The organism is Pseudomonas sp. LBUM1653 (assembly GCF_059716115.1).
Window position 1 is genome coordinate 1,776,222 of record NZ_CP166803.1, and the last position, 113,579, is coordinate 1,889,800.

At 59.7% G+C, this 113,579-nt stretch carries 113 protein-coding genes (1 of these 113 only partly in view); 88 read left to right on the plus strand and 25 right to left on the minus strand.

Translation table 11 applies throughout. The features are described 5' to 3' along the window. Positions 1–1,072: the 3' portion of a hypothetical protein gene (locus tag ACA054_RS08145; protein ID WP_497688938.1), read on the plus strand. Its footprint begins 242 nt before the window's first position; the window shows 1,072 of its 1,314 coding nt (coding positions 243–1,314); its start codon lies beyond the left edge, outside the window; its stop codon occupies positions 1,070–1,072. A gap of 79 nt (positions 1,073–1,151) precedes the next feature. Here the strand turns inward: ACA054_RS08145 and ACA054_RS08150 are convergent, their stop codons facing one another. The 6 genes from ACA054_RS08150 to phhA all read right to left on the minus strand — a co-directional run bounded on the left by ACA054_RS08150 (position 1,152) and on the right by phhA (position 5,540). Beyond that, entirely contained in the window at positions 1,152–2,333 is a 1,182-nt protein-coding gene (locus ACA054_RS08150; RefSeq protein WP_497688939.1) for an MFS transporter, read from the minus strand. A 105-nt stretch (positions 2,334–2,438) separates the two neighbouring features. After that, on the minus strand, positions 2,439–2,621 hold the full coding sequence (locus tag ACA054_RS08155; protein ID WP_020796929.1) for a hypothetical protein: 183 nt from the start codon (positions 2,619–2,621) through the stop codon (positions 2,439–2,441). Between the two features lie 73 nt (positions 2,622–2,694). Further along, the gene (locus tag ACA054_RS08160) at positions 2,695–2,826 is read right to left on the minus strand and encodes a hypothetical protein (protein ID WP_497688940.1); all 132 of its coding nucleotides are present in this window, start codon (positions 2,824–2,826) and stop codon (positions 2,695–2,697) included. Between the two features lie 268 nt (positions 2,827–3,094). Continuing rightward, on the minus strand, positions 3,095–4,288 hold the full coding sequence (locus ACA054_RS08165) for an amino acid aminotransferase (RefSeq protein ID WP_497688941.1): 1,194 nt from the start codon (positions 4,286–4,288) through the stop codon (positions 3,095–3,097). Beyond that, positions 4,288–4,644, minus strand: a complete 357-nt coding sequence (locus ACA054_RS08170) for a 4a-hydroxytetrahydrobiopterin dehydratase (RefSeq protein WP_497688942.1) — start codon at positions 4,642–4,644, stop codon at positions 4,288–4,290. The genes ACA054_RS08165 and ACA054_RS08170 overlap by 1 nt, the downstream gene beginning before the upstream one ends. Positions 4,645–4,748: 104 nt before the next feature. Then, on the minus strand, positions 4,749–5,540 hold the full coding sequence (gene phhA, locus ACA054_RS08175; RefSeq protein ID WP_497688943.1) for a phenylalanine 4-monooxygenase: 792 nt from the start codon (positions 5,538–5,540) through the stop codon (positions 4,749–4,751). Positions 5,541–5,817: 277 nt separating this feature from the next. On the opposite strand from phhA, the gene ACA054_RS08180 reads away from it, so the two are divergent. The 35 genes from ACA054_RS08180 (at position 5,818) to flhB (ending at position 41,973) form a co-directional block, all read left to right on the plus strand. Further along, positions 5,818–7,377, plus strand: coding sequence for a sigma-54-dependent transcriptional regulator (locus ACA054_RS08180; protein ID WP_497688944.1), 1,560 nt, complete (start codon positions 5,818–5,820; stop codon positions 7,375–7,377). A 309-nt stretch (positions 7,378–7,686) separates the two neighbouring features. Next, entirely contained in the window at positions 7,687–8,427 is a 741-nt protein-coding gene (locus ACA054_RS08185; protein ID WP_497688945.1) for a flagellar basal body rod protein FlgF, read from the plus strand. A 45-nt stretch (positions 8,428–8,472) separates the two neighbouring features. Beyond that, positions 8,473–9,258, plus strand: coding sequence for a flagellar basal-body rod protein FlgG (gene flgG, locus ACA054_RS08190; RefSeq protein WP_008055493.1), 786 nt, complete (start codon positions 8,473–8,475; stop codon positions 9,256–9,258). 52 nt (positions 9,259–9,310) lie between these two features. Next, a complete protein-coding gene (gene flgH / locus ACA054_RS08195) occupies positions 9,311–10,006 on the plus strand; it encodes a flagellar basal body L-ring protein FlgH (RefSeq protein ID WP_497688946.1) in 696 nt (231 codons plus the stop codon). 18 nt (positions 10,007–10,024) lie between these two features. Beyond that, complete coding sequence (locus ACA054_RS08200) at positions 10,025–11,134, plus strand: flagellar basal body P-ring protein FlgI (RefSeq protein WP_497690258.1); 1,110 nt, start codon at positions 10,025–10,027, stop codon at positions 11,132–11,134. A gap of 11 nt (positions 11,135–11,145) precedes the next feature. After that, complete coding sequence (gene flgJ / locus ACA054_RS08205; protein WP_497688947.1) at positions 11,146–12,429, plus strand: flagellar assembly peptidoglycan hydrolase FlgJ; 1,284 nt, start codon at positions 11,146–11,148, stop codon at positions 12,427–12,429. Between the two features lie 16 nt (positions 12,430–12,445). Beyond that, a complete protein-coding gene (gene flgK / locus ACA054_RS08210) occupies positions 12,446–14,455 on the plus strand; it encodes a flagellar hook-associated protein FlgK (protein ID WP_497688948.1) in 2,010 nt (669 codons plus the stop codon). A gap of 13 nt (positions 14,456–14,468) precedes the next feature. Beyond that, on the plus strand, positions 14,469–16,049 hold the full coding sequence (locus tag ACA054_RS08215; RefSeq protein WP_497688949.1) for a flagellar hook-associated protein 3: 1,581 nt from the start codon (positions 14,469–14,471) through the stop codon (positions 16,047–16,049). A 428-nt stretch (positions 16,050–16,477) separates the two neighbouring features. Then, positions 16,478–17,407 (plus strand): ketoacyl-ACP synthase III, encoded by a 930-nt coding sequence (locus tag ACA054_RS08220; protein ID WP_497688950.1) that lies wholly within the window; start codon positions 16,478–16,480, stop codon positions 17,405–17,407. A gap of 247 nt (positions 17,408–17,654) precedes the next feature. Further along, the gene (locus tag ACA054_RS08225) at positions 17,655–19,070 is read left to right on the plus strand and encodes a flagellin N-terminal helical domain-containing protein (RefSeq protein ID WP_497688951.1); all 1,416 of its coding nucleotides are present in this window, start codon (positions 17,655–17,657) and stop codon (positions 19,068–19,070) included. A gap of 74 nt (positions 19,071–19,144) precedes the next feature. Next, positions 19,145–19,492 carry a flagellar protein FlaG gene (locus tag ACA054_RS08230; protein ID WP_497688952.1) on the plus strand — a complete coding sequence of 116 codons (348 nt, stop codon included), beginning with the start codon at positions 19,145–19,147 and terminating at the stop codon, positions 19,490–19,492. A gap of 81 nt (positions 19,493–19,573) precedes the next feature. Next, on the plus strand, positions 19,574–20,962 hold the full coding sequence (gene fliD, locus ACA054_RS08235; RefSeq protein ID WP_497688953.1) for a flagellar filament capping protein FliD: 1,389 nt from the start codon (positions 19,574–19,576) through the stop codon (positions 20,960–20,962). 155 nt (positions 20,963–21,117) lie between these two features. Next, entirely contained in the window at positions 21,118–21,513 is a 396-nt protein-coding gene (gene fliS, locus ACA054_RS08240) for a flagellar export chaperone FliS (protein ID WP_497688954.1), read from the plus strand. 17 nt (positions 21,514–21,530) lie between these two features. Then, on the plus strand, positions 21,531–21,827 hold the full coding sequence (gene fliT, locus ACA054_RS08245) for a flagellar protein FliT (RefSeq protein ID WP_497688955.1): 297 nt from the start codon (positions 21,531–21,533) through the stop codon (positions 21,825–21,827). Positions 21,828–22,000: 173 nt separating this feature from the next. Next, positions 22,001–23,476 (plus strand): sigma-54 dependent transcriptional regulator, encoded by a 1,476-nt coding sequence (locus tag ACA054_RS08250; protein WP_110746134.1) that lies wholly within the window; start codon positions 22,001–22,003, stop codon positions 23,474–23,476. 130 nt (positions 23,477–23,606) lie between these two features. Further along, a complete protein-coding gene (locus ACA054_RS08255; protein WP_497690259.1) occupies positions 23,607–24,824 on the plus strand; it encodes a sensor histidine kinase in 1,218 nt (405 codons plus the stop codon). Positions 24,825–24,829: 5 nt separating this feature from the next. Further along, entirely contained in the window at positions 24,830–26,215 is a 1,386-nt protein-coding gene (locus ACA054_RS08260) for a sigma-54-dependent transcriptional regulator (RefSeq protein ID WP_497688956.1), read from the plus strand. A gap of 417 nt (positions 26,216–26,632) precedes the next feature. Beyond that, a complete protein-coding gene (fliE, locus tag ACA054_RS08265) occupies positions 26,633–26,962 on the plus strand; it encodes a flagellar hook-basal body complex protein FliE (protein WP_401309156.1) in 330 nt (109 codons plus the stop codon). Positions 26,963–26,977: 15 nt separating this feature from the next. Then, positions 26,978–28,765 (plus strand): flagellar basal-body MS-ring/collar protein FliF, encoded by a 1,788-nt coding sequence (gene fliF, locus ACA054_RS08270; protein WP_497688957.1) that lies wholly within the window; start codon positions 26,978–26,980, stop codon positions 28,763–28,765. Continuing rightward, positions 28,758–29,777 (plus strand): flagellar motor switch protein FliG, encoded by a 1,020-nt coding sequence (fliG, locus tag ACA054_RS08275; RefSeq protein WP_110746142.1) that lies wholly within the window; start codon positions 28,758–28,760, stop codon positions 29,775–29,777. Before fliF ends, fliG begins: the two co-directional genes overlap by 8 nt. Before the next feature lie 4 nt (positions 29,778–29,781). Next, positions 29,782–30,564, plus strand: a complete 783-nt coding sequence (fliH, locus tag ACA054_RS08280) for a flagellar assembly protein FliH (RefSeq protein ID WP_497688958.1) — start codon at positions 29,782–29,784, stop codon at positions 30,562–30,564. Beyond that, the gene (gene fliI, locus ACA054_RS08285) at positions 30,554–31,912 is read left to right on the plus strand and encodes a flagellar protein export ATPase FliI (RefSeq protein WP_046816899.1); all 1,359 of its coding nucleotides are present in this window, start codon (positions 30,554–30,556) and stop codon (positions 31,910–31,912) included. The genes fliH and fliI overlap by 11 nt, the downstream gene beginning before the upstream one ends. Positions 31,913–31,918: 6 nt before the next feature. After that, positions 31,919–32,368 (plus strand): flagellar export protein FliJ, encoded by a 450-nt coding sequence (fliJ, locus tag ACA054_RS08290; protein ID WP_497688959.1) that lies wholly within the window; start codon positions 31,919–31,921, stop codon positions 32,366–32,368. Positions 32,369–32,574: 206 nt separating this feature from the next. Then, complete coding sequence (locus tag ACA054_RS08295) at positions 32,575–32,874, plus strand: STAS domain-containing protein (protein WP_497688960.1); 300 nt, start codon at positions 32,575–32,577, stop codon at positions 32,872–32,874. Positions 32,875–32,879: 5 nt separating this feature from the next. Continuing rightward, positions 32,880–34,586: an ATP-binding SpoIIE family protein phosphatase gene (locus tag ACA054_RS08300; RefSeq protein WP_497688961.1), complete on the plus strand. Its 1,707-nt coding sequence runs from the start codon at positions 32,880–32,882 to the stop codon at positions 34,584–34,586. A 30-nt stretch (positions 34,587–34,616) separates the two neighbouring features. Beyond that, positions 34,617–34,967: an Hpt domain-containing protein gene (locus tag ACA054_RS08305; RefSeq protein ID WP_497688962.1), complete on the plus strand. Its 351-nt coding sequence runs from the start codon at positions 34,617–34,619 to the stop codon at positions 34,965–34,967. Positions 34,968–35,068: 101 nt separating this feature from the next. Continuing rightward, positions 35,069–36,358, plus strand: coding sequence for a flagellar hook-length control protein FliK (locus ACA054_RS08310; RefSeq protein ID WP_497688963.1), 1,290 nt, complete (start codon positions 35,069–35,071; stop codon positions 36,356–36,358). Between the two features lie 205 nt (positions 36,359–36,563). Continuing rightward, positions 36,564–37,064 carry a flagellar basal body-associated protein FliL gene (gene fliL, locus ACA054_RS08315; RefSeq protein ID WP_497688964.1) on the plus strand — a complete coding sequence of 167 codons (501 nt, stop codon included), beginning with the start codon at positions 36,564–36,566 and terminating at the stop codon, positions 37,062–37,064. A 9-nt stretch (positions 37,065–37,073) separates the two neighbouring features. Beyond that, entirely contained in the window at positions 37,074–38,042 is a 969-nt protein-coding gene (gene fliM, locus ACA054_RS08320) for a flagellar motor switch protein FliM (protein ID WP_272605157.1), read from the plus strand. 63 nt (positions 38,043–38,105) lie between these two features. After that, entirely contained in the window at positions 38,106–38,564 is a 459-nt protein-coding gene (gene fliN / locus ACA054_RS08325; protein ID WP_497688965.1) for a flagellar motor switch protein FliN, read from the plus strand. Next, a complete protein-coding gene (gene fliO / locus ACA054_RS08330; protein ID WP_497688966.1) occupies positions 38,565–39,017 on the plus strand; it encodes a flagellar biosynthetic protein FliO in 453 nt (150 codons plus the stop codon). Then, on the plus strand, positions 39,017–39,775 hold the full coding sequence (gene fliP / locus ACA054_RS08335) for a flagellar type III secretion system pore protein FliP (protein WP_497688967.1): 759 nt from the start codon (positions 39,017–39,019) through the stop codon (positions 39,773–39,775). The genes fliO and fliP overlap by 1 nt, the downstream gene beginning before the upstream one ends. Continuing rightward, the gene (gene fliQ, locus ACA054_RS08340) at positions 39,772–40,041 is read left to right on the plus strand and encodes a flagellar biosynthesis protein FliQ (protein ID WP_008058625.1); all 270 of its coding nucleotides are present in this window, start codon (positions 39,772–39,774) and stop codon (positions 40,039–40,041) included. The genes fliP and fliQ overlap by 4 nt, the downstream gene beginning before the upstream one ends. A gap of 3 nt (positions 40,042–40,044) precedes the next feature. Further along, entirely contained in the window at positions 40,045–40,830 is a 786-nt protein-coding gene (gene fliR, locus ACA054_RS08345; RefSeq protein WP_046816912.1) for a flagellar biosynthetic protein FliR, read from the plus strand. A gap of 3 nt (positions 40,831–40,833) precedes the next feature. Continuing rightward, a complete protein-coding gene (gene flhB / locus ACA054_RS08350) occupies positions 40,834–41,973 on the plus strand; it encodes a flagellar biosynthesis protein FlhB (protein ID WP_497688968.1) in 1,140 nt (379 codons plus the stop codon). 185 nt (positions 41,974–42,158) lie between these two features. Here flhB and ACA054_RS08355 read toward each other — a convergent pair whose 3' ends face one another. Beyond that, positions 42,159–43,100 carry an RHS repeat-associated core domain-containing protein gene (locus ACA054_RS08355; RefSeq protein ID WP_497688969.1) on the minus strand — a complete coding sequence of 314 codons (942 nt, stop codon included), beginning with the start codon at positions 43,098–43,100 and terminating at the stop codon, positions 42,159–42,161. Positions 43,101–43,325: 225 nt separating this feature from the next. On the opposite strand from ACA054_RS08355, the gene ACA054_RS08360 reads away from it, so the two are divergent. Next, positions 43,326–44,414, plus strand: a complete 1,089-nt coding sequence (locus ACA054_RS08360) for a phosphatidylinositol-specific phospholipase C (protein WP_497688970.1) — start codon at positions 43,326–43,328, stop codon at positions 44,412–44,414. Positions 44,415–44,498: 84 nt separating this feature from the next. Here the strand turns inward: ACA054_RS08360 and ACA054_RS08365 are convergent, their stop codons facing one another. Continuing rightward, positions 44,499–45,515, minus strand: coding sequence for an RHS repeat-associated core domain-containing protein (locus ACA054_RS08365; RefSeq protein WP_497688971.1), 1,017 nt, complete (start codon positions 45,513–45,515; stop codon positions 44,499–44,501). 390 nt (positions 45,516–45,905) lie between these two features. On the opposite strand from ACA054_RS08365, the gene flhA reads away from it, so the two are divergent. The 15 genes from flhA to ACA054_RS08440 all read left to right on the plus strand — a co-directional run bounded on the left by flhA (position 45,906) and on the right by ACA054_RS08440 (position 60,923). Next, positions 45,906–48,035 (plus strand): flagellar biosynthesis protein FlhA, encoded by a 2,130-nt coding sequence (flhA, locus tag ACA054_RS08370; RefSeq protein ID WP_497688972.1) that lies wholly within the window; start codon positions 45,906–45,908, stop codon positions 48,033–48,035. Positions 48,036–48,046: 11 nt separating this feature from the next. Continuing rightward, complete coding sequence (gene flhF, locus ACA054_RS08375) at positions 48,047–49,372, plus strand: flagellar biosynthesis GTPase FlhF (RefSeq protein ID WP_497688973.1); 1,326 nt, start codon at positions 48,047–48,049, stop codon at positions 49,370–49,372. 116 nt (positions 49,373–49,488) lie between these two features. Then, positions 49,489–50,319 carry a flagellar synthesis regulator FleN gene (gene fleN, locus ACA054_RS08380; protein WP_007975361.1) on the plus strand — a complete coding sequence of 277 codons (831 nt, stop codon included), beginning with the start codon at positions 49,489–49,491 and terminating at the stop codon, positions 50,317–50,319. Beyond that, positions 50,316–51,056: an RNA polymerase sigma factor FliA gene (gene fliA / locus ACA054_RS08385; RefSeq protein ID WP_008001745.1), complete on the plus strand. Its 741-nt coding sequence runs from the start codon at positions 50,316–50,318 to the stop codon at positions 51,054–51,056. Before fleN ends, fliA begins: the two co-directional genes overlap by 4 nt. Positions 51,057–51,222: 166 nt before the next feature. Then, the gene (locus ACA054_RS08390) at positions 51,223–51,594 is read left to right on the plus strand and encodes a chemotaxis response regulator CheY (RefSeq protein ID WP_003183998.1); all 372 of its coding nucleotides are present in this window, start codon (positions 51,223–51,225) and stop codon (positions 51,592–51,594) included. Between the two features lie 19 nt (positions 51,595–51,613). After that, positions 51,614–52,402: a protein phosphatase CheZ gene (locus ACA054_RS08395; RefSeq protein ID WP_497688974.1), complete on the plus strand. Its 789-nt coding sequence runs from the start codon at positions 51,614–51,616 to the stop codon at positions 52,400–52,402. Between the two features lie 55 nt (positions 52,403–52,457). Further along, the gene (locus ACA054_RS08400; protein WP_497688975.1) at positions 52,458–54,719 is read left to right on the plus strand and encodes a chemotaxis protein CheA; all 2,262 of its coding nucleotides are present in this window, start codon (positions 52,458–52,460) and stop codon (positions 54,717–54,719) included. 51 nt (positions 54,720–54,770) lie between these two features. Continuing rightward, on the plus strand, positions 54,771–55,901 hold the full coding sequence (locus tag ACA054_RS08405; RefSeq protein ID WP_497688976.1) for a protein-glutamate methylesterase/protein-glutamine glutaminase: 1,131 nt from the start codon (positions 54,771–54,773) through the stop codon (positions 55,899–55,901). Next, entirely contained in the window at positions 55,901–56,641 is a 741-nt protein-coding gene (locus ACA054_RS08410) for a flagellar motor protein (protein WP_497688977.1), read from the plus strand. The genes ACA054_RS08405 and ACA054_RS08410 overlap by 1 nt, the downstream gene beginning before the upstream one ends. Positions 56,642–56,656: 15 nt before the next feature. Beyond that, on the plus strand, positions 56,657–57,547 hold the full coding sequence (motD, locus tag ACA054_RS08415) for a flagellar motor protein MotD (RefSeq protein WP_497688978.1): 891 nt from the start codon (positions 56,657–56,659) through the stop codon (positions 57,545–57,547). A 37-nt stretch (positions 57,548–57,584) separates the two neighbouring features. Further along, complete coding sequence (locus tag ACA054_RS08420) at positions 57,585–58,373, plus strand: ParA family protein (RefSeq protein ID WP_497688979.1); 789 nt, start codon at positions 57,585–57,587, stop codon at positions 58,371–58,373. Positions 58,374–58,491: 118 nt separating this feature from the next. Then, positions 58,492–59,382, plus strand: a complete 891-nt coding sequence (locus ACA054_RS08425) for a CheW domain-containing protein (protein WP_497688980.1) — start codon at positions 58,492–58,494, stop codon at positions 59,380–59,382. 42 nt (positions 59,383–59,424) lie between these two features. Then, positions 59,425–59,910, plus strand: coding sequence for a chemotaxis protein CheW (locus tag ACA054_RS08430; protein WP_007946765.1), 486 nt, complete (start codon positions 59,425–59,427; stop codon positions 59,908–59,910). Continuing rightward, the gene (locus ACA054_RS08435) at positions 59,911–60,303 is read left to right on the plus strand and encodes a DUF2802 domain-containing protein (RefSeq protein WP_497688981.1); all 393 of its coding nucleotides are present in this window, start codon (positions 59,911–59,913) and stop codon (positions 60,301–60,303) included. A gap of 353 nt (positions 60,304–60,656) precedes the next feature. Further along, complete coding sequence (locus ACA054_RS08440; RefSeq protein WP_497688982.1) at positions 60,657–60,923, plus strand: hypothetical protein; 267 nt, start codon at positions 60,657–60,659, stop codon at positions 60,921–60,923. Between the two features lie 68 nt (positions 60,924–60,991). Here the strand turns inward: ACA054_RS08440 and ACA054_RS08445 are convergent, their stop codons facing one another. Then, complete coding sequence (locus tag ACA054_RS08445; protein WP_497688983.1) at positions 60,992–61,321, minus strand: EscU/YscU/HrcU family type III secretion system export apparatus switch protein; 330 nt, start codon at positions 61,319–61,321, stop codon at positions 60,992–60,994. Further along, on the minus strand, positions 61,318–62,886 hold the full coding sequence (gene fliK, locus ACA054_RS08450) for a flagellar hook-length control protein FliK (RefSeq protein WP_497688984.1): 1,569 nt from the start codon (positions 62,884–62,886) through the stop codon (positions 61,318–61,320). Before fliK ends, ACA054_RS08445 begins: the two co-directional genes overlap by 4 nt. A 197-nt stretch (positions 62,887–63,083) precedes the next feature. Here fliK and ccmA point away from each other — a divergent pair, with 197 nt between their 5' ends. The 14 genes from ccmA to ACA054_RS08520 all read left to right on the plus strand — a co-directional run bounded on the left by ccmA (position 63,084) and on the right by ACA054_RS08520 (position 72,157). Next, on the plus strand, positions 63,084–63,719 hold the full coding sequence (gene ccmA / locus ACA054_RS08455) for a cytochrome c biogenesis heme-transporting ATPase CcmA (protein ID WP_497688985.1): 636 nt from the start codon (positions 63,084–63,086) through the stop codon (positions 63,717–63,719). Next, entirely contained in the window at positions 63,716–64,384 is a 669-nt protein-coding gene (gene ccmB, locus ACA054_RS08460; RefSeq protein WP_007980754.1) for a heme exporter protein CcmB, read from the plus strand. The genes ccmA and ccmB overlap by 4 nt, the downstream gene beginning before the upstream one ends. Before the next feature lie 95 nt (positions 64,385–64,479). Beyond that, a complete protein-coding gene (locus ACA054_RS08465; RefSeq protein WP_497688986.1) occupies positions 64,480–65,235 on the plus strand; it encodes a heme ABC transporter permease in 756 nt (251 codons plus the stop codon). Beyond that, on the plus strand, positions 65,232–65,408 hold the full coding sequence (ccmD, locus tag ACA054_RS08470) for a heme exporter protein CcmD (RefSeq protein WP_008055370.1): 177 nt from the start codon (positions 65,232–65,234) through the stop codon (positions 65,406–65,408). Before ACA054_RS08465 ends, ccmD begins: the two co-directional genes overlap by 4 nt. Continuing rightward, the gene (gene ccmE / locus ACA054_RS08475; protein WP_497688987.1) at positions 65,405–65,860 is read left to right on the plus strand and encodes a cytochrome c maturation protein CcmE; all 456 of its coding nucleotides are present in this window, start codon (positions 65,405–65,407) and stop codon (positions 65,858–65,860) included. The genes ccmD and ccmE overlap by 4 nt, the downstream gene beginning before the upstream one ends. A gap of 3 nt (positions 65,861–65,863) precedes the next feature. Then, on the plus strand, positions 65,864–67,852 hold the full coding sequence (locus ACA054_RS08480) for a heme lyase CcmF/NrfE family subunit (protein WP_497688988.1): 1,989 nt from the start codon (positions 65,864–65,866) through the stop codon (positions 67,850–67,852). Next, positions 67,849–68,385: a DsbE family thiol:disulfide interchange protein gene (locus tag ACA054_RS08485; protein ID WP_497688989.1), complete on the plus strand. Its 537-nt coding sequence runs from the start codon at positions 67,849–67,851 to the stop codon at positions 68,383–68,385. The genes ACA054_RS08480 and ACA054_RS08485 overlap by 4 nt, the downstream gene beginning before the upstream one ends. Beyond that, positions 68,382–68,855: a cytochrome c-type biogenesis protein gene (locus tag ACA054_RS08490; protein WP_497688990.1), complete on the plus strand. Its 474-nt coding sequence runs from the start codon at positions 68,382–68,384 to the stop codon at positions 68,853–68,855. Before ACA054_RS08485 ends, ACA054_RS08490 begins: the two co-directional genes overlap by 4 nt. After that, positions 68,848–70,050 (plus strand): c-type cytochrome biogenesis protein CcmI, encoded by a 1,203-nt coding sequence (gene ccmI, locus ACA054_RS08495; protein WP_497688991.1) that lies wholly within the window; start codon positions 68,848–68,850, stop codon positions 70,048–70,050. Before ACA054_RS08490 ends, ccmI begins: the two co-directional genes overlap by 8 nt. Before the next feature lie 14 nt (positions 70,051–70,064). Beyond that, positions 70,065–70,472, plus strand: coding sequence for a hypothetical protein (locus ACA054_RS08500; protein WP_046819354.1), 408 nt, complete (start codon positions 70,065–70,067; stop codon positions 70,470–70,472). Between the two features lie 120 nt (positions 70,473–70,592). Continuing rightward, positions 70,593–70,823 (plus strand): hypothetical protein, encoded by a 231-nt coding sequence (locus ACA054_RS08505; RefSeq protein ID WP_497688992.1) that lies wholly within the window; start codon positions 70,593–70,595, stop codon positions 70,821–70,823. Next, positions 70,823–71,392, plus strand: a complete 570-nt coding sequence (phnN, locus tag ACA054_RS08510; RefSeq protein ID WP_497688993.1) for a phosphonate metabolism protein/1,5-bisphosphokinase (PRPP-forming) PhnN — start codon at positions 70,823–70,825, stop codon at positions 71,390–71,392. Before ACA054_RS08505 ends, phnN begins: the two co-directional genes overlap by 1 nt. A gap of 148 nt (positions 71,393–71,540) precedes the next feature. Further along, the gene (locus tag ACA054_RS08515; protein WP_095061651.1) at positions 71,541–71,753 is read left to right on the plus strand and encodes a type II toxin-antitoxin system HicA family toxin; all 213 of its coding nucleotides are present in this window, start codon (positions 71,541–71,543) and stop codon (positions 71,751–71,753) included. Next, positions 71,753–72,157, plus strand: coding sequence for a type II toxin-antitoxin system HicB family antitoxin (locus tag ACA054_RS08520; protein ID WP_497688994.1), 405 nt, complete (start codon positions 71,753–71,755; stop codon positions 72,155–72,157). The genes ACA054_RS08515 and ACA054_RS08520 overlap by 1 nt, the downstream gene beginning before the upstream one ends. A gap of 60 nt (positions 72,158–72,217) precedes the next feature. Here the strand turns inward: ACA054_RS08520 and ACA054_RS08525 are convergent, their stop codons facing one another. Next, positions 72,218–73,423, minus strand: coding sequence for an MFS transporter (locus ACA054_RS08525; RefSeq protein WP_497688995.1), 1,206 nt, complete (start codon positions 73,421–73,423; stop codon positions 72,218–72,220). 219 nt (positions 73,424–73,642) lie between these two features. Here ACA054_RS08525 and ACA054_RS08530 point away from each other — a divergent pair, with 219 nt between their 5' ends. After that, entirely contained in the window at positions 73,643–74,086 is a 444-nt protein-coding gene (locus ACA054_RS08530; RefSeq protein WP_497688996.1) for a hypothetical protein, read from the plus strand. Positions 74,087–74,226: 140 nt separating this feature from the next. Here ACA054_RS08530 and ACA054_RS08535 read toward each other — a convergent pair whose 3' ends face one another. The 8 genes from ACA054_RS08535 to gcl all read right to left on the minus strand — a co-directional run bounded on the left by ACA054_RS08535 (position 74,227) and on the right by gcl (position 83,875). Continuing rightward, complete coding sequence (locus tag ACA054_RS08535) at positions 74,227–75,222, minus strand: sulfate ABC transporter substrate-binding protein (RefSeq protein WP_497688997.1); 996 nt, start codon at positions 75,220–75,222, stop codon at positions 74,227–74,229. Positions 75,223–75,421: 199 nt separating this feature from the next. Further along, the gene (locus ACA054_RS08540; protein ID WP_497688998.1) at positions 75,422–76,246 is read right to left on the minus strand and encodes an ion transporter; all 825 of its coding nucleotides are present in this window, start codon (positions 76,244–76,246) and stop codon (positions 75,422–75,424) included. 21 nt (positions 76,247–76,267) lie between these two features. Then, positions 76,268–77,182: an urea transporter gene (locus ACA054_RS08545; protein WP_497688999.1), complete on the minus strand. Its 915-nt coding sequence runs from the start codon at positions 77,180–77,182 to the stop codon at positions 76,268–76,270. 137 nt (positions 77,183–77,319) lie between these two features. Next, entirely contained in the window at positions 77,320–78,735 is a 1,416-nt protein-coding gene (gene pyk, locus ACA054_RS08550) for a pyruvate kinase (protein ID WP_497689000.1), read from the minus strand. Beyond that, positions 78,725–80,005, minus strand: a complete 1,281-nt coding sequence (locus ACA054_RS08555) for a glycerate kinase type-2 family protein (RefSeq protein WP_497689001.1) — start codon at positions 80,003–80,005, stop codon at positions 78,725–78,727. Before ACA054_RS08555 ends, pyk begins: the two co-directional genes overlap by 11 nt. A 147-nt stretch (positions 80,006–80,152) precedes the next feature. Next, positions 80,153–81,046 carry a 2-hydroxy-3-oxopropionate reductase gene (locus tag ACA054_RS08560; RefSeq protein ID WP_497689002.1) on the minus strand — a complete coding sequence of 298 codons (894 nt, stop codon included), beginning with the start codon at positions 81,044–81,046 and terminating at the stop codon, positions 80,153–80,155. Between the two features lie 145 nt (positions 81,047–81,191). Beyond that, positions 81,192–81,974 (minus strand): hydroxypyruvate isomerase, encoded by a 783-nt coding sequence (gene hyi, locus ACA054_RS08565; RefSeq protein WP_497689003.1) that lies wholly within the window; start codon positions 81,972–81,974, stop codon positions 81,192–81,194. A 125-nt stretch (positions 81,975–82,099) separates the two neighbouring features. Beyond that, entirely contained in the window at positions 82,100–83,875 is a 1,776-nt protein-coding gene (gcl, locus tag ACA054_RS08570) for a glyoxylate carboligase (protein WP_497689004.1), read from the minus strand. A gap of 268 nt (positions 83,876–84,143) precedes the next feature. On the opposite strand from gcl, the gene ACA054_RS08575 reads away from it, so the two are divergent. Together ACA054_RS08575 and ACA054_RS08580 are read left to right on the plus strand one after the other, a co-directional pair. After that, complete coding sequence (locus tag ACA054_RS08575) at positions 84,144–84,584, plus strand: GlcG/HbpS family heme-binding protein (RefSeq protein WP_497689005.1); 441 nt, start codon at positions 84,144–84,146, stop codon at positions 84,582–84,584. Between the two features lie 215 nt (positions 84,585–84,799). Further along, positions 84,800–85,258 carry an REP-associated tyrosine transposase gene (locus ACA054_RS08580; protein ID WP_497689006.1) on the plus strand — a complete coding sequence of 153 codons (459 nt, stop codon included), beginning with the start codon at positions 84,800–84,802 and terminating at the stop codon, positions 85,256–85,258. Between the two features lie 107 nt (positions 85,259–85,365). On the opposite strand, the gene ACA054_RS08585 is transcribed toward ACA054_RS08580, so the two are convergent. Further along, a complete protein-coding gene (locus ACA054_RS08585; RefSeq protein WP_008061189.1) occupies positions 85,366–85,971 on the minus strand; it encodes a TetR/AcrR family transcriptional regulator in 606 nt (201 codons plus the stop codon). A gap of 134 nt (positions 85,972–86,105) precedes the next feature. On the opposite strand from ACA054_RS08585, the gene ACA054_RS08590 reads away from it, so the two are divergent. Beyond that, the gene (locus tag ACA054_RS08590; protein WP_497689007.1) at positions 86,106–87,020 is read left to right on the plus strand and encodes a DUF808 domain-containing protein; all 915 of its coding nucleotides are present in this window, start codon (positions 86,106–86,108) and stop codon (positions 87,018–87,020) included. 132 nt (positions 87,021–87,152) lie between these two features. Here ACA054_RS08590 and ACA054_RS08595 read toward each other — a convergent pair whose 3' ends face one another. Together ACA054_RS08595 and ACA054_RS08600 are read right to left on the minus strand one after the other, a co-directional pair. Further along, entirely contained in the window at positions 87,153–87,941 is a 789-nt protein-coding gene (locus ACA054_RS08595) for an MlaA family lipoprotein (protein WP_497689008.1), read from the minus strand. Further along, positions 87,934–89,232: an alpha/beta fold hydrolase gene (locus ACA054_RS08600; protein WP_497689009.1), complete on the minus strand. Its 1,299-nt coding sequence runs from the start codon at positions 89,230–89,232 to the stop codon at positions 87,934–87,936. Before ACA054_RS08600 ends, ACA054_RS08595 begins: the two co-directional genes overlap by 8 nt. 224 nt (positions 89,233–89,456) lie before the next feature. On the opposite strand from ACA054_RS08600, the gene ACA054_RS08605 reads away from it, so the two are divergent. Beyond that, a complete protein-coding gene (locus ACA054_RS08605; protein ID WP_497689010.1) occupies positions 89,457–89,825 on the plus strand; it encodes a hypothetical protein in 369 nt (122 codons plus the stop codon). A gap of 126 nt (positions 89,826–89,951) precedes the next feature. Here ACA054_RS08605 and ACA054_RS08610 read toward each other — a convergent pair whose 3' ends face one another. Then, positions 89,952–91,547, minus strand: a complete 1,596-nt coding sequence (locus tag ACA054_RS08610; protein ID WP_497689011.1) for a glycoside hydrolase family 17 protein — start codon at positions 91,545–91,547, stop codon at positions 89,952–89,954. 302 nt (positions 91,548–91,849) lie between these two features. Between ACA054_RS08610 and ACA054_RS08615 the strand changes: the two genes are divergently transcribed. The 3 genes from ACA054_RS08615 to ACA054_RS08625 all read left to right on the plus strand — a co-directional run bounded on the left by ACA054_RS08615 (position 91,850) and on the right by ACA054_RS08625 (position 94,911). Beyond that, entirely contained in the window at positions 91,850–92,701 is an 852-nt protein-coding gene (locus tag ACA054_RS08615) for a glycine betaine ABC transporter substrate-binding protein (protein WP_497689012.1), read from the plus strand. A gap of 243 nt (positions 92,702–92,944) precedes the next feature. Further along, the gene (locus tag ACA054_RS08620; RefSeq protein WP_008061165.1) at positions 92,945–93,256 is read left to right on the plus strand and encodes a DUF485 domain-containing protein; all 312 of its coding nucleotides are present in this window, start codon (positions 92,945–92,947) and stop codon (positions 93,254–93,256) included. Further along, on the plus strand, positions 93,253–94,911 hold the full coding sequence (locus tag ACA054_RS08625; RefSeq protein ID WP_497689013.1) for a cation acetate symporter: 1,659 nt from the start codon (positions 93,253–93,255) through the stop codon (positions 94,909–94,911). The genes ACA054_RS08620 and ACA054_RS08625 overlap by 4 nt, the downstream gene beginning before the upstream one ends. Positions 94,912–96,009: 1,098 nt before the next feature. On the opposite strand, the gene gltA is transcribed toward ACA054_RS08625, so the two are convergent. Beyond that, entirely contained in the window at positions 96,010–97,299 is a 1,290-nt protein-coding gene (gene gltA, locus ACA054_RS08630; protein ID WP_497689014.1) for a citrate synthase, read from the minus strand. Between the two features lie 363 nt (positions 97,300–97,662). Here gltA and sdhC point away from each other — a divergent pair, with 363 nt between their 5' ends. The 12 genes from sdhC to ACA054_RS08690 all read left to right on the plus strand — a co-directional run bounded on the left by sdhC (position 97,663) and on the right by ACA054_RS08690 (position 112,131). Continuing rightward, a complete protein-coding gene (sdhC, locus tag ACA054_RS08635) occupies positions 97,663–98,037 on the plus strand; it encodes a succinate dehydrogenase, cytochrome b556 subunit (RefSeq protein ID WP_497689015.1) in 375 nt (124 codons plus the stop codon). Continuing rightward, positions 98,031–98,399, plus strand: coding sequence for a succinate dehydrogenase, hydrophobic membrane anchor protein (sdhD, locus tag ACA054_RS08640; protein WP_150764456.1), 369 nt, complete (start codon positions 98,031–98,033; stop codon positions 98,397–98,399). The genes sdhC and sdhD overlap by 7 nt, the downstream gene beginning before the upstream one ends. A gap of 3 nt (positions 98,400–98,402) precedes the next feature. Next, a complete protein-coding gene (gene sdhA / locus ACA054_RS08645) occupies positions 98,403–100,175 on the plus strand; it encodes a succinate dehydrogenase flavoprotein subunit (RefSeq protein ID WP_497689016.1) in 1,773 nt (590 codons plus the stop codon). An 11-nt stretch (positions 100,176–100,186) separates the two neighbouring features. Further along, positions 100,187–100,891 carry a succinate dehydrogenase iron-sulfur subunit gene (locus ACA054_RS08650; RefSeq protein ID WP_008063297.1) on the plus strand — a complete coding sequence of 235 codons (705 nt, stop codon included), beginning with the start codon at positions 100,187–100,189 and terminating at the stop codon, positions 100,889–100,891. A gap of 253 nt (positions 100,892–101,144) precedes the next feature. After that, positions 101,145–103,976, plus strand: coding sequence for a 2-oxoglutarate dehydrogenase E1 component (locus tag ACA054_RS08655; RefSeq protein WP_497689017.1), 2,832 nt, complete (start codon positions 101,145–101,147; stop codon positions 103,974–103,976). A 42-nt stretch (positions 103,977–104,018) separates the two neighbouring features. Continuing rightward, positions 104,019–105,239, plus strand: coding sequence for a 2-oxoglutarate dehydrogenase complex dihydrolipoyllysine-residue succinyltransferase (odhB, locus tag ACA054_RS08660; protein WP_497689018.1), 1,221 nt, complete (start codon positions 104,019–104,021; stop codon positions 105,237–105,239). Between the two features lie 97 nt (positions 105,240–105,336). After that, a complete protein-coding gene (gene lpdA, locus ACA054_RS08665; RefSeq protein WP_497689019.1) occupies positions 105,337–106,773 on the plus strand; it encodes a dihydrolipoyl dehydrogenase in 1,437 nt (478 codons plus the stop codon). A 196-nt stretch (positions 106,774–106,969) separates the two neighbouring features. Next, a complete protein-coding gene (sucC, locus tag ACA054_RS08670) occupies positions 106,970–108,136 on the plus strand; it encodes an ADP-forming succinate--CoA ligase subunit beta (RefSeq protein ID WP_007919879.1) in 1,167 nt (388 codons plus the stop codon). Beyond that, positions 108,136–109,017 carry a succinate--CoA ligase subunit alpha gene (gene sucD / locus ACA054_RS08675; protein WP_095060813.1) on the plus strand — a complete coding sequence of 294 codons (882 nt, stop codon included), beginning with the start codon at positions 108,136–108,138 and terminating at the stop codon, positions 109,015–109,017. Before sucC ends, sucD begins: the two co-directional genes overlap by 1 nt. Before the next feature lie 401 nt (positions 109,018–109,418). Next, positions 109,419–110,732 carry a branched-chain amino acid transport system II carrier protein gene (gene brnQ / locus ACA054_RS08680; RefSeq protein ID WP_497689020.1) on the plus strand — a complete coding sequence of 438 codons (1,314 nt, stop codon included), beginning with the start codon at positions 109,419–109,421 and terminating at the stop codon, positions 110,730–110,732. A gap of 260 nt (positions 110,733–110,992) precedes the next feature. Next, positions 110,993–111,730 carry a DUF599 domain-containing protein gene (locus ACA054_RS08685; RefSeq protein ID WP_008063305.1) on the plus strand — a complete coding sequence of 246 codons (738 nt, stop codon included), beginning with the start codon at positions 110,993–110,995 and terminating at the stop codon, positions 111,728–111,730. Then, the gene (locus ACA054_RS08690; RefSeq protein WP_497689021.1) at positions 111,730–112,131 is read left to right on the plus strand and encodes an MAPEG family protein; all 402 of its coding nucleotides are present in this window, start codon (positions 111,730–111,732) and stop codon (positions 112,129–112,131) included. The genes ACA054_RS08685 and ACA054_RS08690 overlap by 1 nt, the downstream gene beginning before the upstream one ends. Before the next feature lie 66 nt (positions 112,132–112,197). Here ACA054_RS08690 and ACA054_RS08695 read toward each other — a convergent pair whose 3' ends face one another. Continuing rightward, positions 112,198–112,434, minus strand: a complete 237-nt coding sequence (locus tag ACA054_RS08695) for a hypothetical protein (protein ID WP_497689022.1) — start codon at positions 112,432–112,434, stop codon at positions 112,198–112,200. A gap of 159 nt (positions 112,435–112,593) precedes the next feature. Between ACA054_RS08695 and ACA054_RS08700 the strand changes: the two genes are divergently transcribed. After that, positions 112,594–113,070: a PaaI family thioesterase gene (locus tag ACA054_RS08700; protein WP_401317441.1), complete on the plus strand. Its 477-nt coding sequence runs from the start codon at positions 112,594–112,596 to the stop codon at positions 113,068–113,070. Next, on the plus strand, positions 113,067–113,519 hold the full coding sequence (locus ACA054_RS08705) for a PaaI family thioesterase (protein WP_497689023.1): 453 nt from the start codon (positions 113,067–113,069) through the stop codon (positions 113,517–113,519). Before ACA054_RS08700 ends, ACA054_RS08705 begins: the two co-directional genes overlap by 4 nt. The last annotated feature ends 60 nt before the right edge of the window (positions 113,520–113,579 follow it).

Sequence of the window (113,579 nt, forward strand, 5' to 3'; positions counted from 1 at the left end):
CTCTCGATTCAAGTTATCCGATTTTCTTCCTGGTGGGGCTTTAGCGCAACCGTATAGTTTGAAATTTGATACTGCTCTGCAGAAGTTTGTAGTGGGGTTCTATGTAAGCGAGCGGGGTTACAGTCGGAAAACCGGCCTCGCGAGATTTGACCTGAACGGAAGACTGGACCCAGCATTTGGTACGGGTGGGGTCATGATCTGGAGCGTAAATTCCGAGTTCGATATTCATGGAGGCCAAGCCTCTGACATTGAGGGAACGGCGCTTCTTTCCGCAAATTCTGACCATCATGGGGCAATGGAGCTGCTGGCCGATGGTGGTGTCATGATCCTGGCAACTCTTCGCTATGATGATCGTTTTGATGGTGCATTTTTGGTCAAGGTCACCAGTAATGGCACACTGGACGAGGCATTTGGTGACGGCGGTAATTCTTATATATCGCGTAATCAAAGGAACGTTCGAGCTGAAGACCTCGTACGCCAAGATGAGGGTTTTCTAATTGCAGGAACTAATAATGTTGCCGGAGAAGGCGGGTGGTTTGTTGCCAGGTTTGATGGGAGTGGACAGCTGGATTCTACCTTTGCAGAGGGTGGATATTATGATGGAACACCTGAAGTAAAAAGTGTTCTTTTGTACAGGGAGGACAAGTCCCAACTATATATAGTTGGTACATCGGCTAACGCAGCTTCCCAACATTTATTTCTCGCGCTTCAACGTCGTGGAGTGAACGGCGAGGAAGATCCGTACTTTGGTTCACAAGGTTGGTTTGGGGCACTAAGCAGTGATAATACGCTTAGGGAAACCATAGTGTGGAAATCCGCTCTCTTTAATTCTGGATCAACCGTAGTTGTGGCAGGACGTATTACTGGGCCTGGGAGTACAGTTCGGACGGTTGTTGCCAGTATTGAGCAGGATATGGGGTGGGATGGGAAATTTGGAGTCGAGGGCAGGGTTTCAATGGAGGGTGAAACAGTAGTGCATGATCTGGCAATTCAGGAAGATCGAAAAATTGTTTTTACTTCCAGCCTGAACGGATCGACCGATAGTTTTGCCATCGTTCGGCTACATGGTTAAGCAGCATTGAAACAAGGGTGGATGTTGATCGTTCAGTCTTTCCGTGCTGAACGATCAATACCGTCGCGTAGCTCTACTCTCAGCGATATTTCGGGGAGTGTCGATACAAGTAGATGCTTAAAAGCAAGCCGCTCAGGGCAGCGAGGGCGGCGAACAGGAAGATCGACGCAAATCCGAACCCTGCCGCTACCGCGCCGGCCAATGGCCCGGTAATCCCCAGCGACAGATCGATGAACAGCGAGTAGGCCCCGACCGCCGCACCACGACTGGAGGCCGGCACCAGATTGACCGCTTCGACACCCAGCGCCGGAAACACCAGAGAGAAACCGAAACCGCTCAGTGCCGCGCCCGCCAACGCCCAGTGCACGTCGGGTGCCAGCCACAGCAGCAACAGGCCCAAGGTTTCCACGGACAGGCAGGCAATCGCCACACGAAAACCGCCGAGACGATTGATCAGATTGCCAAACAACAGTCGCGCACCGATGAAGCTCGCACCGAACAGGCTCAGGCACAGCACGGCGTTGTCCCAGTGCTGGGTGGCGTAATACAGGGTGATGAAAGTGGCGATGGTGCCAAAGCCGATAGAGCCCAGGGCGAGGCCGCAACCGTGGGGCAAGACCCGACCGAGGACGTGCATGAACGGCAAGCGTTCACCGGCCACAATGGGCGCGGCGGTTTTCGGCCAGGCCAGCAGCAGGCCAAGCACCGCCAGCAGCACAATGCTCACGCCCATGCTCCACAAGCCCATCTGCCTGACCAGCAGCACGCCCAAGGGGGCACCCACGGCCAATGCGCCGTAACTGGCGATGCCGTTCCATGAGATGACCTTGGCGGTGTTCGCCGCGCCAACCCTGCCGATCCCCCAGCCAATCGAGCCGGAACCCACCAGGCTTTCGGCGCTGCCGAGCACCAGGCGGCCGATCAACAGGCTGATCAGGCTGAGCATCGGCAGGCTTTGGGTCCAGGCCGAGATCAGCATGAACACGCCGCTCAAGCCACAGCCGGCCAGGCCATACATGACCGCCAGTTTGCTGCCCTTGTTGTCGATGATTTTCCCGGCGTAGGGGCGGCTGAGCAGGGTGGCCAGGTATTGCACGCTGATCACCAGCCCGGCGATCACGGCGCCAAAGCCCAGGTCACTATGGACATAGCCCGGCAGTACCGCCAATGGAATGCCGATATTGAGGTAGCCGATGAAGGTGAACAGGACGATGGAAACGACTTGCAGCGTGACCGCCAGGGGGCGCTGGTTTTCAGACATGGGTAAAAGGTCCACGGGAAAGCAGGATAGATAGGCTGCTTATGATAGCGGCGGGAGCGGCTGTCGGTCGTGGAAAAAGTAAAACTATTTGCCGGGCGGGATCGATCAGGGCTTGGCAGGCGCTACCAGTTGCGTGGTGACCAGGGCGGCCAGGGCATTTTCTTCGCTGCCGAAGCGGGCGAGCAGAGCGGCTTGTTTTTCGGGAGAGAGACGGTTCCAGATCTCGATCATTTTCTCGGCGGTGCCGATCAGGACGCTGGCTTGGGCTTCAGAAAATTCGTCGGTCATGGCGAGGGCTCACAGTTCAGGCGGTGTGGAAAGCGCATGTTAGCGCTTTCCACACAGTCTGTACGGCGGTGTTTCAGTCTTCGCTGTCTGCCTGGCGGCGGTCAGTGGCTTCTTGCGGCTCGGGCTGTTGGGCGCCGGCTTGTTGCGTGGTCGTCTGCTCAGGTACGTGCAGGCTTGGGAAGGGGAGATTAGGAATCTCGTGCATGGTCGCGCTCCTCGCTAAGTCTGTTGATAGATCTGGTAGATCCGCGCTTTCAAAAAAGCCTGGGCAGGATACAGCACGAGAAATGACAAACAGACTTTTATATCTATTTGTTTCGACGAATGGGGTTGTCTAGACAGGTTTGTATGTGTGATACAAAAACAATGTGGGAGCGAGCCTGCTCGCGATGGTGTATCAGGCGAAATTGTTTCGACTGACACTCCATCGCGAGCAGGCTCGCTCCCACAAGGGGTCTACAGCGTGTTTGAGGTTACTTGCAGACCTTGGCAATCGCTTCGGCCAGCAAATCCAGGCGCGTCGCATCTATCCCGGCAACGTTGGCCCGGCCAGAGCTGACCATATACACGCTGTGGTTGTCCCGCAGATCTTTCACCTGCTCAGGCGACAACCCGGTATAGGAAAACATCCCGCGCTGCACGCCAATGTGCGCAAAGCGCTCATGCAAACCGTAAGTCTCCAGCGCTTCGAGCAAGCCGCTGCGCAGTTGCGCAATGCGCAAACGCATGGTTTCCACCTCGTCGGCCCAGAGGTTTTTCAGTTCCGGGTCGCCGAGGATGGTCGCCACCACGGCAGCGCCGTGATCCGGCGGCGTCGACCAAAGGTTGCGGGCGATGTTGGCCAGTTGGCTGCGGATGTCGGTCAGCTTGTTGGCGGATTTCGCGCAGACAATCAGCGCGCCGGTGCGGTCGCGGTACAGGCCGAAGTTCTTCGAACAGGAGCTGGTGATCAAGACTTCCGGCAACTCGGCGGCAAACAGTCGAGTCGACCAGGCGTCCTGTTCCAGACCATCGCCGAAACCCTGGTAGGCGAAATCGATAAGGGGCAGCAACTCGCGCCGACGTACCACATCCAGTACCCGGCGCCAGTCGTCGTGAGACAGATCGAAGCCGGTCGGGTTGTGGCAGCAGGCGTGCAGCAGCACCACGTCGCCCTTGGGGGCTTCATTGAGCACGGCGAGCATGGCATCGACGTCGAGCCGGTTGTCGCTGCCCACGTACGGGTAATGGCTGACCTTGACCTTGGCCGCGGCGAAAATGGTTTCGTGGATCGGCCAGGTCGGATTGCTCAGCCAGACGCCACGGCCGGGCAGGCACTGGGCGATGAAGTCCGCGCTCAAGCGCAACGCACCGGTGCCGCCCGGGGTCTGGGTGGCGCCGGCGCATTGTTCGGCGATCAGCTTCGAGTCGGCGCCGAGCACCAACTCTTTGATGACCTTGCCGAAGGCAGGGTCGCCATGCCCGCCGATGTAGGTCTTGGTGGTCTGACGATCCACCAGTCGCGCCTCGGCGAGTTTCACGGCCTGGGGAATCGAGGTCAGGCCTTGGGCGTCTTTATAGACACCCACGCCGAGGTCGAATTTGCGCGGGTTGGGGTCCTGCGCATAGGCCTCCATCAGGCCGAGGATCGGGTCGCCGGGCACCCGGCCGATGGCGTCGAAATGCATTATTTGCGGCCCTCGGCGTCCTTGGCCACAACGTCCGTGCGCGCGGCCATGATGAAGTCGTTGCGGTGCAAGCCCTTGATGGAGTGGCTCCACCAGGTCACGGTGACTTTGCCCCACTCGGTCAGCAGGCCTGGGTGATGGCCTTCGGCCTCGGAGATTTCACCCACGGCGTTGGTGAACGCCAGGGCGTGCTTGAAGTTCTTGAACAGGAAAACCTTTTCCAGCTGCATGATGCTGTCGCGCACTTCGATGTTCCAGTCCGGGATCTGCTTGATCAGTACCGGCAGTTCTTCGTCGCTGACTTGTGGGGCGCCGGCTTGGCAGGCTTCGCAGTGGGCTTGGGTTAATGCGGTCATGATGGGTTCCTGAAATCGTATTATTGGAATTCGGCCGTCAATGTCACCACGCTAAAGCAAAGCGTCGGTTCCTGACAGGCTCACTTGATTCTAAAAGCTGCGGATCACGCGGCCTTTGGTTTTGGCGGAAATTTCGGCGCGTGCAGACCCATCTGCATCGCTTGCTTGACCATGCCCATGATGTCTTCGTGGGCCAGGTCGAACAGGCGCTTGAGGTTCGGCAGAGCGAAATACAGCGGTTGCAGGATGTCGATGCGGTACGGCGTACGCATGCATTCCAGTGGGTTGAACGCCTGATGCTCAGGTTCGTCCGACAGGCAGTACACGGTTTCTTTCGGCGAAGAGAGGATGCCGCCACCGTAGATCCGCTGGCCTTGCGGAGTATCGAGCAGGCCGAACTCGATGGTCATCCAGTACAGGCGCGCCAGGTACACGCGTTCTTCCTTGGAAGCCTGTAGGCCAAGTTTGCCGTAGGTGTGGGTGAATTCAGCGAACCAGGGGTTGGTCAGCAATGGGCAGTGGCCGAAGATCTCGTGGAAAATGTCCGGCTCTTGCAGGTAATCCAGTTCTTCGCGGGTACGAATGAACGTAGCCACCGGAAACTGCTTGCTGGCGAGCAATTCAAAAAAGGTCTGGAAGGGGATCAGCGCCGGAACGCGGGCAACTTGCCAACCGGTGGTTTCACCGAGGACCTTGTTGATCTCGCCCAGTTGCGGAATGCGGTCGTGGGGCAGACCGAGTTTTTCGATACCGTCCAGATATTCCTGGCACGCACGCCCTTCGATCACTTTCAGTTGGCGAGTGATCAGCGTGTTCCACACCGCATGTTCTTCGGCGGTGTAGTCGATAAAACCTTGCGCATCGGGCTCGCGAGCCACGTATTGCGTCTGCTTCATGCTGCTCTCCTGCTAGGGGATTCGTTCTTGTTATGTACTGCTATGGACCTAGAAATACCCCATCAATTGCATCGTTGCAGCAGGCGGACCGTTTCCGGCGCGGGAAAAAACCTGCGTAAACGTAAAGTTTTCGTTACGTAATGGGCAACATCGCGCAGATGTTGAGATTGGCGGGTGGGAAAACCCCTTCGTCTGTCACATAATCTTGACGACTAACTGAGCGCTCCTGCAGAAAAAATCCTGCCAAGGGCCTCTTCATCATTGTTCAGGCCTCTATATGCGTATCAAAGTCCACTGCCAGAACCGCATCGGCATCCTGCGCGACATTCTCAACCTGTTGGTCGAGTACGGCATCAACGTCGCTCGAGGCGAGGTGGGTGGCGAGCATGGCAATGCCATTTACCTGCACTGCCCGAACCTGATCAACATTCAGTTCCAGGCCCTGCGTCCGAAATTCGAGGCGATTGCCGGGGTGTTCGGCGTCAAGCGCGTAGGGCTGATGCCCAGTGAGCGTCGGCACATGGAACTCAATGCGTTGCTCGGCGCACTGGAGTTTCCGGTGCTGTCGATCGACATGGGCGGCTCCATCGTCGCGGCCAATCGCGCGGCGGCGCAGTTGCTGGGCGTGCGGGTGGATGAAGTGCCGGGGATTCCCCTGTCGCGCTATGCCGAAGACTTCGATTTGCCGGAGCTGGTGCGCGCCAACAAATCGCGGATCAACGGGCTGCGGGTCAAGGTCAAGGGCGATGTGTTCCTGGCCGACATCGCGCCACTGCAATCGGAGCATGACGACAGTGAAGCCATGGCCGGGGCGGTGTTGACCCTGCATCGCGCCGACCGGGTGGGGGAGCGCATCTATAACGTACGCAAGCAAGAGTTGCGCGGCTTCGACAGCATCTTCCAAAGCTCGAAGGTGATGGCGGCGGTGGTCCGCGAAGCCCGGCGCATGGCCCCGCTCGACGCACCGCTATTGATAGAAGGCGAAACCGGTACCGGCAAAGAGTTGTTGGCGCGCGCCTGCCATTTGGCCAGCCCACGCGGGCAATCGCCGCTGATGGCGCTCAACTGCGCCGGTCTGCCGGAATCCATGGCCGAGACCGAGTTGTTCGGCTATGGCCCGGGTGCCTTCGAGGGGGCCCGGGCCGAGGGTAAGCTCGGGCTGTTGGAATTGACGGCGGGCGGTACGCTGTTTCTCGACGGTGTCGGGGAAATGAGCCCGCGCCTGCAGGTGAAACTGCTGCGCTTCCTGCAGGATGGCTGCTTCCGTCGCGTAGGCAGCGATGAGGAGGTTTACCTCGATGTGCGGGTGATCTGCGCGACCCAGGTCGACCTGTCCGAGCTCTGTGCCCGCGGGGAGTTTCGCCAGGACCTGTATCACCGTTTGAACGTGCTGTCGTTGCACATCCCGCCGCTGCGCGAATGCCTCGACGGCTTGACGCCGCTGGTGGAGCACTTTCTCGATCAGGCCAGTCGGCAGATCGGTTGCCCGTTGCCCAAACTCGCACCAGCGGCCATGGACCGGCTCAGTCATTACCATTGGCCGGGCAACGTACGGCAGCTGGAAAACGTGCTGTTCCAGGCGGTGTCCCTGTGCGACGGCGGCACGGTCAAGGCCGAGCATATTCGCCTGCCGGACTATGGCGTACGTCAGCCACTTGGCGATTTTTCGCTGGAGGGTGGGCTGGACGAGATTGTCGGGCGCTTTGAGAAAGCGGTGCTGGAGCGGTTGTATTCCGAGCATCCGAGCAGCCGGCAGTTGGGTAAGCGATTGGGGGTTTCGCATACCACCATTGCCAACAAGTTGCGGGACTATGAGGTGGGAAAAGAGCCCGGTTAATTGATCGTTCCCATGCGCAGCAAAGGAATGCCTCAACGGACGCTCTGCGTCCGCTCTTGGGACGCGGAGCGTGCCGGGCTGCATCCCCACGCAGAGCGTGGGAACGATCGACGGCAGCGACTGTTGCCGCGAAGCGGCATGACACCGCCGGTTTTTCGTCTCTGACGCAATCCCCCATTCCCCTGTAAATCCCTTCAAGTCCTTTATTTGCCGGGCCTTGTGCCGCCAAAAACAACTTGGTCTGCAAATTGCTTATGCCACGTCAGTACAGCATCGGGCGGCAAACGTCCGGCAGGCAGAGGAAAGCGTGTGGACAAGTACCTTTATGTGGCAATGACCGGCGCCAGCCAGAATGCACTGGCGCAAAAGGCGCATGCCAACAACCTGGCGAACATCTCTACCAACGGCTTCCAGAAAGACCTGGAGCAGGCCCGCTCGATGCCAGTGTTCGGCGACAGCTTTCCGGCGCGTGCGTTTGCCCTTTCCGAACGCCCGGCCACCGACTTTTCCCCAGGCTCGCTGGTACAGACCGGTCGCGATCTCGATGTCGCCGTGCAAGGCAACGGCTGGCTGGCGGTGCAGAACCCCGATGGCGGCGAAAGCTACGTGCGTACCGGCAGCCTGGTGGTGGACGCCCTGGGCGTGCTGCGGGCTGGCAACGGCATGCCGGTGATCGGCAATGGCGGTCCGATTGCCGTGCCGCCCGAGCAGCAGATTGAAGTGGGCGAGGACGGCACCATCAGCATTCGCGCGATGGGCGAAGGCCCGCGCGTCATGGCCGAAGTCGACCGCATCAAGCTGGTCAACCCGGACATCAAGAACATGACCAAGGGCCTGGACGGTTCGATCCACACCAAGGACGGGCAACCGGCGCAAGCCGATGCCAACGTCAAGCTGGTGTCCGGATTCCTCGAGTCGAGCAACGTCAATGCGGTGGACGAGATGACTCAGGTGCTGGCCCTGTCGAAGCAGTTCGAGCTGCACATCAAGATGATGAATACCGCCAAAGAAGACGACCAGGCCATGGCTCGGGTCTTGCAGATCAGCTAATTATCAGAACGTCGCGCCGTAAAACAGGCGCACGAGGAGAATCGAATGCTTCCGGCTCTATGGGTTGCCAAAACCGGTCTGTCCGCCCAGGACACCAACTTGACCACCATTTCCAACAACCTGGCCAACGTCTCGACCACGGGCTTCAAGCGTGACCGCGCCGAGTTCCAGGACTTGCTGTACCAGATCAAGCGTCAGCCAGGCGCCCAGTCGACCCAGGACAGCGAACTGCCGTCGGGCCTGCAACTGGGTACCGGTGTGCGCATTGTCGGCACCCAGAAAAACTTCAACGCCGGTAGCCTGCAAACCACCGAACAACCCCTGGACATGGCCATCGACGGTCGCGGCTTCTTCCAGATCCTGCAGCCGGACGGCACCACGTCCTACACCCGTGACGGTACCTTCCACCTCGACTCCAACGGCCAGATCGTCAACGCCAGTGGCTTTGCCCTGGAACCGGCGATCGTCATTCCGAACGACGCCCAGACCTTCACCGTGGGCAAGGACGGCACCGTGTCCATCACCGTCGCCGGCAACCCGGCTTCCCAGGTGATCGGCAACCTGCAGACCGCTGACTTCATCAACCCGGCTGGCTTGCAGGCAGTGGGCAACAACCTGTTCCTGGAAACCGCCGCCAGTGGCGCGCCGCAAGTCGGTACGCCGGGACTGGCCGGTTTCGGTACCACGCTGCAGAACACCCTGGAAACCTCCAACGTCAGCACCGTTGAAGAGATGGTCAACATGATCACCACTCAACGCGCCTACGAGATGAACTCCAAGGTGATCTCCACCGCCGACCAGATGCTCTCGTTCGTAACGCAGAATCTGTAATCAAGTCTATGAGGCGGCCATGCGGTCGCCTGCAACACCGTGAGGTAGGGTCATGAAACGCTTCGTCTCTGTTCTGGCATTGAGTGGGATTACCGCGCTTGCAGGCTGCGTGCCTGTGACGCCCAAGCCCAATGACCCTTACTACGCCCCGGTGTTGCCGCGCACGCCGTTGCCGGCTGCCGCCAACAACGGCTCGATCTACCAGGCCGGTTTCGAGCAGAACCTCTACAGCGACCGCAAGGCGTTCCGGGTCGGTGACATCATCACCATCACCCTGAACGAGAAGACCCAGGCCAGCAAGAACGCCAACTCGCAAATCGACAAGACCAGCAAGACCGGCATCGGCTTGAGCTCGCTGTTCGGTAGCAGCGCGACCACCAACAACCCCTTTGGCAGCAATGACCTGAGCCTGAGCGCCAGCTACGAAGGCGACCGCGCGACAAAAGGCGACAGTAAGGCCGGGCAGGGCAACAGCCTCACCGGCTCGATCACCGTGACAGTCGCCGATGTCCTGCCTAACGGCATCATCGCCGTGCGCGGCGAGAAGTGGCTGACCCTCAATACTGGCGACGAACTGGTGCGGATTGCCGGTATGGTCCGGGCTGACGATATCTCCACCGATAACACCGTGTCGTCGACCCGCGTCGCCGATGCGCGCATCACCTACTCGGGCACCGGTTCGTTTGCCGATGCGAGTCAGCCAGGCTGGTTCGACCGTTTCTTCCTCAGCCCGCTGTTCCCTTTCTAGGTGGCTTTCCAGTTGAGCATGTTGAATTACAAACACCTGATGGTGGCTGCGTTCCTGATGTCTGCAGCTTTCGGTGCTCAAGCCGAACGCCTGAAGGACATCGCCAGTATTTCCGGCGTGCGCTCCAACCAATTGATCGGTTACGGCCTGGTGGTCGGGCTTAACGGCACGGGCGACCAGACGACGCAAACCCCGTTCACCCTGCAGACCTTCAACAACATGCTCTCGCAGTTCGGCATCAAGGTGCCGCCGGGCTCGGGCAACGTCCAGTTGAAGAACGTCGCGGCGGTCTCGATCAGCGCTGACTTGCCGGCGTTCGCCAAGCCAGGGCAGCAGGTCGACATCACCGTTTCGTCCATCGGTAACTCCAAGAGCCTGCGCGGCGGCACCTTGCTGCTGACGCCACTCAAGGGTATCGACGGCAACGTCTATGCGGTGGCCCAGGGCAACCTGGTGGTCGGCGGTTTCGATGCCGAGGGTCGCGACGGCTCGAAGATCACGGTCAACGTGCCGTCGGCTGGGCGCATTCCGGGCGGTGCCTCGGTCGAGCGAGCAGTGCCGAGCGGTTTCAACCAGGGCAACAGCCTGACCCTGAACCTCAACCGTTCCGACTTCACCACGGCCAAGCGCGTCGTCGACAAGATCAACGACATGCTCGGTCCTGGCGTGGCCCAGGCCATCGACGGCGGATCGGTGCGCGTCACGGCGCCGCTGGATCCGAGCCAGCGTGTCGATTATCTGTCGATCCTGGAAAACCTCGAAATCGATCCGGGGCAGGCGGTGGCCAAAGTCATCATCAATTCCCGTACCGGCACCATCGTGATCGGCCAGAACGTCAAGGTTTCCCCAGCCGCCGTCACCCACGGCAGCCTGACCGTGACCATTACCGAAGACCCTATCGTCAGTCAGCCCGGGCCTCTGTCCAATGGCCAGACGGCGGTCGTGCCGCGCTCGCGGGTCAACGCCGAGCAGGAAGCCAAGCCGATGTTCAAGTTCGGCCCGGGTACCACCCTCGACGAAATCGTGCGTGCGGTGAACCAGGTCGGCGCGGCACCGGGCGACCTGATGGCCATCCTTGAAGCACTGAAACAGGCTGGCGCCTTGCAAGCCGACCTGATCGTGATCTGAGGACGGCGACCATGGACATGTACAAAAGCGGTCGGGTCAGCAGCAGCGATTCAGGTGCGTTTTCCGACCTGAACCGGCTGAACCAGCTCAAGGTCGGCGACAAGAACAGCGACGCCAACATGCGCAAGGTGGCGCAGGAATTCGAGTCGCTGTTCCTCGGCGAGATGCTCAAGTCGATGCGCTCGGCCACCGAGTCGCTGGGCAAGGACAATCCGATGAACACCGCGGAGGCCAAACAGTACCAAGAAATGTATGACCAGCAACTGGCGGTTTCCATGTCCCGCGAGGGCGGCGGTATCGGCCTGGCGGACGTGCTGATGCGGCAGATGTCGAAGAACAAGCCGCTGGCGCCGGGTGAAGCGGCAACGCTGTCGGCGGCCAGGCAGGAGGCGGCGAAAACGGCCGCGCAGACACCGCTGGCCGCTGGCACGGTGGCGATCAACGGGCCGCTGTCGCGAGTCAATGGCGAGCGTCCATTGTGGGCTTCGCGATCGGTCAGTGCACCGACAGGCGAGGGTGCGCATCGCAATGACATGGCACTGATCAATCAGCGGCGCCTGGCCTTGCCGCCAAAACTGGCCGACCGCTTGCTCGCGGGCCTGGTGCCTTCCACCACGCCGAGCAGCGCTGCCGCGGTCAACAGGACGGCATTGCCCGAGCGCGTCGCGAGCACCGGTTCCGGGCCCTTGTACAACGGCGACTGGCTGGCTAATACGCAAATGGCGTCGAACGGGTCCCTGCAGATTCACGGTCGCGCCATCGCGCAAATCCCCTTGGCACCGGCGAAAAAAGCCTTCAGCAGCGCCGACGAATTCGTCAATACCATGCTGCCGATGGCCAAGGAAGCCGCCGACCGCATTGGCGTCGATCCGCGTTACCTGGTGGCCCAGGCCGCCCTGGAAACCGGTTGGGGCAAGTCGGTCATGCGTGCCCAGGACGGCAGCAGCAGCCACAACCTGTTCGGCATCAAGGCCGGCAGCAGTTGGAAGGGTGATTCGGCGCGGGCGATCACCAGCGAATTCAGGAATGGCGAGATGGTCAAGGAGACGGCCGAGTTCCGTTCCTACGACTCCTACAAGGACAGCTTCCATGACCTTGTCACGCTGCTGCAAACCAATAATCGCTATCAAGATGTGGTGAAGTCGGCCGATAACCCGGAACAGTTTGTGCGCGAGCTACAAAAGGCCGGTTACGCAACCGACCCGGCTTACGCCAGCAAGATTTCGCAGATAGCCAGGCAGATGACGAGTTATCAGAACTACGCTGCGGCGGGCGTTTCAACCACGCCTTTATAGACTAAGGGTCTGAACCATGAGTTTGCTCAACATCGGAATGTCGGGTCTGTCCGCTAGCCATGCATCGTTGGTGACTACCGGTAACAACATTTCCAACGTCGATACCGTCGGGTACTCGCGCCAACAAACTGTGCAGGGCACCAAAAGCTCTATTCAGTACGGCAATGTGTTCATCGGCACCGGCACCACGCTGGCCGACGTGCGTCGGGTGTACAACAGCTACCTCGACGCGCAGTTGCAGACTTCGACCTCGCTCAACAGTGATGCGCAGGCCTACTTGGGACAGGCTACCCAGGTGGACAAGCTGCTGTCCGACAGCGGCACCGGTGTGACCAAGACCCTGCAGTCGTTCTTTTCGGCCATGCAGACCCTAGCCGGCAGTTCCAACGACAACGCCGCGCGCCAGGCCCTGCTGACCAACGCCCAGGGCCTGAGCAGCCGCTTCAATGCCATCTCCGGGCAATTGAAGCAGCAAGGTACCTACATCAACGATCAGCTGGGTTCGATGGCCGACCAGGTCAACAAGCTGGCGTCGACTGTTGCCGCGTACAACAAGAAAATCAGTGAAGTCAGTGGTTCGGGCGGCACGCCCAACGAGCTCCTGGACCAGCGTAACGAAACCATTCGCCAGCTCAATGAATTGGTGGGCACCCAGGTCACCGAGACCGAAGGGCGCATGGATATCTACCTGGGCAGCGGCCAGCCATTGGTGGTCGGCGACACCGTCAACAAACTGCGCGTGGCGTCCGACCCGGCCGACCCAACCCGTTCCTCGATCATCATGGATCGTAACGGTTCGTCGATCGACATCACCAACGTGATGAGCGGCGGCGAGATGGGCGGGCTGTTGCGTTATCGCAATGAGGTATTGACCCCGGCGGTCAATGGCCTGGGGCGTATCGCCATGGTCGTCGCCGATCAGGTCAACAAGCAGTTGGGGCAGGGGCTGGATCAGAGCGGCAACTTCGGCGCAGCGTTGTTCAATGACATCAACAGTGCCGCGGCCATCAGCCAGCGCAGCATTGCCAATGCCAACAACGACCCGGCGTCGGGCAACCTGAACGTCACCATCAAGGACACCAGCAAGCTCGCGGCCAGCGATTACCAGGTGACCTTCACCAGCGCCACCGGCTACAGCGTGCGGCGCTTGTCGGACAATACCGACATGGGCAGTTTCGACCTGGGCACGACACCGCCACCGGTCATCGATGGCTTCAGCCTGAGCCTCAACGCCGGTGCGGTAAACAGCGGCGACAGCTTCAAGATTACCCCGACCCGCAGTTCCGCCGCGGACATGGCCACCGTCATGACCGACGCCAAGCGCCTGGCCACGTCCGCACCGCTGACCTCGACCAAGGCCCAGGGCAACACGGGTACTGGGGATGCCAGCCAGCCGACCCTGAAGACCAGCCTGGACATCTACGATTCGGCCCAGCGCCTGGAAGTCCAGAACGCGGTCAAGGCCTCGATGCCGGTCCGGATGCTGATGACCAGCGCCAGTGCCTATGAAGTGTTCGATGCCAAAGGGGTCAGTATCGGTACCGGCAACATCGTGCCCGGCCAGAACAACGATCTGAGTATTTCGGTGCCGTACACCGACGCCAGCGGCGCTGCCAAGTCCTTCACTGTCGGCATGACCGTCAGCGGCAGTCCCAAGACGGGCGACAGCTTCAACATCTCGATGACCGCCGCTGACAGTACCGACAACCGCAACGCGCAGGCGTTGCTGGGGCTGCAAACCAAGGCCACGGTCGGTGCTACCGCGACCAGTCCCGGTGTGAGTTTTACCGAAGCCTATGGCGGCCTGGTATCGACTGTTGGCTCCTTGACCAAGCAGGGTCAACTCGATGCCACGGCGACCGACACCATCGTCACCGGGGCACGCAATGCGCGCGACTCGCTGTCGGGCGTCGACCTTGACGAAGAGGCCGGCAACCTGACCAAGTATCAGCAGTACTACACGGCCTCTTCGCAGATCATCAAGACTGCGCAGGAAATTTTCAGCACCCTGATCAATGCCCTTTAAGGAACCGTAGAACATGCGAATTTCCACTGCACAGTACTACGCGACCACCGCTGCCAACTATCAGCGCAACCTCAACAACGTGATGAAGACGGCCGAGCAGGCCAGCAGCGGCATCAAGCTCGAGACGGCGGCGGATGATCCGGTCGGCGCGGCCCGGTTGCTGCAGTTGGAGCAGCAAAAAGCCTTGCTGGGGCAGTACACCACCAACATCAACGCATTGAACACGGCCCAGGCGCAGGAAGAAAGCGTGCTGGACAGCATCAATACCGTGCTGCAAAAAGTCAGCGAGCTGACGGTGCGTGCCGGTGCCGCTTCCTTGAACGACGACGATCGCAAGTCTCTCGGCGCGGAAGTTGCCCAGTCCGAGCAAGAACTGCTGAGCTTGATGAACAGCAAGGATGCCAACGGCAAGTACATCTTTTCCGGGGCCAGCAACAACACCCCGCCTTTCGCCCGCAACAGCGATGGCACCTACAGCTATCAGGGCGACCAGACCCAGCTGGAGCTCAAGATCGGCGACTCGATGTCCCTGGGCTTGAACGATACCGGTTGGGAGGTATTCCAGCAGGCGATCAACGCTGCGCGCAGTACCACCACTATGACTGCGCCGGCCGTCGACGACGGGCGTGTGGCCTTGTCATCAGGCCTGGTCAGCTCGGGTCCGGCTTTCGATGCGAGCTTCCGCGGTGGCGAGCCTTATACGTTGTCGTTCACCAGCAGCACGCAGTTCGTGATCACTGACGCCGCAGGTAACGACGTGACTGCCGAGGCCACTGGCGCTGGCAAGTTCGATCCTAATAACAAGGATGGCAGCGACATCAATTTCCGCGGCGTGAGCTTTGCGCTGGATATCACCTTCCAGGCATCGGACACGCCCGCCACTGCGGATGCGCTCATCGCCGGCCACAGTTTCAAACTGGAGGCCAAGCCGGACAGCTTCGTCAGCACCCGTGCGCCGGGCAATGCTTCGACGGCCCTGGTTACTCAGACCCAGGTGACCGACGCCAGCGCTTACAACAGTTTCTTCCCGGAAGGCGGGGCGGTGCTGAAGTTCACCAGCCCGACGACGTTCGAGTTGTACGCCCGGCCATTGACCAGCAGCAGTACGCCGGTCACCACCGGTTCCGTGGCGGGCGGCGTGGCGACAGCGGCCGGCGTCAGCTTTACCCTGAGCACTACGCCGGCACCGGCGGCCAACGATCAGTTCGATATCTCGGTCAATACCCATCAGACCCAGAACGTGCTCGACACGGTCAGTCAGTTGCGTCAGGCACTTGAAACGCCCACGGCAGGCAACCCGGCAGCACAACGCAACCTGGAAAGTGTGCTCGCGTCCTCCATTGCCAACCTGGGCAATGCCAAGAACCAGGTCGACCTGGCCCGCGGTGCCATCGGTGCCCGGGGCAATGTGATGGACCTGCAGCGCGATCAGAACCAGAGCACCGATCTGCTCAATACGTCCACCCAGTCTTCGATCCGTGAGGCTGATCCGGCTGAAGTGCTGACCCGCCTGACCTTGCAGCAGACCATGCTGCAGGCGGCGCAACTGGCGTTCGCCAAGGTGTCCCAGCTGAGCCTGTTCAACAAGCTTTGAGTCGGTCTTGACCGCTCGCGGCCAGCCTTGTTTTGTACGGGGCTGGCTTTTTTTTGGGGGCGTTTTCCCCTGTAGGAGCGAGCATGCTCGCGATGATCTCAAATGCACCGCGTGTATCCAGGATCCCCGCGTCATCGTTGACGTCCATCGCGAGCATGCTCGCTCCTACAGGGGTATAAACGGTCTCACCGGATCGGCGCGTGGAGCGGGAGCTGGACCACAAAATCAAATAAAGCCGTGAACTCTGAGTGACCCGTCGGTCAAAACGCGCATCTTCACTGTATCCTGTCTGCGGGCGGTGAAGGTGGCGGACAGTTCAAGCAGGTGCTTGAGCCACGACGATGCCTCTTCTGGGGCCGGTCCCTGACTGTAGACGCCCTCGATTCAGCGAGCGGCGATGTTCAGCTGTTTATTATTGGGAAGCCATAATGATTGGCATAAAAAATATAGCGAGTTACGTGCCGACAGCCGGGGTTGACAACTACGCCCAGGGTGCAAAGTTCGACAAGGACGAAACCTTCATCCTTGGCAAGATCGGTTCGGCATTTTTGCCGCGCATGGATGCTGATCAGGAAACCTCCGACCTGTGCGTCGAGGCCGCCAAGGCGTTGTTCGCTGCCAGCCCTGAACTCAAGCGTGAAGCCATCGACTGCCTGATCGTCGTCACCCAGAACGGTGATGAGGAAGGATTGCCGCATACCGCTGCGATCGTCCAGGACAAACTGGGCTTGCCGACCCATGTCGCCGCTTTCGATATTTCCCTGGGCTGTTCCGGATACGTGTACGGCATCTACGCGATCAAGGGCTTCATGGAAGCGGCGGGGCTGAAAAACGGCCTGCTGATCACCGCCGACCCTTATTCGAAGATCGTCGACCCCGAAGACCGCAATACCACCATGTTGTTCGGCGATGCCGCCACCGCGACCTGGATGGGCGAAAACGCCGTCTGGCAGCTCGGCAAGTCGAAGTTCGGCACCGACGGTTCCGGCGCGCCGCACCTGAAGGTCAGTGACGGGGTGTTCTTCATGAACGGCCGCCAGGTGTTCAATTTCGCGCTGTTGAAAGTCCCGGCGCACTTGCATGAACTGCTGGAAGAGTCCAATTTGCAGGCCGGCGATATCGACGCCTTCTGCATTCACCAGGGCAGTGCCGCCATCGTCGATGCCGTGGCGCGTCGCTTCGAGGAAGGTGAGCCAGAGAAGTTCGTCAAGGACATGCTCGAAACCGGTAACACGGTGTCATCGAGCATTCCGCTGCTGTTGCAGAACCATGTGTTCGATTCCAAATGGACCCGGGTGGCCATCAGTGGTTTCGGCGTGGGCCTGTCGTGGGGCTCGGCGATTCTCTATCGCGGCTGATCAGCTCACGCGCTGAAAATGAAACGCCCGGCAACGCCAGTTGCCGGGCGTTTTGCGTTTTATTGGCGCCGTTTTTCTGGCTCTAACACCTTGAAAATTAAGGGCTGGCACGCTGCCACTAAAAAAATCGAAAAAACCGCTCAAGCAAAGCCTCCTCGCGACGATAACTATTACGTAGGTTCTCTAGGCCACACCCGGCGGTTGCCAGGGCCGGAAGCCGCAGTATCCATCCAACGAGGATTTCGTCATGGCTTTAACCGTAAACACCAACATTGCCTCCATCACTACTCAGGCTAACCTGAACAAAGCTGGCGGCGCCCTGGCCACCTCCATGCAGCGCCTGTCTTCCGGCCTGCGTATCAACAGCGCTAAAGACGACGCTGCCGGCCTGCAAATTTCCAACCGCCTGACCAGCCAGATCAACGGCCTGGGTCAAGCGGTCAAGAACGCCAACGATGGCATCTCCATCGCGCAAACCGCTGAAGGCGCAATGCAGGCTTCGACCGACATCCTGCAGAAAATGCGTACCCTGGCCCTGTCCTCGGCCACCGGCTCCCTGAGCGATGCCGACCGCAAGTCGAACAACGACGAATACCAGGCTCTGACTTCGGAACTGACCCGTATCTCGCAGACCACCACTTTCGGTGGCCAGAAGCTGCTGGACGGCTCGTACGGCACCAAGGCCATCCAGGTCGGCGCCAACGCCAACGAAACAATCAACCTGTCGCTGGAAAACGTTGCAGCCAACAACATTGGTTCGCAGCAGATCAAGAGCCAGTCGCTCGATCCAATTGCTGGCGGCCTGACCGGTGGTGACATCCTTGTTACTGGTAACGGCGACAGCAAAACCTTCACCGTAGGCGCTGCTGCCTCGGCCAAAGATATTGCCAAGGGCCTGAATGGTCTGATCGGTGGCCTGACTGCTTCGGCCAGCACTGAAGTTCGCTTCAAGGTTGACGAGACCGCTGCTACCGCCACTCCAGCGTCCTTCACCATGAAAGTGGGCAGCCAGAATGTTGACTTCGTAGGCGTAACTTCTACCGCCGGTCTGGCAGACCAACTGAAATCCAACGCTGCCAAGTTGGGCATCAGTGTCAACTACGACGAAGTGAACAACTCGCTGTCGATCAAATCCGACACCGGTGAAAACGTATCCTTCGCTACCCCTGTCGGTGGTGCAGCTATCGAAGTCGCTGCCAAGGATTCCGCAGGCGGTTACAGCGCCGATGTGGCAATCGTTGACACTCTGACCGTCAACGGCGCAGTCAACCTGGACTCCACCAAAGGCTTCTCGCTGACCGGCACTGGCGTGGCTGAAATTTTCGGCGCCACCACTACTTCGACAAAAACCTCGATCGCTCAGACCAGCGTAACTGACGCTACTGGCGCTCAGAACGCCCTGGCTGTAATCGACAAGGCTATCGGCGCAATCGACGACGTGCGTTCGAACCTGGGTGCTACCCAGAACCGTCTGACCACCACCGTGGACAACCTGCAGAACATCCAGAAGAACTCCACGGCTGCCCGTTCCACCGTGCAGGACGTAGACTTCGCGTCTGAAACTGCCGAGCTGACCAAGCAACAAACGCTGCAATCGGCTTCGACTGCCATCCTGTCGCAAGCCAACCAGCTGCCATCCGCTGTACTGAAGCTGCTTCAGTAATTCCAGCGCTTGGTGATTGACGGAGGGGCGCGTTTACGTGCCCTTTTGTCTTTTGTGTGATGAGGAGATTGGACATGGATATGAGCGTCAAGTTGAACCAGTCTTATCCAGCGGTTGCGCCGCAAACCCCACCCGCACCGATTGATCCGGTCCAGCGGCCCAAGGTTGAAGCCGTCGCCCCGTCGGCGACAGAGCCAAAGCGTGAAGAGCTGGAACAGGCGGTCACCGATATTCGCGAGTTCGTTCAGGCAAGCCAGCGTCAGCTGGACTTTTCCATTGACGATTCCACCGGCCGGGTCGTGGTCAAGGTCATCGCCACCGACAGTGGTGACGTGATTCGCCAGATCCCTTCGGAAACTGCACTGAAACTGGCGCAAAGCCTGAGCCAAGCCAGCAGCCTGTTGTTTGATGACAAGGTCTGAGCTGGCATGAATTTTGTTGCTGACTGCGCTCAAGGCGCACTTCGTCAAGAAAGCAGCAGCCACTGAATAAGGAGAAAGACGATGGCGGGTTCAACGGTTAGCGGTATTGGTTCGAACATCGATACCCAAGCGATTGTGAAGTCTCTGGTTGACGCCGAAAAGGTGCCAAAACAAACGCAGATCAACACTCAATCGCTAAAAGCAACCACCACGCTGTCGTCGATCGGCAAGATCCAGGCGGCGCTGGACGCCTTTCGTGGCGCCCTGACCACCATGGGCGCGGATAACAGTTTCCGGGGCTTGATCACCTCATCCTCGGATGAAAAGATCGCCACCATGACCGCTGGCAGCGGTGCTTCCAGCGGCAGCTTCTCGCTGGTGGTGACTCAATTGGCCAGCGCGTCGAAACTGTCGACCAAGACGTTTGCCGGCGGCGCTTCTTCAGTGGTCAATAGTGGTTCGACTCCGACCACGTTGACGATTTCGCAGTCCGGCAAGAAATACGACCTCAGTGTACCTGCCGGAGCAACGCTGCAGCAGGTGCGTGAATCGATCAACTCGCAATTTTCCACTTCAGGGTTGAGTGCCAACATCCTGACCGACTCCACGGGGTCGCGTCTTGTACTGACATCGACCACCATGGGTGTAGGTTCGGACCTGACGTTGTCGGGCGACTCAGGCATCGATGTCGGCGCAACGGTGGTGGAAACACCTAAAAACGCCAAGTACACCATCGATGGAACCCTCGAGATGGAGTCCAAGAGCAATACCATCGAGGAAGCTGTCAGCGGTGTGAGCATCAAGTTGCTGTCAGTTTCCTCGAAGAGAACCGACTCCAACGATCTGATTCCAATCACCATCTCCGTGTCGACCAGCAACGCGGCGTTGAAGTCCGGGGTCAAAGGGTTTGTCGATACCTACAATGCACTGATGAAGGCAATCAGTGCAGAAACAAAAGTCACCATCAACGCCGATGGCTCCCCGACAGCAGGAGCATTGACAGGTGATTCCACGATGCGCTCGTTGATGAGTTCGATTCGTAACGAGCTTAATACCCTGTCTGGCACCGGCACTTTCAAATCATTGGCGCAGTTCGGTATCAGCACCGATTCGTCCACCGGCTTGCTGACTATTGATGACAAGAAGTGGGATAAGGCGATGACCACCAATGCGGCGGACATCAGCAGTATCTTCAGTGGCAAGGATGGCCTGTTGGCGCGTTTGACGAGCGCCACGGACAGTTACGCCAAGGCGAGTACCGGCACGCTGGCGGAGCGTTCCAAATCCCTGAGCGAAAGTCTGACCGAGCTGAAGAAGCAGCAGGACACCCTGGATGAGCGCATGACGCTCCTGCAAGCCAGTCTTTCGGCCAAATACAACGCCATGGACTCCCTGGTCGCCAAGCTGCGCGCCCAGAGCGACAGCATCATGACCACGCTCAACGCCCTGAACAATCCGAAAGATGACTGATAAACACCCGTCATGAACAAACCCAGGCGGGCTGTCATGACAGCGCCTGGGTTTTTTCGTTGGCGACGAGCCGGCATTAAAGTTATCTGGCGCCCAGTCGACATAAAGACCAGAGCCTTCCCAATTTCAAGCTGTTGTCTGCACGAGGTAGAACCATGAACCCCATGAGAGCCCTTCGCCAATACCAGAAGGTCAATTCCCATGCCCAAATCTCTGAAGCCAACCCCCATCGCCTGGTGCAAATGCTGATGGAAGGTGGGCTGGACCGCATGGCTCAAGCCAAGGGCGCGCTGGAGCGGGGTGACATCGCACTCAAGGGGCTGATGCTGGGCAAGGCTACCGACATCCTCATCGGCCTGCGTGACGGCTTGAACCCGGAGAAGACTGAGGATCCAGCGTCCATCGAGCAGCTCGACGGCTTGTACGTTTACATGACCAACCGCTTGATGGAAGCCAACACCAGCAACGATGCAGCCATCATCGACGAAGTATCGGGTTTGCTCGAAACCTTGAAAAGCGGTTGGGATGCGATTGGAAGCCCACAGGCCTGACGGCCGAGGATGACGTCATGAGTCAAGCATTGCGGCGAATTGAAGAAACCCGTGAAGCCCTGGTCGATGCCCTGGCGGCGCGTAACTGGGACATGATTGGCGAGCTCGATGTGGCGTGTCGTGAATGCGTCGACGAGGTGCTCACTGAGGCACCGATCGACGAGGAAGCGCTACGCACCCATCTGGAGAGTCTGCTGGCGGTGTACAAAGATTTATTGACGGCGACCATGGGCGAGCGCCAGGCAATAGTCAATGAGATGTCGCAGATATCCCAAGCGCAGAAGGCCGCAAAGGTTTACCATCTGTATGGTTAATTAATATCTGCTTAATCCAGGGATATTGCGCCATAAATTTGACTGTGAACGGTTTTTTGACTTTACTAGTGGCTGTTTCCAGATTTCAGGCGTCTACAGGCATTAACAGTCTGCAAGCGTCTAGCTTGCCCACTCATTTCGGGCACCGGGTTGACTAGGGAAGTTACGATTGCATGTGGCGTGAAACCAAAATTCTGCTGATCGATGACGATAGCGTCCGCCGCCGCGACCTGGCGGTGATTTTAAATTTTCTCGGCGAAGAAAATTTACCCTGCGGTAGCCATGACTGGCAGCAGGCTGTCGTCTCTTTGTCGTCCAGTCGTGAAGTGATCTGTGTCCTCATCGGGACGGTCAATGCTCCGGGTTCGCTTCAGGGCTTGTTAAAGACACTCTCGACATGGGATGAGTTCCTTCCGATTTTGCTGATGGGCGATAATTCTTCCATCGACCTGCCGGAAGACCAGCGTCGTCGCGTGCTTTCGACCCTCGAAATGCCACCCAGCTACAGCAAGTTGCTTGATTCGCTGCACCGTGCCCAGGTCTATCGCGAGATGTACGACCAGGCCCGTGAGCGCGGTCGTCATCGTGAACCCAATCTGTTCCGCAGCCTCGTCGGCACCAGCCGGGCGATCCAGCACGTGCGCCAGATGATGCAGCAAGTGGCCGACACCGATGCCAGCGTGCTGATCCTCGGGGAGTCGGGGACCGGCAAGGAAGTGGTTGCGCGCAACCTGCATTACCACTCCAAGCGCCGTGAGGCACCATTCGTGCCGGTCAATTGCGGCGCGATTCCGGCCGAGCTGCTGGAAAGCGAATTGTTCGGCCATGAGAAGGGCGCGTTCACCGGGGCGATCACCAGCCGCGCCGGGCGTTTCGAGCTGGCCAATGGCGGCACGCTGTTCCTCGACGAAATCGGCGACATGCCGCTGCCGATGCAGGTCAAGCTGCTGCGCGTATTGCAGGAACGTACGTTCGAGCGCGTGGGCAGTAACAAGACCCAGAGCGTCGATGTGCGCATCATCGCGGCGACCCACAAGAATCTCGAAAGCATGATCGAGATCGGCACCTTCCGCGAAGACCTGTACTACCGCCTGAACGTGTTCCCGATCGAGATGGCGCCACTGCGCGAGCGTGTCGAAGACATTCCGTTGCTGATGAACGAATTGATCTCGCGCATGGAGCACGAGAAGCGCGGTTCGATCCGCTTCAACTCCGCGGCCATCATGTCGCTGTGCCGTCACGGCTGGCCGGGCAACGTCCGCGAGCTGGCCAACCTGGTGGAGCGCATGGCGATCATGCATCCGTACGGGGTGATCGGCGTGGTCGAACTGCCGAAGAAATTCCGCTACGTCGACGACGAAGACGAGCAACTGGTCGACACCCTGCGCAGCGATCTCGAAGAGCGGGTGGCAATCAATGGCCATACCCCGGACTTCACCACCCATGCCATGCTGCCGCCTGAAGGCCTGGACCTGAAGGATTACCTCGGTGGCCTGGAGCAAGGCCTGATCCAGCAGGCGCTGGATGATGCCAATGGCATTGTCGCGCGCGCTGCCGAACGCCTGCGGATCCGCCGCACCACGCTGGTGGAAAAAATGCGCAAGTACGGCATGAGTCGTCGTGACGGTGATGAACAGGCGGATGATTGACGCCTGTTTTTCAACTCGTTCATTTCCAAGCAGTTTTTTTTAGGCACGGGTATTGCTACATCGCTCGCAACGTTCCGTTTAACTGACGGTCAGCCAAGCGAGAGAGCACACCATGCCCCCATCCGCCCAGATGTCGCCTGCTCCAGATACCTTGCGGGATGCCCTGGGGCAATCGTCGTCCGTAGAGCAGGCGAGCCGGCTTGGCCTTGAGCAGGCGTTTGTCCTGTTCAACCAGATGTCGAGCCAACTGACCGATTCCTACAGCATGCTTGAAGCCCGGGTCACTGAGCTCAAGGGTGAGTTGGCGGTGGTCAGCGCTCAGCGCATGCAAGAGCTGGCGGAGAAAGAACGCCTGGCCAATCGCCTGCAACATCTGCTCGACCTTTTGCCCGGTGGCGTCATCGTCATCGACGCCCAGGGTATCGTGCGCGAAGCCAACCCGGCGGCGTGCGAACTGCTCGGCCTGCCCCTCGAAGACGAACTGTGGCGGCAGGTCATTGCCCGTTGCTTTGCACCCCGTGAAGACGACGGTCATGAAGTCTCCCTCAAGGATGGTCGGCGCCTGTCGATTGCCACGCGTTCGCTGGGTGCGGAACCTGGGCAACTGGTGCTGCTCAACGACCTGACCGAGACCCGTCATCTGCAAGATCAACTGGCGCGTCACGAACGCCTGTCTTCCCTGGGGCGCATGGTGGCGTCGCTGGCGCATCAGATTCGCACGCCGTTATCCGCGGCCCTGCTCTACGCCAGTCACTTGACCGAGCAGGCGCTGCCGGTTGCCACCCAGCAACGATTCGCCGGACGTCTCAAGGAGCGCTTGCATGAGCTGGAGCATCAGGTGCGCGACATGCTGGTGTTTGCGCGCGGCGAGCTGCCATTGACCGACCGCGTGACGCCGGCGCAGCTGATGCAATCACTGCAAGCGGCGGCGCAGACGCATGTGCAGGACCTGCCGATACGCTGGCAATGCGACAGTCATGTCGGTGAACTGCTGTGCAATCGCGACACCCTGGTCGGTGCGATCCTCAATCTTGTCGAGAACGCCATTCAGGCCAGTGCCGGTGATGTGCGCTTGAAAGTGCATCTGTACACCCGTGGAAACAACCTGCGGTTGTGCGTCAGCGATAGCGGCAGCGGTATCGACGGCGCTGTGCTGGCGCGTCTGGGGGAGCCGTTCTTCACCACCAAGACCACCGGGACCGGCCTCGGCCTCACCGTGGTCCAGGCTGTCGCGAGGGCACACCAGGGCGAGTTGCGCTTGCGCTCGCGGATCGGTCGCGGCACCTGTGCGCAGGTGCTGTTGCCGCTTTTTGTCAGTGAAAAAAGCAGCGTCCAGGGAGCGGAGTGAAAGTCATGGGTATCAAGGTTCTACTGGTCGAAGATGACCGCGCGTTGCGCGAAGCGCTGGCAGACACGCTGTTGCTTGCCGGCCACGATTACAAGGCCGTGGGGTCGGCAGAAGAAGCCCTGGAGGCTGCGGCGGCCGAAGCGTTCAATCTGGTGGTCAGCGACGTCAACATGCCGGGCATGGATGGTCATCAATTGCTCGCTTTGCTGCGGGCGCGACAGCCGCAACTGCCGGTGTTGCTGATGACGGCGCACGGTGCCGTCGAGCGCGCGGTGGATGCGATGCGCCAAGGGGCTGCGGATTACCTGGTCAAACCGTTCGAGCCCAAGGCGCTGCTTGACCTGGTTGCGCGGCATGCGCTGGGCAGTGTCGGCATCACCGATCACGAAGGCCCCGTGGCGTTCGAGCCGGCCAGTGCGCAGTTGCTGGAATTGGCCGCGCGGGTGGCGCGCAGTGATTCCACGGTGCTGATCTCCGGAGAATCCGGCACGGGCAAGGAAGTGCTGGCGCGCTACATTCACCAGCATTCTCATCGGGCCAGTCAGCCGTTCATTGCGATCAACTGCGCGGCGATTCCGGACAACATGCTGGAGGCCACGCTCTTCGGCCACGAAAAGGGCTCGTTCACCGGTGCTATCGCGGCGCAGGCCGGCAAGTTCGAACAGGCCGATGGCGGGACGCTCCTGCTCGATGAAATATCCGAAATGCCCCTGGGTCTGCAGGCCAAATTGCTGCGGGTGCTGCAAGAACGCGAGGTTGAGCGAGTCGGTGCGCGCAAGCCGATAGCCTTGGATATCCGCGTGGTCGCGACCACCAACCGGGACCTGGCCGGCGAGGTGGCGGCGGGGCGTTTTCGTGAAGACCTGTACTATCGCTTGTCGGTATTCCCGCTGGCCTGGCGGCCCTTGCGCGAGCGCACCGCCGATATCCTGCCGCTGGCCGAGCGCCTATTGGCCAGGCACGTCAATAAAATGAAGCATGCCGCGGCGAGACTGTCGGCCGCTGCCCAGGCGTGCCTGATCGCCTATCCGTGGCCGGGCAATGTGCGTGAGCTGGACAATGCGCTGCAGCGCGCGCTGATCCTGCAGCAGGGCGGCATCATCGAGCCGCAAGATTTCTGTCTAAGCGGGCCGATCGCTTGCGCGCCGTTGCCGCCATTGACACCCGCACCGGCGCCAGTGCGCGTGGTCGAGGCCGAGTCTGGCGGAGCGCTGGGCGACGATCTGCGGCGCCGTGAGTTCCAGATGATCATCGACACCCTGCGCACCGAGCGCGGCCGCCGCAAAGAGGCCGCCGAGCGCCTGGGCATCAGCCCGCGCACCTTGCGCTACAAGCTGGCGCAGATGCGCGATGCCGGAATGGACGTGGAAGCGTATTTATTTGCCACCTGACACACCGCGCCCTCCGGTTTGCCCCGTAGGAGCCAGGCTTGCCGGCGAAGAACGATGACGCGGTTTAACAGATACACCGCGGCGCCTGGTTCGCCTGTAGGAGCCAGGCTTGCCGGCGAAGAACGATGACGCGGTGTTACAGATACACCGCGGCGCCTGGTTCGCCTGTAGGAGCCAGGCTTGCCGGCGAAGAACGATGACGCGGTGTTACAGATACACCGCGGCGTCCCGTTCGCGGGCAAGCCTCGCTCCTACAGGCAAAAAATGATGGCGCGGTGTTACAGCCCCCGGGTCCCCTGCAAGCTAGCGCCGGGCCTTTTGTTTGAGGTGGACGCTGAGCTGGCACCCTTGTTGCTAACACCTCGTTACCCGCTGAGTGAGCGTCAAAAAATTGCGGGCCGCCAGAGAGAGTAGAGCATGAGCCAAGGTATTGAATTCAATCGATTGATGCTGGATATGCGCGCCATGCAAATGGACGCCATGTCTGCGCCGAAATCGACTGCCGCCGTCCCTGAACTGAATGGCAGCAGCTTTGCCGACATGCTCGGTCAGGCCGTCAACAAGGTCAACGACACCCAGCAAGCTTCATCGGCGTTGGCCAATGCCTTCGAGATCGGCAAGAGCGGTGTCGACCTGACGGACGTGATGATTTCCTCGCAAAAGGCCAGCGTGTCTTTCCAGGCACTGACCCAGGTGCGCAACAAGCTGGTTCAGGCTTACCAGGACATCATGCAGATGCCGGTTTAAGGACGAGATTGAATCATGGCAGATGCAACCGCTGACAATGTTCCGGCCAAGGCCAATTCCATAGACGGCAAGCCACCGCTGTTCGGATTGTCCTTCCTGGAAAACCTCTCCGAGATGACCATGCTGCGTCAGGTGGGCCTGTTGGTCGGCCTGGCCGCGAGCGTGGCGATTGGCTTTGCCGTGGTGTTGTGGTCCCAGCAGCCGGACTACCGTCCGCTGTACGGCAGCCTTGCCGGCATGGACGCCAAGCAAGTCATGGATACCCTGGCTGCCGCCGATATTGCCTATACCGTCGAACCCAATTCCGGCGCCTTGCTGGTCAAGGCCGAAGACCTGTCCCGTGCGCGTCTCAAGCTCGCGGGCGCTGGTGTCACTCCCAGCGATGGCAACATCGGTTTTGAAATCCTCGACAAGGAACAGGGCCTGGGTACCAGTCAGTTCATGGAAGCGACCCGTTATCGTCGCGGCCTGGAAGGCGAACTGGCGCGCACCATTTCCAGCCTGAACAATGTCAAGGGTGCCCGGGTGCACCTGGCGATCCCGAAAAGTTCGGTGTTCGTGCGCGACGAGCGCAAGCCGAGTGCTTCGGTGTTGGTCGAGCTGTATTCCGGGCGTTCGCTGGAGCCGGGCCAGGTCGTGGCCATCGTCAATCTGGTGGCGACCAGTGTTCCCGAACTCAGCAAATCGCAGATCACCGTCGTCGACCAGAAAGGCAACCTGCTCTCCGACCAGGCGGAAAACTCCGAACTGACCATGGCCGGCAAGCAATTCGATTACAGCCGCCGCATGGAGAGCATGCTCACCCAGCGCGTGCACAACATTCTGCAACCGGTGCTGGGTAACGACCGCTACAAAGCCGAAGTCTCGGCCGATGTCGACTTCAGCGCCGTCGAGTCCACCTCCGAACAATTCAACCCGGACCAGCCGGCGTTGCGCAGCGAGCAGTCGGTCAACGAACAGCGTACCGCCAGCAACGGCCCGCAAGGTGTGCCGGGTGCCCTGAGCAACCAGCCACCGTCGCCAGCCTCGGCGCCGCAAACCACCGGTGGCGCCACTGCGTCGGCCGGCATGGTGCAGCCCGGCCAACCATTGCTCGACGCCAACGGCCAGCAAGTCATGGACCCGGCCACCGGCCAGCCAATGCTCGCACCGTATCCGGCGGACAAGCGTCTGCAATCGACCAAGAACTTCGAACTCGACCGCTCCATCAGCCACACCAGGCAACAGCAGGGCCGATTGAATCGCCTGTCGGTCTCGGTGGTGGTCGATGACCAGGTCAAGCTCAACCCGGCCAACGGTGAAATCACCCGTGCGCCGTGGAGCGCCGATGAGTTGGCCCGTTTCACCCGCCTGGTCCAGGATGCGGTCGGTTTCGACGCCAGCCGTGGCGACAGCGTCAGCGTGATCAATATGCCGTTCTCCGCCGAGCGCGGTGAAGTGATTGCCGATATTCCGTTCTACTCCCAGCCGTGGTTCTGGGACATCGTCAAGCAGCTGTTGGGCATCCTGTTCATTCTGGTGCTGGTGTTCGGTGTGTTGCGTCCGGTGCTCAACAACATCACCGGTGGCGGCAAAGACAAGCAGTTGGCGGGCATTGGCAGCGACGTCGAGCTCGGTGGCATGGGCGGCCTGGACGGCGAGCTGGCCAACGACCGTATCAGCCTCGGCGGTCCGACCAGCATCCTGCTGCCGAGCCCGAGCGAAGGCTATGAAGCGCAGTTGAACGCAATCAAGAGTCTGGTGGCAGAAGATCCGGGTCGTGTCGCCCAGGTCGTGAAAGAGTGGATTAACGCAGATGAGTGATAACCGAGCCATTGCCGCCAAACTGAGCAAGGTCGACAAAGCCGCGATCCTGCTGCTGTCACTGGGCTCAACCGATGCGGCCCAGGTGCTGCGCCACATGGGGCCCAAAGAGGTCCAGCGGGTCGGCGTGGCCATGGCGCAGATGGGTAACGTGCACCGCGAGCAGGTCGAGCAGGTGATGAGCGAGTTCGTCGACATCGTCGGCGACCAGACCAGCCTGGGCGTCGGTTCCGATGACTACGTGCGCAAAATGCTCACCCAGGCCCTAGGCGAAGACAAGGCCAACGGCCTGATCGATCGCATTCTGCTGGGAGGCAATACCAGCGGCCTGGACAGCCTGAAGTGGATGGAGCCGCGCGCGGTCGCCGACGTAATTCGTTACGAACACCCACAGATCCAGGCGATCGTGGTGGCGTACCTCGATCCGGATCAAGCCGGCGAAGTGCTGGGCAACTTCGACCACAAGGTGCGCCTGGACATCATTCTGCGGGTTTCCTCGCTGAACACCGTGCAGCCTGCGGCCCTCAAGGAACTCAACCAGATTCTCGAGAAGCAGTTCTCCGGCAATTCCAATGCTTCGCGCACCAGCCTGGGCGGGATCAAGCGCGCGGCAGACATCATGAACTTCCTCGACAGCTCGATCGAAGGCCAGCTTATGGACTCGATCCGCGAAGTCGATGAAGACCTGTCCGGTCAGATCGAAGACCTCATGTTCGTGTTCAACAACCTGGCCGATGTCGACGACCGCGGTATCCAGGCGTTGCTGCGCGAAGTGTCCTCCGACGTGCTGGTGCTGGCCCTCAAGGGCTCGGACGAAAGCGTCAAGGAGAAGATCTTCAAGAACATGTCCAAGCGTGCGGCCGAACTGTTGCGCGACGATCTCGAGGCCAAGGGCCCGGTGCGCGTCAGCGATGTGGAAACAGCGCAGAAAGAAATCCTCACCATCGCCCGTCGTATGGCCGAGGCGGGCGAAATCGTGCTCGGCGGCAAGGGCGCCGAGGAAATGATCTGACACCATGGCCAAGAATGATGAGCTGCCCTCTGACCTGATCCGGGCGAGGGATGTCGGTGGTTTCGATACCTGGGCACTGCCCAGCTTCGATCCGCCGGCACCCGAGCCTGAGCCTGAGCCCGAACCCGAGCCGCCGGAAATGGAGGAGGTGCCGCTGGAGGAAGTCCAGCCACTGACCCTCGAAGAGCTCGAGAGCATTCGCCAGGAAGCCTACAACGAAGGTTTCGCGGTGGGCGAGAAAGAAGGCTTCCACAGCACCACGCTCAGGGTTCGTCAGGAAGCGGAAGTGGCGTTGGCGGCCAAGATCGCCGGTCTTGAGCAACTGATGGCGCATCTGTTCGAGCCCATCGCCGAACAAGACACCCTGATCGAAAAGTCCCTGATCGACCTTGTGCAGCACATCACCAAACAGGTGATCCAGCGCGAACTGGCCATTGACTCGACGCAGATCGAACACGTCATGCGCGAAGCCCTCAAGCTGCTGCCGTTGGGCGTCGACAACGTGCGGCTGTACATCAATCCGCAGGATTTCACGCAGGTCAAGGCCCTGCGCGAGCGTCATGAGGAAACCTGGCGCATCGTCGAGGACGAGGCGCTGTTGCCCGGTGGTTGCCGGGTCGAAACCGAGCACAGCCGTATTGATGCCACGGTCGAAACCCGTGTGGCGCGGGTGATGGACAAGCTGTTCGACCAGCTTCACGAACAAGCCTTGCACCCGGCTGCGCCGGACCTGAGCCTGGAGTTGCCCATCGAAAGCAAACCCGTGGCGGCTCCCGATGCGCCTTGAACGCACCAGTTTCGCCAAGCGCCTGGGCAGTTACGCCGAGGCCACTACCCTGGCTGGCGCACCGATCCTCGAAGGCCGCCTGCTGCGCATGGTCGGCCTGACCCTCGAAGCCGAGGGCTTGCGCGCGGCCATGGGCAGTCGCTGCATGGTCATCAACGATGACAGCTACCACCCGGTGCAGGTAGAAGCCGAAGTCATGGGCTTTTCCGGCAGCAAGGTATTCCTGATGCCGGTTGGCAGCGTGGCCGGCATCGCCCCCGGTGCCCGGGTGGTTCCCCTGTCCGACAGCGGTCGCTTGCCGATGGGCATGAGCATGCTTGGGCGCGTGCTCGACGGTGCCGGTCGAGCCCTGGACGGCAAGGGCGGGATGAAGGCCGAAGACTGGGTGCCGATGGACGGCCCGACCATCAACCCGCTCAAGCGCGAGCCGATCAGCGAGCCGCTGGATGTGGGCATTCGCTGCATCAACGGCATGTTGACGGTCGGGCGCGGTCAGCGGCTCGGGTTGTTCGCCGGTACCGGCGTCGGTAAATCCGTGCTGCTGGGCATGATGACGCGCTTTACCGAGGCCGACATTATCGTCGTCGGCTTGATCGGCGAGCGCGGTCGTGAGGTCAAGGAGTTCATCGAGCACATCCTCGGTGAAGAAGGGCTCAAGCGCTCGGTGGTGGTGGCCTCGCCCGCGGACGATGCGCCGCTGATGCGTCTGCGCGCCGCCATGTACTGCACGCGAATCGCCGAGTATTTTCGCGACAAGGGCAAGAACGTCCTGCTGCTGATGGATTCACTGACGCGTTTCGCCCAGGCCCAGCGGGAAATTGCCCTGGCCATCGGCGAGCCACCGGCGACCAAGGGTTATCCGCCCTCGGTGTTCGCCAAGTTGCCGAAACTGGTGGAGCGCGCGGGCAATGCCGAGAAGGGCGGTGGTTCGATCACCGCGTTCTATACCGTGCTGTCCGAAGGCGATGACCAGCAGGACCCGATTGCTGACTCGGCGCGGGGCGTGCTCGACGGGCACATCGTGCTGTCACGGCGACTGGCCGAGGAAGGCCATTACCCGGCCATCGATATCGAGGCCTCCATCAGCCGGGTCATGCCGGCGGTGGTGTCGCCGGAACACATGGCCCGGGCGCAGTACTTCAAGCAGTTGTGGTCGCGCTATCAGCAGAGTCGCGACCTGATCAGTGTCGGCGCCTACGTCGCCGGCGGTGACCGCGAGACCGACCTGGCGATTTCCCTGCAGCCGCAACTGGTCAAATACCTGCGCCAGGGCCTCAACGACAGCATCAGCCTGGGCGAAAGCGAAGCGTATCTCGCCTCGATCTTCGCGCCCGCGGCGGGCGGTTAACCGGCCATGGCCCAGAGTCGGGCGGGCCGCCTGGCCCCCGTGGTGGAAATGGCCGAGAAGGCCGAGAAAACCGCGGTCCAGCGTCTGGGGCACTTCCAGGGACAGGTACGTCTGGCCGAAAGCAAACTGGCCGACCTCGAAGCCTTTCGGCTCGACTATCAGGAGCAGTGGATCGTACGCGGCAGCGCCGGCGTGTCCGGCCAGTGGCTTTTGGGGTACCAGGGCTTTCTCGCGCAGTTGGGCACGGCCATCGATCAACAGCGGCAAAGCCTGGCTTGGCATCAGAACAACCTGAACAAGGCTCGGGACACCTGGCAACAGGCGTTCGCCCGGGTTGAAGGCTTGCGTAAGCTGGTCCAGCGCTACAGGGATGAAGCGCAGGCGCTGGAAGACAAGCGCGAGCAGAAACTGCTGGATGAGTTGTCCCAGCGCTTGCCGCGGCGGGATGCGTATTAAATCAGATGGATCGCGTTATCGTTCTTCGCGAGCAGGCTCGCTCCCACAGGAGGTCGCGTTCTTACATTGAAATGCGGTCAAACTGTGGGAGCGAGCCTGCTCGCGAAGGGGGCTCAAGACCTCCACAAATATCCCGCCTTGCCCCAACCTCTACCCAATGCTAAACCTTGTACAAGCAGGTTTACCAATGACAAGGAAGCCATGACATGTCAGTCGTTACAGAAATCTCTCCGGATGGGCAAAAGCTGACGATATCAATCAAGGGACGATTCGATTTCGGCAAGCATCAGGAATTTCGTGAATCCTACGAAAACCAAGAGCTCGCAGCGGTAGTGGTCGATCTGAAAGAAGCCACCTACCTCGACAGTTCCGCCTTGGGCATGCTGCTGCTGTTGCGTGATCACGCCGGCGGCGACGATTCCGATATCCGTGTCATCAACAGCAGTTCCGACGTGAAGAAGATCCTCGCCATTTCCAACTTCGACAAACTGTTCGACATCAGTTGATCACCGTGCAATCGGCACTCGAATCGCTGACGATCCTGATCGCCGAAGACAGCGCCGCCGACCGCATGCTGTTGTCGAGCATCGTCCGCCGCCAGGGGCATCAAGTGCTGACGGCTGCCAATGGCGCCGAGGCGGTCGAAGTGTTTCGCCTGCAACGTCCGCAACTGGTGTTGATGGACGCGATGATGCCGGTGATGGACGGCTTCGAGGCGGCCGCGCAAATCAAGGAATTGGCCGGGGACACCCTCGTGCCGATCATCTTCCTCACCTCGCTGTCGGAAAACCAGGCGTTGGTCCGCTGTCTGGAGGTCGGGGGTGACGATTTTCTGGCAAAGCCTTACAACCAGGTGATCCTCGCCGCCAAAATCAAGGCGATGGACCGCTTGCGGCGCTTGCAGGCCACCGTTGTGCAGCAGCGCGACCAGATCGCCAGGCACCATGAATATTTGCTTAACGAGCAGCGTGTGGCCAAGGCGGTGTTCGACAAGGTGGCCCATTCCGGCTGCCTGAATGCGCCCAACATCCGCTACCTGCAATCGCCCTATGCTTTATTCAACGGTGACTTGCTGTTGGCCGCGTTCACCCCGGCAGGGGACATGCATGTCTTGCTCGGTGATTTCACCGGCCATGGCCTGCCCGCCGCCGTGGGCGCCATGCCCCTGGCCGAAGTCTTCTACGGCATGACCGCCAAGGGTTACGGCCTGGCGGAAACCCTGCGCGAGATGAATGCCAAGCTCAAGCGCATCCTGCCGGTGGACATGTTCTGCTGCGCCACGATGCTGTGCCTGAGTTTCCAGAGCCGCTCGGTGGAAGTCTGGAACGGCGGCATGCCGGACGGCTATCTGCACAGCGTCGCCAGCGGCGAACGCACGCCACTGACGGCGCGGCATTTGCCGCTGGGTGTGCTGAGCCCGCAAACCTTCGATGATCGCACCGAAGTGTTTCCGATGGCCGTGGGTGATCGGGTATTCCTGCTGTCCGACGGGGTGATCGACACCTGCGATGCCGATGACCAGCTGTTTGGTGTGCAGCGGTTGCAGCAGGTATTTGCCGCCAATCGTCAGCCCGACACCTTGTTCCAGGACATCGAGCAGGCGCTTCGAGACTTTCGCGGTGAGGCGCGCGACGACGTCAGCATGGTCGAGGTCAGCCTGCTGGAACCCGCGCATTCGAGTCCGCCGGTGCCCATTTATTCCGACAGCGGCCAGTCCTGCCCCCTGGACTGGTCGGCCAGTTTCGAGTTTCGCGCCGCAACGCTCAAACGCTTCAACCCGTTGCCCTACCTTTTGCAATTGCTCCAGGAAGTGCACGGTCTGCGGGCTCAAAGCGGGGCGCTCTACAGTGTTCTGGCGGAGCTGTACTCCAACGCCCTGGAGCATGGGGTGCTGGGCCTGGACTCCAGCCTCAAGGGCGATGCGGCGGGTTTTACCCGTTATTATCAACAACGCAATGCACGCCTGGACGAACTGAAAGACGGTTATGTCCGGGTGCATTTGCAGGTCACGCCGGACGGCGAGGGTGGTTCCCTTGCGATTCGCGTCGAGGACAGCGGCAAGGGATTTGATGTCGGGAGAGTGCTGGAGCGCCCCGTCGATCCTGTCCGCCTGTCCGGACGCGGTGTCAGTCTGATCCGTCAGCTGGGTCATAATGCAAGCTGGTCCGACGAAGGTCGAAGTGCCCGCGTGGAGTTTTTCTGGAAGGCTCTGGCATAATCCGTGAATTCTTGATCAGGGAGCGAACAAGTGGCTGATGAACATCTGGACCTGTACGCACTGAGTGCGTTGCGCGAGGTCATGGAGGACGCGTATCCGCAGTTGCTGGATACCTTTCTCGCCGATTCCGAAGAGCGCCTGCAATCGTTGCGCAAGGCAGGGCAGGCTGCGCACTTGGTAGAAGTGGCTCACAGCTTCAAGGGCAGCAGCAGCAACATGGGGGCTGTCAGGCTCGCCGAGTTGTGTGGCGAGCTTGAGAAAAATGCTGAAAAGCTCTCGTCCCCGCAAATCCTCGAGCGGATCGCTGCAATCGACCTTGAGTTCGCGATCGTTCGACCTCTTTACGAAGCTGAGCGGCAGCGGTCCCTGGCGGAAAGTTGAGGTGTAAGGCGCTTTTCGTCGTCATCGGGAGAAACTGGCCCGGCCCTTGCTAATAACTCCTTCAACTGTACCTACGATCCCAGTGCAGCGGAGACCGTTAAATGCCCTTTACCCCCAATTCTCTCCTCCAGGCCGTCGCTCAGGCCAAGAGTCAGGCCGCCGCCGCGCCTTCCACGAAGGTTGCCGCCGAGCCCGGGGACAAGGCCTCCAACTTCTCTCAGGTCTACGCCACACAGGGCCGGAACGCATCTGTAGCGGCCGTTGATGGATCTTCTAAATCGCCACGTGACAAGGTTGCGGACAACGCCGGTAAAAAGGATGTCGGCAAGGATGACGCTGCCGCCGAGAAGCCCGCCGTTGCCGATAGCGGCAAAAGCTTGCCCGCCGATAAACCGGCGCAAGCCGACGACAAGCAGGCCAGTGATGCAACGGACGCCGGGCAGGCAGCGGTCGCCGATGCTGCGCCTGTTGACCCTGCCTCATTGCCAGCAGTCGCGACGCCGGTTGTGGCTGATCCACTACCCGTTGAAGCGATCGTTGCGTCGGTTGTTCCGCCGGCCGTCCCCGCCACCGATGCCGGTTTCGATCCCGAAGCCGACCCGCTCGACGCCCTGCCAGCCCTGCGCATGGCCATGGAGCAGAGCGGGCACGTCTCGGCCTCAAGCCAGGCGCAACCCAAGGCAGCACCGACAGAGGCCGACGGCGAGCGGACCGCGGCGCAGACCTTTGCCGCCGGCATGGCGAACATGCTCGATGTGCAAACCGACCAGGACAGTACCAGCCAGGGCGGCGAAAAGGCCTTCAGTGGCCTGATCGATGATGGCCTCAAGGACCTAAAGTCAGCCAGCAGCGATACCCGGGTCGACGATTTCGCCAACCGACTGGCGGCACTGACTCAGGCGGCCACGCCAAAAACCGCCAACGCCCTGCCGGTCAACCAGCCGATCGCGATGCACCAGAGCGGATGGACCGAAGAAGTGGTGAACCGGGTCATGTACCTGTCCAGCGCCAATCTCAAGGCGGCCGATATCCAGTTGCAGCCGGCCGAGCTCGGCCGCCTCGACATTCGGGTGAACATGGTGCCCGATCAACAGACCCAGGTGACGTTCATGAGCGCGCATCCGGGCGTGCGTGAAGCGCTGGACGGCCAGATGCAGCGTTTGCGCGACATGTTCACCCAGCAGGGCATGGGCCAGGTTGACGTCAACGTCTCCGACCAGTCCCGGGGGTCACAGGATCAGGCGCAGCATCAGCAGGCGCAGAGCGGGCGTGCCAGTGCCAGCGGCGGTCGCCTTGATTCGATGGATGACGAAATCGCCCCGAGCATTGCCGAAGTGGCTGCAACGGCCACACATGTGATTGGTTCCAGCGCCGTCGATTACTACGCCTGATCAAGGGCTGCACCATCCCTGTGGGAGCGAGCCTGCTCGCGAAGGGGCCGTAACAGTCAACATCTTCGTCGACTGTTACGCCGCTTTCGCGAGCAGGCTCGCTCCCACATGGGTTTGTGGGGCTTCCAGATCCGATCATTGGCATAACACTTGCTCCTGCCTTGCCGCGCGACTGTAAAAAACCGAATAGTGACGGATTATTGGCATGGCGAAGAGCGACGCAGCATTGAAAGACCCCGCAACCAAAGGCAAGCTCAAGCTGATCATCTTGATCGTGGTGGCGCTGCTGCTGGCGATCGGCTTGTCCGTGGGGGCGACCTGGTACTTCATGCACAGTGCCCAGAGCAAGCCTGCCGTCGTGGCTGAAATCACCCCCCTGGGCAAGCAGCCCGCGGTTTTCGAGCCGATGGCCCCGGCGTTCGTGGCCAACTACAACCAGAACGGTCGCCAGCGCTACATGCAAGTGAGCATCACCATGCTCGCGCGCAACCAGGTGGACCTGGATGCGCTCAAGGTGCACATGCCGGTGATCCGCAATAACCTGGTGATGCTGTTCTCCGGTCAGGATTTCGCGACCCTCGCCTCGCCGGTCGGCCAGGAAATGCTGCGTCAGAAGGCCACCGCCAGCGTCCAGGAAGTGGCGCAGAAAGAGCTCGGCAAAGTGGTGATCGAACAGTTGCTTTTCACTAATTTCGTACTGCAGTAGGAACTCGACATGGCCGTGCAGGACCTGCTGTCCCAGGATGAGATCGACGCGCTGCTGCATGGCGTCGACGATGGTCTGGTACAGACCGATATCGCTGCCGAACCCGGCACCGTCAAGAGCTACGACCTGACCAGCCAGGATCGCATCGTCCGTGGACGCATGCCGACCCTGGAAATGATCAACGAGCGTTTTGCCCGCTACACGCGCATCAGCATGTTCAACATGCTGCGCCGTTCGGCAGACGTGGCGGTCGGTGGCGTGCAGGTGATGAAGTTCGGCGAATACGTGCACTCGCTGTACGTGCCGACCAGTCTCAACCTGGTCAAGATCAAGCCGCTGCGCGGCACGGCGCTGTTCATCCTCGACGCCAAGCTGGTGTTCAAACTGGTGGACAACTTCTTCGGCGGCGATGGTCGCCACGCCAAGATCGAGGGGCGTGAATTCACCCCGACCGAGTTGCGTGTGGTGCGCATGGTCCTGGAGCAAGCCTTCGTCGACTTGAAAGAGGCCTGGCAGGCGATCATGGAAGTGAACTTCGAGTACATCAACTCGGAAGTGAACCCGGCCATGGCCAACATCGTCGGCCCGAGCGAAGCCATTGTGGTGTCGACCTTCCACATCGAACTCGATGGCGGTGGCGGTGACCTGCACGTGACCATGCCTTATTCGATGATCGAACCGGTGCGCGAAATGCTCGATGCCGGCTTCCAGTCCGATCTTGACGACCAGGACGAGCGTTGGGTCAACGCCTTGCGCCAGGATGTGTTGGATGTCGATGTACCGATCAACGCCACAGTTGCCCGTCGCCAGTTGAAGCTGCGCGACATCCTGCATATGCAGCCGGGGGATGTGATCCCGGTGGACATGCAGGAAGAGCTGGTCATGCGCGCCAACGGCGTGCCGGCCTTCAAGGTCAAGATGGGCTCGCACAAGGGCAACCTTGCACTGCAAGTGATCGAGCCGATCGAGCGTCGCTGAGGCGGCGCACTACCCCTATTAATTAACTCTTCTGATTGAAGAGTTGTTCGCCGAGGACAAATGATGGCTAACGATATGAATTCCCTGGACGACCAGGCACTGGCTGATGAGTGGGCTGCGGCCCTGGAAGAAACCGGCGATGCCGGGCAGGCCGATATCGACGCCTTGCTGGCCGCCGATGCTGGCCGTTCTTCGTCGAACCGCCTGCCCATGGAAGAGTTCGGCAGCGTGCCGAGGAACAACGACCCGGTGAGCCTGGAAGGCCCGAACCTGGATGTGATTCTCGATATTCCAGTGTCGATCTCCATGGAAGTCGGCAGCACCGACATCAACATCCGCAACCTGCTGCAGCTTAACCAGGGCTCGGTCATCGAGCTCGATCGCCTGGCCGGTGAGCCGCTGGACGTGCTGGTCAACGGCACCCTGATCGCCCATGGCGAAGTGGTAGTGGTCAACGAGAAGTTCGGCATCCGCCTGACTGACGTGATCAGCCCAAGCGAACGCATCAAGAAGCTGCGCTGAGTGAAAAGGCTTCTGGGTGTTTTGTCGGGGTTGGCGTTGGCGTTGCCGTGCCTTGTGCTGGCCGCCGAGCCCGTCGCCAATGCCGCCGCCGCGCCTGTGGCCAGCAGCGGCGTGGCCGGGCAGTTGACGCAGCTTGTGCTGGGTTTGTTGCTGGTGCTGGGGCTGATTTTCTTCCTCGCCTGGCTCTTGCGCCGGGTGCAACAGGCCGGGCCGGCCGGCAAGGGGCAAGTGATCGAGCTGATCGGCTCCCGCGCGCTGGGGCCCCGTGATCGTTTGATGCTCGTGCAGGTCGGCAACGAGCAGATCCTGCTCGGCCTGAGCCCGGGCACCATCACGGCGTTGCATGTGCTCAAGGAACCGGTGCAGGTGCCGAGCGCGACTGAAAAAGCCACACCCGAGTTTGCCCAGCGCCTGATGGAGCTGATGGGCAAGGATCAGAAGGATAAAAAGTAATGGGTGCGCTGCGCATCATCTTGACGCTGGCCCTGATGCTGGTCGCGCCGCTGGCGTTCGCCGCCGATCCATTGTCGATCCCGGCCATCACCCTGGGCACCAACGCCGAAGGCGCTCAGGAATACTCGGTCAGCCTGCAGATCCTGCTGATCATGACCGCGCTGAGTTTCATCCCGGCGTTCGTCATGCTGATGACCAGTTTCACCCGCATCATCATCGTCTTCTCGATCCTGCGTCAGGCCCTCGGCTTGCAACAGACACCGTCGAACCAGATCCTCACCGGCATGGCGCTGTTCCTGACCCTGTTCATCATGGCGCCGGTGTTCGACCGGGTGAACCAGGATGCCTTGCAGCCTTACCTGGCGGAAAAAATGACCGCTCAGGATGCCGTGGCCAAGGCCCAGGTACCGATCAAGGACTTCATGCTGGCCCAGACGCGCACCAGTGACCTGGAGCTGTTCATGCGCCTGTCCAAGCGCACCGACATTGCCACGCCGGGTCAGGCGCCGCTGACCATCCTGGTGCCGGCGTTCGTCACCTCGGAGCTCAAGACCGCGTTCCAGATCGGCTTCATGATCTTCATCCCGTTCCTGATCATCGACCTGGTCGTGGCCAGTGTGCTGATGGCCATGGGTATGATGATGCTCTCGCCGCTGATCATTTCCCTGCCGTTCAAGATCATGCTGTTCGTGCTGGTCGATGGCTGGGCGCTGATCATCGGCACCTTGGCCAGCAGCTTCGGCGGTGTGTCGCCATGACGCCGGAAGTCGCCGTAGACATCTTTCGCGAAGCGTTGTGGCTGACCACCCTGATGGTCGCCGTGCTGGTGATTCCGAGCCTGCTGGTCGGTCTGATCGTGGCGATGTTCCAGGCCGCGACCCAGATCAACGAACAGACCTTGAGTTTCCTGCCGCGCCTGCTGGTAATGCTGGTGACGCTGATCGTGGCCGGCCCATGGCTGGTGCAGACCTTCATGGAATACATCCTGCAGTTGTACGGCAGTATTCCGCAGGTCATCGGCTAAGCCATGTCGTCGCTGCTGCAGCTGACCGATACCCAGATCAGCACCTGGGTGGCGACGTTCATGTTGCCGCTGTTTCGCGTCGGCGCCTTGCTGATGGTCATGCCGGTGTTCGGCACCGCCCTGGTGCCCAAGCGCATCCGTCTGTACTTCGCCCTGGCTATCACCGTGGTCATCGCCCCGGGCCTGCCGCCGATGCCGCCGGTGAATGCGCTGGACCTGAGCGGGCTGCTGCTGATTGCCGAGCAGATCCTCGTCGGCGCGATCCTGGGGTTCTCCCTGCAACTGTTCTTCCAGGCCTTCGTGGTGGCGGGACAGATTGTCGCGATCCAGATGGGCATGGGCTTCGCCTCGATGGTCGACCCCACCAACGGCGTATCGGTGGCGGTGATCGGGCAGTTCTTCACCATGTTGGTGACGCTGTTGTTCCTTTCCATGAACGGCCATCTGGTGGTGTTCGAGGTGTTGACCGAGAGCTTCACCACGTTGCCGGTCGGCAGCGGCCTGATGGTCAACCATTACTGGGAGCTGGCCGGCAAGCTCGGCTGGGTGCTCGGCGCGGCGCTGCTGCTGGTGCTACCGGCGATCACCGCTTTGCTGGTGGTCAACATCGCGTTTGGCGTGATGACCCGCGCCGCGCCGCAACTGAACATCTTCTCCATCGGCTTCCCGCTGACCCTGGTGCTGGGGATGTTTATCCTCTGGGTCGGGCTGGCGGACATTCTCAACCAGTATCAACCGCTGGCTTCCGAGGCCCTGCAGTTTTTACGCGAACTGGCACAGGCGCGCTGAGACATGTCTGAGAGCGAAAGCGGTCAGGACAAGACAGAAGACCCCACGGAGAAAAAGAAAAAGGATGCCCGTGAGAAGGGTGAGATTGCCCGTTCCAAGGAACTCAATACCCTGGCCATCATGCTCGCCGGAGCCGGTGCGCTGCTGGTCTTCGGTGGCGCCCTGGCCCAGGACATGATGGACCTGATGCGCCTGAATTTTTCCCTGTCGCGCGAGGTGGTGCTGGACCCGCGCGCGATGGGCACTTACCTGCTGCACTCGGGGCAGATCGGCTTGCTGGCGATTCAGCCAGTGATGATCACCTTGCTGCTGGCCGCGCTGATCGGCCCGATTTCCCTCGGGGGCTGGTTGTTCTCCGCCGGCACCATGGCGCCCAAGTTCAGCCGCATGAATCCCGGCGCGGGTCTCAAACGCATGTTCTCGGCCAAGGCCTTGACCGAACTGCTCAAGGCCCTGGCCAAGTTTTTCATCGTCCTGTTCGTGGCCTTGGCGGTGTTGTCGGCGGACATCGACGACCTGCTGCGCATCGCCCACGAACCACTGGATCGCGCCATCACCCACAGCCTGCAGGTGGTCGGCTGGAGCACCTTGTGGATGGCCTGCGGGCTGATCATCATCGCCGCCGTCGACGTGCCGATCCAGATCTGGGAAAGCATCAAGAAGCTCAAGATGACCAAGCAGGAAATCCGCGACGAGCACAAGGACCAGGAAGGGCGGCCGGAGGTCAAGCAACGGATTCGCCAGCTGCAACGCGAGATGTCCCAGCGCCGGATGATGGCGGCGGTGCCTGATGCCGACGTGGTCATCACCAACCCGACCCACTATGCCGTGGCGCTCAAATACGACCCGGACAAGAGCGGGGCGCCGATGCTGGTGGGTAAGGGCAGTGATTTCCTGGCGTTGAAGATGCGTGAGATTGCGGTGGCGAATAATGTGTTGCTGCTGGAGTCGCCGGCGTTGGCACGGTCGATTTATTACTCCACGGAGTTGGAGCAGGAAATTCCTGGTGGTTTGTATTTGGCCGTTGCCCAGGTACTGGCCTACGTCTACCAGATTCGCCAGTACAAGGCGGGCAAAGGCAAGCGCCCGGATCCTTTGAAGGATGATCTGCCAATTCCTCCGGATTTGCGCCGCGATTCCTGATTTCTCTATCCGGGCAAGACGGGCCTCATCGCGGGCAAGCCTTGCTCTACAGGGTTTGGGGTTCCCGCGACATGTGCGGTTAACCAATACTGTGAGAGCAAGGCTTGGCTGCGGTGAGGCTTGCCGAGACAGCTAAAATCTTCCTGTGTGACGCCCTGACAGCAGTCGTGAAGCTCCGTGCTGATTTACTTGGATTTAGTTAAACCTGTACTGCGGATGGAACTCCGCTCGCGCGCTATTGAACTGTTCTTCAAGGGCGTGGAAGTTACTGGAGCTGGGCGTGTGGACTGAACGTCTTTGTTGAGCCCATTGAGGCTGCTTTGACCTTCGCGTTGTGTGACCTCTGGCCTGGTTGGTGGTGTAGGGCTATTCGGGGGGCTGGGTGACGGTGATGTTTGGGGGGCGGGGGAGGAGGTAAGGCGGTGCATGTTGAATAGACGAGGTGATCTCAACATGCTAATCCCAAATATAACACCGCCGGTCCCGAGTATCGCAGCGCCAACTATTTTCACCGTGTCGTTCTTAGCAAGCACCCCCACTATGGCAGTGACTGCACCGGCAACAATCAAACCCCCGCTGAGTAAATTCAAAAAGTAATGTCCACTCGGATCGCTCCGATTGATTGGATCTCCGCCGCAGTACCCATAGGTATTAAGCCCACCCTTGCCAAACGGACTCCAACTGTCCGGGCTGTTGAACCGCATCAGCACTGGATTGAACTGACGGTATCCGTTACCCAAATGATAATGCCTGGTCACCTGGTCTGGCACTTCGCCGTTGAATCCGAGCAGGCTGGTTAGACCGTTTTCAGGTGGGCAGTGCCCGAAAGCTGTGTAGGCAAGAGGATTGGGCTGGGCCGCATCGAGCACATTTAGCACCGAGCGTTGTTGGTCGGTCGCCAGCAGCGCGGTGTCGACTTTGTCGCCGCGATGATGCTGTTGCGCCAACAACTGGCTGTTATGCTGGAAAATGCTGCGCTGCACCATCCCCTGATTTTCACTGGATAGCCGGTTATTGCAGTAAAAGCGCTGCAGACCTGGTTGATTGGCCGGTCTCTGTTCAATAGAACGATCCGTCGCATCGTAGTAGTAGCGACACATTACGTTTTGGCGAGGTGACGTTGGCATTGGCTGATCTCCGAGCTGGGTCCATGAAGCTGGGTCTTAAGCATCGGCTTACTTCGATCTTTTGCCTACTAGCAGAAGTGCTAGTGTCATATTGCGTCCCTGCGTTCGAGGACGAAGTCCTCGCCACGCGCAGGGCCACCGCAAAACATATCTATATAGGGCACTCTCTAAACCAATCCAGTTAGCATGAAATGGCGTTCATTAGCAGCCAAGGAGGGCGTGACTATGAAGCTTGGAGTGACTACACGATGTTTTCTGGGGCTACTCTACTGCCTGGCATGGCCAGCTTACGGCCATCTCGACGGCGCGTACTCCCATGATCCGGATGATCCGTTCACCGATCGATCGCAGTGGATGAAAACGATCCGCGACGATGTCCAGCTCAGTGAAATGGCGTTGCCAGGTACTCATGATTCGGCGACTTTCCAAGTCACCTGGTATCCGATTTACAAGGATGTCGTCGAAACTCAAACCCTCGGTTTCGACAAGCAGTTGGAATACGGAATAAGGGTATTCGACCTGCGGATTCGTCGCACCGGTGATGCGTTGGCGTTGCATCACGGTGCAGTGTTTCTGGACAGGATGTTGGGTTCGCCGCTGGAGGCGATCAAGCGGTTCCTTCGAGATAATCCCAGTGAAACGGTACTGATTCGGGTGAGTGATGAGTACGAGGCCGACAAGAACGTCGGCCAGAGCCTGGAGTATGTCTTCGACCAATACATGCAGCTGTATTCGGGTATCTATCTGAAAACCCAGAACCCGAAGCTTACGCTGGGCGAGGCGCGCGGCAAATTTGTGGTGTTATCTGCCGATGCCAGGCTCAATAAATTTGGGCTCAGTTACAGGGATGAAAGCATTTTCAATATTCAGGACGACTACGCCATGAGATCGAACTGGGATTTGCATGACAAGTACATCAAAATCAAACAGCAATTGCACAATGCCGCAGCGGGCAGCCGGGATACGTTTTATGTGAACTACCTGTCGGCCAGTCATCGTTCGTTTCCTTATTTTGTTGCCAGTGGCCATGTGTCCCCGGGAACGGACGCGGCAAGGTTGTGGACAGGCCTGATTGATTTTGGGCATAGCGATATCTATCCAAAGTTTCCAAGGACGGGGTGTACAGGGGTAACGTGTTTCATTTCCTTTGAAGGCACCAACATACTGACGCGGGACGATTTAAAGACGTTGAATGATCAGTCTACCCAGGTGAGAACAGTGGGTATCGTCATGGCGGATTTTCCGGGTGATTCGCTGATTGACAGTATTGTACGTAATAATTATCGGCGGGGGCATGATTTAGGCAGAGAGTGAATTTTGCTGACTTACGCAGAGGCAGGTCACATTTGTCTAGCCTCAAAATAGTAGTAAACATATTTCAGGGCTAGACAGTGTGCTTCAGCGAATTCGGGTTTTTTTTATAGGTTTGAAATGGTTAGTTAGGATAACGTTTCTCTGTACTTTGTACCAATCTAGAGCTGGGTTTCTAATGTTTAAAATTTTATCTGCATAGGTTTCTATCATGTTGGGAGGGATATTTGGCATGGTCGACGGATCAGCATTCGCGAAAGCAAGTTTCATGTGGAGTAGATTTGGTTCGGAAGGAGAGGGGGTCCGATTTAATTGCTCAAGAAAATCACGCATTGCAATGGCGTTTGGGTCTGAGGGATTTTTATCCAGGTTCTCGTAATCGATTTTGAATTGTTTGTTTTGCATTTCAAGCGCATCTGGCTCTTTGGTAATCAGCTTGTCATATTTAATTACTTCGTCCCGGGCATTCAATGCGTCTTTAGGCTTTATGTTAGATGCAATTGTCAATTTGGTGTTGTTGTATTTTACCTTTCTAGTGATAGTGGTTTTTAACAAAGTAAACCAAGAGCGATGCCCGTCGTTGTCTGTTCGGTTGGCTGGATCTCCCAAGCAATAAGCATAAGCATTCAATCCACCCTTCCCAAACGGACTCCAACTATCTGGACTATTAAATCGCATCAAAACCGGGTTAAAAGCCCGATACCCATTCCCCAGCAAATAACACCCTGTCACCGGATCCGGCCGTTCGCCGTTAAAGCCAAGCAGGCTGAGTAACCCGCTTTCAATAGAACGGTGGCCATAGGGTGAATAGGCGATGGGTCGCGGTGGATGGCTATCCTTGACTACCTGCAGCACCGAACGCTGCTGGTCGGTGGCCAGCAGCGTGGTATCAGGCGACTCACCACCACTTCGTTGCTGCGCCAACAACTGGTCACCCTGCTGTACGATCGAGTAGCGCATCGCCCCCTGTATCTCGGTGGCCAGCCTGCTCTTACAGTAGAAGCGCTGGCACCCGGGGGTATCTGCCAGTACATGACTGATCAGGCGATCGAGGGGGTCGTAGTGGTAACGGCAGAGTACGGTTTTGCGCGGTGATGATGTCATGGGTGGTTACCCCAAGGTCCGAAGTGCGGGAGGTCAGTATTGGCGCCTTTATAAAAGTTGGGAACTAGCAGAACTGATAGGTGTGCTGGGCGTTCGCGCTCGATTTGCGGATCAGCATTGTGTTTTCCTTGAAGATCGTTGGCAGTGCCGGCCTCTTCGCGAGCAGGCTCGCTCCCACATTTGATCAGTGTTGTACACAAGACATGTTGCCAGAGCCGATCCCCTGTGGGAGCGAGCCTGCTCGCGAAGAGGTCCGCCCAGGCGACTTGAATTTTTCCGACCAATTCCTCCATTTCAACCCCCCGCAAAAGTTGGAAGGCTTCTTGCAATAGCCGCTTTGCGCCAGCTTCTGGCGTCAAAAGTTTTGCTTCAAAGGAACGGGGAATACCGGTGGATCGCTCTCAGTTAATCAACAGTGCCCGCACGAACATGGCAGACCTCAGTCGAGGCAATCTGGGCGTGCCGCTGTTGCTGCTGGTCATGTTGGCGATGATGATGTTGCCGATGCCGCCGTTCCTGCTCGACGTGTTCTTCACCTTCAACATTGCCCTGTCGATCGTCGTGCTGCTGGTTTGCGTCTACGCCTTGCGGCCGTTGGATTTTGCGGTGTTCCCGACCATTCTGCTGGTGGCGACGCTGTTGCGCCTGGCCTTGAACGTGGCGTCCACCCGGGTGGTGATGCTCCACGGCCAGGACGGTCATGCCGCTGCGGGCAAGGTGATCCAGGCCTTCGGCGAGGTGGTGATCGGCGGTAACTACGTGGTTGGTATCGTGGTGTTCGCGATCTTGATGATCATCAACTTCGTCGTGGTGACCAAGGGTGCCGGGCGTATTTCCGAGGTGAGCGCACGTTTCACCCTCGATGCGATGCCCGGCAAGCAAATGGCCATCGACGCCGACCTCAACGCCGGCCTGATTGACCAGAACCAGGCCAAGGCCCGGCGTTCGGAAGTGGCGCAGGAAGCCGAGTTCTACGGCTCGATGGACGGTGCCAGCAAGTTCGTGCGCGGTGACGCCATCGCCGGTCTGCTGATTCTGTTCATCAACCTGATCGGCGGCATGGCGGTCGGTATCTTCCAGCACAACATGACATTCGCAGACGCCGGCAAGGTGTACGCCTTGTTGACCATTGGTGACGGTTTGGTGGCGCAATTGCCATCACTGTTGTTATCCACAGCGGCGGCGATCATGGTGACTCGTGCTTCGGGCTCCGAAGACATGGGCAAGCAGATCAATCGGCAAATGTTCGCTTCGCCCAAGGCGTTGGCGGTGTCGGCGGGCTTGATGGCGGTGATGGGGCTGGTGCCTGGCATGCCGCACTTCTCCTTCCTGTCCATGGCCGCCCTGGCCGCGGGCGGTGCGTACCTGTTCTGGAAAAAGCAGAACAGCGCCAAGGTGCAAGCCCTGCAAGAGGTCAAGCGTCAGCAGGAGCTGCTGCCATCGCCGGCCCGCGCCCAGGAAACCAAGGAGCTGGGCTGGGATGACGTGACGCCGATCGACATGATCGGCCTGGAAGTGGGCTATCGCCTGATTCCGCTGGTGGACCGCAACCAGGGTGGTCAATTGCTGGCGCGGATCAAGGGCGTGCGCAAGAAGCTGTCCCAGGACCTGGGCTTTCTCATGCCCACGGTGCACATCCGCGACAACCTCGACCTGGCACCGAGCGCCTATCGCCTGACCCTGATGGGGGTGATCCTGGCCGAGGCGGAGATTTACCCGGATCGCGAGCTGGCGATCAACCCGGGGCAGGTCTACGGCACGCTCAACGGTATAACCGCCAAAGATCCGGCTTTTGGCCTGGAGGCGGTGTGGATCGAAATCAGCCAGCGCGCCCAGGCGCAATCGCTTGGCTACACCGTGGTCGATGCCAGTACCGTGGTGGCTACCCACCTGAACCAGATTCTGTACAAGCACTCCAGTGAGCTGATCGGCCACGAAGAAGTCCAGCAACTCATGCAATTGCTGGCGAAAAACTCGCCAAAACTCGCTGAAGAGCTGGTGCCGGGTGTGCTGTCGCTGTCGCAATTGCTCAAAGTCCTGCAAGCGCTGTTGGCCGAACAGGTGCCGGTACGCGACATTCGCAGCATTGCCGAAGCCATCGCGAACAATGCCAACAAGAGTCAAGATACCGCCGCGCTGGTGGCAGCAGTGCGCGTTGGCGTATCCCGCGCAATCGTGCAAAGCATTGTAGGCACTGACTCCGAGCTGCCAGTGATCACGCTGGAACCAAGGTTGGAACAGATATTGCTCAATAGTCTGCAGAAGGCAGGACAAGGCTCGGAGGAGGGCGTTCTGCTGGAGCCAAGCATGGCTGAGAAGCTGCAGCGCTCGTTGATCGATGCGGCGCAGCGGCAGGAGATGCAAGGTCAACCGGTGATTCTGCTGGTAGCCGGTCCGATTCGCGCGATGCTCTCGCGATTTGGCCGGCTCGCAGTCCCGGGTTTGCATGTGTTGGCTTATCAGGAGATTCCTGACAACAAGCAAGTGACCATCGTTGCGACAGTAGGGCCCAACGGCTGAGGTAGTGGTTTATGCAAGTTAAGCGTTTTTTCGCCGCCGATATGCGTCAGGCCATGAAGCTGGTTCGTGAGGAGCTGGGTGCCGATGCCGCGATCATTGGCAACCGCCGCATCGCCGGTGGTGTCGAGCTGACGGCTGCCCTGGATTACCAACTGTCGGCGCTGGCCCCGCGCGTCCCGAACATGGAGCTCGAGGACGAGCTGCGCAAGACTCAGTCACGGATCGTCACTGCCCAGGCCGAATTGAGCCTGCGAGGCGAGAGCGACAGCGACAAAAATACCAATCAACAGCTGTTTGCCGGCCTGCCACTGACGGCTGCCGAACCGCTGATCGAACCGACCCTGGCCGAGCCGCGCCGTCCCGCGCCGGCGCCTGCCCCGGCGGCCGCTCTGGATACGCGGGTCTTCGACTCGATGCGTTCGGAACTCAACAGCCTGCGCGAACTCATGGAAGTACAACTCGGTTCCCTTGCCTGGAACCAGCTGCAGGGCAGCCGTCCGGACCAGGCGAACCTGTGGCGTCGCCTGCAACGCATTGGCGTGTCCGGCCCGTTGTCGCGGGATTTGCTGGCGCTGGTCAGCGAAATTGAAGAGCCCCGTCAGGCCTGGCGCATGTTGCTGGCGCACCTGGCGCGGATGATCGTCACACCGGAAATGGAACCGCTGGAAGAGGGCGGCGTGATTGCCATGGTCGGCCCGGCCGGCATGGGCAAGACCACCACCCTGGCCAAGCTGGCGGCCCGCTACGTGCTCAAGTACGGCGCGCAGAACATTGCCCTGGTGAGCATGGACAGCTTTCGCATCGGTGCCCAGGAGCAACTCAAGACCCTCGGGCGGATCCTCAATGTGCCGGTGACCCACGTCGATCCGGGCCACTCGCTGGTCCAGGCGCTGGATCCCTTGTTGCGCAAGCGCGTGGTGCTGATCGATACCGCCGGCCTGCAAGCCAGCGACCCGGCCCTGCGCATGCAGCTCGAAAGCCTGGCCGCTCGAGGCATCAGGTCAAAGAATTATCTGGTCCTGGCAACCACCAGCCAGAAACAGGTTCTAACCGCCGCTTATCACAGTTACAAGCGTTGTGGGCTCGCTGGCTGCATCCTGACTAAACTGGATGAAACGGCAAGCCTGGGTGAGGTGTTGAGTCTGGCCATCAGCCATGAGTTGCCGGTGGCGTACCTGACCGATGGCCCGCGGATTCCAGATGATCTGCATCTGCCGCGTCGTCATCAACTGGTCAGTCGGGCCGTCAGCGTGCAAATGCAGGAAGAACCCAGCGAAGAGGCCATGGCTGACATGTTCGCTGATATCTACCACAGTCCGACCAAGCAGGTTGGCTGAGGTAACAATGAATAGTTTTTGTACCCTACATCGATGGCCTGCCATGCATTGTTCCGGTTGTGAACGCGCAGCCAGTTATGTGGCCCCGTCTATGCAGAACAAGGTAAAGAAATAACATGGGCAGCATGCATCCTGTACAGGTGATCGCGGTGACCGGCGGCAAAGGTGGCGTCGGCAAAACTAACGTGTCAGTGAACTTGTCCCTGGCTTTGGCTGAGCTTGGCCGGCGCGTCATGCTGCTGGACGCTGACCTGGGCCTGGCGAACGTCGACGTTCTGTTGGGGCTGACACCCAAACGTACCCTGGCCGACGTGATCGAAGGCCGCTGTGAGCTGCGCGACGTACTGTTGCAGGGCCCCGGTGGCATCCGCATTGTTCCGGCGGCGTCCGGCACCCAGAGCATGGTTCATTTGAGCCCGGCCCAGCACGCCGGCCTGATCCAGGCCTTCAGCGACATCGGCGACAATCTCGACGTGCTGGTGATCGACACCGCTGCGGGCATTGGTGAGTCGGTGGTCAGTTTCGTGCGCGCGGCCCAGGAGGTGTTGCTGGTGGTCTGCGACGAGCCGACTTCGATCACTGACGCCTATGCGTTGATCAAATTGCTCAACCGCGATTACGGCATGAACCGTTTCCGCGTGCTGGCCAACATGGCGCAGAGCCCGCAGGAAGGGCGCAACCTGTTCGCCAAGTTGACCAAGGTCACCGACCGCTTCCTCGACGTCGCCTTACAATATGTCGGTGCGGTGCCTTACGACGAAAGCGTGCGCAAGGCCGTGCAGAAGCAGCGCGCCGTCTACGAGGCCTTCCCGCGCTCCAAGTGCTCGCTGGCGTTCAAGGCGATCGCGCAGAAGGTCGATACCTGGCCGCTGCCCGCCAACCCGCGTGGGCACCTGGAATTTTTCGTCGAGCGCCTCGTGCAACAAACGGCAGGACCGGTGCTATGACAGCCAGCGGTTACAACCTCTACAAGGCATCGGCGCGTGACGCGCAGTACGAGCTGATCGAGCGTTACGCGCCGCTGGTTAAACGCATTGCCTATCACTTGCTGGCGCGTCTGCCGGCCAGTGTCCAGGTCGAAGACCTGATCCAGGCCGGGATGATCGGCCTGCTGGAAGTATCGACCAAATACGACGCCAGCAAAGGCGCGAGTTTCGAAACCTACGCGGGCATCCGCATCCGCGGCGCCATGCTCGATGAAGTGCGCAAGGGCGACTGGGCGCCTCGTTCGGTCCACCGCAATACGCGGATGGTCAGCGACGCCATTCGCTCGATTGAAGCGAAAACCGGCCGTGACGCTAAAGATCACGAAGTTGCGGCCGAACTCCAATTGAGTCTTGACGATTACTACGGGATTTTGAACGACACCCTGGGCAGCCGGCTATTCAGTTTCGACGACCTGTTGCAGGACGGCGAACACGAAGGGCTGCACGAGGATGGCGCCAGTGCTCATCTGGAACCGTCACGCGATCTGGAAGATGAACGCTTCCAGGCCGCGCTGGCGGACGCGATTGCCAATTTGCCGGAGCGTGAGCGTTTGGTGTTGGCGCTGTACTACGACGAAGAGTTGAATCTCAAGGAAATCGGCGAGGTCCTGGGGGTCAGCGAATCCCGGGTCAGCCAGTTACACAGCCAGTGCGCGGCCCGTTTGCGGGGGCGTCTGGGAGAGTGGCGAGCGCGCTGAAGGCAGTGTGGGGGCACTGCGACGCGGCTGGTGGGGTGATGAACCGCACCGGTCTCGATCCGTTGTACTCCAGACAGTCATCGAGTGTTTTGCCAGATTGATTGAAATGGCGCGTCCAGGTGCTGGGCGCGTTTTAGTCTGCTTGGAGGTCGAATTGGACAAGAACATGAAAATCCTCATCGTTGATGACTTCTCAACGATGCGGCGGATCATCAAAAACCTGTTGCGTGACCTTGGGTTCACCAACACGGTCGAGGCCGACGATGGCACTACCGCCATTCCGGTACTCAACAGCGGGAGCATCGACTTTCTGGTGACGGACTGGAACATGCCTGGCATGACCGGTATCGATCTGCTGCGCCACGTGCGCGCCGATGAAAAGCTCAAGCACCTGCCAGTGCTGATGGTGACTGCCGAAGCCAAGCGCGAGCAGATCATCGAAGCAGCCCAGGCCGGCGTAAACGGCTATGTGGTCAAACCCTTCACGGCCCAGGCGTTGAAAGAAAAAATCGAGAAGATTTTCGAACGCATCGGTTGAACTGCGCCACGGGGGAGCTATGGGGCATAACGAATCATCCCAGGGCGATTTTGAATCGACCCTGAAAAAACACGCCGTCGAATTGGTCGCGAGCCTTGAAAAGGGCAGGTTCGGCGATGCTGTGCAATTGATCCATGAGCTCAACCAGACCCGTGACCGTGGCCTGTACCAGGAAGTGGGCAAGCTCACCCGCGAGTTGCATAGCGCGATCGTCAATTTCCAGATTGACCCGCACATGCCGCAAGCCGAGGAAGTGTCACAGATCACCGACGCCACCGAACGCCTGGGGTATGTGGTCAAGCTGACTGAAGCCGCCGCCAACCGCACCATGGACCTGGTGGAAAACGCCACGCCGCTGGTCAACAGCCTGGCTGACGAAGCCCAGGGCTTGAGTACCGACTGGGGACGGTTCATGCGGCGCGAAGTCGGGGCTGAAGAGTTTCGTGAACTGGCCCGGCGCGTCGACGGTTTCCTTACGCGCAGCAGCGCAGACAACCGCGCCGTGTCGAGCAACCTTAACGACATTCTGCTCGCCCAGGATTACCAGGACCTTACCGGCCAGGTGATCAAGCGCGTGACCCAACTGGTCACCGAAGTAGAAAGCAACCTGCTCAAGCTCGTGCTGATGGCCAGTCAGGTGGACCGCTTTGCGGGCATCGAACATGACCGTGAGGCGATGCTTGCAGAAAAAGATCCACAAAAACATCTCTCCAAGGGTGAAGGTCCGCAGATTCATGCCGATAAAAGAGAAGACGTTATGTCCGGTCAGGACGATGTGGACGATTTGCTATCCAGCCTGGGTTTCTAGAAATTTGGAATTTTAGGTTTTTTGGGTTTTTAGACCTGTAGGAGCACCCCCCTTAATGAGCTTCGGCGCCGATGAAGAGATCCTTCAGGATTTCCTGGTTGAGGCCGGCGAGATTCTAGAGCAACTGTCCGAGCAACTGGTCGAGCTGGAAAGCCGTCCGGATGACGCGGACTTGCTCAATGCAATTTTTCGCGGTTTTCACACTGTAAAAGGGGGCGCCGGCTTCCTCCAGCTCAACGAGCTGGTGGAGTGCTGCCACATCGCCGAGAACGTGTTCGACATCCTGCGCAAGGGCGAACGTCGCGTCGACTCGGAATTGATGGACGTGGTCCTCGAAGCGCTGGATGCGGTGAACAGCATGTTCAGCGAAGTGCGCGAACGTAGTCCGATCACGGCTGCAACACCTGAGCTGCTGGCGGCACTGGCCCGTCTGGCCGAGCCGCAATCGGCTGACGAGGTGGCTACTGTGCCTGTTGCCGCAGTGGTTGAAGCGGCTGTGGTTGAAGCCGATTCAGGCGATATTACCGATAACGAATTTGAACAACTGCTGGACTCGCTGAACGCCGTCAAGGCCCAGGCCGAGGCGCCGGCTGCTCCGGCACCTGCCAGCGATACGGCTGGCAGCGACGAAATCACCGATGCCGAGTTCGAGTCGTTGCTCGATCAACTGCACGGCAAAGGCAAATTCGCCGTCGACGCGGTGGCCCCGGCGCCAGTCGCGCCGCCAGCGCCTAAAGAGGCAGGCGATAGCTCCGACATCACCGACGAAGAATTTGAAGCCTTGCTCGACCAGCTGCACGGCAAAGGCAACTTTGCGGTGGAGGCGCTGGAGTCGGCCATCGCAGCGGTGCCTGTTCCGGCAGCGCCCACCGCAGCGGCGGCCGGCAGTGATCTGATCAGCGATCATGAATTCGAGGCACTGCTCGACGAATTGCACGGCAAAGGCAAGTTCAGCGAAGTCGGCACCGCGACAGCGGCGAGCGGCTCGAGCGCCTCGGTGGCGGCATCGACCGCCAAGGTTGTCGCACCCAAGCCCGTGGCCAAGGCGCCCGAACCGAAAGCCGAAGCGCCGGCACCCGTTGCCGCCGCGGTACCGGCTGCGGCCCGTGCCCCGGCCGCGCCGCCAGCGGAAAAGCCGGCCAGCGAAGCCGAGACCACCGTGCGGGTCGATACCGCGCGGCTCGACGAAATCATGAACATGGTCGGCGAATTGGTGCTGGTGCGTAACCGCCTGGTGCGCCTGGGTGCCAACAGCGCCGACGAAGCCATGTCCAAGGCCGTGTCGAACCTCGACGTGGTCACGGCCGACCTGCAGACCGCGGTCATGAAGACCCGGATGCAGCCGATCAAGAAAGTCTTCGGGCGCTTCCCGCGCCTGGTTCGCGACCTGGCGCGCCAGCTCAAGAAAGAGATCAACCTGGAGCTGGTCGGCGAAGAAACCGACCTCGACAAGAACCTCGTCGAGGCCCTGGCCGACCCGCTGGTCCACTTGGTGCGCAACGCCGTCGACCACGGCATCGAATCGCCGGAAGAACGCGAAGCCTCGGGCAAGTCCCGTGGCGGCAAGGTCATCCTCGCAGCGGAGCAGGAAGGCGACCATATCCTGCTGTCGATCTCCGACGACGGCAAAGGCATGGACCCTAACGTCCTGCGCGCCATCGCGGTAAAACGCGGGGTGATGGACAAGGACGCGGCCGACCGCTTGAGCGATACCGAGTGCTACAACCTGATCTTCGCCCCGGGCTTCTCGACCAAGACCGAGATCTCCGACGTGTCGGGTCGTGGCGTGGGCATGGACGTGGTGAAAACCAAGATCTCCCAGCTCAACGGTTCGATCAACATCTACTCGGCCAAGGGCCAGGGATCGAAGATCGTCATCAAGGTGCCGCTGACCCTGGCGATCATGCCGACCCTGATGGTCATGCTCGGCAACCAGGCGTTCGCCTTCCCGCTGGTGAACGTCAACGAGATCTTCCACCTCGACCTGTCGCGCACCAACGTGGTGGACGGCCAGGAAGTGGTGATCGTGCGGGACAAGGCACTGCCGTTGTTCTACCTCAAGCGCTGGCTGGTCAGCTCCGCCGCTCACGAAGAGCAGCGCGAAGGCCATGTGGTGATCCTTTCGGTGGGCACCCAGCGGATCGGCTTTGTCGTCGACCAGCTGGTGGGCCAGGAAGAAGTGGTCATCAAGCCATTGGGCAAAATGCTCCAGGGAACCCCGGGCATGTCGGGCGCCACCATTACCGGTGACGGCCGCATCGCGCTGATTCTCGATGTTCCGAGCATGCTCAAGCGTTACGCCACACGGCGTATTTGATTCTGGCGCAGCGGTGGCGACTGATGCCCCGCTGCGTCTAATGGAGTGTTTATGGCAGTCAAGGTCCTGGTGGTGGACGATTCGGGGTTTTTCCGCCGCCGCGTCTCGGAAATTCTTTCAGCGGATCCGAATATCCAGGTCGTCGGCACGGCGACCAACGGCAAAGAGGCGATTGATCAAGCGTTGGCCCTCAAGCCGGACGTGATCACCATGGACTACGAGATGCCGATGATGGACGGCATCACCGCGGTACGGCACATCATGCAGCGCTGCCCGACCCCGGTCCTGATGTTTTCCTCGCTGACCCATGAAGGCGCCCGGGTCACCCTGGACGCGCTGGATGCCGGCGCGGTGGACTTCCTGCCGAAGAACTTCGAAGACATCTCGCGCAACCCCGAGAAGGTCAAACAACTGCTGTGCGAGAAGATTCTCAGCATCTCGCGCAGTAATCGTCGTGTCAGCAGCTACAGCGCGCCGGCGCCGGTGGCCCCTCCGGCTCCGACGCCAACGCCTGCGAGCACCATCGGTTATGGCAGCAGCGCGCCTGTTCGCCCGGCCCCCGCTCCGATCCCGACCCGTGCACCTGCGCACGCACCGTCGTCGCCAGCGCCGAAACGCAAAGCCTACAAACTGGTGGCCATCGGTACGTCCACCGGCGGCCCGGTGGCCTTGCAGCGGGTACTGACCCAGCTGCCAGCCAACTTCCCGGCCCCCATCGTGTTGGTCCAGCACATGCCGGCAGCCTTCACCAAGGCGTTCGCCGAACGCCTGGACAAGCTCTGCCGGATCCACGTCAAGGAAGCCGAGGACGGCGACATCCTGCGCCCGGGCCTGGCGTTGTTGGCGCCAGGTGGCAAGCAGATGATGATCGATGGCCGGGGTGCGGTGAAAATCCTCCCGGGCGACGAGCGCTTGAACTACAAGCCGTGCGTGGACATCACCTTCGGTTCGGCGGCCAAGTCCTACGGCGACAAAGTTCTGGCGGTGGTCCTGACCGGCATGGGCGCGGACGGTCGCGAAGGCGCGCGCCTGCTCAAGCAGAGCGGCAGTTCGATCTGGGCCCAGGATGAAGCCAGCTGCGTGATCTATGGCATGCCCATGGCCATCGTCAAAGCCGAACTGGCCGACGCGGTGTATGCACTTGACGACATCGGCCGGCACATCGTCGAGGCGTGTGTCTGATGGACGTTTTAAGTCTCATCGGCATCATCATGGCGTTCGTCGCCATCATTGGCGGCAACTACCTCGAAGGCGGACATATCGGTGCGCTGGCCAACGGCCCAGCCGCGTTGATCGTGCTGGGCGGGACCATTGGCGCGGCGTTGCTGCAATCGCCCATGAGCGCTTTCAAGCGTGCCATGCAGATCCTGGGGTGGATCCTGTTCCCTCCGCGGGTCGACCTGGCCGGCGGCATCGATCGCGTCGTCAACTGGAGCCTGACCGCCCGCAAGGAAGGCCTGCTCGGGCTGGAAGGGGTGGCCGATGCCGAACCCGACAACTACTCGCGCAAAGGCCTGCAATTGCTGGTCGATGGCGTCGAGCCGGAAGCTATCCGCAGCATCCTGGAGGTGGACTTCTACACCCAGGAAAGCCGCGACATCGAAGCCGCCAAGGTCTTCGAAAGCATGGGCGGTTATGCGCCGACCATCGGCATCATCGGTGCGGTGATGGGCCTGATTCATGTCATGGGCAACCTGGGCGATCCGTCCCAGCTGGGCAATGGCATCGCCGTGGCCTTCGTCGCCACCATCTATGGCGTGGCCAGTGCCAACCTGGTGTTGTTGCCGATTGCCGCCAAACTCAAGTCCGTCGCGTTGCGCCAGTCGCGTTATCGCGAAATGTTGCTGGAAGGGATCCTGTCGATCGCCGAAGGTGAAAACCCGCGCTCTATCGAGTTGAAGCTCCAGGGCTTCATGGATTGATGGGGGTAATGGACTATGGCTCGTCGTCGTCAGCATGATGAACATGTAAACCATGAGCGTTGGCTGGTTTCCTACGCCGACTTCATCACTTTGCTGTTCGCGTTTTTCGTGGTGATGTACTCGATTTCGTCGATCAACGAAGGCAAGTACAAAGTCATTTCCGAGGCGCTGATCGGGGTCTTTACCGATACCGATCGCGCGCTCAAGCCGATCCCCATCGGTGAAGAGCGACCGAAGACCGTGACCCCGGCCAAGCCGTTGGTCAAGGACATTGACCAGGTCGATGCCGGTGTCTCTGGTGCCAGCGATCCGCTCAAGAGCATCGCCGATGACATCAGCGCGGCCTTCGGCGACCTGATCAGCTCCAAGCAGATGACCGTGCGCGGCAACGAGTTGTGGGTCGAGATCGAACTCAATTCCAGCCTGTTGTTCGGCAGCGGCGATGCCATGCCCAGCGACATTGCCTTCAACATCATCGACAAGGTTGCGGCGATCCTGAAACCGTTCGACAACCCGATCCACGTCGAAGGCTTCACCGACGATCAGCCTATCCGTACCTCGCAGTACCCGACCAACTGGGAACTGTCGTCGGCCCGTTCCGCCAGCATCGTGCGCATGCTCGCTATGCAAGGGGTAAACCCTGGTCGCTTGGCGTCGGTGGGGTATGGCGAATTCCAGCCGGTGGCCAATAACGCCACGGCCGAGGGCCGGGCGCGCAACCGTCGGGTGGTGCTGGTGGTGTCGCGCAATCTGGACGTGCGTCGCAGTCTCACGGCTACCGGAGCCGCCAATGCACAACCGGATGCCGCCTTGAAGCGTGCTGGCACACAAACTGCACCGACCAAGGTTATGTCGCCGGTACGAGAGAGCGCCGTCAATTCTCCGTCGCCCGCATTAACACGTTGAGCTAATTCCCGGTCGACCGGCCGGGAGGAACAATCGAATGAGAGTCTGGGCAGTCGCCAATCAAAAGGGTGGTGTCGGTAAAACCACTTCCTCCATCGCTTTAGCCGGGTTGCTGGCCGAGGCGGGCAAGCGCGTGGTCGTGGTCGATCTCGACCCCCACGGCTCCATGACCAGCTATTTCGGTTACGACCCAGACAGCCTGGAGCACAGCAGCTACGACCTGTTTCTGCATAAAGGCAGCGTGCCCCAGGGCCTGCCCGGTCAGCTGTTGCTGCCCACCAGTCACGAATCCATTTCCCTGTTGCCATCGAGCACGGCGCTGGCCACCCTCGAACGCCAGTCGCCGGGCCAGAGTGGCCTGGGCCTGGTGATTGCCAAGAGCCTGGCGCAGTTGTGGCAGGACTTCGATTACGCGGTGATCGACAGCCCTCCGTTGCTCGGGGTGCTGATGGTCAATGCCTTGGCGGCGAGCCAGCAACTGGTGATCCCGGTGCAGACCGAACACCTGGCGGTCAAAGGCCTGGAGCGCATGGTCAACACCCTGGCGATGATCAATCGTTCGCGCAAGCAGGCCTTGCCGTTCACCATCGTGCCGACCCTGTTCGATCGCCGCACGCAGGCGTCCCTCGGTACGCTGCGGGTTTTGCGCGACAAGTTTCCGCAAGAAATCTGGCAAGGCTACATCCCCGTCGATACGCGCCTGCGCGATGCCAGCCGGGCGGGGCTGACGCCTTCGCAGTTCGACGGCAAGAGCCGTGGCGTCGTCGCCTACCGCGCGTTGCTCAAGCATCTGCTGGCAGCGCAACTTGTTGCGCAGGTGGCATGAGAATGAGCCCGATCCCTGTAGGAGCTGCCGCAGGCTGCGATTTTTTGATCTGGCTTTGCGGCGCGTCTGAAATCGCTAAAAGATCGCAGCCTGCGGCAGCTCCTACAGGTGCGCGCCCATGAACCGGCCATTAAAGATCACATCGCGTCCGCAACTGGCGCTTCAATCCTATCTGGACAGCCTGCTGCAAGACATCACCGAAGAATACGCAGCGGAAATCGAAACGCCTCCCGAGGTGATCGCAGTTGAGGCCGTGCTGGACGAATTCCAGGCCGCAGTGCTTGAAGAGCAGGCCCACGATGCCGTAGTGGCTACCGCACAGGTGGTAGCTCCGGTGGCGAAGACACCCGTTGCCGTGGTCGAAACCCCGGCACCCGTTTTTGCGGCAGTATCGACCATCACTCCGTTGTTGCAAGCCCTTGTACCGCCGCCCGTCGAAGTGCATCAAGTCTTGGTGCCTCCGGTCGTCGAAGTCCATCTGCCACCCGCTAACACGCCGCCACCGGTAGAAACCGGCGGTCGTCCTGCCTGGGCGGCCGAACCCTTCGAATGCCTGCTGTTCGATGTCGCCGGGTTGACCCTGGCGGTACCGCTGGTGTGCCTGGGCTCGATCTATCCACTGGCAGGTCACGAGCTGACGTCGTTGTTCGGCCAGCCGGAGTGGTTCCTCGGCATCCTGCCGAGCCAGGCAGGCAACCTGAAGGTGCTGGACACGGCACGTTGGGTCATGCCCGATCGTTACCGCGAGGACTTCAAGCAGGGCCTGCAATACGTGATTTCCGTCCAGGGCTACGAGTGGGGGCTGGCGGTGCATCAGGTCAGTCGCTCGTTGCGCCTGGACCCGAACGAAATCAAATGGCGCAGCCACCGTGGCCAACGGCCGTGGCTGGCGGGCACAGTGATTGAACACATGTGTGCATTGCTCGATGTCTCCGAACTGGCCGAGTTGATCGCCAGCGGTGGGGCCAGGCACATGGGCGGCACCAAGCCGCCCCATAAAACTAAATAACAGAACAACACCGCCAGGGCGGTTTCTTGAGGGGATCAGGGTATGAATGACAAGGCGACGGCGGCAAAGGGTTCCGAAGATCCGATCCTGCAATGGGTCACCTTCAAACTGGACAACGAGACCTACGGAATCAACGTGATGCGCGTCCAGGAAGTCCTGCGCTACACCGAAATCGCCCCGGTACCGGGCGCTCCGAGTTATGTGCTGGGTATCATCAACCTGCGCGGCAACGTGGTCACCGTGATCGACACCCGTCAGCGCTTCGGCCTGATGAATGCCGAAATCAGCGACAACACCCGCATCGTCATCATCGAAGCCGACAAGCAAGTGGTCGGGATCATGGTCGACAGCGTGGCCGAGGTGGTTTACCTGCGTCAGTCGGAAATCGAGACAGCGCCGAACGTCGGTAACGAAGAGTCCGCCAAGTTCATTCAAGGCGTGTGCAACAAGAACAACGAACTGCTGATCCTTGTCGAACTGGACAAGATGATGAGTGAAGAAGAATGGTCGGACCTGGAGAATATCTGATTGATTCTTGAGGTGGCGGTCATTGTCCTGTTCCTGTTCTGGGCAGGAACGCTTGCAATGTTTTTGGCCTACATCCGCGGGCAAAAGCTGATCGCTGCGCAACAGGCCCAGGGCGATGCGCAGCGTGATCAACGCATCAGGGACCTGGGCAGGCGCGTCGACAATTACCAGGACGGCAATGTGCGCATGGGCGAAGACCTGCATGAATTGCGGGCGATCGTCGCGCCATTGCCGGACCAACTGACCCGGCTGGAACAGCGCGATCCCAAGAGCCTGTCATTTGCCCAAGCGGCGAAACTGGTCGGGATGGGCGCCAGTGTCGACGAACTGACCCAGTCCTGCGGCTTGACCCAGGCCGAGGCGGAGTTGATGAGCAAGGTGCACAAGAACTAAGCATTCGCCGGATCGTTCCCACGCTCTGCGTGGGAATGCCTCTTGGGACGCTCCGCGTTCCGCTTCCAGGATGTGACGCAGAGCGTCACGGGCTGCATTCCCACGCAGAGCGTGGGAACGATCAATCAGAGGGGTAGCGATGGCGTCCTCGACCCCTCAATAGTCCTTGGGACTGGCCTTATCAATGGTTTGATTCTCGGTCAGAGTCTTTGGCTATTGCGGTTCTTCAAAGAAAAATAATCCCGTTACTTATGATAGTTGTGCCTTTTTGTCGAAATCCTTAGTTTGTAATCGAGCTTGCGTTGCAAGTTCGATCATTAAAGTATCGGTTTTGATTTTAAGGAGTACATTGCATGGAGCAACAGTCAGTTCGTCACACCGGGATCATTGAATCTTTTGAGTTGGAAGATCCGAGTTGGCCAGTCATAACGCCCAGGGCGAAGGGGACGGTTCGGTCCGCACTTGATAGTAAGCTTTATGATGTGCCCGGGAGTGAATTCGTGGGGAAGCAACATCTGCTCCCCTTTGTAGGGTTGAGTATTTCTTTTTATCTTTTTATAAAAGATGGCAAAGTGATCGCGGGTGATATTCGATTTGAAAATAGTGGGCGCGATGCCTGATTGAGGTATTGCTCCAAGTTGTCGTGTTGGCTGCCACTCCAAATGAGGGCAGCCAACACTTTGCCATCTCAATAATCGTCTCCCTGCTCAGTTGTATCGCGTTCCACTATCACCGCATCCGCTTCCTGCCCCACCGGAAACTTACCTTTCAAATTCCACGCAAACGCAATGATCTCGGCAATCGTTAGATACAGTTCCTGCGGAATACTGTCCCCCAACTCCATTCGCGCCAGCAGACTCACCAGTTCGGCATTCTCATAGATCGGGACTTCGCAGTCGCGAGCAATGCGCAGGATTTCTTCCGCCAGTTCTTCATCGCCCTTGGCAGTGAGGGTAGGGGCGTGGGTGCCGTCGTACTTGAGGGCGATGGCCTGGCGTGGGGCGTTGGGGTTATTCATGCGTTTTCGTCGACCCAGCGTTGTTCGAGGCGTGTTTGCGGACCTTGGGGTGGTTTGCCGAGGTGGCAGTCGAGATCGCCGACGTTCAGCCCTGCTGCCAGCATTCGTTGGCGCAATGCCGCCAGGTTGCTTTCGATCAGGCTGGCGGTGTAGGCGCGTTCGGCCCACAGCTGGCTGCTGAGGCTGCCCTGGATCAGCTGTGCCTGAACCTGCAACGGCCCGAGCGGTTCCATGTCGAACGCCAGTTCGATGCGCCAGAGTTGTTGCCTGGGCGGGCGTTCCTCGTGGCGTTCTTTGGCTTGTTCTCTTTCGGGTACTTCTTCGCGCTGGAACTTGATCTGGAACGGCACGATGTCCTGCAGGTTGCGCATCGGAATCTCCAGCTGCCAGGTACTCATCAGTCGCCCGTCCGGCGTGACGCCGGTCTGCTCGAGGCTGGACAGCTGGTGGCTTTGAAGGCGTGAAACCGCCGCTGCGGCCAGGCGCAGCAGGTGTTCCAGATCGTCTTCACCTTCGGCGCTTTGCAACAATCGCTCCGGCAGCGGAAAACCGGTCGGCGACGGCTTGGCGCTGACCTGGCCAAGCATGCCCAGAGCATTGCGCACGAAACTCGGCATGGCCTGGGCCAGGGTGTTGGCGGCGATGATCGCGCTGAGATGGGTGCTGGCCGGCAGCCCGGACGACAATTGCCCGATCAGTTTGAGCAAGTCGCCTTTCATGTCGGGCGCCAGGTTCTGACCGCCCAGCAGTTTCGATTCCAGGAATGCACCGCTGCTGGCCAGCGCCTGGGCCAGGCCTTTCGCGCTGCTCAATTGCTGGATGTCCGGCAGGCCCGCGAGCAATCTGTCCACGGCCGTGCGCAGGTCGCTGGAGGTCTGATCCGAGGCCGGCAGGTTTTGCAGCAGTTTGAGCAAGCCGTCCAGCGAGCCTTGGCGGCTTTGTTGGTTGGCCAGTTGTTGGGACACGGCCAATTGTTCCTGACGGCTGCTCAAGGGCACGAACTTCAAGGTCTGGCCGTCCTGCACCTGTGCGCTGAGCAAGGTGCCGATGCGCAACGGCTGCGAGCTGTCGATGCTGAGGGTGCTGCCGCTCAGCGCTGTGTTGAGCAGGCTGACCATCGAGCGAAACACCGTGGCTTGCCCCGGCACTGTCGGCAACACCTGGGAGGTCAGCACCTTACCCTGCAGCAGGGTGCCCACCGGCACTTGCGCGGTGTCGATGCGGGTGAGGGTGGCGACGCTGGCGGCGATGGCTTGCTGCACGGTGACCGCCAGGTTGCCCGCCGAAGGCTGGGTGACCGCGATGCTGGTGCCTTGGGCCAAGGGTTGATTGCTGGTGGCCTGGAGCGTGGTCTGCCGGCCGTTTTCGAGGGTGAGCTTGAGCAGCAATTGAAAGGCCTGATCCGCCTGCTTGAGCGACAGCACTTCAGCCTTGGCGGTCTGACCGGCGGTGATCAGGCCCTCCATCGGTGTCAGCAGCTTGAGCAGCTCGCCACTGACCGCTAGCGGACGCGTTGCCGCCGAGGTGGCCTGCGGTAGCGGGAGGATGTTCATTTCGCCTGTCATACGCGGTCACAACCTTGGGAAATTGCACGCTTTAGAGTAGGAAATGGCATGTATAATGCCGCCCGTTGTATACAGAGTGCGGTAAATTTCGCAGTTAATTGACGCAGCTCTCTCGTTCGGGCCGCCAATACCTTTATTCTGCATCTCTTTAGCGGCCGCGCCAGCGCCGACTTGAACCGTATAAGGCCCGTGAACCCTTGATCAGTCCAGTCCTGCAAACCGTTGCCCTTGCCTGTGAGCGAGACCTTCGGCTGCTCTTCGAAAATCTCGATTTGAGAATGGCCAGTGGCGAAATGGTACAGATAAGTGGCCCCAACGGCAGTGGCAAGACCAGCCTGTTGCGCCTGTTATCCGGCTTGATGCACCCGACCGCCGGTCAAGTGCTGCTCAATGGTCAGCCGCTGAGCGAGCAACGCACGGAGCTTGCACGCAATCTGCTGTGGATCGGCCATGCCGCCGGCATCAAGGACTTGCTGACCCCGCAAGAGAACCTGAGCTGGCTGTGCGCCCTGCATCAACCGGCTTCACACGAGGCGATCTGGCAAGCCCTGGCGGCTGTCGGGCTGCGGGGTTTCGAGGATGTTCCCTGTCATACCCTGTCCGCCGGTCAACAGCGCCGCGTGGCATTGGCGCGGCTCTATCTGGACAGCCCGCCGCTGTGGATACTCGATGAGCCGTTCACTGCCCTCGACAAGCAGGGCGTGGCGCAGCTCGAAGAACACCTGGCCGGCCACTGCGAGCGCGGTGGCATGGTTGTCTTGACCACTCACCACACCCTGAGCCGCATGCCGGCGGCTTATCGCGACATTGATCTGGGGAACTGGGCCGTATGAGTGTTTTCGGCCTGTTGGTCGCCCGCGAGGCCCGTCTGCTGTTTCGCCGTCCGGCTGAACTGGCCAACCCGCTGGTGTTCTTCGCCATCGTCGTTTCGCTGTTCCCGCTGGCGGTCGGTCCCGAGTCTCAATTGTTGCAAACCTTGTCGCCGGGGTTGGTCTGGGTGGCGGCTCTTTTATCGGTCCTGCTCTCGCTGGACGGGCTTTTCCGCAGTGATTTCGAAGACGGATCGCTGGAGCAGTGGGTCCTTTCGCCGCACCCCCTGGCTCTTCTGGTTCTGGCCAAGGTGCTGGCACACTGGGCGTTTTCCGGCCTGGCACTGGTTTTGCTCGCGCCTTTACTGGCGTTGATGCTCGGTTTGCCTGCCGCCTGTCTGCCGGTGTTGCTGCTTTCTTTATTGCTGGGTACACCGGTACTGAGCCTGCTCGGTGCGGTAGGCGCGGCGTTGACGGTCGGTTTAAAGCGCGGCGGCCTGTTGCTGGCGTTGCTGATTCTGCCGCTGTATATCCCGGTGTTGATTCTTGGCAGTGGCGCCTTGCAGGCAGCCTTGCAGGGCATGCCGGCGACCGGTTATCTGTTGTGGCTTGGCAGCCTGACCGCGCTGGCGATAACCCTGACACCCTTTGCAATAGCTGCTGGCCTGAAGATCAGCGTCGGCGAATAATAATGAGGCCTGGTTAAAATTTAACCACTTCTTTTTGAAGAAAAGGCAGACCCTGGCTGAGCGTGATAACGCACAGCAACCGTGATGGAAACAGTATGAACTGGACGTGGTTTCACAAGCTCGGCTCGCCCAAATGGTTTTACGGCATCAGCGGCAAAATGCTGCCGTGGCTTAGCGTCGCGGCGTTGCTGCTGATCGGCGTTGGCGTGGTCTGGGGCCTGGCCTTCGCGCCGCCGGACTACCAGCAGGGCAACAGCTTTCGCATCATCTACATCCACGTTCCGGCCGCCATGCTGGCACAGTCCATCTACGTGATGCTGGCGGTGTGCGGCATCGTCGGGCTGGTGTGGAAGATGAAGCTGGCCGACGTCGCCCTGCAGTGCGCGGCGCCCATCGGTGCCTGGATGACCGCCGTGGCGCTGGTCACCGGGGCGATCTGGGGCAAGCCGACCTGGGGCTCGTGGTGGGTCTGGGATGCACGACTGACGTCCATGCTGATTCTGCTTTTCCTGTACTTCGGTCTTATTGCGCTGGGTAACGCCATCAGTAATCGTGACAGCGCGGCCAAGGCTTGCGCGGTGCTGGCCATTGTCGGCGTGATCAACATCCCGATCATCAAGTACTCGGTGGAGTGGTGGAACACCCTGCACCAGGGCGCGACGTTCACGCTCACGGAAAAACCGGCGATGCCCGCCGAGATGTGGCTGCCATTGCTGCTGACGGCGCTGGGTTTCTATTGTTTCTTCGGCGCGGTGTTGCTGCTGCGCATGCGCCTCGAAGTGCTCAAGCGCGAAGCCCGGGCCAGTTGGGTCAAGGCCGAAGTGGAAAACAGCCTGGAGGTCGCTCGATGAGTTTTGCTTCATTCGGCGACTTCCTCGCCATGGGCCATCACGGCCTGTATGTCTGGTCGGCCTACGGCATCTGCCTGGCGGTGCTGGCCCTCAACGTGGCGGCGCCGATCCTGGCCCGCAAGCGGTATCTGCAACAAGAGGCGCGTCGTCTGCGCCGGGAGAACGGCAAGTGAATCCGCTGCGTAAAAAGCGTCTTATCATCATTCTGGCGATCCTGGTCGGGGTCGGTGCCGCCGTGGGCCTGGCCCTGAGCGCCCTGCAGCAGAACATAAACCTGTTCTACACGCCGACCCAGATCGCCAATGGCGAAGCCCCGCAGGACACGCGCATCCGCGCCGGGGGCATGGTCGAGGCCGGTTCCCTGCAGCGCTCCGGCGACTCGCTGGACGTGAAGTTCGTCGTCACCGACTTCAACAAATCCGTGACCATCACTTATCGCGGCATCCTCCCTGACCTGTTCCGCGAAGGGCAGGGCATTGTCGCTTTGGGCAAACTGAATGCCCAAGGCGTGGTGGTGGCCGATGAAGTGCTGGCCAAGCACGATGAGAAGTACATGCCGCCGGAAGTGACCAAGGCCCTGAAAGACAGTGGCCAGTCGGCACCCACTCCCGCGAAAGAGGGCTAACTGATGACATCTGGAATTTTTATCCCGGAGCTGGGCCACCTGGCGATGATCCTGGCGCTGTGCTTCGCGCTGTTTCAGGCGGTGGTGCCGTTGCTCGGTGCCTGGCGCGGTGACCGTTTCTGGATGAGCCTGGCCCAGCCGGCGGCGTGGGGTCAGTTCGCCTTTCTGCTGTTCGCTTTTGGATGCTTGACCTATGCATTCATGGCTGACGACTTCTCCGTCGCTTATGTCGCCAGCAACTCCAACAGCGCTTTGCCCTGGTACTACAAATTCAGTGCCGTGTGGGGCGCGCACGAAGGTTCGTTGCTGTTGTGGGCGTTGATCCTCGGCGGCTGGACGTTTGCGGTGGCGGTATTCTCCCGGCAGCTGCCGCAAGTGATGCTGGCACGGGTGCTGGCAGTGATGGGCATGATCAGCACCGGGTTCCTGCTGTTCCTGATCCTCACCTCGAACCCGTTCAAGCGCATCCTGCCGCAAGTACCCAGCGATGGCGCCGACCTCAATCCATTGCTGCAGGATATCGGCCTGATCGTTCACCCACCGATGCTGTACATGGGTTACGTCGGTTTCTCGGTGGCGTTCGCGTTCGCTATCGCAGCGTTGATGGGCGGTCGTCTGGATGCCGCGTGGGCGCGTTGGTCGCGTCCGTGGACCATCGTCGCCTGGGCCTTCCTCGGTATCGGTATCACCCTCGGCTCCTGGTGGGCCTATTACGAACTCGGCTGGGGCGGCTGGTGGTTCTGGGATCCGGTGGAAAACGCCTCGTTCATGCCCTGGCTGGTGGGCACCGCGCTGATTCACTCGTTGGCGGTCACGGAAAAACGTGGCGTGTTCAAGAGCTGGACCGTGTTGCTGGCCATTGCGGCTTTTTCGTTGAGCCTGCTGGGTACATTCCTTGTGCGTTCCGGCGTGCTGACCTCGGTGCACGCCTTCGCCTCGGACCCCGAGCGCGGCGTATTCATCCTGATCTTCCTGCTGTTCGTGGTCGGTGGTTCGCTGACGCTGTTCGCCTTGCGCGCACCGGTGGTCAAGAGCCAGGTCGGCTTCAACCTCTGGTCCCGGGAAACCTTGCTGCTGGGCAACAACCTGGTGCTGGTGGTGGCGGCTTCGATGATCCTGCTGGGCACCTTGTATCCGTTGATTCTCGATGCCATGACCGGTGCCAAGCTGTCGGTCGGCCCGCCGTATTTCAACGCGCTGTTCATTCCGTTGATGGCCTTGTTGATGCTGGTGATGGCGGTCGGCGTGATCGTGCGCTGGAAAGACACCCCGGTGAAATGGCTGCTGAGCATGCTCACCCCGGTGCTGCTCGGCAGCGCCGCGTTGGCGGTGGTGGCTGGCGTCGCCTACGGCGATTTCAACTGGGCGGTGCTGGCGACCTTCATGCTCGCGGCCTGGGTGTTGCTGGCCGGCGTGCGTGACATTGTCGACAAGACTCGCCACAAAGGCCTGATCAAAGGCCTGCCGACCCTGACCCGCAGCTACTGGGGCATGCAGGTTGCGCACCTGGGCATCGCCGTCTGCGCCCTCGGCGTGGTGTTGTCGAGCCAGAACAGTGCCGAGCGCGACCTGCGTCTGGCGCCGGGCGAATCCATGGCCCTGGGCGGCTACCAGTTTGTGTTCGAAGGCGCCAAGCACTTCGAAGGCCCGAACTTCACCTCCGACAAGGGCACCGTACGGGTGATCAAGGACGGCAAGGAAGTCAGCGTGCTGCACCCGGAAAAACGCCTCTACACCGTGCAGAACTCGGTGATGACCGAAGCCGGGATCGACGCCGGTTTCACCCGTGACCTTTACGTCGCACTGGGCGAACCCCTGGGCGATGGCGCTTGGGCAGTACGCGTGCACGTCAAGCCGTTCGTGCGCTGGATCTGGTTTGGTGGTTTGCTCACCGGTCTCGGCGGGTTGCTGGCGGCGCTGGACCGGCGTTATCGGGTCAAGGTGAAAAGCCGCGTGCGTGAAGCGCTGGGCATGACGGGAGCGACTGCATGAGACGTTGGTTGATGCTGTTGCCACTGGCGATTTTTCTGGTGGTGGCTGTTTTCCTGTATCGCGGTCTGTACCTGGACCCGGCCGAGTTGCCCTCGGCGATGATCGGCAAACCCTTCCCGGAGTTCTCCCTGCCAGCGGTGCAGGGCGACAAGACCCTGACCCGTGCCGACATCCTCGGCAAGCCGGCGCTGGTCAACGTCTGGGGCACCTGGTGCATTTCCTGCCGGGTCGAGCACCCGGTGTTGAACAAACTCGCCGAGAAGGGCGTGGTGATCTACGGCATCAACTACAAGGACGTCAACACCGACGCCTTGAAGTGGCTGGCAGACTTCCACAACCCGTATCAGCTGGACATCCGCGACGATGCAGGCACCCTGGGCCTGAACCTCGGTGTGTACGGCGCCCCGGAAACCTTCTTCATCGACGCCAAGGGCATCATCCGCGACAAGTTCGTCGGCGTGATCGACGAGCAGGTCTGGCGCGAAAAACTGGCGGCCAAGTACCAGGCGCTGGTCGACGAGGCCAAGCCATGAAGCGCTGGATTGCTGCCGCTGTATTGGGCTTGAGCATGGCCGGCGTGGCCCACGCCGCCATCGACACCTACGAGTTTGCCAAGGAAGGTGATCGCGAGCGTTTTCGCGAATTGACCAAGGAGCTGCGTTGCCCCAAGTGCCAGAACCAGGACATCGCCGACTCCAACGCCCCGATCGCCGCCGACCTGCGCAAAGAGATTTTTCGCATGCTCGGCGAGGGCAAGGACAACCAGCAGATCATCGACTTCATGGTCGATCGCTACGGTGATTTCGTCCGCTATAAACCGGCCCTGAACGCCAAGACCGCGGTGCTCTGGTTCGGCCCCGCCGGCCTGCTGCTCGGTGGTTTGGTGATCATCGCGGTGATCGTCCGTCGTCGTCGCGTGCGACGCGCCGAGACGCCGGGCTCGCTTTCTGCCGAGGAGCGCGAGCGCCTCGACCAACTGTTGGATAAATCCAAGAATGATTGATTTCTGGCTCGCTGCAGGTCTGCTGCTTCTGGTGGCCCTGAGTTTTCTGCTGATCCCCGTTCTGCGTAGCCGTCGCGCCCAGCTCGAAGAGGATCGTACTGCCCTGAACGTGGCGCTGTATCAGGAGCGCGTGGCTGAGCTGCAGTCTCAGCAGGAAGAGGGCGTTCTCGATGCCGCGCAAATGGACGCCGGTCGCGCCGAAGCCGCCCGTGAATTGCTTGCCGACACCGAAGGCGTTGCCGCGCCGCGGGTGACGCGCCTGGGCAAAGCGGCACCGTTGCTGGCAGCAATCCTGGTCCCGGTGGTGGGCCTGGGTTTGTACCTGCATTTCGGTGCCAGCGACAAGGTCGAGCTGACCCGGGAATTCGCCCAGGCGCCACAGTCGATGGAAGAAATGACCCGGCGCCTGGAGCGCGCGGTCGCGGCGCAGCCGGATTCCGCCGAAGCGCTGTACTTCCTCGGTCGCACCTACATGACCCAGGATCGTCCAGGTGACGCGGCGAAGGTCTTCGAGCGCACCGTCAACCTGGCCGGGCGCCAACCTGAACTGTTGGGTCAATGGGCCCAGGCCCAGTATTTCGCCGATGGCAAGAAGTGGTCGGACAAGGTCCAGGCCCTGACTGACGAAGCGCTCAAAGCCGATCCGAAAGAAGTCACCAGCCTTGGCCTGCTGGGCATCGCCGCCTTCGAAGGCCAGCGTTACCAGGAAGCGATCGATTACTGGAATCGCCTGCTGGAGCAACTGCCGCCGGAGGATAAATCCCGTATAGCGCTGCAAGGCGGTATCGCCCGCGCCAGCGAGAAACTGGTGGCCAGTGGTGGCAAAGTGGCCGAGGCGCCAGCGGCTAAACCGGCAGCGCTGCTCAAGGTCCGGGTGGACCTGGCGGCCGAGCTGAAGGCCAAGGTCCAGCCGGGGGACAGCGTGTTCATTTTCGCTCGCGCCACCTCGGGCCCTCCCGCACCACTGGCGGCCAAGCGTCTGACCGTGGCCGACTTGCCAGCAACTGTGGAACTGGGCGATGCCGATGCAATGATGCCGCAGTTGAAACTGTCTAACTTCCCTGAAGTCCAACTGGTTGCGCGCATCTCCCGCGCCGGTCAACCGACGGCAGGCGAGTGGATCGGTCGCAGCCAGCCCCTGGCCAGCAGCACCACCGCGCCGCAACAACTGACCATCGACAGCCCGGATAAATGACAGGAAACGCCACCATGACCGCCATTGCTCGTATTACCCTGCTCAGCGTTGTTTTGGGGCTGAGCGCTTGTGCGGTCCAACGGCCACCTGAACAGACGACACCGCCACCGATCCCGCCGTCGCAGCCGAGTACCAAACCGGCGCCGTCGACGGTGCCGAGCAAGCCGACTACTCCCGCCAAACCGGCCAAGCCGCTGCCGCGCACCTCCGCGAGCTTTGCGCCGCCACCGGGTGGCAACAGTCATTGGGATCCGAAACTGGGGGTGTATGTGCTCGACGATCAACCGAACACGTTCTACCGCCAGCGCACCTACTACCGCTGGGATAACGGCTGGAGCCGCTCGATCAGCCCGAAAGGGCCTTGGGAAGAGACGGATATCCAAGGAGTGCCGGGTGGTTTGGGACGGCAATTCGGGCAGTGATGCAAAAGGCGACCTTCGGGGTCGCCTTTTTGTCGGTGCGGAAGATCGTGGAACCACTGCAGAACCCTGTGGGAGCGAGCTTGCTCGCGATGGCGGCCTCACAGTCGACCACGATGTTTGATGGAACACATAGCCATTACTGCGGTAACGAACCACTCGCCGGGTCAGCGCCAGTTCTTCCTGGAATCCAAGTACCGTGGCTACTTCATGGGCAACTACATCGTGCGGGGCGGTACGCACTCGGGTAACGTGGCCGCCGCAAATCTGCCCGCCCGCCTGGTTCAAGCGCGCAGTCAGGATGGTTTACCAGTGGTCCAGCAAGTACGGCGACAAGCGAAGAGGGGGTTTTGATGGCAGGCAGGTTGATCTATCTCATCGGGCCTTCGGGTTCGGGCAAGGACAGCCTGCTTGATGCCGCGCGAGCACGGTTGGCCGAGCGCGGCTGCCGTATCGTGCGGCGGGTCATCACGCGTTCGGCGGAAGCCGTGGGCGAGGCGGCGCTGGGCGTCAGCCCGCAGCAGTTCGTCGAGATGGAGGCTCAGGGCGCGTTTGCCCTGAGCTGGCAAGCCAATGGTCTGTACTACGGCATCCCGCGGGAAATCGACGATTGGCTGGCTGCCGGACAGGACGTGTTGGTGAACGGTTCGCGGGCGCATTTGCAAAATACTCGCGAGCGTTATCCACAGGTGTTGGTGTTGTTGCTGACCGTGGACCAGGCGGTGTTGCACCAGCGCTTGCTGGCACGTGGGCGTGAATCCGTGACCGAGATCGATCAGCGCCTGGCACGCAATGCCAGTTTCAGTGAGCGCCTGCTGGCCGATGATCCGACAGCGCATGTGCTCGACAACTCCGGGCCGCTGGAGCGCACCGTCGAGCGACTGTTGGCCTGCCTCGACGAGCCCGCCTCTTTTCTCAACTAGCCCTTCGCCCAACTGGATAACACGCTGGCGTGAGACCTTCTCTCATCACACCCCGCAATACAACCGAACGTCGTGCTTTCGGTTTTTGTGCTTGAGTAAAGATAACTCTAGGGTTATTTTTATTGAGGCCGAAGCAAGGAGGCTGGTGGTGCAGAGCAGGCTATTGATCAAGGAATTGATGGAGGCGGGTTGGACCCTGGACCGGGTCACTGGCAGTCATCACATCTTCACCCACCGTTACAACCCGTACACCATTCCCGTCCCCCATCCGAAAAAGGATTTACCGGTCGGGACGGTCAAGAGCATCAGGAGGCGAGCGGGGCTGTACTGCCCGCTAGCCAGTTACGCAGGAGATCCATAATGCAATATCCAATCTGTATCGAATGGGGCGATGAGAACACCGCCATCGGTATCCAGATCCCCGATATCCCAGGTGCAGTAACCGCCGGGGATAGCTTTGAAGAGGCCTACAACGCAGCCGTCGAAATTGCCCACATCATGCTGCAAGAGTTGGCGGCGGATGGCGAGTCGATTCCGATGCCGACTTCGGCGACGCTGCATCGCAGTAATCCGGAGTTCGCCGACATGGGCTGGGGCATGCTGGAGCTGAACATCTCGCCGTATCTGGGCAAGACCGAGAAGGTCAACGTGACGTTGCCCGGCTATGTGATCCAGCGCATTGACCGCTATGTGCGCGAGCACAACGTCAAAAGCCGTTCGTCGTTCCTGGCGGATGCGGCGATGGAGAAACTGGTGCGCAATTGAGGGGTACTCGTAACAGTGCCCTGGCGGGCGATCCAACTTGCCCGCCAGGCGCTTGAATCTTTACGCGGTCGCCAATGAAGCCTTCTGCGAAACACTCAGGAACCGCAACAACGCCAACAGTGGGAACGCACTGCCGACCACCACGATCCACAACCAGCCGCCGTGCTCATACACCGCGCTGGCCACGGATGAGCCGAATGCGCCGCCAATGAAGATGCTGGTCATGTACAGCGCATTCAGGCGGCTGCGGCTTTTGGCGTCCAGGGCATAGACCGCGCGTTGGCCGAGGACCATGTTCATTTGCACACAGAAGTCCAGGACCACGCCGGTCACGGCCAAACCGATCACGCTGTAGGCCGGATGGATGAAGGCGGGCAGGAAGCTCAGGCTGGCGAACAGCAGGGCCAGCAATGAAGCGATGCGGGTGTGACCGGCGTCGGCCAGGCGTCCGGCGATAGGCGCGGCAATGGCGCCGATTGCGCCGACCAGGGCGAAAATCGCGATCTGGCTTTGCGACAGACCATGATTGCGCGCCAGTTCCAGCGGCGCGGCGGTCCAGAACAGGCTGAACGTGGCGAACATGCACCCTTGGTAAAACGCCCGCTGGCGCAACACCGGTTGTTGACGCAGCAGCGTCCAGAGCGAACCCAGCAATTGGCCGTAGGACGCGCTGTGGTCAGGCTGGCGCTTGGGGATGGTCATCGCCAGCACGATGCTGATTGCTGCCATCAATATTGCGGCAATCACAAACATTGCCCGCCAGCCAAAATGATCCGCCACCACGCTGGACACCGGTCGCGCCAGCAAGATCCCCAGCAACAAACCGCCCATGATCCCGCCGACCACGCGGCCGCGAGATTCCTCTGGCGCGAGGTGCGCGGCCAGCGGAATCAGGATCTGCACCGACACCGAGCTGAAGCCCACCAGCAGCGAAATCAGCAAAAACACGTTCGGCTGATCGGTGAACGCCGCGCCCAGCAGACTGACAATGGCCACCACGGTGGTGATGATCATCAGCCGGCGGTTTTCCAGCAGATCACCCAAGGGCACGAGGAAGAACAGGCCCAGGGCATAGCCGATCTGGGTCAGCGACACGATCAGGCTGGCCATGGTGCTGGTCAGGCCGATGTCCGGTGCGATCAGGCCGATGATCGGTTGCGCATAGTAGATGTTGGCAACGATCGCACCGCAGCAGAAGGAGAACAGCAGCACCATGCCTCGGGTCATTGTCGTGGTGCCGTGGGGCAGCTGGGTCGCTGGGTTCATAACGTGTCTCGTTGCAAAGTAGGGAATGCGCGCAGGCTAAAGGGCTGATTGAGTCAACGGAAGGGTAATTGGAGTGATAGTAATTATTTCATTGCGCAATGTGTAAGTCACCGCCGATGCAAGACCACCGGCCATCCGAAGAACAGCCCATTTTCCCGTGACAGCTAGAATCTACAGGGGGATCACTTCAACGCGTCCTTACATAGCGGGAGTATCACGATGAAAATCGTATCTTCGCTGGCGTTGGTGGTAGCGGTTGGGTCGATCTCTGGGTGCTCGACAGTGCCTGATCGTCAGGTCACCAACGTTCCCCTGAACGCTACTTCCATCAATGCCGGGAACATCGCCCGGCCCATCATGATGTCCGACGGTAATGCAACGGTATTCTGGTTCGCGGTCAGTGGCGAACCCATGGGCAGTGCCTTGCCCGGCCGTTTGCAGGCCTATATCTATCCGGGAAGCTGTGCGAGCCTGGGTGCGAAACCGGCCTATGACATGAACGACGGTCCGAATGCGCGGTTCTATTCGGCGGCGTCGCACCAGTATTTCTGGAAGAGCGCCCCGGTCGCCGTGGAAACGCTTCGAGCGGGCGGCTATGCCCTGGTAGTGCGTGAAAGCCCGGCCGATGGTCATCAGGCGATCTTTTGCGGGAATTTGAGCTAACACAAAACACTGTAGGAGCGAGCATGCTCGCGATGGACGTCAACGATGACGCGGGCTGTCTGAATGCCCGCGTCGTCCTGGCGTTTTTCGTCGGAACGCCGCCCGGAGCAGGCTCGCTCCCACAGGGTGGCATTCAGATTTTACTGGGCATAAATCTGATCGAAAATCCCGCCATCATTGAAGTGGGTTTTCTGCACGGTGCGCCAGTCACCGAAGGTTTTCTCGACCGACAGGAAGTCCACTTTCGGGAAGCGGTCGGTGTACTTGGCCAGCACGGCCGGGTCACGCGGACGCAGGTAGTTGGCGGCGGCGATTTCCTGACCTTCCGGCGACCACAGGTACTTCAGGTATTCCTCGGCGGCGGCGCGGGTGCCTTTCTTGTCGACGGTCTTGTCGACCACCGACACCGGTGGCTCGGCTTCTGCGGAGACACTTGGGTAGATCACTTCGAACTGATCGCGGCCAAACTCGCGGGCGATCATTTCCGCTTCGTTTTCGAAGGTCACCAGCACGTCGCCGATCTGGTTTGTCATGAAGGTCGTCGTAGCGGCGCGGCCACCGGTATCCAGCACCGGCGCTTGCTTAAACAGCTTGCCGACGAAGTCTTTGGCCTTGTTCTCGTCGCCGCCGTTTTTCAACACATAGCCCCAGGCTGAGAGGTAGGTGTAGCGGCCATTACCTGAAGTTTTCGGGTTCGGCACGATGACTTGCACGCCGTCCTTGAGCAGGTCGGGCCAGTCTTTCAGGGCTTTCGGGTTGCCTTTGCGGACGATGAACACGGTGGCCGAAGTGAACGGCGCGCTGTTGTTCGGCAGGCGGGTGACCCAGTTGTCCGGGACCAGTTTGCCGTTGTCGGCCAGGGCGTTGATGTCGGTGGCCATGTTCATGGTGATCACGTCAGCCGGCAGGCCATCGATGACCGAACGCGCCTGTTTGCTGGAACCGCCGAAGGACATCTGCAGGGTGATGTTTTCGTTGTGTTCGGCTTGCCAGTGTTTCTGGAAGGCGGTGTTGTAGTCCTTGTAGAAATCGCGCATCACGTCGTAGGAAACGTTGAGCAGGGTCGGTGCGGCCTGAGCCATGCTGGACAGTGCCAGGCCAGCGGCCAGAAGTGAGGCGCCAAAGATTTTTTTCACTGCGCATTCCTTGTTCTATGTAGGAGCTGCCGCAGGCTGCGATCTTTTGATCTTGATCTTCAAAAGCAAGATCAAAAGATCGCAGCCTGCGGCAGCTCCTACGGATTATTGTTCATTCATCAAAAGAAGTGTTGCCACCGTTTTGCCAGCGACTATAGCCGGGCTTGCATAGGCCTTTAAAGATTAAAAAGCACTTTGCTTATTCCAGTTTCTTGAACAGTGCATTGCCGCAACGGGAACAGAAAGCGGCGCCGTGTTCGTGGTTGCTTTTACGGCAAACCGGGCAATCGTGTTGCAGCTGTTCGCCGCGCATGGCGTTCGCCAGTTCGGCAGTGAAAATACCGGTCGGCACGGCAATGATCGAATAACCGGTGATCATCACCAGCGAGGAGATCACCTGGCCCAATGGCGTCTTCGGCACGATGTCGCCGAAGCCCACGGTGGTCAGCGTCACGATAGCCCAGTAGATGCCTTTGGGAATGCTGGTAAAGCCGTGCTCCGGGCCTTCGATCACGTACATCAGCGTGCCGAACACCGTCACCAGGGTGCAGACACTGACCAGGAACACCACGATTTTCTGCTTGCTGCCGCGCAGCGCGGACATCAGGTAGTTGGCTTGTTTCAGGTAAGGGCTGAGCTTGAGCACGCGGAAAATCCGCAGCATCCGGATGATCCGGATAATCAGCAGGTACTGCGCATCGGCGTAATACAGCGCAAGGATGCCGGGTACGATCGCCAGCAAATCCACCAGCCCATAAAAGCTGAAGGCGTAGCGCAGGGGCTTGGGCGAGCAGTACAGGCGCAGGCCATATTCGATGGCGAAGATGACGGTGAAGCCCCACTCGATATACGCCAGCACGTCGGCGTAGTTGCGGTGAACGGTATCGATGCTGTCGAGCATCACGATCACCAGGCTGGCGAGGATGATCAACAGCAAAATGCCGTCGAAGCGCCGACCAGCCTTGGTGTCGCTCTGGAAAATCATGACGTAAAGGTCTTCACGCCAGTTTTTGCTGCTGTCCATGGATAACGCCTGACTCAATGATCAGCGCAGCCTAGGTTGATTCTCCCCAGAAGCGCAAGGCGCACTGGCACCCTTGGCTTTGCCGAGCACTTGAGCAGCCGAGCGGATCAGCCAGCAGGCGAGGATGAATGGCGCGGTCAGCGTGGGCAGGCCAATAGCGGCAAACATCGGCGTCAGCAGCAGCGCTGAGGCAATGCCTGCCAATGGCAGCCACGGCTGCTGGCGCTGAGTGCTGAAGGCGAGGGCGGCGAGCACGGCGTTATAGCCACCCAGGCCCAGCAGTGCGGTGTAGAAGTCGTGGTGCAGCAGGCTCCAACCCATGCCCGCAACAGACGCCAACAACGCCCAGCAGAAGGCGCGACGATCAGCGATCAGCAAACCGCCGGCAATCATTGCACCGGCCAGCGGATGACCGAGGAACATCACCTGGCCGAGGCCTTTGAGGGGGGCGGCGAGCATGTTCAGCGTGCTGACCTCGATGAGATGCGCCTGGGTCGAGGGCGTGGCGAAGCACAGCAGCAACCAGCTCAACACTACGAATGGCGTGGTGTAGGCGGGCAGGTACTGGCTGACACGGGCGCGTTTGAGCCACTGTTGCGTGAGCATGGCACTCAGGCCGCCAGCGGCGAGGATCAGCGGCGGCAACATCGCCGACCATGGGAAATACAGGCTAAGCAGCAAGCCTAGCAAGACACCGTTGTAACTATAGAGTCCGGCCTGGCGATCGGCCTTGGCGTAGCCGCGACGTTGCGCCGTGAGCAACCCCGCGACGCCGCCGAGCAGCGCACCGCCGAGCAAGGCGGGCGCGGTAAACAGAATGGCGAGCAGGCACAGCAGACCAAACAGCGGATGGCGCTGGAGGAATATCTGGCTGAAGCCGTTGAGCAAAGCTTCGGCCCAGTCGGGGCAGTGGGTGTTGAAGTGGTTGGCAGGCATGGTAAGGGTCGTTTCAGTACAGATCGTTCCCACGCTCTGCGTGGGAATGCCTCAATGGACGCTCTGCGTCTGCTCTTGGGACGCGGAGCGTCCCGGGCTGCATTCCCACGCAGAGCGTGGGAACGATCATGTGGAGATTAAATCAATGTTTCGATACGCAAAGAGTTAGTCGACCCCGGCTGCCCAAACGGCACACCCGCAGTGATCAATAACGTATCGCCACGCTGCGCCATGCCCTGGGCCTGGGCAATCTCCAGCGCCGTGGAGCACACTTCGTCCACCTGGCGCAGGCGATCGTTGACCACCGAGTGCACACCCCACGCCACGGTCAGGCGACGAGCGGTTTGCAGATTCGGCGTCAGGTTGAGGATCGGCACCGTCGGCCGTTCACGTGCAGCGCGCAAACTCGAGGTGCCTGATTCGCTGTAGTTCACCAGCACCGCCACCGGCAACACATTACTGATACGGCGGATCGCGCAGCTGATCGCATCGTTGACAGTCGCCTCGGCTTTCGGTCGGCTGACGTCCAGCTGGGCCTGATAGTCCGGGCCGTTTTCCACCTGGCGGATGATCTTGCTCATCATCTGCACGGCTTCCAGCGGGTATTCGCCGGACGCGGTTTCCGCCGACAGCATCACCGCGTCGGCCCCTTCGGCCACCGCATTGGCGACATCGGTGACTTCGGCGCGGGTTGGCGCCGGGGAGAAACGCATCGATTCGAGCATCTGCGTCGCCACCACCACCGGCTTGCCCAGCTGGCGACAGGTGCTGATGATGTTTTTCTGGATCTGCGGCACGCTTTCGGCCGGCACTTCCACGCCCAGGTCACCGCGGGCGACCATGATCGCGTCGCTCAATTCGGCGATTTCGCGCAATTGCGTGACCGCTGATGGCTTCTCGATCTTGGCCATCAGGAACGCCTTGTCGCCGATCAGGGCACGGGCTTCGCGAATGTCCTCTGGACGCTGCACGAACGACAGCGCCACCCAGTCCACCCCCAGCTCGAGGCCAAAGCTCAAGTCGCGGCGGTCCTTGGCGGTCAGCGGGCTCAGGTCGAGCACCGCTTGCGGCACGTTCACGCCCTTGCGGTCCGACAGTTCGCCGCCATTGAGCACGGTGGTGTCGATGGCGTCGGCGTACTTGGTGACCACCCGCAGGCGCAGCTTGCCGTCGTCCAGCAGCAGATCCATGCCCGGCTCCAGCGCAGCGATGATTTCCGGGTGCGGCAGGTTGACCCGGCGTTCATCACCCGGCGTGGCATCGAGATCCAGGCGCAGGGCCTGACCGCGATGCAGCTGCACTTTGCCCTCGGCGAACTTGCCGACCCGCAGTTTCGGCCCTTGCAGGTCCATCAGAATGCCCAGCGGATAATTCAGCTGGCGCTCGACTTCCCGGATCCACTGATAGCGCTTGGCGTGGTCGGCGTGATCGCCGTGGCTGAAGTTCAGGCGAAAGATATTGACCCCGGCCTGCACCAGTTCACGAATGTCATCGATCCCGTTGGTGGCGGGGCCGAGGGTGGCGAGGATCTTGACCTTTTTGTCAGGCGTCATGTTTAGGGCTCTCAAGGATCAGGATTGCGCGGAAGTCGTTGACGTTGGTGCGGGTCGGCTCGGTGACGATCAGTGCGTCCAGCGCCTCGAAATAGCCGTAGCCATTGTTGTTGTCCAACTCGTCGCTGGCGCTCAAACCGAGGGCCGCGGCGCGGGCGTAACTGTCCGGGGTCATGATTGCCCCGGCGTTGTCTTCGGAACCGTCGATGCCATCGGTGTCACCGGCCAGGGCATAGACGCCGGGCAAGCCCTTGAGGCTGTCGGTCAGGCTGAGCAGGAACTCGGCGTTGCGCCCGCCACGGCCGTTACCGCGAACGGTGACCGTGGTTTCGCCGCCAGAGAGAATCACGCAGGGCGCGGCCAGCGGCTGACCGTGCTGGACGATCTGTCGGGCGATGCCGGCGTGGACTTTCGCCACTTCCCGGGACTCACCTTCCAGGTCACCCAGGATCAACGGGCTGTAACCGGCCTGACGGCACTTCACCGCCGCGGCTTCCAGGGATTGCTGTGGGCGGGCGATCAGCTGGAAGTGACTGCGGGCCAGGCTCGGATCGCCGGGTTTTACCGTCTCTGATTCCGGGCTTTGTAGCCAGTTACGCACGGAGGCTGGCACGTCGATGGCGTAGCGCTTGAGGATCGCCAGCGCTTCGGCCGAAGTGCTCGGGTCGGCCACCGTGGGGCCGGAGGCGATGACCGTGGCGAGGTCGCCCGGCACATCGGAAATCGCATAGGTATAAACAGTGGCTGGCCAGCAAGCCTTGCCGAGGCGGCCGCCCTTGATCGCCGAGAGATGTTTGCGTACGCAATTCATCTCGCCAATGGTCGCGCCGGATTTGAGCAGGGCTTTGTTGATCGATTGCTTGTCGGCCAGGGTGATGCCTTCGGCTGGAAGCGCGAGCAGCGCAGAGCCACCGCCGGAAAGGAGGAAGATCACGCGGTCTTCTTCGTTGAGGTCGCTGACCAGTTCCAGCACGCGTTTGGCCACGGCCAGACCGGCTGCGTCTGGAACCGGATGCGCGGCTTCGACCACTTCGATTTTTTCGCAGGGGGCGCCGTGACCGTAGCGCGTCACTACCAGACCGGATACTTCACCCTGCCAGCAACGCTCGACCACCTGGGCCATGGCGGCCGCGGCTTTGCCGGCACCGATGACGATCACCCGACCGCTGCGGTCGGCAGGTAGATGGGCTTCGAGGACTTGCTGCGGATGGGCCGCGTCGATGGCTGTGGCGAACAGCTCGCGCAGGAATTGTTGCGGATCGACCGACATGGCGGGCTCCCGGAATTCTTGTTATTGGAAGGGCAACTCGGGTTCCCTGTGGGAGCGAGCCTGCTCGCGAATCAGACGACACGGTTTGTCAGGGACACCGCGGTGAATTCTTCGCGAGCAGGCTCGCTCCCACAGGTTTATGCAGGCTTACTTCTGGTCTCGAATCGAGAAATTCGCCATGTGTTCCAGGCCCTTGATCAGCGCCGAGTGGTCCCAGTTGCTGCCACCGATGGCCGCGCAAGTGCTGAACACTTGCTGGGCGTTGGCGGTGTTCGGCAGGTTGATGTTCAGCTCCTTGGCGCCTTGCAGGGCCAGGTTCAGGTCCTTCTGGTGCAGGCTGATGCGGAAGCCTGGATCGAAGGTGCCCTTGATCATGCGCTCGCCGTGTACTTCGAGGATCTTCGACGAAGCGAAACCGCCCATCAGTGCTTCACGCACCTTGGCTGGATCGGCACCGTTCTTGGCCGCGAACAGCAGGGCTTCGGCCACCGCCTGGATGTTAAGTGCGACGATGATCTGGTTCGCCACTTTGGCGGTTTGACCGTCACCGTTGCCGCCGACCAGGGTGATGTTCTTGCCCATGGCCTGGAACAGCGGCAGCGCGCGTTCGAAGGCATCGCCATCGCCGCCGACCATGATGCTCAGGGTCGCAGCCTTGGCACCGACTTCACCGCCGGACACTGGCGCGTCGAGGTACTGGGCGCCTTTTTCGTTAATTTTAGCGGCGAAGGCCTTGGTGGCGGTCGGCGAGATCGAGCTCATGTCGATCACCACTTTGCCTTTGCCGAGACCGGCAGCAACGCCATCGGCACGGAACAGCACGTCATCGACCTGCGGGGTGTCCGGGACCATGACGATGATGAATTCGGCTTCCTGGGCGACTTCTTTCGGGTTCGCCAGGGCGACGGCGCCGGCGGCGACCAGGTCGGCGGGGGCGGCGTCGTGGTGCGCCGACAGGAACAGGCTGTGACCGGCTTTTTGCAGGTTCGCCGCCATTGGGTGGCCCATGATGCCGGTGCCGATAAATCCGATTTTAGCCATGAGAAAATCCTCTTTTTATTGCTTTATTCGCAAAATTCGTGGGGTGTCAGCGAGGACGCCTTCGCGGGCAAGCCTCGCTCCTACAGACAACCCCGATCCCGTAGGAGCGAGGCTAGCCCGCGAAGAACGATGACGCGGTCTCGGATCAGATCGCGTTATGGGTTTTCAACCAGCCCAGACCCGCTTCCGTAGTGGTCAGCGGCTTGTATTCGCAACCGACCCAGCCCTGATAACCAATGCGGTCCAGGTGTTCGAACAGGAAGCGGTAGTTGATTTCACCGGTACCCGGTTCGTTGCGCCCTGGGTTGTCTGCCAACTGCACATGGTTGATTTCGCCCAAGTGCGATTGCAGGGTGCGGGCCAGGTCGCCCTCCATGATTTGCATGTGATAGATGTCGTATTGCAGGAACAGGTTGGCGCTGCCGACCTGCTCGCGAATCGACAGGGCTTGCGCCGTGTTGTTGAGGTAGAAACCCGGGATATCGCGGGTGTTGATCGCCTCCATCACCAGTTTGATACCTGCCGCTTGCAGCTTGTCGGCTGCGTACTTGAGGTTGGCGACGAAGGTTTTTTCCACAGTGGCATCGTCAACGCCTTGTGGGCGAATGCCGGCCAGGCAGTTGACCTGGGTGTTGCCCAGCACTTGTGCGTAGGCGATCACCAGGTCGACACCGGCGCGGAACTCTTCAACCCGATCCGGCAGGCAGGCGATACCGCGCTCGCCCTTGGCCCAGTCGCCCGCCGGCAGGTTGAACAGCACTTGGGTAAGACCGTTGGCGTCGAGCTTGGCCTTGATTTCGGCAGAGCTGAAGTCGTACGGGAACAGGTACTCGACACCACTGAAACCGGCCTTGGCGGCCGCTTCGAAACGGCCGAGAAAGTCCTGTTCGGTGAACAGCATGGACAGGTTGGCTGCGAAACGCGGCATGGTGGTCTCCCTTGGAATTGTGAAGTCCTCTGTGGGAGCGAGCTTGCTCGCGATAGCGATGTACCAGACAACATAGATGTTGAATGTGCCGGCCTCATCGCGAGCAAGCTCGCTCCCACAGGTTGTTAATCGAGCAACGAAATCGCCGTTGGCGCATCGTTGCCGACCAGCGCCAGGTCTTCGAATTCGTTGACGGCGTTGATCTCGGTGCCCATGGAGATGTTGGTCACGCGCTCCAGGATAATCTCGACGATCACCGGAACCTTGAACTCTTCGATCAGCTCCTGGGCCTTGCGCAGGGCAGGCTGGATCTCGCTCGGTTCGAACACGCGCAGTGCCTTGCAACCCAGGCCTTCGGCAACCGCGACGTGATCGACACCGTAACCGTTGAGTTCCGGAGCGTTCAGGTTGTCGAACGACAGCTGTACGCAGTAATCCATGTCGAAACCGCGCTGCGACTGACGGATCAGACCCAGGTACGAGTTGTTTACCACCACATGAATGTACGGCAGCTTGAACTGCGCGCCCACCGCCAACTCTTCGATCATGAACTGGAAGTCATAGTCCCCCGACAGGGCCACGACTTTGCGGTTCGGGTCTGCCTTGACTACCCCCAGCGCGGCCGGAATGGTCCAGCCCAGAGGGCCTGCCTGACCGCAGTTGATCCAGTGGCGCGGCTTGTAGACGTGCAGGAACTGCGCGCCGGCAATCTGCGACAGGCCGATGGTGCTGACGTAGCAAGTGTCCTTGCCAAACACCTGGTTCATCTCTTCGTAAACGCGCTGCGGCTTGACCGGAACGTTGTCGAAGTGGGTCTTGCGCTGCAGGCTGGCTTTGCGCTGCTGGCAGTCTTGCAGCCAGGCGCTGCGGTTTTTCAGCTTGCCGGCAGCTTGCCACTCGCGAGCGACTTCGATGAACACGGTCAGCGCGGCGGCGGCGTCGGACACGATGCCCAGGTCCGGGGTGAATACGCGGCCGATCTGAGTGCCTTCGATGTCGACGTGAATGAACTTGCGGCCTTCGGTGTATACGTCAACCGAACCGGTGTGGCGGTTGGCCCAACGGTTACCGATGCCCAGCACCACGTCGGATTTGAGCATCGTGGCGTTGCCATAACGGTGCGAGGTTTGCAGGCCAACCATGCCGACCATCAACGGGTGATCGTCCGGGATGGTGCCCCAGCCCATCAGGGTCGGGATGACCGGGATGCCGGTCAGCTCGGCGAACTCCACCAGCAAGTCACTGGCGTCGGCGTTGATGATGCCACCACCGGCAACCAGCAATGGGCGCTCGGCCTGGTCCAGCAACGCCAGGGCTTTTTCCACCTGAATGCGGGTCGCGGTTGGCTTGGCCAGCGGCAGCGGCTGGTAGGCATCGATGTCGAATTCGATTTCGGCCATCTGTACGTCGAACGGCAGGTCGATCAGCACTGGGCCTGGGCGGCCGGAGCGCATCTCAAAGAACGCTTTCTGGAACGCGTAAGGCACTTGGCCCGGCTCAAGGACGGTGGTCGCCCACTTGGTCACTGGCTTGACGATGCTGGTGATGTCGACAGCCTGGAAGTCTTCCTTGTGCATACGGGCGCGGGGTGCCTGGCCAGTGATGCAGAGGATGGGGATCGAGTCGGCCGAGGCGCTGTAGAGCCCGGTGACCATGTCGGTACCGGCAGGTCCCGAAGTGCCGATGCACACGCCGATGTTGCCGGCCTTGGTGCGGGTGTAGCCCTCGGCCATGTGCGAGGCGCCTTCAACGTGGCGAGCGAGTACGTGATCGATGCCGCCGACCTTTTGCAGGGCGGAGTACAGCGGGTTGATGGCGGCACCGGGAATGCCAAAAGCGGTATCAACCCCTTCTCGGCGCATCACCAGAACGGCGGCTTCGATTGCTCTCATTTTGCTCATGGTTTTGTGCCTCTTTACGTTTTGTAATTGTATACAAGTGGCTTTGCGCAGAGTGTATTCACGGCGGACGGCGCAGGTCAATCCATTTTCTCAAGTGATCGTTCCATTCGTCGGAAGGCCGCTCTACTGTGGCTTTTCGTCGCATGTGGCGCTTTTCGATAATTATTGTATACAAAAAAATAACTCATTGTGTTCTATTTGTTGCATCGGTCTGCAGCACAACGAAGCAGTCCACCGGCTTTCCGAAAAACAAAATGAGGACGGCACCATGAGCGCTTTAACCTTGAAAGTCGCAGTCAACCTGGTCAACGAGGCCATTACCGCCGCACGGGCGATCACCGCCGCGCCCCTGGCCATCGCGGTACTGGATGCCGGCGGGCATCTGATCACCTTGCAACGCGAGGACGGCGCCAGCCTGCTGCGCCCGCAAGTCGCCATCGGCAAAGCCTGGGGCGCCATCGCCTTGGGCAAAGGCTCACGCCTGCTGGCCCTGGACGCCCAGCAACGCCCGGCGTTTATCGCGGCATTGAACAGCCTGGGGCAGGGCAGCGTCGTGCCGGCACCGGGCGGTGTGTTGATCAGGGATCAGGACGGGAACGTGCTGGGAGCGGTGGGGATCAGCGGGGATCTTTCGGATGTTGATGAGCAGTGTGCGATTAATGCGATTGAGGCGTTGGGGTTGAGGGCGGATGCTGGGGTGGCTGCCTGATCTTTGATTGACTGATCTATCGCTTTCGCGAGCAGGCTCGCTCCCACAAGGGTGCTGTGGTGGGACACAAATTGTGCAATCACCGCAAATCCATTGTGGGAGCGAGCCTGCTCGCGAAGGCATTCTTCCAGGCACATCAAGCTAAAAGTTTGCATGACTGCTTGGCAGTTCCATGGCTAGCCTTTTCATGACTCCTTCATGAAAAAGGCAAAGAAATGCCTAATCTAGCAGCTTCACATCGATTGAGATCGGGCCGGTATGCCGAACCCAACCGAATCTATTTGCTCACCACAAATACACTTGATAGAGAACCCATTTTTGCGGACTACTCTTCGGGCAGGTTGGTTGTTCATCAATTTCGCCAAGCACAAAACTCAGGGCTTGTGGACTCTCTGGCATGGGTAGTCATGCCGGATCATTTTCACTGGCTAATCGATCTGCAGCGGGGATCATTGAGTGAGCTGATGCAAAGGACCAAATCCTTAAGCACCAAGGCGATCAATCTGTCCACTGGCCGTCAGATTAGTCTGTGGCAACAAGGCTTTCATGATCGAGCACTGCGCCGTGATGAAGATTTGGTAAAAATGGCTCGGTACATTGTGGCCAACCCGCTAAGGGCAGGGTTAGTCGAGCGGCTTGGCGACTATCCGCTGTGGGATGCGATTTGGGTTTGAGCTGGAACCGAGTTGCCTTCTTCGCGAGCAGGCTCGCTCCCACATTGGATTGGCGGGAAGTCCTCTGTGGGAGCGAGCATGCTCGCGAATAGCCGCACCACGGTGTATCAGTCCGGCTCACACCCCTTGAGCACCAACCGAATAATCGTCTGCGCCGCCGCTTCATAATCCTCTTCATCCAGCTTGGCCTTGCCGGTGATGGCGGTGATTTGCCAGTCGAAGTCGGCGTAGGTCTGGGTCGCGGCCCAGATGCTGAACATCAGGTGATTGGGGTCGATCGGCGCAATCTGGCCACGGTCGATCCAGGTCTGGATGCAGTCGATGTTGTGCTTGGCCTGGCCGTTGAGCTGTTCGACCAGGTCAGGGCTCAGGTGCGGGGCGCCGTGCATGATTTCGCTGGCGAACACCTTGGAGGCGAAGGGCAGGTCGCGAGAGATGCGGATTTTCGAGCGGATATAACCGCTCAGCACTTCACTGGGCACACCCTCGGGATTGAACGGCGTCGAGGCCTGCAGAATCGGCTCGATGATGCTTTCCAGGACCTCACGATAAAGGTTTTCCTTCGACTTGAAGTAGTAGTAGACGTTGGGCTTGGGCAATCCCGCCTTGGCTGCGATATCACTGGTTTTGGTCGCAGCGAAGCCCTTGTCGGCAAATTCTTCACTGGCGGCACGCAGGATCAGTTGTTTGTTGCGCTCGCGGATGGTGCTCATAAACCAGGGGGTTCCTTGCCTGTACTGGCGGTGGCGCATGGTAGCACCGGCCTTCGGCGACGCTCAAGAATGCTCCGTGCGGCGTCAGGCCGCGCTATGCTGCACGGCATTCATTCAAGAAGGAAAGCCGATTCATGGCAGGAAGCAGTTTGCTCGTGCTGATCGACGACATCGCCGCCGTGCTGGACGATGTGGCGTTGATGACCAAAATGGCCGCCAAGAAGACCGCGGGGGTGCTGGGCGATGATCTGGCACTCAATGCCCAGCAGGTCAGCGGCGTGCGTGCCGAGCGGGAAATCCCGGTGGTCTGGGCGGTCGCCAAGGGTTCTTTTATCAACAAGTTGATCCTGGTGCCCTCGGCATTGGCCATCAGTGCTTTCATTCCCTGGTTGGTCACGCCGTTGTTGATGGTAGGCGGCGCCTATCTGTGCTTTGAAGGGTTCGAGAAACTCGCCCATAAATTCCTGCACAGTAAGGCCGAAGACCAGGCTGAACATGCCGAACTGGTCGAGGCAGTGGCGGATCCGGCGGTCGATCTGGTGGCGTTCGAAAAGGACAAGATCAAGGGCGCGATCCGTACCGACTTCATTCTCTCGGCGGAAATCATCGCCATCACCCTCGGCGTCGTGGCCGATTCGGCGCTGACCCAGCAAGTCATCGTGCTCTCGGGTATCGCCATCGTCATGACTGTCGGCGTTTACGGGTTGGTAGCGGGCATCGTCAAGCTCGATGACCTGGGCCTGTGGCTGACCCAGAAGCCGGGGCAGATGGCCAAAAGCATAGGCGGCGGCATTCTGCGCGCGGCGCCGTACATGATGAAAAGCCTGTCGGTGATCGGTACGGCGGCCATGTTCCTGGTCGGTGGCGGCATCCTCACCCACGGTGTTCCGGTGGTGCATCACTGGATCGAAAGTGTCAGCGCAGGCGCGGGCGGTGCCGGGTTTATCGTGCCGACGTTGTTGAATGCAGTGGCGGGGATTGTGGCGGGTGCGGTGGTGTTGGTGGGTGTGATGGCCGTCAGCAAGATCTGGAAGACCCTGAAAGGCTAAGGCAGCAGCAACACAAAACAACTGTGGGAGCGAGCTTGCTCGCGATGAGGCCGTGTCAGTCACTATTAAAGTTGTCTGACTCACCGTCATCGCGAGCAAGCTCGCTCCCACAGGTTTTTCTGTATAGCCAAATTACTCGGCAATCTGCAACTTGCGCGACTCGGTGTACACGTAACGCACCTTCTCGTACTCGAACGGCGAGTTCAGCTGGCCATAGCGGAAGCCGGTCTGATAGCGCTTGTCGACGCCACGCAGGATCCACACCTCTGGATGGTTGGAGCTGACTTCGGCCACGTTGAGGAAGTTGATTGCGCTCTCGGCGCTGAAATCGACCACCAGCCCACCCGTGTCACGCAGGTTGGACGGTCCGAGAATCGGCAGTACGAAGTAGGCGCCGCCCGGAACACCATAGAAGCCCAGGGTCTGGCCGAAGTCTTCGTTCTGGCGCGGCAAGCCCATGGCGGTGGCCGGGTCCCACAGGCCGGCGATGCCGATGGTGGTGTTGAGCAGCAGCCGACCGGTGACTTCCATCGAACGCTGGCCCTTGAACTGCAACAGGCTGTTGAGCAGGTTCGGTACGTCGCCGAGGTTGTTGAAGAAATTGCTGACGCCGGTGCGCAAGAAGCTCGGTGTGATATAGCGATAGCCGTCAACCACCGGCAGGAACACCCATTGGTCGAACCGGTAGTTGAAGTGGTAGACGCGGCGGTTCCACTCCTCCAGCGGGTCGTAGACGTTCAGGGCGCTGAGCGTCGAACGTTCGAATTCGCGTTGGTCCAGGCCTGGGTTGAACTTGAGTTTGCTCAAGGGTTCCTTGAAACCGTCACTGTCGATGACGACAGGGGCGTTGGCTTTGCTGTTGTCTGCATTGGCAATGCCTGCACTGAGTAACGCGGCGATTAGCAGGAGGTATTTAGCCACGGAAGAACTCCAGCATGGCGTCGCTGTTGACGCGGTAATTAAGGTTGCCGCAATGGCCGCCCAGCGGGTAAACGGTCAGGCGATCGCCAAACGTCTTGCGCAGGAAACCGAGGTCTCCAGGGCCGAGAATCACATCGTCGGCGTTGTGCATCACGGCGATTTTCGGGCTGTCGTGCAGGTAGTCCTTGAGTGCATACAGGCTCACCTGGTCGATCAGTTGCAGCAGGCTGCCGCCGTCGGTGCGGGCACGCCACATCGGGATGACCTGTTCGGTGATGTAGCAGTCGAAGTCGCACTGCAGCGCACGCTTGAGGTACGGCGTGAGGCTGGTGCCTTCTGTGATGGGGGTTTTCGGTGGAGTGATCAGGCCGCGACGGTTGATCAGATCCGAAGTAAAGGCGATGTCGGCGGCCGAGAATCGGAAAGACGTGCCGATGAGCATGGCCATCTGTTCGTTGCTCAGGTGCTGCTTGGACTGCTGAAAGTCGTAGAGCAGTGCATCGTTGAGATCGATGTAGCCCTTCTGCTGGAAGTAACGGGTCAGTTTGTCTAGCACCAGCTCATAGAAGGTGGTGGTGTTGTTGATGCCCTTGACCTCGGTCTGGACCAGTCTGTCCAGGTTGGTGATCGAGGTGTAGAGATTGACCGGAGGATTGAGCAGCAGCACTTTCTTGAAGTTGAAGCTACGCCGGGTTTCGTCCAGATGCGCGACGAATGCCGCATCCAGTGCGCCCAGGCTGTAGCCCGTCAGGTAGTAATCGGTGACCGGCAGTTTCGGGTTTTGCGCCCGCACCGCCTGCATCACCCGATACATGTCTTCAGCGTCGTCCTTGGTGATGCCGGGCGTGGCAAAGCGTGAGGCGGCGCTCATGAAGTCGAAGCTGGTGGGTGACGACAATTGCACCACGTGATACCCGGCCTTGTAATAGAGCTTTTTCAGGTATTCGTTGTGGCTGCTGTCGTAGCGCGCGCCCGTGCCGGCGATCAGGAAGATCAGCGGTGCGGCTTTATCCTGGGTGGCGATGCGATAGGTGAGTTTCTTCACTGGCCAGAAGTTGTCCGGCAGTTCGAACGCGCGTTCCGGGCGCAAGGTGACGCTGCGATCCGCCTGATCAATGTCTTCGTCCAGCGGCAACTCGGGACGCAAGTCCGGCGGCGTGGTGGCGATGGTCGCCTCGAACGGGTTGGTCAAGGGATAGCCATAGCTGGCGGCGTCGATATCCACCGCCAGTGCGGACGCACTCAAAATAAGGCCGCCAAACAGGGCGGCGAAGCGCAAGGAACGGAGCATGACTAGATCCCTTAGAGAAAGGTGCCGAATGAAGTTCGCAGGCTATGACCACTGGATCTGCGCCAAAGTGCCAAGCATCGGCACCAAACAGGCCTGAATTCCGAGTAATGGTAGCGCGACGATACACTTTGCAGTGATTGAATGGCCAGTTAACAGTTGTTATTGCTTGCGTCATGCTGCCGGGCGATTAAGCTGGCCGCCGTTTTCGCGTATTGGAGTGCTCCATGTCCCGCCGTCTGCCCGTGATTCTGCTGCTTGTCCTGCTGCCCCTCTGGCTGGCCGCCAGTTATGGCGCGCGTTATGGCTTCATGGAAGATGCGCAATGGGTCGGCATCTGCGTGGATGAGGCAAGCCGCTGGGAATGCCAGGTGCGTTCGAACCTGGGTCTGATGATTCACTTCCAGGTATTGGGCTGGGGGGCGTTGGCTGCCGCCGTCATCGGCTTTTTGTTGCCTGGGCGGGCAGGGTGGTGGTTGGCGGTACTGGCGCTGGTGCTCGGGTTTCCAGCGCTGGCGTTGTACGACACGACGATGGCGGTGTTTGCGGTGGTGATTGCGGGGTTGCGGTTGGTCAGGGCGCCCCGTAGCGCCTGATAAATAGCCTTCGCGAGCAGGCTCGCTCTCACAATAGATCTTCGGTGAGCACTGATTTTATGTACGACGAAGATCAACCTGTGGGAGCGAGCCTGCTCGCGAAGAGGCCGGATGCAGCGCCGAAGATCAGACCTTGCGAACCCGCAAGCACCGCCACAACGCCGCCGCCATCAACACACTCACCAGCGCCCAGCCCCAGGCCTGCTGGTTCTGCAGCCCCTCACGGTACAGTTGCGGTGCAATGCCGGCGCCAATAATGAAGGTCAGCAAGGCAATCTCCCGACGCGGCACACTTACCGGGCGGCACAGGTAGACCAGCGCTGGCAGGATGAAGGCGATGCTCGGGAAGCTGCGATAGCGCGGGTCGAATACCAGCTCCAGCATCGTTACCGCGGCGGCAAAACCGGCCACCGCAACCAGCCAGCCTGCTCGACGCTCCAGCGCATTGAACGCCCATCCACGCCAACCCGTGCGAGGACTCAATGTCAGCGCGGCATGGGCCAGTACCAGCACATTCAACGCGGTCAGCAAAGCAACCCACAACCACTCACTGGCAAAGCGCGTGGTGACCCGTGCCAGATCGCCCCACGCACCAATCGAGCAAGCGGCCAGTGCACCCAACAATGGCAGAATAAGCGCGGCGCGAGTGCTGCGCACACGTCCACCGAGAATCAGTGTGCCAAGGAAGATGAAGCCGCCAACCACTAGCCACTGCGACCAGTACGGCACGTTTGTCACCGGCCCTGCGAGCACGCCCTTGTCCTGGCGATCTGCATCGAACAGCCCCCAATAACCGCCGACCGCGCCTTCGCTGGCACGTTTCCACGGTTGGTCAAAGGCCTCGATGAGGTTGTAGCGCCAACCATGCTGCTCAGCCATGGCGACAAAACCCCGAATGAAACTGGCTTCGTTGACCCGGCTCGGGAGGGCGGTTTCACGCTGGCGACCTTCGCTCGGCCAGCCAGTCTCGCCAATCATCACGTCCTTGGGTGCGAACTTGTTGCCGAACACCTGGCGCACTTGCGCCACATGTTGCAGCGCGGCATCGATGTTCGACGGATCATCTTCCCAATAAGGCAGCAGGTGGATAGTCAGGAAATCCACGGCCGGTCCGATCTCCGGGTGCTTGAGCCAAAACTCCCACACATCTGCATAGGTAACCGGTTGCTTGACTTGGCTTTTGACCTTGTTGATCAGCTTCACCAGCTGAGCACCGGTGACTTCCTTGCGCAGCAGGCTCTCGTTGCCGACGATCACCGCGCTGACCACGTCCGCGTTGGCGTTGGCCGAGGCGATCAGCAGGTCGACCTCTTTTTCGGTGTCCACCGGATTGCTGTTGATCCAGGCGCCGATCATCATTTTCAATCCATGCTTGCGCGCCAGGTCCGGTAGGGCCTCGAGCCCCGTCATCGAGTAGGTTCGAATGCATTCGAAGCGAGTTGCCAGCAGCGCGAGGTCGGCATCCATGCGCTCGGGACGAAGATTGAACGGCACGTCGAACGGCGACTGGTCCTTGTCGAACGGGGTGTAGGAGGCGCATTGCAACTTGTGCGTCGCGCTGGCGACGTCCGGCAGGATCACCGGTTTGCCGAGGCCGTACCAAAAGCCGCCCAAGGCAAACAGCCCCAGCAGGCAAGCGAATAGATACGCAAAAAAAGGAAAGCGGGATGTCGCGGGCATGGTCAGGCCGTCTGGGAGCAAAGCGGCGCATGTTACCTGCATTTGTCGCGTGCTTGGTGGCCTGCATGATTTTGACATGCAAAGTTCGGGCGGATTGGCCGGCAGGTTTGACGGGCTCAACATTAATGGCGTTCTGATGTCGTTTCTCAGTGCCTTGAGGTCGCTGGCAGAGCAGGTCGCCGATAGCGTCAGGTTGATGATCGCAGGTGTCAGTACCCTCGTTGATAAATCGCGCTGATGATCGAACGAGTTTGCGATGGGGCGTGATGGGGGCGCTGTGCACTATAACTATACGTTGACGCGACTCGGCATCCGTCGAGCGCAGCACTTTCGGGGAAGTAACGATGAAGATGCGACGACTTTTAGGCGCAGGTGCCGCTCTGGTGCTTGCGATGGGCTCCACATTCGCCAATGCCGAGAACAAGACCCTGACCATCGGTTATGTTGATGGCTGGTCAGACAGCGTCGCGACCACTCACGTGGCCGCTGAAGTGATCAAGCAGAAGCTGAATTATGACGTGAAGCTGCAAGCCGTCGCCACCGGGATCATGTGGCAGGGTGTGGCCACCGGTAAACTCGACGCCATGCTGTCGGCCTGGCTACCAGTGACCCACGGCGATTACTGGACCAAGAACAAGGACCAGGTCGTCGACTACGGCCCGAACTTCAAGGACGCCAAAATCGGTCTGATCGTGCCGGAGTACGTCAAGGCCAAGTCGCTTGAAGACCTGAAAACCGATGACAGCTTCAAAAAACGCATCGTCGGCATCGACGCCGGTTCAGGCGTGATGCTCAAGACCGAGCAGGCGATCAAGGACTACGACTTGACCGGCTATCAACTCAAGGCCAGTTCCGGCGCCGGCATGATTGCCGAGCTGACCCGTGCCGAGAAGAAAAACGAATCCATTGCCGTCACCGGTTGGGTGCCGCACTGGATGTTCGCCAAGTGGAAACTGCGTTTCCTGGAAGACCCGAAAGGCGTGTATGGCGCGGCTGAAACCGTGAACAGCATCGGCAGCAAGGAGCTGGCGACCAAGGCACCGGAAGTGGCCAAGTTCCTGAAGAACTTCCAGTGGGCTTCGAAAGACGAAATCGGCGAAGTCATGCTGGCGATCCAGGAAGGCGCCAAGCCTGAAGCGGCGGCGAAGGATTGGGTAGCCAAGCACCCGGAGCGTGTGGCTGACTGGATCAAGTAATCACATAGAGCACGCTTGACCCTGTGGGAGCGAGCTTGCTCGCGATGGCGGTGTAACAGTCAACGATGATGTTGAATGTTATGGCCCCATCGCGAGCAAGCTCGCTCCCACTCTTTTTCATGGCGTGCTGGAGATTGGCGAATACGTCACGTGGTTCTAAGACTAAGGTCGTCTGGAACCTGCCCCGCAGCCGCATAGAGTGGATACCGTTGCAACTAAATCTGTGCTGCGAGGATAAAAACAATGAACGACAGCATTTACCTCTCGATTCAAAACAGCCCGCGCTTCAAGGAGCTGGTTAGCAAGAGGGAACGATTCGCCTGGATTCTTTCGGCGATCATGCTAGGGCTTTACTCCGGATTCATCCTTTTGATTGCTTACGGTCCGCACGTACTGGGGGCGAAAATAAGCCCTGAGTCATCGATTACCTGGGGCATACCGATCGGTGTCGGGCTGATTGTTTCAGCCTTCATACTGACCGGCATTTACGTACGGCGCGCCAATGGCGAATTCGACGACCTGAACAATGCGATTCTCAAGGAGGCTCAGCAATGATCCGGCGTCTAATGGCTCTTTTGAGCATCGCAGCCTTCGCACCGGGCGCCTGGGCGGCTGACGCCCTGACCGGCGCCGTGCAGAAACAACCGCTTAACGTGTCCGCGATTCTGATGTTCGTCGCATTCGTCGGTGCAACCCTGTGCATCACCTACTGGGCTTCCAAGAAAAACAAGTCGGCCTCCGACTACTATGCGGCAGGTGGCAAGATCACCGGTTTCCAGAACGGTCTGGCGATTGCCGGTGACTATATGTCGGCGGCGTCCTTCCTGGGTATTTCCGCGCTGGTATTCACCTCTGGCTACGATGGCCTGATCTACTCGATCGGCTTTCTGGTGGGCTGGCCGATCATTCTGTTCCTGATCGCCGAGCGTCTGCGTAACCTGGGTAAATACACCTTTGCCGACGTGGCGTCCTATCGCCTGGGGCAAACCCAGATCCGCTCGCTGTCCGCTTGCGGTTCGCTGGTGGTGGTGGCGTTCTACCTGATTGCGCAAATGGTTGGTGCCGGCAAGCTGATCCAGCTGCTGTTCGGTCTCGACTACCACGTTGCGGTGATCCTGGTCGGTATCCTGATGTGCATGTACGTGCTGTTCGGTGGCATGCTGGCGACCACTTGGGTGCAGATCATCAAGGCTGTGCTGTTGCTGTCCGGCGCCTCCTTCATGGCGCTGATGGTCATGAAGCACGTCAACTTCGACTTCAACGCACTGTTCTCCGAGGCGATCAAGGTTCACCCGAAAGGTGAAGCGATCATGAGCCCGGGCGGTCTGGTGAAAGATCCGATCTCGGCGTTCTCCCTCGGCCTGGCTCTGATGTTTGGTACCGCTGGCCTGCCGCACATCCTGATGCGCTTCTTCACTGTCAGTGACGCGAAAGAAGCTCGCAAGAGCGTGCTGTACGCCACCGGCTTCATTGGCTACTTCTACATCCTGACCTTCATCATCGGCTTCGGCGCGATCCTGCTGGTCAGCACCAACCCTGCCTTCAAGGATGCGGCTGGCGCACTGTTGGGTGGTAACAACATGGCGGCGGTGCACCTGGCCAACGCGGTCGGTGGCAGCATCTTCCTGGGCTTCATCTCGGCGGTAGCGTTCGCGACCATTCTGGCAGTGGTTGCCGGTTTGACCCTGGCCGGTGCTTCGGCGGTGTCCCATGACCTGTATGCCAGCGTGATCAAGAAGGGCAAGGCCAACGAGAAGGATGAGATCCGCGTCTCGAAAATCACCACCATCGCTCTGGCGGTGCTGGCGATCGCCTTGGGCATTCTGTTCGAAAGCCAAAACATCGCGTTCATGGTGGGCCTGGCGTTCTCCATCGCGGCGAGCTGCAACTTCCCGGTCCTGCTGCTTTCCATGTACTGGAAAAAGCTGACCACCCGTGGCGCTATGATCGGCGGCTGGTTGGGTCTGATCAGTGCTGTAGGCTTGATGATCCTTGGGCCAACCATCTGGGTGCAGATCCTGCATCACGAGAAGGCGATCTTCCCGTATGAGTACCCGGCGCTGTTTTCGATGATCATTGCTTTTGTCGGGATCTGGTTCTTCTCGATCACTGACAAGTCGGCTGCGGCTGATAACGAGCGGGCGCTGTTCTTCCCGCAGTTTGTTCGTTCGCAGACCGGGTTGGGGGCGAGTGGGGCGGTTTCGCACTAAGGCTTCATGTTTGTTTGTGTAAGTTGGGTTAAACAGAAATGCCCCGGTCGAGAGATTGGGGCATTTTTTATTGGGCGGTTATCGGATATTTTAGATGTGGCGAAGGCGGCATTACAGCCGACCTGGATGTTGTTGATCGAGTACATATCCATTCCTGCGGTAACGGCGACTTATGGTTTCGCCCTTACGGCGACTCACTTTTTTTTCAAACGCCAAAAAAAAGTAAGCAAAAAAAGGCTCGCCCCAAGCGTCCGGCCCCTCGCTGAGGCTCGGGGTTCCTTCGCTCCGGCATTCATCCGGGGGCATCGCCCTCCGGTTGGCTTCGCTGGCACCTACATGCGATGTGTTCGACTGCGTCGAACGGCGCTGCGCGCCAATCCCCGGATGAACACCTCCACTCAGCCTCCCGAAGGGGCGGGTAGATCAAGATCAAAAGCTGAAGGCGAGCTAACGCTCGGCCTGATGAGTGGTGAGGAGCGGGTGTACACCAGGCTGTTTTTGTAGGGGCAAGGGTTGCCCGCGATGGCAGCCTGCCAGCGGATCTGATTTTCGTGGGTGCACTCATTCCCCTGTAGGAGCGAGCCTGCTCGCGATGGACGTCAACGATAACGCGCCCTGTCTGGATGATCGCGTTGTCTGGACGTTCATCGCGAGCAAGCTCGCTCCCACAGGGGAATGCGGACAGACCTGCATTCAGGTCGGCTTTAAGGCCGCCTCGCTCTGCTTTGGCTTTTGATTTTCTTGCCCCCTCTAGAGGCCGAGTGGAGGTTCTGCGCAGTGGGTAAACCGGCATGGATGCCGGTTTAGCCGCGCTGGGCCAAGGATGGCCCATCGCGGCGGGCCCACGGAGCAGGACCGGAGCGAGGGCATGCCGAGCATTAGCGAGGCACCGAACGCCAGGGGCAAGAGCCCTTGGTTACTTGGGGCTCTTCCAAGTGACTCGCTGTAAGAGCGAAACCGCCAGCAGCCGTTACCGCAGAAACGGATATGTCCACGATCAAAGAGCAAATCGGCACAAACAAAAACGGCCTCCTGCTCTTTATATAAAAAGCAGAGGCCGTTCCCGGTAAAACTCAACGCGCTACAGCAAGACAAATCTTACTTGCGGTCTTCCAGCTTGGTGATGTCACGCGACTCGTAGCCGGTGTACAGCTGGCGCGGACGGCCAATCTTGTATGGGCTGGAGAGCATTTCTTTCCAGTGGGAGATCCAGCCGACGGTCCGCGCCAGAGCGAAGATCACGGTGAACATGCTGGTTGGAATGCCGATCGCCTTGAGGATGATCCCCGAGTAGAAGTCGACGTTCGGGTACAGCGAGCGTTCGATGAAGTACGGGTCGGTCAGGGCGATCTCTTCCAGGCGCATGGCCAGTTCGAGTTGCGGATCGTTCTGGATGCCCAGTTCCTTCAACACTTCGTCGCAGGTCTGCTTCATCACGGTGGCGCGTGGGTCGCGGTTTTTGTAAACGCGGTGACCGAAGCCCATCAACTTGAACGGATCGTTCTTGTCCTTGGCCTTGGCGATGTACTTGTCGATGTTCGAGACATCGCCAATTTCATCGAGCATGGTCAGTACGGCTTCGTTGGCACCGCCGTGGGCAGGGCCCCACAGTGCAGCGATACCGGCGGCGATACAGGCGAACGGGTTGGCACCCGAGGAGCCTGCCAGGCGTACGGTGGAAGTCGATGCGTTCTGCTCGTGGTCGGCGTGGAGGATGAAGATCCGGTCCATGGCCTTGGCGAGTACCGGGCTGATCGGTTTGATCTCGCACGGGGTGTTGAACATCATGTGCAGGAAGTTTTCCGCGTACGACAGGTCGTTGCGCGGGTACATCATGGGTTGGCCCATGGAGTACTTGTAAACCATCGCTGCCAGCGTCGGCATCTTGGCAACCAGGCGGATCGCGGAGATTTCGCGATGCTGCGGGTTATTGATGTCGAGGGAGTCGTGGTAGAAGGCCGAGAGGGCGCCGACTACGCCGCACATGACGGCCATCGGGTGGGCGTCGCGACGGAAGCCGTTGAAGAAGGTCTTGAGCTGCTCGTGAACCATGGTGTGGTTCTTCACGGTGCCGACGAACTGGGCCTTCTGTTCTGCGGTCGGCAGTTCGCCGTTGAGCAGCAGATAGCAGGTTTCCAGGTAGTCCGACTTTTCAGCCAGCTGTTCGATCGGGTAGCCGCGGTGCAGCAGAATGCCGTTGTCGCCGTCGATATAGGTGATCTTCGACTCGCAGGAAGCGGTCGACATGAAACCAGGGTCAAAGGTGAAACGGCCCGTGGCCGTCAGGCCCCGAACATCGATAACATCGGGACCAACGGTGCCGGTTAAAATGGGCAGCTCGACGGGGGCTGCGCCCTCGATGATCAACTGCGCTTTTTTGTCAGCCATGTGGCCTCCTATTTATGCTTGAAATCATCAGACAGACCCCCCACGCAGGGCCCGCACCACTATAGTGAGATAAATTCGAATGTCAATTTGCCTAAAGTCTTGCTCCAGAAGGCTTTAACCGTACTTTTTTCTCGAAATTGCCTGCCATTTACGCCTTTTATGTCGGTTGTGCAATCAGCTGTTTGGGTGAGGTCTTTGCGTTGTCATTAGTAACCTAACTGTCTATACTCGGCAGCCGACCGCCAAGGGCTTTTGGGCTTGCGTTATTGGGGGTCGCCTCCCTGGGTGGTGATTACCTGACCAGTGCACTCCCCAACAACTTTGCCCTGATTGTTAGGGGCTCTTCAGTGTGAAAAAAAAGCCGTGAAAAGCCAACGACCTGTAAACCTAGACCTAAGGACCATCAAGCTCCCCATCACCGGCGTTACGTCGTTTCTTCACCGTGTTTCCGGCATCATCCTCTTCCTGGGCCTCGGCTTCATGCTTTATGCATTGGGCAAATCCCTGGGTTCCGAGGAAGGCTTTGCCGACGTGAAGGCAACCTTGACCAGTCCTCTGGCCAAGTTCGTAGCATGGGGCCTCCTATCCTCTCTGCTGTATCACCTGGTTGCCGGTGTGCGCCATTTGATCATGGACATGGGCATTGGCGAGACGCTGGAAGGCGGCCGCCTGGGCTCGAAAATCATTATCGCCGTGTCTGCGGTGTTGATCGTTCTGGCGGGAGTTTGGATATGGTAACCAGCGTAACGAACCTGTCGCGTTCGGGCCTCTATGACTGGATGGCACAGCGTGTGTCTGCGGTTGTTCTCGCGGCTTATTTCATCTTCCTGATCGGATACCTAGTAGCGAATCCGGGCATTGGCTTTGACCAATGGCATGGCCTGTTCGCTCACAACGGGATGCGTATCTTCAGTCTGCTGGCCCTTGTTGCCCTTGGCGCTCACGCCTGGGTCGGCATGTGGACCATCGCGACCGACTACCTGACGCCAATGGCGCTGGGCAAGTCCGCGACTGCAGTACGTTTCCTTTTCCAGGCAGTATGCGGCGTCGCGATGTTCGCTTACTTCGTCTGGGGTGTGCAGATTCTCTGGGGTATCTGATTCATGGCTAACATTCCAACGATTTCTTTCGACGCCATCATTATTGGTGGTGGCGGTGCCGGCATGCGCGCAGCGCTGCAGCTGGCGCAAGGCGGTCACAAGACTGCGGTAATCACCAAGGTTTTCCCGACCCGTTCGCACACTGTATCCGCCCAGGGCGGCATCACCTGCGCCATCGCGTCCGCTGACCCGAACGATGACTGGCGCTGGCACATGTACGATACCGTCAAGGGTTCCGACTATATCGGTGACCAGGACGCTATCGAATACATGTGTCAGGAAGGTCCGGCCGCCGTTTACGAGCTGGACCACATGGGTATGCCGTTCTCGCGTACCGAGCAAGGCCGTATCTACCAGCGTCCGTTCGGCGGTCAGTCGAAGGATTACGGTAAAGGCGGGCAGGCTGCCCGTACTTGCGCCGCTTCCGACCGTACCGGTCACGCGCTGCTGCACACCCTTTATCAGGGCAACCTGAAAGCCGGTACCGTGTTCCTCAACGAGTACTACGCCGTTGATCTGGTGAAAAACCAGAACGGCGAATTCGTCGGCGTCATCGCCATCTGCATCGAAACCGGCGAAACCACCTACATCCGTGCCAAAGCTACCGTTCTGGCTACCGGCGGTGCAGGTCGTATCTACGCGTCCACCACCAATGCCCTGATCAACACCGGTGACGGCGTTGGCATGGCTCTGCGTGCTGGCGTACCGGTACAAGACATCGAAATGTGGCAGTTCCACCCGACCGGCATCGCCGGCGCCGGTGTACTGGTGACCGAAGGTTGCCGTGGTGAAGGTGGATACCTGATCAACAAGCACGGCGAGCGTTTCATGGAGCGTTACGCTCCGAACGCCAAAGACCTTGCTGGTCGTGACGTTGTGGCCCGTTCGATGGTTAAAGAGATCATTGCCGGCAACGGCTGTGGCCCGAACGGTGACCACGTAATGCTGAAACTCGACCACTTGGGCGAGGAAGTGTTGCACAGCCGTCTGCCAGGCATCTGCGAACTGTCGAAGACTTTCGCCCACGTTGACCCGGTTGTTGCTCCGGTTCCGGTTGTTCCGACTTGCCACTATATGATGGGCGGCGTTCCGACCAACATTCACGGCCAGGCGATCACCCAGAACGCTGAAGGCGTGGACGAGATCATTCATGGCCTGTTCGCGGTAGGCGAAGTGGCTTGCGTATCGGTTCACGGCGCCAACCGTCTGGGCGGCAACTCGCTGCTCGACCTGGTGGTATTCGGTCGTGCTGCCGGCCTGCACCTGGAAAAGGCGCTGACCGACGGTATCGAATACGACGAAGCTACCGAAGCCGACATCACTGCGGCCCTGTCGCGCCTGTCCGCTCTGAACGAGCGTACCGATGGCGAAGACGTGGCAACCCTGCGTCGCGAGCTGCAAAGCTGCATGCAGAACTACTTCGGTGTATTCCGTACTGGCGAATACATGCAGAAGGGTATTGCCCAGCTGGCTGATCTGCGCAAGCGCATCGCCAACGTCAAGATCAACGACAAGTCGCAGGCGTTCAACACTGCGCGTATCGAAGCTCTGGAACTGCAGAACCTGCTGGAAGTGGCTGAAGCTACCGCCATCGCTGCCGAAGTACGTAAAGAGTCCCGCGGTGCTCACGCCCGTGAAGACTTCGAAGATCGTGACGACGAAAACTGGCTGTGCCACACCCTGTACTTCCCGGGTGAGAAGCGCGTTGCCAAGCGTGCCGTGAACTTCTCGCCGAAGACTGTTCCGACTTTTGAACCTAAGATTCGGACTTATTAAGGGTGGCCGCCATGTTGCAAGTCAGTGTTTATCGTTACAACCCTGATCAGGACGCTGCGCCGTTCATGCAGGAATTCCAGGTCGATACCGGTGGTAAAGACCTGATGGTGCTGGACGTGCTGGCCCTGATCAAAGAGCAGGACGAAGGTTTCTCCTATCGTCGCTCTTGCCGTGAAGGTGTTTGCGGTTCCGACGGCATGAACATCAACGGCAAAAACGGCCTGGCGTGCGTCACGCCGCTATCTGCCGTCGTAAAAGGTAACAAGTTGATCGTTCGTCCTCTGCCAGGTTTGCCGGTTATCCGTGACCTGGTCGTCGATATGAGCATCTTCTACAAGCAATACGAAAAGGTTAAGCCTTACCTGCAGAACGACACGCCGGCTCCGGCCATCGAGCGTCTGCAGTCCCCTGAAGAGCGTGAAAAGCTCGACGGTCTGTACGAGTGCATCCTGTGCGCCTGCTGCTCGACCTCGTGCCCGTCCTTCTGGTGGAACCCGGACAAGTTCCTGGGTCCAGCTGCACTGCTGCAAGCGTACCGCTTCCTGGCAGACAGCCGTGATACCAAGACGTCCGAGCGTCTGGCTTCGCTGGATGACCCGTTCAGCGTATTCCGCTGCCGCGGGATCATGAACTGCGTCAACGTATGTCCCAAAGGCCTGAACCCGACTAAGGCCATTGGTCACATCCGTAACATGCTGCTCTCCAGCGGCGTGTGATTCAGCTGCTGTACCCGCTGTACCCGTAGATGCTACGGCGCAGGCTTCAACCGGCGCCGTAGTTTTAACCTGAGCAGCAGCTTAAAAGGCTGCGGCTCTTATTTTGAAGAAATGAGACAAGCAGGGGCATCCGGGCTGGTACCCGGACTATCAGTGTGATCCTAGTGGCTTGTTTTGGTCGCTGCATTCGGACTTCTGCAAGTTTGCTCGGTGTCGACACCGGTGGTGTTCCCCTAACCGAGGGTGACCAAGCATGCAAGAAAGCGTGATGCAGCGCATGTGGAACAGCGCCTACCTATCCGGTAGTAACGCTGCCTATGTGGAAGAGCTCTACGAGCTCTACCTGCACGACCCTAACGCTGTGCCAGAAGAGTGGCGCACCTACTTCCAGAAGTTGCCTGCTGACGGCAACTCTGCCACCGATGTTTCGCACTCCACAATTCGCGATCATTTCGTCTTGCTGGCAAAGAACCAGCGCCGCGCCCAACCGGTTTCCGCCGGCAGCGTGAGCAGTGAGCACGAGAAGAAGCAAGTTGAAGTGCTGCGATTGATCCAGGCCTACCGTATGCGTGGCCACCAGGCAGCCCAGCTTGACCCGCTGGGGCTGTGGCAGCGTCCTGCACCTGCAGACCTGTCGATCAATCATTACGGCTTGACCAATGCCGATCTTGATACGACCTTCCGTGCCGGCGACCTGTTCATCGGCAAAGAGGAAGCGAGCCTACGCGAAATTCACGAAGCGTTGCAGCAGACATATTGCCGCACCATCGGCGCTGAGTTCACGCATATCACCGATTCCGAGCAGCGCCAGTGGTTCCAGCAGCGTCTGGAAAGCGTGCGTGGCCGTCCGACGTACTCCGCCGACATCAAGAGCCACCTGCTCGAGCGCGTGACCGCCGGTGAAGGCCTGGAAAAATACCTGGGCACCAAATACCCGGGTACCAAGCGTTTCGGCCTGGAAGGCGGCGAGAGCCTGATTCCGATGCTCGACGAGCTGATCCAGCGTTCCGGTTCCTACGGCACCAAGGAAATCGTCATCGGCATGGCTCACCGTGGCCGTCTGAACGTGCTGGTCAATACCTTCGGCAAGAACCCGCGCGAGCTGTTCGACGAGTTCGAAGGCAAGAAGAAGGTCGAGCTGGGTTCCGGTGACGTTAAATACCACCAGGGCTTCTCGTCCAACGTAATGACCACCGGCGGTGAAGTTCACCTGGCCATGGCGTTCAACCCGTCCCACCTGGAAATCGTTTCCCCGGTGGTCGAGGGTTCGGTGCGCGCCCGTCAGGATCGTCGCAATGACCTGACCGGTGAGAAGGTTCTGCCGATCTCCATCCACGGTGACGCGGCATTCGCCGGTCAAGGCGTGGTGATGGAAACCTTCCAGATGTCGCAGACCCGCGGTTTCAAGACCGGCGGTACCGTGCACATCGTGATCAACAACCAGGTCGGTTTCACCATCAGCAACCCGCTGGACTCGCGTTCCACCGAGTACGCCACCGACGTCGCGAAGATGATCCAGGCGCCGATCCTCCATGTGAATGGTGATGATCCGGAAGCCGTGTTGTTCGTGACCCAGCTGGCCATTGACTACCGCATGCAGTTCAAGCGCGACGTAGTGATCGATCTGGTCTGCTACCGTCGTCGCGGCCACAACGAGGCCGACGAGCCAAGCGGCACCCAGCCGATCATGTATCAGCAGATCACCAAACAGCGCACTACCCGTGAGCTGTATGCCGATCGCCTGACCCAGGGCGGTGTACTTGACGCAGAGCGTGTTCAGGCCAAGGTCGACGAATACCGCAACGCGCTGGACAACGGTCTGCACGTCGTGAAAAGCCTGGTCAAAGAGCCGAACAAAGAGTTGTTCGTGGATTGGCGTCCGTATCTGGGCCACGCCTGGACCGCGCGTCACGACACTCGCTTCGATCTGAAAACCTTGCAGGAACTGTCCGCCAAGCTGCTGGAAATCCCGGATGGCTTTGTGGTTCAGCGCCAGGTCGCGAAGATCTACGAAGACCGTCAGAAGATGCAAGCCGGCGGCCTGCCGATCAACTGGGGTTACGCCGAAACCATGGCGTACGCGACCCTGGCGTTCGAAGGTCACCCGATCCGCATGACCGGCCAGGACATCGGCCGCGGTACGTTCTCGCACCGTCATGCCGTGTTGCACAACCAGAAGGACGCGGGCACCTACATCCCGCTGCAGAACCTGTACGACGGTCAGCCACGCTTCGACCTGTACGATTCGTTCCTGTCCGAAGAAGCCGTACTGGCGTTCGAATACGGTTACTCGACCACCACGCCTGATGCGCTGGTGATCTGGGAAGCCCAGTTCGGCGACTTCGCCAACGGTGCCCAGGTGGTTATCGACCAGTTCATCACCAGTGGCGAGCACAAGTGGGGCCGTCTGTGCGGTCTGACCATGCTGCTGCCGCACGGTTATGAAGGTCAGGGGCCGGAGCACTCCTCGGCTCGTCTGGAGCGTTACCTGCAGCTGTGCGCCGAGCACAACATTCAGGTAGCGGTACCGACTACGCCGGCCCAGATCTACCACTTGTTGCGTCGTCAGGTGATTCGCCCGCTGCGCAAGCCATTGATCGTTCTGACTCCGAAGTCGCTGTTGCGTCACAAACTGGCCATCTCGACTCTGGAAGATCTGGCCGAAGGTTCGTTCCAGACCGTAATCCCGGAAATCGACGCCCAAGACCCGACAAAGGTCGAGCGCGTTGTTCTGTGTAGCGGCAAGGTCTACTACGACCTGCTGGAAAAACGCCGTGCCGAAGGTCGTGAAGACATCGCCATCGTGCGTATCGAGCAGCTGTACCCATTCCCTGAGGACGACTTGAAAGAAGTCCTGGCTCCTTACACCAACGCCAAGCATGCCGTCTGGTGCCAGGAAGAGCCGATGAACCAGGGCGCGTGGTACTGCAGCCAACACCACATGCGTCGCAGCATCAGCAACCTCAACAAGTCCCTCGTACTCGAGTACGCGGGCCGTGAGGCTTCTGCTGCACCGGCATGCGGTTACGCATCGATGCACGCCGAACAGCAGGAACAACTGCTGCAAGCGGCCTTTACTGTTTAACGCCTTCGCGCACCTGAAACCGAATTTAAGGACCCACAGATAATGGCTATCGAAATCAAAGCCCCCACTTTCCCGGAATCGGTTGCCGATGGCACCGTTGCCACCTGGCACAAGCAACCGGGCGACGCGGTCAAGCGCGACGAACTGATCGTCGACATCGAAACCGATAAAGTCGTACTCGAAGTGTTGGCTACCGCTGACGGCGTGCTGGGCGCTATCGTCAAGAACGAAGGCGACACCGTTCTGTCCGACGAAGTCCTGGGCTCCATCGAAGCGGGCGGCGCTGCTGCCGCTCCAGCTGCTGCCGCTCCGGCCACCGCTGCTCAGGCTGCTGCCCCTGCCGCCGAAGGCGAAGACGATCCAGTTGCCGCTCCTGCTGCGCGCAAGCTGGCTGAAGAAAACGGCATCAACATCGCTTCCGTTGCCGGCACCGGCAAAGGCGGTCGCGTGACCAAGGAAGACGTGGTTGCAGCCGTTGCTGCCAAGAAAGCCGCTCCGGCTGCCGCGCCTGCCAAGGCTGCTGCTCCGGCTGCCGCTGCTCCTGTGTTCGCTGCTGGCGATCGCATCGAGAAGCGCGTACCGATGACCCGCGTGCGGGCCACCGTTGCCAAGCGTCTGGTTGAAGCCCAATCGAACATGGCGATGCTGACCACTTTCAACGAAGTCGACATGACCGAAGTCATGGCCCTGCGTTCGAAGTACAAAGACCTGTTCGAGAAGTCCCACAATGGCGTGCGCCTGGGCTTCATGTCGTTCTTCGTGAAAGCGGCCACCGAAGCGCTGAAACGCTTCCCGGCTGTCAACGCCTCGATCGACGGCGCCGACATCGTTTACCACGGCTACGCTGACGTCGGCGTTGCAGTTTCCAGCGATCGCGGCCTGGTTGTACCGGTTCTGCGTAACGCCGAACTGATGAGCCTGGCTGAAATCGAAGGCGGCATCGCCACCTTCGGCAAGAAAGCCCGCGACGGCAAACTGTCGATGGACGAAATGACCGGTGGTACCTTCACCATCACCAACGGCGGTACCTTCGGTTCGATGATGTCGACCCCGATCGTCAACCCGCCACAAGCAGCCATCCTGGGCATGCACAACATCATCCAGCGTCCGATGGCCATCAACGGCCAGGTCGTTATCCGTCCGATGATGTACCTGGCCCTGTCCTACGATCACCGTCTGATCGATGGCAAAGAAGCTGTGACTTTCCTGGTGACCATCAAGAACCTGCTGGAAGATCCGGCTCGTCTGTTGCTGGATATCTGATAGAAGCAGCCGTGAGCTGCAAGCCGGGCTGTCGGAAAACCCGCGGCCTGGCTGGCAGCTTGCGGCTTCAAGCTTTTCGCTAAAGAGGATTTTTTGAATGTCGCAGAAATTTGACGTAGTAGTGATCGGCGCTGGCCCTGGCGGCTATGTGGCTGCAATCAAGGCCGCTCAGCTTGGTCTTTCGACTGCCTGCATCGAGAAGTACACCGACAAGGATGACAAGCTGGCTCTGGGCGGTACTTGCCTGAACGTCGGCTGCATTCCGTCCAAGGCGCTGCTGGACAGCTCCTGGAAGTACAAGGAAGCCAAAGAAGGCTTCGCGATCCACGGTATCAACCACGCTGGCGTGACCATGGACGTGCCAGCAATGGTCGGCCGTAAAGCCACCATCGTCAAAGGCCTGACCTCCGGTGTTGCTACCCTGTTCAAAGCCAACGGTGTGACTTCCATTCAGGGTCACGGCAAGCTGCTGGCCGGCAAGAAAGTCGAAGTCACCAAGCCTGACGGTTCGGTAGAAATCATCGAAGCCGAAAACGTGATCCTGGCTCCAGGCTCGCGTCCGATCGACATTCCACCGGCTCCGGTCGACCAGAATGTGATCGTTGATTCGACTGGCGCCCTGGAATTCCAATCGGTACCAAAACGTCTGGGCGTGATCGGCGCTGGCGTGATCGGTCTGGAGCTGGGTTCGGTCTGGTCGCGTCTGGGTGCAGAAGTGACTGTTTTGGAAGCCCTGGACACTTTCCTGATGGCAGCTGACGCCGCTGTTTCCAAGGAAGCGCTGAAAACCCTGACCAAACAGGGCCTGGACATCAAGCTGGGCGCTCGCGTGACCGGTTCCAAAGTGAACGGCGACGAAGTCGTGGTGAACTACACCGATGCCAACGGCGAACAGAACATCACTTTCGACAAGCTGATCGTAGCCGTTGGTCGCCGCCCGGTGACCACTGATCTGTTGGCTGCCGACTGCGGCGTGACCCTGGACGAGCGCGGTTTCGTGCACGTCGACGATCACTGCGCCACCACTGTACCGGGCGTCTACGCCATTGGTGACGTGGTTCGCGGCATGATGCTGGCGCACAAAGCGTCGGAAGAAGGCATCATGGTTGTCGAGCGCATCAAGGGCCACAAGGCCCAGATGAACTATGATTTGATCCCTTCGGTTATTTATACTCACCCGGAAATCGCGTGGGTTGGTAAAACCGAGCAGGCCTTGAAAGCTGAAGGCGTTGAAGTTAACGTCGGCACCTTCCCGTTTGCAGCCTCCGGCCGTGCCATGGCTGCCAACGACACCGGTGGTTTCGTCAAGGTCATCGCAGATGCCAAGACAGACCGCGTACTGGGCGTCCACGTGATTGGCCCAAGCGCTGCAGAACTGGTTCAACAGGGCGCAATCGGTATGGAATTCGGCACCAGCGCTGAAGACCTGGGCATGATGGTTTTCTCCCATCCGACCCTGTCTGAAGCCTTGCACGAAGCTGCTTTGGCAGTGAATGGCGGCGCCATCCACATCGCCAACCGCAAGAAGCGTTAAGACAATAAGAAACCACGGCGGAATGGCCCGTCGTGAGCCTTGCATGCAAGACTCACCGCGGAATATCCGCTGGACGCAGTCTTGCGTAGCTGCACCGGTTGTCCGGAAAGGCTACGCAAGCAGCAGTCACAGGTGGTGCGGCACTTGAATGAGTGCAGCACCGAATGCGCAGTACCTAACGAAGACGGTAATAAGCATGAATCTTCACGAGTATCAGGGTAAGCAGCTGTTCGCTGAGTACGGCCTGCCAGTTTCCACCGGTTACGCGGTAGACACCCCGGAAGCAGCAGCAGAAGCTTGCGACAAAATCGGCGGCAGCGAGTGGGTTGTCAAAGCCCAGGTCCACGCCGGTGGTCGCGGTAAAGCGGGCGGCGTAAAGCTGGTTCGCAGCAAAGAAGACGCCAAAGCCTTCGCACAGCAGTGGCTGGGCAAGCGTCTGGTGACTTACCAGACTGACGCCAATGGCCAGCCAGTCACCAAGATCCTGGTTGAATCGTGCACTGATATCGCTAAAGAGCTGTACCTGGGCGCTGTCGTTGACCGTTCGAGCCGTCGCATCGTGTTCATGGCTTCCACCGAAGGTGGCGTGGACATCGAGAAAATCGCTCACGACACTCCAGAAAAAATTCTGAAAGCCACTATCGATCCACTGGTTGGCGCTCAGCCATTCCAAGGTCGCGAGCTGGCATTCCAGCTGGGTCTGGAAGGCAAGCAGGTTGCTCAGTTCGCCAAGATCTTCGTTGGTCTGGCCAAACTGTTCAAGGATCACGACCTGGCTCTGCTGGAAGTGAACCCGCTGGTGATCAAGGCTGACGGCGATCTGCATTGCCTCGATGCCAAGATCAACATCGACGCCAACGCCATGTACCGTCAGCCTAAGCTGAAGACTTTCCACGATCCGTCGCAAGACGATCCGCGCGAAGCGCACGCTGCCAAGTTCGAACTGAACTACGTAGCACTGGAAGGCAACATCGGTTGCATGGTCAACGGTGCTGGCCTGGCCATGGGTACCATGGACATCGTCAACCTGCATGGCGGCAAGCCAGCCAACTTCCTCGACGTGGGCGGCGGTGCTACCAAAGAACGCGTTACCGAAGCGTTCAAGATCATTCTGTCCGACACCAACGTCGCTGCAGTACTGGTTAACATCTTCGGCGGCATCGTTCGTTGCGACATGATTGCCGAAGGCATCATCGGTGCAGTGAAAGAAGTCGGCGTGAAAATCCCGGTTGTTGTTCGCCTTGAAGGCAACAACGCTGAGCTGGGCGCTAAAGTACTGGCAGAAAGCGGTTTGAACATCATCGCTGCTACCAGCCTGACCGACGCTGCTCAACAAGTTGTCAAAGCTGCGGAGGGCAAATAATGAGCGTCCTGATCAATAAAGACACCAAAGTTATCTGCCAGGGTATTACCGGTTCGCAAGGTAGTTTCCACACCCAGCAAGCCATCGAGTACGGCACCAAGATGGTTGGTGGTGTAACTCCTGGTAAAGGCGGCACCGAGCACCTGGGCCTGCCAGTATTCAACACCGTGAAAGACGCTGTAGCTGCCACTGGCGCCACCGCCAGCGTGATCTACGTTCCGGCTCCTTTCTGCAAAGACTCGATCCTGGAAGCTGCTTTCGGCGGCATCAAGCTGATCGTGTGCATCACCGAAGGCATTCCTACCCTGGACATGCTGGACGCTAAAGTTAAGTGCGACGAGCTGGGTGTCATCCTGATCGGCCCTAACTGCCCAGGCGTGATCACTCCAGGCGAATGCAAGATCGGCATCATGCCAGGTCACATTCACTTGCCAGGCAAGGTCGGTATCGTTTCCCGTTCCGGTACCCTGACCTACGAAGCTGTGAAGCAGACTACTGACGCCGGTTTCGGTCAGTCGACTTGCGTCGGCATCGGTGGTGACCCGATCCCGGGTTCGAACTTCATCGACATCCTGAAGCTGTTCCAGGAAGACCCGAAGACCGAAGCGATCGTGATGATCGGCGAGATCGGCGGTTCGGCTGAAGAAGAAGCGGCTGCCTACATCAAGGCACACGTGACCAAGCCGGTTGTTTCCTACATCGCTGGTGTGACTGCTCCTCCGGGCAAGCGCATGGGCCATGCTGGCGCAATCATCTCTGGCGGTAAAGGCACTGCAGACGAGAAGTTTGCTGCCCTGGAAGACGCAGGCGTTAAAACCGTGCGTTCGCTGGCAGACATCGGCAAGGCTTTGTCCGAGCTGACTGGTTGGGCTGTCAAGTAAGCCTCGCGCTTAGCTGACGCTTCACCAAACAAAGGCCACCTTCGGGTGGCCTTTGTCGTTTCCAGAATTTGCGTTGTTGGTACCGGCCTCTTCGCGAGCAGGCTCGCTCCCACACTGGAGCGCGGTCAACTGTGGGAGCGAGCCTGCTCGCGAAGGCGGACTTGCAGTCGACAACCATTTACATGCGAAAACGCGACACATTGATGTCGTGTATCGGATAGTTCGCCCTCAAACAGTGCGTTTGTCGCCCAAATTCGTTAGGCTACTCGCCATTTTTGCGTCCGCGGCCCACAAGGCTGCAACGCGCTTAAAGGGTTGGTCCCATACGGACCGACAGCATTTCCCTCACCCATAGGGAAATCCCTCTCTAAATTCCGATTCAGTAGTGTGGTATTTCCTTAATGAAAGTGTTGAAAGGCCAGGACATCCTGGCACTTGGTTTTATGACGTTTGCCCTGTTTGTCGGGGCTGGCAACATCATCTTCCCGCCTATCGTCGGTTTGCAGTCCGGGCCTCATGTCTGGATGGCGGCACTGGGCTTCCTGATTACCGCAGTCGGTCTGCCCGTGGTCACCGTCGTGGCCCTGGCCAAGGTCGGCGGTGCCATGGATGCGTTGAGCAGCCCGATCGGCAAGATCGCCGGTGGCTTGCTGGCAGCGGCGTGCTACCTCGCCGTTGGCCCGCTGTTCGCGACGCCGCGTACCGCTACCGTATCGTTCGAAGTTGGCCTGGCGCCATTGACCGGCGAAAGCCCGCTGGCGTTGTTCCTCTACAGTTCGGTGTACTTCCTGGTGGTGTTCTTCATCTCGCTCTATCCGGGCCGTCTGCTGGATACCGTAGGACGTTTCCTCGCACCGTTGAAGATCATCGCCCTGGCCGCTCTCGGCATCGCCGCGTTCGCTTTGCCAGCGGGTGACATTGGCCATGCCACGCCTGAGTACGTGGCCGCACCGTTCTCCCAAGGGTTCATCAATGGTTACCTGACCATGGATACCCTCGGTGCACTGGTGTTCGGCATCGTCATCGTCAATGCCATCCGCTCCCGCGGCGTCGAGTCGCCCGCGTTGATCACTCGCTACGCGATCATCGCCGGCTTGATCGCCGGCGTGGGCCTGGCACTGGTCTACGTCAGCCTGTTCCGCCTGGGGTCGGGCAGCCATGAAGTGGCGGCTGGCGCTACCAACGGCGCGGTGGTCTTGCACGCCTACGTACAGCACACCTTCGGTTCCCTGGGCAGCGGATTCCTTGCGGTGCTGATTTCCCTGGCGTGCCTGGTGACTGCGGTCGGCCTGACCTGTGCCTGCGCCGAATACTTCAGCCGTGTGCTGCCACTGTCCTACAAGACACTGGTGATCATCCTCGCGGCGTTCTCCCTGCTGGTGTCCAACCTGGGCCTGACCAAGCTGATCGCGTTCTCGATCCCGGTACTGACCGCGATTTACCCGCCGTGCATTGCCCTGGTGGCCCTGAGCTTCTGCAAGGACTTCTGGCATGAGCAGGGCCGCATCGTTGGCCCGGTAATGTTGGTGTCGTTCATCTTTGGCCTGATCGATGCTCTCAAGGGCGCTGGTCTGGCGGAGTGGATGCCATCTCAGCTGACCCACTTGCCGTTGAGCGAGCAGGGTCTGGCGTGGCTGGTGCCATCGGTGATGACCCTGGTGGTCGCCGTGGTCTGCGACCGTATGCTGGGCAAGCGCGAAGAAGCGCTGGCTTAAGCTTTACTGGCCCGTCACAAGCGGGCCAGTGAACAAAACCGAAATGCCCCGTATCAATCGATACGGGGCATTTTTTTTGTGAGAGATGCGGTGTCTTTTCCGTTGAGCTAACGTCGAACCACTGCAATACCTTGTGGGAGCAAGCCTGCTCGCGAAGACGTCGTTTCATTCAACGCAAATGTTGATTGATCTACCGCTTTCGCGAGCAGGCTCGCTCCCACAAGGTTTGAGTGTTCCGTTACTACTTCACAAGGACCTGCATGTCGTTCATCCAAGCCAACCTGATCCACATCCTCGCTGCTATCTGGTTCGTCATCTGCTGGGGCGGTTACACCCGCTATGCGACCTGGAAGGGCCGTGACACCGCCTGCCTGGCCAGCGTCCTGCATCTGTATCGCGAAGACTGGATGCGTCGCATGCTGCTGCGTGACAACCGCATCGCCGATGCCAGCGTGATCGGCAACCTGGAGCGCAATGCGTCGTTCTTTGCCTCCAGCACCCTGATTATCCTGGCCGGTATTCTCACGGTGCTCGGGGCGTCGGAAAGGGCGGTGTCGTTGCTGGCGGATATTCCGATGGTGCAACAGGCGTCCCAGGGCATGTCGGAGATCAAGTTGTTGTGCCTGGCGCTGGTGTTCGTCTATGCGTTCTTCACGTTCAGCTGGTGCATGCGTCAGTACAACTTCGCGGCCATTCTAGTGGGCTCGGCTCCCATGATCGGTGAGCGCCATGTCTCGGAGCAGGAGCGCAAAGCCTTTGCCAACCGGGCAGCCCGGGTTATTTCCATGGCCGCCAACCAGTTCAACTTTGGCCTGCGTTCTTATTACTTCGGCATGACCATGCTGGCCTGGTTCGTCAGCCCCTGGTTGTTCATGTTGATGAGTGCCGGCGTCGTGTTCGTGTTGTACCGCCGCGAGTTTCACTCCGACGTTCTTGACGTGATGGTCTATACCCCTACAGAGGCGCCATTGCCCGAGGTGAACAAAGAGGCTGCTTGATGAGTATTCCATTCTGGTGCGTGTTTATCAGTGCGGTGCTGATTTACGTGGCGCGCATGCCCGTAACCACGGCCATGAAAGAGCAGGGCGGTTACAACAATCACCTGCCGCGCCAGCAGCAGGCGCAACTCACGGGGCTGGGTGCGCGCGCGGTGGCGGCCCATCAGAACAGCTTCGAAGCCTTCCTATTGTTTGCAGTGGGTGTGTTGATGGCACACACCACGCAAACGGCGGGATGGCTCATCGACTTGCTGGCGATCATCTTCGTGGTCGCGCGAGTTATCTACCTGGTGTGTTATTGGAAGGACCTGGCCTGGCAGCGCAGCCTGGTTTGGCTGGTGGGTTTAATCTGTTCGCTGTTGCTGATGATTAGTCCGACTTTTCGAACGATATTGCTCTAGCGAGTAAATCGCAGGCAAAAGAAAACCCGCACTTGGCGGGTTTTCTTTTTGGACATCAAGAGGCTTTTATTGCTTCTTGGCAGCTTCTTCTTGCGCTGCTGCGTTCGATTCAGCCTGAGCTTTGGCAGCTTCGGCGTTTTCTTTCGCTGCGTCGTTCACTTTATCCTGAGCTTTGTTCATGTCTTGCTGAGCTTGCTCCGCATGTTTGGCAGCATCTTGAGCTTTGTCCTCGGATTTTTTATCGCAGGCAGCGAGACCGAGGGAAGCGGTCAACATCAAGGCAATAGCTAAAGTCTTACGCATGGGGTGTTTCTCCTTATGGAAAATTATCTACTGCCCTTAAGAGCACAGCCGTCAGGGTTAAGTTCCTCAAATCTCTCAGATATATAAGTTTGTTCTAACGCGGAACTTTTACCCGGACCTCAACTTCATTGAATAACTATAAACAAGAGTCTTTATCAAATGGCCGAAAACCCCGTTTTTGAGCGTGCGACACGATTTCTGTCGGCACTGCGACATTGTCAGGTGCTCGGTTTGCGAGTTCACAGCGCCAGTGCCGAAGGGCTCACCGTGGTGCTGCCCTACAGCCCGCAGATCGTCGGCAACCCCCAGACGGGCGTGATTCACGGCGGCGTACTGACCACATTGATGGACACCGCTTGTGGCATGTCTACCCTCTGCGTGCTGCCGGAGTTCGAGGTCTGCCCGACCCTCGACCTGCGCATCGACTACATGCACGCTGCCGAACCGCATAAGGATGTCTACGGTTTCGCCCAGTGCTACCGGGTGACCACCGACGTGATCTTTGCCCGCGGCTTTGCCTATCAGGATGATCCCGAGCAACCCATAGCCCATGTCGTGGGCACTTTCATGCGCATGGGCAAGGGCATCAAAGGGACCAAGGGTTTCGGCGGCGCCATCGCCGGAGGTGCGGCATGAGTGAGTCGTTCAAGGAACAACTGCAACTGGCCCATGAGCAGGGTGAGTACGCCCCGCTGTTGAAGCTGATTCCCTACGCCGGATTGATCGGCGTCGAATGCTCGCGGGTTGGGGATGAGTTGCTGTTTCGCCTGCCGGCCAACAAGGACAACATTGGCAACCCTTTGTTGCCGGCGATCCATGGCGGCGTGATTGCCGGTTTCATGGAGTTGTCCGCCGCGCTGCACCTGCTGGTGGCTACCGGTTCACCGGGCATACCGAAGATCATCGACTTCTCCCTCGATTACCTGCGCGCCGGGCATTTTCGTGATACCTGGGCTCGCTGCCAGGTATGTCGCCAGGGTCGCCGGGTCGCCAACGTGGCGATTACCGCGTGGCAAAGCACTGAAGCCGAACCCATTGCCACGGCCCGGGCGCATTTCAAACTCGATGAGCCCTTGAAATCCTGAATGGAGCCCCCAACTCTGATGACAACCCGCCGCCGACCCTCAAAGTCGCGGCTTATGCCA

Coding starts and splice junctions, on each gene's coding strand:
- ACA054_RS08585 (WP_008061189.1), bottom strand. CDS start 85,971: ATGAGCACCATCCGCGAGCGCAACAAACAACTGATCCTGCGTGCCGCC.
- ACA054_RS08160 (WP_497688940.1), bottom strand. CDS start 2,826: ATGCACGAGATTCCTAATCTCCCCTTCCCAAGCCTGCACGTACCTGAG.
- fliN (WP_497688965.1), top strand. CDS start 38,106: ATGGCTAACGATATGAATTCCCTGGACGACCAGGCACTGGCTGATGAG.
- ACA054_RS08215 (WP_497688949.1), top strand. CDS start 14,469: ATGCGAATTTCCACTGCACAGTACTACGCGACCACCGCTGCCAACTAT.
- ACA054_RS08590 (WP_497689007.1), top strand. CDS start 86,106: ATGGCAGGAAGCAGTTTGCTCGTGCTGATCGACGACATCGCCGCCGTG.
- ACA054_RS08600 (WP_497689009.1), bottom strand. CDS start 89,232: ATGCTCCGTTCCTTGCGCTTCGCCGCCCTGTTTGGCGGCCTTATTTTG.
- pyk (WP_497689000.1), bottom strand. CDS start 78,735: ATGACGCCTGACAAAAAGGTCAAGATCCTCGCCACCCTCGGCCCCGCC.
- fliG (WP_110746142.1), top strand. CDS start 28,758: ATGAGTGATAACCGAGCCATTGCCGCCAAACTGAGCAAGGTCGACAAA.
- lpdA (WP_497689019.1), top strand. CDS start 105,337: ATGTCGCAGAAATTTGACGTAGTAGTGATCGGCGCTGGCCCTGGCGGC.
- fliE (WP_401309156.1), top strand. CDS start 26,633: ATGAGCCAAGGTATTGAATTCAATCGATTGATGCTGGATATGCGCGCC.
- ACA054_RS08615 (WP_497689012.1), top strand. CDS start 91,850: ATGAAGATGCGACGACTTTTAGGCGCAGGTGCCGCTCTGGTGCTTGCG.
- ACA054_RS08420 (WP_497688979.1), top strand. CDS start 57,585: ATGAGAGTCTGGGCAGTCGCCAATCAAAAGGGTGGTGTCGGTAAAACC.
- ACA054_RS08295 (WP_497688960.1), top strand. CDS start 32,575: ATGTCAGTCGTTACAGAAATCTCTCCGGATGGGCAAAAGCTGACGATA.
- ACA054_RS08220 (WP_497688950.1), top strand. CDS start 16,478: ATGATTGGCATAAAAAATATAGCGAGTTACGTGCCGACAGCCGGGGTT.
- ccmB (WP_007980754.1), top strand. CDS start 63,716: ATGAGTGTTTTCGGCCTGTTGGTCGCCCGCGAGGCCCGTCTGCTGTTT.
- ccmI (WP_497688991.1), top strand. CDS start 68,848: ATGATTGATTTCTGGCTCGCTGCAGGTCTGCTGCTTCTGGTGGCCCTG.
- ACA054_RS08685 (WP_008063305.1), top strand. CDS start 110,993: ATGTCGTTCATCCAAGCCAACCTGATCCACATCCTCGCTGCTATCTGG.
- ACA054_RS08575 (WP_497689005.1), top strand. CDS start 84,144: ATGAGCGCTTTAACCTTGAAAGTCGCAGTCAACCTGGTCAACGAGGCC.
- ACA054_RS08355 (WP_497688969.1), bottom strand. CDS start 43,100: ATGCCAACGTCACCTCGCCAAAACGTAATGTGTCGCTACTACTACGAT.
- sucD (WP_095060813.1), top strand. CDS start 108,136: ATGAGCGTCCTGATCAATAAAGACACCAAAGTTATCTGCCAGGGTATT.
- phhA (WP_497688943.1), bottom strand. CDS start 5,540: ATGAAGCAGACGCAATACGTGGCTCGCGAGCCCGATGCGCAAGGTTTT.
- ACA054_RS08705 (WP_497689023.1), top strand. CDS start 113,067: ATGAGTGAGTCGTTCAAGGAACAACTGCAACTGGCCCATGAGCAGGGT.
- fliH (WP_497688958.1), top strand. CDS start 29,782: ATGGCCAAGAATGATGAGCTGCCCTCTGACCTGATCCGGGCGAGGGAT.
- ACA054_RS08200 (WP_497690258.1), top strand. CDS start 10,025: ATGTTGAATTACAAACACCTGATGGTGGCTGCGTTCCTGATGTCTGCA.
- ACA054_RS08425 (WP_497688980.1), top strand. CDS start 58,492: ATGAACCGGCCATTAAAGATCACATCGCGTCCGCAACTGGCGCTTCAA.
- fliT (WP_497688955.1), top strand. CDS start 21,531: ATGAGTCAAGCATTGCGGCGAATTGAAGAAACCCGTGAAGCCCTGGTC.
- fliI (WP_046816899.1), top strand. CDS start 30,554: ATGCGCCTTGAACGCACCAGTTTCGCCAAGCGCCTGGGCAGTTACGCC.
- ACA054_RS08620 (WP_008061165.1), top strand. CDS start 92,945: ATGAACGACAGCATTTACCTCTCGATTCAAAACAGCCCGCGCTTCAAG.
- ACA054_RS08655 (WP_497689017.1), top strand. CDS start 101,145: ATGCAAGAAAGCGTGATGCAGCGCATGTGGAACAGCGCCTACCTATCC.
- ACA054_RS08365 (WP_497688971.1), bottom strand. CDS start 45,515: ATGACATCATCACCGCGCAAAACCGTACTCTGCCGTTACCACTACGAC.
- ACA054_RS08485 (WP_497688989.1), top strand. CDS start 67,849: ATGAGACGTTGGTTGATGCTGTTGCCACTGGCGATTTTTCTGGTGGTG.
- sucC (WP_007919879.1), top strand. CDS start 106,970: ATGAATCTTCACGAGTATCAGGGTAAGCAGCTGTTCGCTGAGTACGGC.
- ACA054_RS08465 (WP_497688986.1), top strand. CDS start 64,480: ATGAACTGGACGTGGTTTCACAAGCTCGGCTCGCCCAAATGGTTTTAC.
- ACA054_RS08430 (WP_007946765.1), top strand. CDS start 59,425: ATGAATGACAAGGCGACGGCGGCAAAGGGTTCCGAAGATCCGATCCTG.
- fliF (WP_497688957.1), top strand. CDS start 26,978: ATGGCAGATGCAACCGCTGACAATGTTCCGGCCAAGGCCAATTCCATA.
- ACA054_RS08410 (WP_497688977.1), top strand. CDS start 55,901: ATGGACGTTTTAAGTCTCATCGGCATCATCATGGCGTTCGTCGCCATC.
- ACA054_RS08155 (WP_020796929.1), bottom strand. CDS start 2,621: ATGACCGACGAATTTTCTGAAGCCCAAGCCAGCGTCCTGATCGGCACC.
- ACA054_RS08260 (WP_497688956.1), top strand. CDS start 24,830: ATGGGTATCAAGGTTCTACTGGTCGAAGATGACCGCGCGTTGCGCGAA.
- ACA054_RS08505 (WP_497688992.1), top strand. CDS start 70,593: ATGGAACACATAGCCATTACTGCGGTAACGAACCACTCGCCGGGTCAG.
- ACA054_RS08555 (WP_497689001.1), bottom strand. CDS start 80,005: ATGTCGGTCGATCCGCAACAATTCCTGCGCGAGCTGTTCGCCACAGCC.
- ACA054_RS08560 (WP_497689002.1), bottom strand. CDS start 81,046: ATGGCTAAAATCGGATTTATCGGCACCGGCATCATGGGCCACCCAATG.
- sdhD (WP_150764456.1), top strand. CDS start 98,031: ATGGTAACCAGCGTAACGAACCTGTCGCGTTCGGGCCTCTATGACTGG.
- ACA054_RS08310 (WP_497688963.1), top strand. CDS start 35,069: ATGCCCTTTACCCCCAATTCTCTCCTCCAGGCCGTCGCTCAGGCCAAG.
- ACA054_RS08400 (WP_497688975.1), top strand. CDS start 52,458: ATGAGCTTCGGCGCCGATGAAGAGATCCTTCAGGATTTCCTGGTTGAG.
- ACA054_RS08180 (WP_497688944.1), top strand. CDS start 5,818: ATGCGTATCAAAGTCCACTGCCAGAACCGCATCGGCATCCTGCGCGAC.
- ACA054_RS08610 (WP_497689011.1), bottom strand. CDS start 91,547: ATGCAGGTAACATGCGCCGCTTTGCTCCCAGACGGCCTGACCATGCCC.
- fleN (WP_007975361.1), top strand. CDS start 49,489: ATGGGCAGCATGCATCCTGTACAGGTGATCGCGGTGACCGGCGGCAAA.
- ACA054_RS08490 (WP_497688990.1), top strand. CDS start 68,382: ATGAAGCGCTGGATTGCTGCCGCTGTATTGGGCTTGAGCATGGCCGGC.
- ACA054_RS08150 (WP_497688939.1), bottom strand. CDS start 2,333: ATGTCTGAAAACCAGCGCCCCCTGGCGGTCACGCTGCAAGTCGTTTCC.
- ACA054_RS08525 (WP_497688995.1), bottom strand. CDS start 73,423: ATGAACCCAGCGACCCAGCTGCCCCACGGCACCACGACAATGACCCGA.
- fliR (WP_046816912.1), top strand. CDS start 40,045: ATGTCGTCGCTGCTGCAGCTGACCGATACCCAGATCAGCACCTGGGTG.
- ACA054_RS08480 (WP_497688988.1), top strand. CDS start 65,864: ATGACATCTGGAATTTTTATCCCGGAGCTGGGCCACCTGGCGATGATC.
- ACA054_RS08520 (WP_497688994.1), top strand. CDS start 71,753: ATGCAATATCCAATCTGTATCGAATGGGGCGATGAGAACACCGCCATC.
- flgJ (WP_497688947.1), top strand. CDS start 11,146: ATGGACATGTACAAAAGCGGTCGGGTCAGCAGCAGCGATTCAGGTGCG.
- ACA054_RS08440 (WP_497688982.1), top strand. CDS start 60,657: ATGGAGCAACAGTCAGTTCGTCACACCGGGATCATTGAATCTTTTGAG.
- ACA054_RS08605 (WP_497689010.1), top strand. CDS start 89,457: ATGTCCCGCCGTCTGCCCGTGATTCTGCTGCTTGTCCTGCTGCCCCTC.
- ACA054_RS08545 (WP_497688999.1), bottom strand. CDS start 77,182: ATGCCTGCCAACCACTTCAACACCCACTGCCCCGACTGGGCCGAAGCT.
- odhB (WP_497689018.1), top strand. CDS start 104,019: ATGGCTATCGAAATCAAAGCCCCCACTTTCCCGGAATCGGTTGCCGAT.
- ACA054_RS08540 (WP_497688998.1), bottom strand. CDS start 76,246: ATGGACAGCAGCAAAAACTGGCGTGAAGACCTTTACGTCATGATTTTC.
- gcl (WP_497689004.1), bottom strand. CDS start 83,875: ATGAGCAAAATGAGAGCAATCGAAGCCGCCGTTCTGGTGATGCGCCGA.
- ACA054_RS08250 (WP_110746134.1), top strand. CDS start 22,001: ATGTGGCGTGAAACCAAAATTCTGCTGATCGATGACGATAGCGTCCGC.
- fliM (WP_272605157.1), top strand. CDS start 37,074: ATGGCCGTGCAGGACCTGCTGTCCCAGGATGAGATCGACGCGCTGCTG.
- ACA054_RS08695 (WP_497689022.1), bottom strand. CDS start 112,434: ATGCGTAAGACTTTAGCTATTGCCTTGATGTTGACCGCTTCCCTCGGT.
- hyi (WP_497689003.1), bottom strand. CDS start 81,974: ATGCCGCGTTTCGCAGCCAACCTGTCCATGCTGTTCACCGAACAGGAC.
- motD (WP_497688978.1), top strand. CDS start 56,657: ATGGCTCGTCGTCGTCAGCATGATGAACATGTAAACCATGAGCGTTGG.
- ACA054_RS08360 (WP_497688970.1), top strand. CDS start 43,326: ATGAAGCTTGGAGTGACTACACGATGTTTTCTGGGGCTACTCTACTGC.
- fliA (WP_008001745.1), top strand. CDS start 50,316: ATGACAGCCAGCGGTTACAACCTCTACAAGGCATCGGCGCGTGACGCG.
- ACA054_RS08255 (WP_497690259.1), top strand. CDS start 23,607: ATGTCGCCTGCTCCAGATACCTTGCGGGATGCCCTGGGGCAATCGTCG.
- fliD (WP_497688953.1), top strand. CDS start 19,574: ATGGCGGGTTCAACGGTTAGCGGTATTGGTTCGAACATCGATACCCAA.
- ACA054_RS08625 (WP_497689013.1), top strand. CDS start 93,253: ATGATCCGGCGTCTAATGGCTCTTTTGAGCATCGCAGCCTTCGCACCG.
- flgH (WP_497688946.1), top strand. CDS start 9,311: ATGAAACGCTTCGTCTCTGTTCTGGCATTGAGTGGGATTACCGCGCTT.
- flgG (WP_008055493.1), top strand. CDS start 8,473: ATGCTTCCGGCTCTATGGGTTGCCAAAACCGGTCTGTCCGCCCAGGAC.
- ACA054_RS08405 (WP_497688976.1), top strand. CDS start 54,771: ATGGCAGTCAAGGTCCTGGTGGTGGACGATTCGGGGTTTTTCCGCCGC.
- ACA054_RS08690 (WP_497689021.1), top strand. CDS start 111,730: ATGAGTATTCCATTCTGGTGCGTGTTTATCAGTGCGGTGCTGATTTAC.
- ACA054_RS08395 (WP_497688974.1), top strand. CDS start 51,614: ATGGGGCATAACGAATCATCCCAGGGCGATTTTGAATCGACCCTGAAA.
- ACA054_RS08170 (WP_497688942.1), bottom strand. CDS start 4,644: ATGACCGCATTAACCCAAGCCCACTGCGAAGCCTGCCAAGCCGGCGCC.
- fliK (WP_497688984.1), bottom strand. CDS start 62,886: ATGACAGGCGAAATGAACATCCTCCCGCTACCGCAGGCCACCTCGGCG.
- fliL (WP_497688964.1), top strand. CDS start 36,564: ATGGCGAAGAGCGACGCAGCATTGAAAGACCCCGCAACCAAAGGCAAG.
- flhF (WP_497688973.1), top strand. CDS start 48,047: ATGCAAGTTAAGCGTTTTTTCGCCGCCGATATGCGTCAGGCCATGAAG.
- brnQ (WP_497689020.1), top strand. CDS start 109,419: ATGAAAGTGTTGAAAGGCCAGGACATCCTGGCACTTGGTTTTATGACG.
- ACA054_RS08390 (WP_003183998.1), top strand. CDS start 51,223: ATGAAAATCCTCATCGTTGATGACTTCTCAACGATGCGGCGGATCATC.
- ACA054_RS08650 (WP_008063297.1), top strand. CDS start 100,187: ATGTTGCAAGTCAGTGTTTATCGTTACAACCCTGATCAGGACGCTGCG.
- fliQ (WP_008058625.1), top strand. CDS start 39,772: ATGACGCCGGAAGTCGCCGTAGACATCTTTCGCGAAGCGTTGTGGCTG.
- ACA054_RS08530 (WP_497688996.1), top strand. CDS start 73,643: ATGAAAATCGTATCTTCGCTGGCGTTGGTGGTAGCGGTTGGGTCGATC.
- ACA054_RS08165 (WP_497688941.1), bottom strand. CDS start 4,288: ATGCATTTCGACGCCATCGGCCGGGTGCCCGGCGACCCGATCCTCGGC.
- ACA054_RS08580 (WP_497689006.1), top strand. CDS start 84,800: ATGCCTAATCTAGCAGCTTCACATCGATTGAGATCGGGCCGGTATGCC.
- ACA054_RS08225 (WP_497688951.1), top strand. CDS start 17,655: ATGGCTTTAACCGTAAACACCAACATTGCCTCCATCACTACTCAGGCT.
- flhB (WP_497688968.1), top strand. CDS start 40,834: ATGTCTGAGAGCGAAAGCGGTCAGGACAAGACAGAAGACCCCACGGAG.
- ACA054_RS08500 (WP_046819354.1), top strand. CDS start 70,065: ATGACCGCCATTGCTCGTATTACCCTGCTCAGCGTTGTTTTGGGGCTG.
- sdhA (WP_497689016.1), top strand. CDS start 98,403: ATGGCTAACATTCCAACGATTTCTTTCGACGCCATCATTATTGGTGGT.
- fliS (WP_497688954.1), top strand. CDS start 21,118: ATGAACCCCATGAGAGCCCTTCGCCAATACCAGAAGGTCAATTCCCAT.
- fliJ (WP_497688959.1), top strand. CDS start 31,919: ATGGCCCAGAGTCGGGCGGGCCGCCTGGCCCCCGTGGTGGAAATGGCC.
- ACA054_RS08700 (WP_401317441.1), top strand. CDS start 112,594: ATGGCCGAAAACCCCGTTTTTGAGCGTGCGACACGATTTCTGTCGGCA.
- flgK (WP_497688948.1), top strand. CDS start 12,446: ATGAGTTTGCTCAACATCGGAATGTCGGGTCTGTCCGCTAGCCATGCA.
- ccmD (WP_008055370.1), top strand. CDS start 65,232: ATGAGTTTTGCTTCATTCGGCGACTTCCTCGCCATGGGCCATCACGGC.
- ACA054_RS08445 (WP_497688983.1), bottom strand. CDS start 61,321: ATGAATAACCCCAACGCCCCACGCCAGGCCATCGCCCTCAAGTACGAC.
- fliP (WP_497688967.1), top strand. CDS start 39,017: ATGGGTGCGCTGCGCATCATCTTGACGCTGGCCCTGATGCTGGTCGCG.
- gltA (WP_497689014.1), bottom strand. CDS start 97,299: ATGGCTGACAAAAAAGCGCAGTTGATCATCGAGGGCGCAGCCCCCGTC.
- phnN (WP_497688993.1), top strand. CDS start 70,823: ATGGCAGGCAGGTTGATCTATCTCATCGGGCCTTCGGGTTCGGGCAAG.
- ACA054_RS08230 (WP_497688952.1), top strand. CDS start 19,145: ATGGATATGAGCGTCAAGTTGAACCAGTCTTATCCAGCGGTTGCGCCG.